49 protein-coding genes and 4 pseudogenes (1 of these 53 running past the window's edge) are annotated in these 115,343 nt (G+C 40.7%); 41 read left to right on the top strand and 12 right to left on the bottom strand.

Translation table 11 applies throughout. The features are described 5' to 3' along the window. The 3 genes from MKX36_RS11750 to bglS all read left to right on the top strand — a co-directional run. Positions 1-7,035, top strand: partial view of a non-ribosomal peptide synthase/polyketide synthase gene (locus MKX36_RS11750; protein ID WP_340864714.1) — the 3' end only. It extends 35,256 nt beyond the left edge of the window; the window shows 7,035 of its 42,291 coding nt (coding positions 35,257-42,291); its start codon lies beyond the left edge, outside the window; its stop codon occupies positions 7,033-7,035. Between the two features lie 1,350 nt (positions 7,036-8,385). Beyond that, entirely contained in the window at positions 8,386-10,293 is a 1,908-nt protein-coding gene (locus MKX36_RS11755) for a carbohydrate-binding protein (protein ID WP_340864715.1), read from the top strand. A gap of 197 nt (positions 10,294-10,490) precedes the next feature. Continuing rightward, complete coding sequence (gene bglS, locus MKX36_RS11760; RefSeq protein WP_016820936.1) at positions 10,491-11,204, top strand: beta-glucanase; 714 nt, start codon at positions 10,491-10,493, stop codon at positions 11,202-11,204. Between the two features lie 135 nt (positions 11,205-11,339). Here bglS and MKX36_RS11765 read toward each other — a convergent pair whose 3' ends face one another. After that, positions 11,340-12,350 (bottom strand): AraC family transcriptional regulator, encoded by a 1,011-nt coding sequence (locus MKX36_RS11765; RefSeq protein WP_340864716.1) that lies wholly within the window; start codon positions 12,348-12,350, stop codon positions 11,340-11,342. Positions 12,351-12,780: 430 nt separating this feature from the next. On the opposite strand from MKX36_RS11765, the gene MKX36_RS11770 reads away from it, so the two are divergent. The 11 genes from MKX36_RS11770 (at position 12,781) to MKX36_RS11820 (ending at position 30,646) form a co-directional block, all read left to right on the top strand. Then, positions 12,781-13,761, top strand: coding sequence for a family 43 glycosylhydrolase (locus MKX36_RS11770; RefSeq protein ID WP_340864717.1), 981 nt, complete (start codon positions 12,781-12,783; stop codon positions 13,759-13,761). A 15-nt stretch (positions 13,762-13,776) separates the two neighbouring features. Beyond that, positions 13,777-15,150 carry a PTS transporter subunit EIIC gene (locus MKX36_RS11775; RefSeq protein ID WP_340864718.1) on the top strand — a complete coding sequence of 458 codons (1,374 nt, stop codon included), beginning with the start codon at positions 13,777-13,779 and terminating at the stop codon, positions 15,148-15,150. 36 nt (positions 15,151-15,186) lie between these two features. Next, a complete protein-coding gene (locus MKX36_RS11780; RefSeq protein ID WP_340864719.1) occupies positions 15,187-17,610 on the top strand; it encodes a glycoside hydrolase family 3 N-terminal domain-containing protein in 2,424 nt (807 codons plus the stop codon). Positions 17,611-17,742: 132 nt separating this feature from the next. Further along, the gene (locus tag MKX36_RS11785; RefSeq protein ID WP_340864720.1) at positions 17,743-18,924 is read left to right on the top strand and encodes a serine hydrolase domain-containing protein; all 1,182 of its coding nucleotides are present in this window, start codon (positions 17,743-17,745) and stop codon (positions 18,922-18,924) included. Between the two features lie 57 nt (positions 18,925-18,981). Next, positions 18,982-19,851 (top strand): SMP-30/gluconolactonase/LRE family protein, encoded by an 870-nt coding sequence (locus MKX36_RS11790; protein WP_340864721.1) that lies wholly within the window; start codon positions 18,982-18,984, stop codon positions 19,849-19,851. A 670-nt stretch (positions 19,852-20,521) separates the two neighbouring features. After that, a complete protein-coding gene (locus MKX36_RS11795) occupies positions 20,522-23,188 on the top strand; it encodes a glycosyl hydrolase (protein ID WP_340864722.1) in 2,667 nt (888 codons plus the stop codon). Between the two features lie 86 nt (positions 23,189-23,274). Beyond that, entirely contained in the window at positions 23,275-23,823 is a 549-nt protein-coding gene (locus MKX36_RS11800; RefSeq protein WP_340864723.1) for a PTS sugar transporter subunit IIA, read from the top strand. Positions 23,824-24,141: 318 nt separating this feature from the next. Next, on the top strand, positions 24,142-27,786 hold the full coding sequence (locus tag MKX36_RS11805; protein ID WP_340864724.1) for an S-layer homology domain-containing protein: 3,645 nt from the start codon (positions 24,142-24,144) through the stop codon (positions 27,784-27,786). Positions 27,787-28,054: 268 nt separating this feature from the next. Next, positions 28,055-28,507 (top strand): RrF2 family transcriptional regulator, encoded by a 453-nt coding sequence (locus MKX36_RS11810; protein ID WP_340864725.1) that lies wholly within the window; start codon positions 28,055-28,057, stop codon positions 28,505-28,507. Between the two features lie 468 nt (positions 28,508-28,975). Then, entirely contained in the window at positions 28,976-29,677 is a 702-nt protein-coding gene (locus MKX36_RS11815) for an SDR family oxidoreductase (protein WP_340864726.1), read from the top strand. A gap of 336 nt (positions 29,678-30,013) precedes the next feature. After that, positions 30,014-30,646, top strand: coding sequence for a GNAT family N-acetyltransferase (locus MKX36_RS11820; RefSeq protein WP_340864727.1), 633 nt, complete (start codon positions 30,014-30,016; stop codon positions 30,644-30,646). A 22-nt stretch (positions 30,647-30,668) separates the two neighbouring features. Here the strand turns inward: MKX36_RS11820 and MKX36_RS11825 are convergent, their stop codons facing one another. Further along, positions 30,669-31,478, bottom strand: a complete 810-nt coding sequence (locus MKX36_RS11825) for a MerR family transcriptional regulator (protein ID WP_016820922.1) — start codon at positions 31,476-31,478, stop codon at positions 30,669-30,671. 340 nt (positions 31,479-31,818) lie between these two features. Between MKX36_RS11825 and MKX36_RS11830 the strand changes: the two genes are divergently transcribed. The 6 genes from MKX36_RS11830 to MKX36_RS11855 all read left to right on the top strand — a co-directional run bounded on the left by MKX36_RS11830 (position 31,819) and on the right by MKX36_RS11855 (position 40,485). Then, on the top strand, positions 31,819-32,559 hold the full coding sequence (locus tag MKX36_RS11830) for a LytR/AlgR family response regulator transcription factor (RefSeq protein ID WP_017426931.1): 741 nt from the start codon (positions 31,819-31,821) through the stop codon (positions 32,557-32,559). A gap of 1 nt (position 32,560) precedes the next feature. Further along, positions 32,561-33,862: an ATP-binding protein gene (locus MKX36_RS11835; RefSeq protein WP_340864728.1), complete on the top strand. Its 1,302-nt coding sequence runs from the start codon at positions 32,561-32,563 to the stop codon at positions 33,860-33,862. 123 nt (positions 33,863-33,985) lie between these two features. Further along, on the top strand, positions 33,986-36,028 hold the full coding sequence (locus tag MKX36_RS11840; RefSeq protein ID WP_340864729.1) for a serine hydrolase domain-containing protein: 2,043 nt from the start codon (positions 33,986-33,988) through the stop codon (positions 36,026-36,028). A 548-nt stretch (positions 36,029-36,576) separates the two neighbouring features. After that, positions 36,577-37,560: a LacI family DNA-binding transcriptional regulator gene (locus tag MKX36_RS11845; RefSeq protein WP_025364896.1), complete on the top strand. Its 984-nt coding sequence runs from the start codon at positions 36,577-36,579 to the stop codon at positions 37,558-37,560. A gap of 199 nt (positions 37,561-37,759) precedes the next feature. Then, positions 37,760-38,995 (top strand): MFS transporter, encoded by a 1,236-nt coding sequence (locus tag MKX36_RS11850; protein WP_340864730.1) that lies wholly within the window; start codon positions 37,760-37,762, stop codon positions 38,993-38,995. A gap of 11 nt (positions 38,996-39,006) precedes the next feature. After that, positions 39,007-40,485 carry a glycoside hydrolase family 32 protein gene (locus MKX36_RS11855; protein ID WP_019687286.1) on the top strand — a complete coding sequence of 493 codons (1,479 nt, stop codon included), beginning with the start codon at positions 39,007-39,009 and terminating at the stop codon, positions 40,483-40,485. A gap of 312 nt (positions 40,486-40,797) precedes the next feature. On the opposite strand, the gene MKX36_RS11860 is transcribed toward MKX36_RS11855, so the two are convergent. Beyond that, the gene (locus tag MKX36_RS11860) at positions 40,798-41,811 is read right to left on the bottom strand and encodes a LacI family DNA-binding transcriptional regulator (protein ID WP_080561166.1); all 1,014 of its coding nucleotides are present in this window, start codon (positions 41,809-41,811) and stop codon (positions 40,798-40,800) included. 318 nt (positions 41,812-42,129) lie between these two features. On the opposite strand from MKX36_RS11860, the gene MKX36_RS11865 reads away from it, so the two are divergent. Both MKX36_RS11865 and MKX36_RS11870 read left to right on the top strand, forming a co-directional pair. After that, positions 42,130-43,518 (top strand): MFS transporter, encoded by a 1,389-nt coding sequence (locus MKX36_RS11865; protein ID WP_019687289.1) that lies wholly within the window; start codon positions 42,130-42,132, stop codon positions 43,516-43,518. A gap of 775 nt (positions 43,519-44,293) precedes the next feature. Next, on the top strand, positions 44,294-44,530 hold the full coding sequence (locus MKX36_RS11870; RefSeq protein WP_045245380.1) for a hypothetical protein: 237 nt from the start codon (positions 44,294-44,296) through the stop codon (positions 44,528-44,530). A gap of 721 nt (positions 44,531-45,251) precedes the next feature. Here MKX36_RS11870 and MKX36_RS11875 read toward each other — a convergent pair. Further along, positions 45,252-45,436: pseudogene (locus MKX36_RS11875) on the bottom strand (3-methyl-2-oxobutanoate hydroxymethyltransferase); the annotation flags it as partial. 473 nt (positions 45,437-45,909) lie between these two features. Here MKX36_RS11875 and MKX36_RS11880 point away from each other — a divergent pair. From MKX36_RS11880 to MKX36_RS11910, 7 genes are all read left to right on the top strand, one after another. Beyond that, positions 45,910-46,878, top strand: a complete 969-nt coding sequence (locus MKX36_RS11880; RefSeq protein WP_025364902.1) for a LacI family DNA-binding transcriptional regulator — start codon at positions 45,910-45,912, stop codon at positions 46,876-46,878. A gap of 207 nt (positions 46,879-47,085) precedes the next feature. Beyond that, the gene (locus MKX36_RS11885; RefSeq protein ID WP_026065421.1) at positions 47,086-48,039 is read left to right on the top strand and encodes an ABC transporter permease; all 954 of its coding nucleotides are present in this window, start codon (positions 47,086-47,088) and stop codon (positions 48,037-48,039) included. A gap of 13 nt (positions 48,040-48,052) precedes the next feature. After that, a complete protein-coding gene (locus MKX36_RS11890) occupies positions 48,053-48,949 on the top strand; it encodes a carbohydrate ABC transporter permease (protein ID WP_016820910.1) in 897 nt (298 codons plus the stop codon). A 124-nt stretch (positions 48,950-49,073) separates the two neighbouring features. Continuing rightward, positions 49,074-50,699, top strand: a complete 1,626-nt coding sequence (locus MKX36_RS11895; protein ID WP_330721080.1) for an ABC transporter substrate-binding protein — start codon at positions 49,074-49,076, stop codon at positions 50,697-50,699. A 25-nt stretch (positions 50,700-50,724) separates the two neighbouring features. Beyond that, positions 50,725-53,199: a PfkB family carbohydrate kinase gene (locus MKX36_RS11900; protein ID WP_340864731.1), complete on the top strand. Its 2,475-nt coding sequence runs from the start codon at positions 50,725-50,727 to the stop codon at positions 53,197-53,199. Beyond that, positions 53,189-55,462, top strand: a complete 2,274-nt coding sequence (locus tag MKX36_RS11905; RefSeq protein ID WP_340864732.1) for a GH32 C-terminal domain-containing protein — start codon at positions 53,189-53,191, stop codon at positions 55,460-55,462. The genes MKX36_RS11900 and MKX36_RS11905 overlap by 11 nt, the downstream gene beginning before the upstream one ends. 190 nt (positions 55,463-55,652) lie before the next feature. Then, positions 55,653-59,654, top strand: a complete 4,002-nt coding sequence (locus MKX36_RS11910; RefSeq protein WP_340864733.1) for a GH32 C-terminal domain-containing protein — start codon at positions 55,653-55,655, stop codon at positions 59,652-59,654. A gap of 269 nt (positions 59,655-59,923) precedes the next feature. Here the strand turns inward: MKX36_RS11910 and MKX36_RS11915 are convergent. The 4 genes and pseudogenes from MKX36_RS11915 to MKX36_RS11930 form a co-directional block, all read right to left on the bottom strand. Continuing rightward, a pseudogene (locus tag MKX36_RS11915) lies at positions 59,924-60,067 on the bottom strand (helix-turn-helix domain-containing protein); the annotation flags it as partial. A 228-nt stretch (positions 60,068-60,295) separates the two neighbouring features. Beyond that, the gene (locus MKX36_RS11920) at positions 60,296-61,228 is read right to left on the bottom strand and encodes a poly(ethylene terephthalate) hydrolase family protein (protein ID WP_340864734.1); all 933 of its coding nucleotides are present in this window, start codon (positions 61,226-61,228) and stop codon (positions 60,296-60,298) included. A 524-nt stretch (positions 61,229-61,752) separates the two neighbouring features. After that, positions 61,753-62,724 carry an alpha/beta hydrolase gene (locus MKX36_RS11925; protein WP_340864735.1) on the bottom strand — a complete coding sequence of 324 codons (972 nt, stop codon included), beginning with the start codon at positions 62,722-62,724 and terminating at the stop codon, positions 61,753-61,755. Beyond that, positions 62,721-62,855: a hypothetical protein gene (locus tag MKX36_RS11930; protein WP_016820903.1), complete on the bottom strand. Its 135-nt coding sequence runs from the start codon at positions 62,853-62,855 to the stop codon at positions 62,721-62,723. Before MKX36_RS11930 ends, MKX36_RS11925 begins: the two co-directional genes overlap by 4 nt. 339 nt (positions 62,856-63,194) lie before the next feature. Between MKX36_RS11930 and MKX36_RS11935 the strand changes: the two genes are divergently transcribed. Further along, positions 63,195-63,710 carry a TetR/AcrR family transcriptional regulator gene (locus MKX36_RS11935; RefSeq protein ID WP_016820902.1) on the top strand — a complete coding sequence of 172 codons (516 nt, stop codon included), beginning with the start codon at positions 63,195-63,197 and terminating at the stop codon, positions 63,708-63,710. Between the two features lie 87 nt (positions 63,711-63,797). Here MKX36_RS11935 and MKX36_RS11940 read toward each other — a convergent pair whose 3' ends face one another. Beyond that, entirely contained in the window at positions 63,798-64,880 is a 1,083-nt protein-coding gene (locus MKX36_RS11940; RefSeq protein ID WP_340864737.1) for a HAMP domain-containing sensor histidine kinase, read from the bottom strand. Next, positions 64,873-65,550, bottom strand: coding sequence for a response regulator transcription factor (locus tag MKX36_RS11945; RefSeq protein ID WP_016820900.1), 678 nt, complete (start codon positions 65,548-65,550; stop codon positions 64,873-64,875). Before MKX36_RS11945 ends, MKX36_RS11940 begins: the two co-directional genes overlap by 8 nt. Before the next feature lie 268 nt (positions 65,551-65,818). Between MKX36_RS11945 and MKX36_RS11950 the strand changes: the two genes are divergently transcribed. From MKX36_RS11950 to MKX36_RS11960, 3 genes are all read left to right on the top strand, one after another. Continuing rightward, positions 65,819-66,178, top strand: coding sequence for a glycoside hydrolase family 3 N-terminal domain-containing protein (locus tag MKX36_RS11950; protein ID WP_340864738.1), 360 nt, complete (start codon positions 65,819-65,821; stop codon positions 66,176-66,178). Between the two features lie 463 nt (positions 66,179-66,641). Continuing rightward, positions 66,642-67,607, top strand: coding sequence for a poly(ethylene terephthalate) hydrolase family protein (locus MKX36_RS11955; protein WP_340864739.1), 966 nt, complete (start codon positions 66,642-66,644; stop codon positions 67,605-67,607). A gap of 260 nt (positions 67,608-67,867) precedes the next feature. Then, positions 67,868-69,376 carry an alpha/beta hydrolase family protein gene (locus MKX36_RS11960; protein WP_019687298.1) on the top strand — a complete coding sequence of 503 codons (1,509 nt, stop codon included), beginning with the start codon at positions 67,868-67,870 and terminating at the stop codon, positions 69,374-69,376. Between the two features lie 148 nt (positions 69,377-69,524). Here MKX36_RS11960 and MKX36_RS11965 read toward each other — a convergent pair whose 3' ends face one another. Beyond that, positions 69,525-70,247: an oxidoreductase gene (locus MKX36_RS11965; RefSeq protein WP_240753718.1), complete on the bottom strand. Its 723-nt coding sequence runs from the start codon at positions 70,245-70,247 to the stop codon at positions 69,525-69,527. Between MKX36_RS11965 and MKX36_RS11970 the strand changes: the two are divergent. The 5 genes and pseudogenes from MKX36_RS11970 to MKX36_RS11990 form a co-directional block, all read left to right on the top strand. After that, positions 70,219-70,497: pseudogene (locus MKX36_RS11970) on the top strand (tyrosine-type recombinase/integrase); the annotation flags it as partial. The gene MKX36_RS11965 and the pseudogene MKX36_RS11970 sit on opposite strands and share 29 nt — an antisense overlap. Before the next feature lie 785 nt (positions 70,498-71,282). Next, complete coding sequence (locus tag MKX36_RS11975) at positions 71,283-79,922, top strand: non-ribosomal peptide synthetase/type I polyketide synthase (RefSeq protein ID WP_340864740.1); 8,640 nt, start codon at positions 71,283-71,285, stop codon at positions 79,920-79,922. A 42-nt stretch (positions 79,923-79,964) separates the two neighbouring features. Continuing rightward, a complete protein-coding gene (locus MKX36_RS11980) occupies positions 79,965-97,283 on the top strand; it encodes a non-ribosomal peptide synthase/polyketide synthase (protein ID WP_340864741.1) in 17,319 nt (5,772 codons plus the stop codon). Positions 97,284-97,312: 29 nt separating this feature from the next. Next, on the top strand, positions 97,313-107,422 hold the full coding sequence (locus tag MKX36_RS11985) for a non-ribosomal peptide synthetase (RefSeq protein ID WP_340864742.1): 10,110 nt from the start codon (positions 97,313-97,315) through the stop codon (positions 107,420-107,422). Positions 107,423-107,445: 23 nt separating this feature from the next. Then, positions 107,446-108,168 carry a thioesterase II family protein gene (locus tag MKX36_RS11990; RefSeq protein ID WP_052679226.1) on the top strand — a complete coding sequence of 241 codons (723 nt, stop codon included), beginning with the start codon at positions 107,446-107,448 and terminating at the stop codon, positions 108,166-108,168. Between the two features lie 1,092 nt (positions 108,169-109,260). Here the strand turns inward: MKX36_RS11990 and MKX36_RS11995 are convergent. Continuing rightward, the gene (locus tag MKX36_RS11995; protein ID WP_340864743.1) at positions 109,261-110,460 is read right to left on the bottom strand and encodes an MFS transporter; all 1,200 of its coding nucleotides are present in this window, start codon (positions 110,458-110,460) and stop codon (positions 109,261-109,263) included. 122 nt (positions 110,461-110,582) lie between these two features. On the opposite strand from MKX36_RS11995, the gene MKX36_RS12000 reads away from it, so the two are divergent. The 3 genes and pseudogenes from MKX36_RS12000 (at position 110,583) to MKX36_RS12010 (ending at position 114,635) form a co-directional block, all read left to right on the top strand. Continuing rightward, positions 110,583-111,476, top strand: coding sequence for a LysR family transcriptional regulator (locus MKX36_RS12000; RefSeq protein WP_340864744.1), 894 nt, complete (start codon positions 110,583-110,585; stop codon positions 111,474-111,476). A 334-nt stretch (positions 111,477-111,810) separates the two neighbouring features. Next, a pseudogene (locus tag MKX36_RS12005) lies at positions 111,811-112,140 on the top strand (tyrosine-type recombinase/integrase); the annotation flags it as partial. Positions 112,141-113,333: 1,193 nt separating this feature from the next. Continuing rightward, positions 113,334-114,635 carry a D-alanyl-D-alanine carboxypeptidase family protein gene (locus MKX36_RS12010; RefSeq protein ID WP_340864745.1) on the top strand — a complete coding sequence of 434 codons (1,302 nt, stop codon included), beginning with the start codon at positions 113,334-113,336 and terminating at the stop codon, positions 114,633-114,635. Positions 114,636-115,343: the final 708 nt, after the last annotated feature.

Consider the following 115,343-nt stretch of genomic DNA (forward strand, 5'->3'; position numbering starts at 1 on the left):
GAAATGGTAGCCAAGCAGTACCACGTGACCCCGAATACATTACTGCAAACAGCCTGGGGCTTACTGCTTCAAAAGTACAACGGTAGTGATGATGCCGTCTTTGGCGGTGTCGTGTCGGGTCGTCCAGCTGATATTCCGGGGATCGAAAATATGGTGGGCTTGTTCATTAACACCATTCCCATCCGAATCCGGAGCCAGGCTGAGGACACCTTTGCTGACCTGATCAGAGTGAATCAGCAGCAGGCGCTGGCTTCTCAAGATTATGAGACGTATCCGCTGTATGAAATTCAAGCCTTGACCGAGCAAAAGCAAGAGCTGATCAACCACATTATCGTGTTTGAAAACTATCCGGTGGAGGAGCAGGTCGAGCAGCTTGGCGAAGGTGCAGCGTCGGATTTTGTAATCAGCAATGCAGGCATGATTGAACAAACGAACTATGATTTCAATCTGGTCGTTATGCCGCAGGAAGCGATGAAAATCCGATTCGAATATAATACAAAAATATTTGATCGGGAAGCCGTGGAACGGACTCAGGGCCATTTAATACAGCTACTGGAACAAGTGGTAGCGAATCCGGCCATTCGGGTGCAGGAACTGGATGTGTTAAGCGAGCAGGAACGCGAGCAAATTCTCAGCGTATGGGGAGATACAGCCGCCGAGTATCCAAGCGAGCAAACGATCCATGGTCTGTTTGAGACACAAACGGCGCACACACCAGAGCAGCCAGCGTTGTACTTCGAAGGAGAGCAACTGAGTTATCGCGAGCTGAATGAACGTGCGAATCGTTTGGCTCGTACCTTGCGCAGTCAAGGTGTGACGAAAGATCGTTTGGTGGGTCTGATGACCGAACGCTCGATAGACATGATCGTGGGCATGTTAGGGATTTTGAAAGCCGGAGGAGCATATGTACCTATCGATCCAACCTATCCGGAAGAGCGTATCCGCTATATGCTGGATGACTCGGGAACAGAGCTGTTGTTGACGCAAAGCCATCTGGTGGACAAGGTAGCTTTTGACGGTCACATGCTGGTGCTGAATGGGGCACAAAGTGTGTATCACGAGGATGGTTCTAACCTGGAGCCGTTGTCCGGTCCGAACGATCTAGCGTATGTGATCTATACGTCGGGTACGACGGGGCAGCCGAAGGGTGTTATGGTGGAGCATCGCAATGTCGTACGTTTGGTGAAAAATACAAACTACGCACAGTTGGATGCTGACACGCGCATATTGCAGACAGGCGCTATTGTTTTCGACGCATCCACCTTCGAAATTTGGGGATCTGTATTAAACGGTGGACAGCTTGTGCTAGTGAGTCAGGATGTCATTTTGGATGTGCTCAAACTTAAGGATGCTGTCCACAGCTACGGCATTACCACGATGTTTTTGACCACACCGCTCTTTAACCAGCTGTCTCAACAGGATTTGACGCTGTTCGAGGGGATACGGGAGCTGCTGGTCGGTGGTGATGTAATGTCCGTACCACATATGAACCGGGTGCTGGAGGCCCATCCATCCCTGCGAATTAGTAACATCTATGGCCCGACTGAAAATACGACCTTTTCAACAGTGCATGCGATCATCGGTGTGCAATCGGAATCAGTGCCAATTGGCAGACCGATCCATAATTCGACAGCGTATGTCGTGGACCATTCGATGCGGCTTCAGCCCGTCGGGGTATGGGGTGAACTGTTGGTAGGCGGTGACGGGGTGGCACGTGGATACCGCAACCGTCCGGACCTGACGTCCGAAAAGTTCATCGACAGCCCGTTCCGCAGTGGAGAACGCTGCTATCGCACAGGCGACATGGTACGCTTGAATGCAGACGGTACGCTGGAATATAAGGGGCGGATCGACGCGCAGGTGAAAATTCGGGGCTACCGAATCGAACTGGGCGAGGTAGAAACGCAGCTGTTGAAGCTGGAGGCAGTGCAAGAAGCTGTGGTCATCGCACGAGAAGATGAGCAAGGGCAAAAGCAGCTCTGTGCTTATGTGGTCGCCAATGAGGAAGTTGTCGCAAGTGTGCTACGCAGCACTTTGAGCCAGAAGCTGCCAGGTTACATGATCCCTTCCTATCTGGTACAGCTGGAGCAGATGCCGCTGACACCGAATGGTAAAATCGACCGCAAGGCTCTACCAGCACCTGAAGGTAGCCTGCAAACCGGAGCCGATTATGTCGCACCGCGAACGTGGGTGGAAGTGAAACTGGCGCAAATTTGGCAGGATGTGCTAGGCCTGACGCAGGTCGGCGTAAAGGAAAACTTCTTTGAGATTGGTGGACATTCACTGCGGGCGACGACACTGGCCTCGAAGATTCACAAGGAGCTGAACAAGCCGCTTCCCCTGCGCAGTATTTTTGAAGCACCAACCATTGAACAACTGGCCGTTGTATTGGAACAGCTGGATCAAGTAACATATGCGTCCATTCCAGTAACGGAAGAGCGCAGCTTCTATCCCTTGTCCTCAGCGCAAAAACGACTATATGTGTTGCATCAGTTCGATCCACATGATGTGAACTACAACATGCCATCGGTGCTGCAAGTGAGCGGTCCGCTGGACGTGAAGCGAGTGGAACATGCATTCCGTCAACTGATCGCCCGTCATGAGTCCTTGCGTACCCGCTTTGAACTGGTGGACAGCGAGCCAATGCAGTCTATTGAGGACACTGTGCCGTTCGAGGTGGAATATACGAAGGTACAAGCAGAAGGTGCGACTACGGATACAGACACGAGGGTCGGCAAGGAAGTGGATGAACTGGTGAGTCGCTTTGTCCGTCCGTTTGATCTCAAAGCTGCGCCGCTGTTGCGGGTGGGCCTAGTAGATCTAGGCGTATCCGGAACTGAGCAGGAACCGCAGCATGTACTCATGCTCGACATGCACCACATCGTTTCGGATGGGGTGTCGATGGGGGTACTGACTAATGAATTTGTCCGCTTGTATGACGGTGAAGAGCTAGCGCCATTGCGGATACAGTACAAAGATTATGCTGTATGGCAACAAAGTGAGACCCATCAGGAATGGATGCAGCGTCAGGAAGCCTACTGGCTGGACACCTTCCGAGGTGAACTTCCTGTACTGGATCTACCGACGGACTTTGCCCGTCCGTCGATACGAAGTACCGCAGGCGATACCGTGGTGTTTGGGCTGGAACGCGAAGTGAGCGAACGCCTGAAGGAACTGGCGGCGCACACAGGCTCTACGCTGTATATGGTGTTGCTGGCGGCGTACACCACATTCTTGCACCAATACAGCGGCCAAGAGGACATCGTTGTCGGCACGCCGATTGCCGGACGACCGCATGCCGATTTGGAGCCAATCCTCGGGATGTTCGTCGGTACGTTGGCATTGCGAAACTATCCGACAGCGGAACATACCTTCCGCAGCTACGTGGAAGAAGTGAAGGTTCGGGCCCTGCAAGCCTACGAACATCAGGACTATCCATTTGAGGAATTGGTGGAAAAGCTGAATGTGAAGCGGGATATGAGCCGCCATCCATTGTTCGATACGATGTTTACCCTGCAAACGACCGAGGAAGGCGAACTGCAACTGCCAGACCTGAGCTTCCGTCCCTATGGCCTGGAGCAAACGCCAGCGAAGTTTGACTTCACGCTGGAAGCCAGAGAGGAAGAGGCAGGCATCCAGTTCGGATTGCAGTATGCAACTGCGTTGTATCAACGGGAAACCGTTGAACGGATGACACGTCACTTTATTCGCTTAGCCGAAGCCGTGGCGGCAAACCCGGATGCGAAGCTGGGTGAGCTGGAACTGATTACGGCGGAAGAAACCGAACAGATTCTGAAGGTGTTCAATGATCCGAACGCGCACAGCGTGCGTGGAACACTCCAAGGTCTGTCGCTCAGCGAGCGTTTTGAAGAGCAAGCGAAAAACAGCCCTGAGCGGATAGCCGTTGTATCTGGGGACATAGGTCTAACCTACGCTGAGCTGAATGAGCAGGCGAACCGGTTGGCCCGTGTGTTACGGGCGAAAGGTGTTGAAGCAGATCAACCGGTAGGCGTACTGCTGGAACGTTCTGCGGATCTTCTGGTGGGCATTCTGGGAGTACTGAAGGCCGGAGGCGCGTATGTGCCAATGGATACGATGTATCCACAGGAGCGTATTGACTATATGCTTCAAGACAGTGGGGCCAAGGTCGTGATCACCAGCAGAGCCGCCAACCTTTCGCTGAGCTTGCCATCCACAGTACAAGCTATCGTTCTTGACGATGAGGACGTTCAAGCTCAATGGGGAGCACAGGATGCGAGCAACCTGATCCCTGTCGCCGGCCTGCATAACCTGGCCTATATGATCTACACGTCAGGTACAACCGGTCAGCCGAAAGGGGTTATGATTGAGCAAGGCAGTGTCGGCAATCTGGTAGACGCTTTATATGAGCGAGTGTACAGTCGTTATGATCAGCCGCTTCACATCGCATGGCTGTCAGCATTTGTATTTGACGCTTCGGTGAAGCAAATCTTTGCCAGCTTGCTGCTAGGTCATACCCTGCATGTGGTGTCCCGTGACGTCAGCCTGAGCGGAGAGCATTTGATCGCCTACTACCGCATGCACCGGATTGATCTGTCGGACGGCACACCAGCGCATCTGCATATTTTGAACGAAAGCGTCAGCGTGACAGAAGCGCCGGATGTGAAGCATTACCTGATCGGGGGCGAAGCCTTATCCGTGCAGCTGGTCCATGTGTTCCTACACAAATGGTCCGGGTATCGTCCGGTCATTACGAACGTGTATGGTCCGACCGAAGCGACCGTAGATGCAACCGCCTATACGATTGAAGATGTAGAGTCGCTGAATGTACTGCTGGAAAAAGGGGAGCACACGGTATCCATCGGAACGCCGATAGCCAACCAGGCTGTGTACATCTTGAACACTCGACAACAGCTGGTACCGATGGGGATCGCGGGTGAACTTTATATAGGAGGGGCAGGTATCGCACGAGGATACCTCAACCTGCCGGAACTGACGGCTGAGAAGTTTGTCCCGAATCCGTTTGCTGATGCGACGGCCGCTGATCCAGCGGACAGCACTTACGCAAACCAGATGTACCGGACAGGCGACCTGGCACGGTGGCTGCCGGATGGCAGTATCGAGTATTTAGGCCGGATCGACCATCAGGTCAAAATTCGCGGGTATCGGATCGAGCTGGGCGAGGTGGAAGCACAGCTGCTGACCGTGGACGGCATTCAGAAAGCCGTAGTCACAGCATGGGAAAACGAGGACGGACACAAGGATCTGTGTGCCTATATCGTAGCTTCGGAGTCGCTGAGTCTACCAGAACTGCGGAATGCGCTGCAGCCGAAGCTGCCGGATTACATGATCCCGACGTATGTGGTACAGCTGGATCGTTTCCCGCTGACGCCAAACGGGAAAATTGACCGGAAGGCATTGCCAGCACCGGAAGCACGCCTTGAAGGAGGCCTAGAGTATGTGGCACCGCGGACGCCGCTGGAGGCCAAGCTAGCCCAAATCTGGCAGGATGTCTTGAAGCTGTCCAGCGTCGGAGTCACCGACTCATTCTTCGATGTGGGGGGACACTCCCTGCGGGCCACGACGCTGGTGGCCAAAATCCATCAGGAACTGGGCAGCCGAATTACACTGCGTGAGGTGTTCCAGCACTTTACGATTGAGCAGCAAGCCCAGCTGATCACCGCGCAGGGCACAGACACCTATACGGTGATCCCTACAGCTGCCAAACAGTCTTACTATCCGGTTTCCTCGGCTCAAAAACGACTGTATATTTTGAGCCATCTGGAAGGTGGAGAGGTCAGCTACAATATGCCGGGTGTATTAGTCGTGGAGGGGCCGCTTCAGGCAGATCGACTGGAGGATGCGTTCCGTCAGTTAATAGCCCGCCATGAAACGCTGCGAACTTCCTTTGAAATGATGGATGGTGAGGTTGTTCAGCGAGTTTACGATCAGGTAGCGTTTGCAGTAGAGCGCCTGCAGGCCCATGAGTCTGAAGCAGAAGCCTATATCGAGTCTTTTGTACGCAGCTTCGATCTTCAGCAGGCACCTCTGCTGCGTGTCCGTCTCATTCAAACCGGACCCGAACGTCACCTCCTGATGTACGACATGCACCATATTATTTCAGACGGTGTGTCGTCTAACAATATCGTGCAGGAGTTGGGACAACTGTACGAGGGACAGGCCTTGGCGCCGCTGCCCATTCAGTACAAGGACTATGCCGTGTGGCAGCAGCAGGAAATGCAGCGTGAATCATACCAACGCCGGGAACAGTTCTGGCTGGAGCATTTAGCCGGAGAGTTGCCTGTACTGGAGCTGCCGATTGCTTACCCTAGACCTGCTGTTCGCAGCTTCGAGGGAGCAATGTATGATTTTACTGTTGACTCGAATGTATCCGAGCAACTGCGCCGAATCGCGGCACAGACTGGAAGTACGCTGTACATGGTGCTACTGAGTGCCTATACCGTCCTGCTGTCCAAATACAGTGGTCAGGACGATTTGATCATTGGTACGCCGGTAGCAGGCCGCTTGTTGCCTGAACTGGAGCCACTGATCGGCATGTTCGTTAATACACTAGCCATCCGGCACCAGCCGCAGGGCGACCAAACGTTCCACAGCTACCTGCTGGAAGCCCGAGAACGTACGCTGCAAGCCTTCGAGCATCAGGATTATCCGCTTGAAGAACTGGTGGAAAAGCTGGATGTAGCGCGGGATGCAAGCCGTAATCCGTTGTTTGACACTGTGTTTATACTGGAAAATACAGAGTCACAGGAAGCGCAACTTGAAACGCTGTCCTTTAGTCCTTATGTTAAGGAACACAGGACCTCCAAATTCGATTTGACCTTGTCCATGAGTGATGAAGACGGGCAGATCAAGGGTTCCTTCGAATATTGTACGAAGCTGTTTGGCGCAGATGCTATTGAACGATTAACCGGAGATTTGATAGCGATCCTGTCCCAGGTTGGAGCTAATCCAGATTTGCTATTAAGCGATATTCAGGTGAACTCGGACGAGCAGCCGGAAGGCTTCTCGCCGGATTCCATCGACTTTATTTTCTAAATCAGTTTTCATTTTTCTAAAAAGAAATGATTTCAGTTTGCAGGCAAGGGTAGCGGCTCAAACCGACGGCCCTGGCCTGCAAAATATTTTTTCCTGATATAACAACGATCCATTCTCATTTCGTTGTTCTCTCAAGTTTCGAAACATGCTCAGTCTGCTTTTCACCATTTGAAAAAAAAGCGAATTCCAGCACTCATTCGGTAACGGTTCATCTGGACTATGTGCCTCACGAAGCACGTAAAGCCTCATTAAAATATCGGGCTATCCAATCCCTTCGGCATTGGTGGCCACAATCGGTCATCGTTATTAAGCGTTATGAGCCATAAATGAATATAAATGATTAAACCTCAGGGACCTTATCCATCTAGAAGGAACCCTGAGGTTTTTTGTCATTGAGCATGAAGGCCTTGCCTGTAGTAATACGAAGCGGTCTCAAAATCTTTTTGGTGATAATAAGCTTCAGCTATAAGGATATACAATCCACTCATTTTTTTTATAAGCTTGCTTTTGTTGATATATGGTGCGAGCTAAAAAGAAGTGATCCAGAGCTTGTGCTCCAGCTTGCCAATCCGAAAATTGGTTATCTCACTGGACAAACCATTGTCATGGATGGCGAACGCTATATGCAATAATCATATTCGTTTATGCCTGACAAACAGCTATGAGTTAGACGATAACCAGGTTGAAGAGACAATGCTTCTGGATCTTCCTCATCGGAACGATACCGACGGTAGTTATCTTGCCTTAGTAAATCGGCGCTGTCCAACAGAGGAGAGCGCCCGATTTTAGAAATAACCTAACTCAACTTTCGGTGGACCAAGCCTAGATTGTGATGTATTTAGCGGGTGGTTTTTGCTCAATAGCCCTAACAGACAGTCTGCCTTTAATTTGCTCGCCTACAATCAAACTCAACCCATTCAGGGCAAATATTATACTTAAACGGTTACGGAAAAACGTCAGTATTTCACAGAGCAAATCGGTAGGTTACATCCCTTTTGGTGTGCTCTTTTAAATTAGAATGATATTGTTATATTTGATAGAGTATGGTATGATCATTCCAAATAAATCCATTATTATGAATCGAATTACATATTAGTACTTAATATTTTATATTCTATACTTTATTCAATTAATACTGAAGTTCACAGCATAAGGACAGAGATAAGTAAGTATTGACTTCTCTTGTAGGGCGTTTCCAAACAATAATTTGTAAGCGGTTTCAAATTATTTCTATCCCTTACCACTCTTTACGTCAGTTCTCCTTGCGGGTAGAGGTCTGAGCATATTCTTAAGCTTGATAAATTTACGGATAGCTCAGCTTTAGACCATATAAAAAACGGAGGTTATGTTATGATTAGAAAATGTCTAGTTTTATTTCTTTCCTTCGCTTTATTGCTCAGCGTCTTTCCCATGCTAAATGTAGATGCTGCCAATCGACCACTGGCAAGGCTACCTGGAAATTCCAATCCTCTAATGGATCATAAATTGGGAGCTGATCCCTATTCATTGGTGTATGATGGAAGAGTGTATATTTACATGTCAAGTGATACGTACGTGTATAACAAGGATGGATCGATTAAAGAGAACGACTTCAGTGCGCTGGATCGTATCCAGGTCATATCCTCTACAGACATGGTGAACTGGACGGATCACGGAACGATACCAGTCGCAGGTGCCAACAACAAAAACAGTGGAAGAGGCATTGCCAAATGGGCCTCTAACTCTTGGGCTCCAGCAGTTGCGCATAAAAAAATAAATGGCAGAGACAAGTTCTTTTTATATTTTGCCAATGGGGGAGCAGGTATTGGTGTCCTAACAGCAGACACGCCTATCGGACCTTGGACAGATCCCCTTGGCAAAGCGCTTGTGACACATAGTACACCTGGGATGGCTGGCGTGACTTGGCTTTTTGACCCTGCTGTACTGGTAGATGATGATGGCACGGGATACCTGTATAGCGGTGGAGGAATTCCTAATGAGTCGGATCCGGCTTCCATTGCAAATCCTAAAACCGCCAGAGTCATCAAATTAGGCGCAGATATGACCAGCGTTATTGGAAGCGCCACCACTATAGACGCTCCTTACCTGTTTGAAGATTCCGGTATTCATAAATACAACGGCAAATACTACTATTCGTACTGTATCAACTTTGCCGGAACACACCCTCAACAGTACCCTGCAGGTGAAATCGGTTATATGGTTAGCGACAACCCGATGGGTCCCTTCACTTATAAAGGTCATTTCCTAAAAAATCCGTATACGTTCTTCGGCGTTGGAGGCAACAACCACCATGCTGTATTTAATTTTAAGAATGAATGGTATGTCGTATACCATGCCCAAACGGTCAGCAAGGCTCAAATTGGAGCTGGAAAAGGCTATCGCTCTCCGCATATTAATAAGCTGGTGCACAAGGAGGACGGAAGCATCTCTGAGGTGCAAGGGAATATGACAGGAATAGCTCAGCTATCCAATATGAACCCATATACCAGAGTTGAAGCGGAGACCATTGCCTGGCAAGCAGGCGTTACGACCGAACCCACACAAGCCAGTGGCGGCCCGATTAGCAATCTGAATGTGACCAACATCCATAATGGGGACTGGATCGCTGTCGGGAAGGCTGATTTTGGCTCTGCCGGAGCGAAGACATTCAAAGCTAATGTGGCCACTAATGTCGGTGGCAACATTGAAGTACGGCTTGACAGTGAAACAGGTCCTCTAGTCGGCTCCTTGAAAGTACCTTCAACTGGAGGTATGCAGACCTGGAGAGAAGTAGAGACCACGATCAATAATGCAACGGGGGTTCACAACATCTATCTGGTGTTTACTGGGTCAGGCAGCGGCAATCTGTTGAATTTGGATGCCTGGCAGTTCACTCCCAACACGGGAGGGAATACGATAACCAAGGTTGAAGCCGAGAATATGAAGATTGGCGGCACTTATGCAGGCAAGATCAGTGCACCGTTCGACGGGGTCGCTTTGTATGCCAATGCTGACTATGTATCATATTCACAGTATTTTGCCAACTCTACGCATAATATCTCAGTGCGGGGGGCTTCAAGCAATGCTGGTACTGCCAAGGTGGACTTGGTTATTGGCGGAGTAACTGTAGGTTCCTTCAATTTCACGGGCAAAACGCCGACTGTACAAACCTTGTCCAATATTACTCACGCTACTGGAGATCAGGAGATCAAACTCGCCTTGACGAGTGATGACGGCACTTGGGATGCCTACGTGGATTTTATTGAATTTTCATTATGATCGCTCATATAAACAGTAGTTGTTTTGGAGCTTTTGCAAAATCGAGGGACCCGCCCTGTTATTCCAAGAGAACGCTATTAGCGGGTAAATGTCCAGGCAAGCTCTATTATTTGGTTTTCGGCAGATCATATTACGTTTGCTGGAAACCACGTTCCACAACTTTCATTCATATTTGAAATTGTTCTTGGAGGTGTATGATGAAGAAGAAGTCTTGGTTTACGCTGATGATCACAGGTGTGATTTCTCTGTTTTTTTCGGTAAGCGCATTTGCGGGGAATGTGTTCTGGGAACCATTAAGTTATTTTAATTCAAGTACTTGGCAAAAGGCAGATGGGTACTCCAATGGGCAGATGTTCAATTGCACTTGGCGTGCCAACAATGTTAACTTTACGAATGATGGAAAGCTCAAGCTGAGTTTAACGAGTCAGGCGAACAACAAATTTGATTGTGGGGAGTACCGATCAACGAACAATTACGGATATGGCCTGTACGAGGTCAGCATGAAGCCTGCTAAAAACACGGGAATTGTCTCATCCTTTTTCACGTATACAGGACCTTCCCATGGCACACAATGGGATGAAATAGATATCGAATTTTTAGGAAAGGACACGACAAAAGTACAGTTTAACTATTATACCAATGGAGTCGGTGGGCACGAGAAAATTATCAATCTTGGCTTTGATGCTTCAACGAGCTTCCATACCTATGCTTTCGATTGGCAGCCAGGGTATATTAAATGGTACGTTGACGGTGTTCTGAAACATACAGCAACCACGAATATTCCAAGTACGCCAGGCAAAATTATGATGAATTTATGGAATGGTACCGGAGTAGATAGCTGGTTAGGGTCATATAATGGAGCAAATCCGCTGTATGCCGAATATGACTGGGTAAAATATACGAGCAATTAGTATGATTACAGCAGAAGAGGCAGCCCTATAGGGCTGCTTTTACCTATCCAGGGAGAGATAGCTGAATAGACCCCGCTAGGGGATTTTTTTGTTAGCATAATGATGTTATGAAAAACTTCAAAAAAGCAAATGTTTTCACTTAAATTTTTGAATAGATTTAGAAATAGAATTGTCTCGAAATTCTTTTGGTGTTACACCAAAATATTCCTTGAACTTTTTGTAAAAGAAATTTAAATTGTTATAACCTATTTCGTTTGCGATCCCATAAATAGGAACTTCAGTATTTTCAAGTAAGATAGAAGCTCTAGTTAACTTTTGAAGTAATATAATTTCAGAAAAAGATCTATTAGTAGTTTTTTTAATTAAATTACTTAGATAGTTTGGATGAAAATTGAAATGCTTAGCTGTGGAAATCAAAGTACATGTCATATAATTTTTCTCTAAATAGTTAAGTATTTCTATAACGGGTGCATTATTTAATGATTTAGAGTTAGAGTGGCTAGAGTCGTACTGAAATACCCTCAATAATTCAGAAAATATAAGCACCATAAAGCAATCAATGATTTCATTTGAACATAAAGATTTATCAAAATATTCACAAAGAAGCTCTCTTATATATATAGGGATTTTTTTGTTATTTTCGGAATTAAATATTATATAATTATCATGATCCCTCTTATCAGAAATAGCATTAATTAAAAACTCTGAGATAATGCCTTTACTTGATAGCCTGCTAAGAAAGGCAGTTGAAAAGTATTCTTTACTCATTAATATATTTATAATAATGTCATTTTCAGTAGTTGGTGAAATAGAATGAGGAATTCCTGTATCTATAATAGATATCTGTCCTTCTTTCAGTTTTACAGTCTTATCTTTTATGACCTCTGTAAATTCTCCTGAATATACATAACTAAGTTCGATATAAGTATGAACATGCATGGGTACTTCAACAAATCGTGTATGTTTACGTGGGGTGATATTTTCGCCCATATTCATATCATTATCATCAAATAAATAAGCATCATGCCCTTCACAGTTAATTATCTCCATTTTTTTATATCTTTCCGATATAACAGGATTTGATTTATATTTTAGCTCTTTTTCTGTTAAAACTCTAAGCATTCTATCTAATTCATCGTGATTCATAGTTGAAACCCCTTTCAAGGTTAGTCATTATATAGTAGGTTATGATATTAAAATCGGTCAGTCAATATGTGTTTATTTGATATTAAAGAGCAATTAAGAAAATGCTATCCTTTCTTCAAGGGAATTATTTAATAGCTTCCTTGAGGTCACAAATATAGAGACGTCTATATAATTTCATCTAAAACTATAGTTTTTATCAGTTAGTATATCCAACGAAAACACTCATTTTACAGAAAACGTATTTATTGTCAGTTGACTTATTATTAAGTGTGAACAAGGAGCTATATGAGTGTTGAAAGGGGTAATTCCTGTAATTAAAAAAGAGACCAACATTAAGTTTCAATATAGGATATATTTAAATTTTCCGTATTTAGATCTAATAATATAAGAGTAGGGATTAACTATTATCTTTTATAAGGAGAAGTTTTAAATGTCTAATTCTATTCGACCAGGTCAGGTTTGGCTTGATACAAAAGGTAAGCGTATACAAGCTCATGGTAGTTCTGTAATGTATGTAGATGGTGTCTATTACTGGTATGGGGAAAATAAGGAAAATACAATTCCGGGTAGTGGCGTTTGGCATAATGGTGTTAATTGTTATTCATCTGAGGATTTAATAAATTGGAAATTTGAAAAAACTATTCTGAAGGCGCCTTCAGATGTTAATAACCCGTTACATCCTTCTAGAATTATGGATCGTCCCCATATCATTTATAACAAAAAAAATGAAGAATTTGTAATGTGGATGAAATTAGCAGGGACAGATGAGAATCCACGAGATTGGAATTATCAATATATGGGAATTGCAACATCGAAAAGTATTAATGAAGAGTTTAAGCTTATTGACACAATAGTTCCTTTAGATATGAGCAGTGGTGATTTTGATTTGTTTGTTGATGATAATGATCAGGCATACATTATCTTTGGAAAAGTTCATACAGAAATTATAATTGCAGATTTAACTGACGATTATAAAAATTTAACAGGAAAATATTCAACGCATTTGCATTTTAGTTCACCTCCATTGGCACGTGAAGCGCCTGCTATCTTTAAAAGAGAAAATGAATATTTTATGTTTACGTCTGGGACAACTGGTTATTATCCTAATCAAACGCTCAGTGCCAAAGCAGATAATATGCATGGACCTTGGTATATTATTGGAGATCCGTGTATAGAGGATACAGAAAAGAACACTTTCAATTCCCAAATAAGTAGTGTATTTAAAGTACCTAATCAAGATTTATTCATTGCGATTGGGGATCGGTGGGTTGTTGACTTAACAAGAAAAAAAGAGAAGAGTTCATGGAACATTAATACAAGTGAGTCTGATTATGTCTGGCTACCTGTAGAATTTAAAGGGAATATCCCAGTAATCCAATGGAAATCGGAATGGAATCCAAACAATTTTTAATAAGGGGCAGTTTGTATGAATTTAAAAGATTCAGCAAAAGAAATCATTGAAAAAGTTGGAGGACCAGAGAATATTGTAAGTGTTACGCACTGTGTAACCAGATTGAGATTTGTTTTAGCTGATGAATCAATTCCCAATGATAATGAAATCAAAGGTATTGATAAAGTACTGGGTGTTATGAAAGCTGGTGGGCAATATCAAGTAATTGTCGGTAATGTTGTTAAAGATGTTTATGCTGAAGTTGATTCTATATTAAAAGGCAATGCTAATGAAGATCATATCAAGGAAAAAATTGATAAAGTTAAAACAAAAAATAAAACAAGTTTGATTAATAGGCTATCTAGATCGCTTATGAAAATGATTTTTCCATTAGTGCCAACAATGGCCGCGGTGGGTATTATTAAAGGTTGTTTGGCTATATTCCTTATGGCAGGCGTATTGCAGACAACAGATGGTACTTTTATTATTTTGCAAAATATAAATGATGCTTTCTTATACTTCTTACCCATAATTGTAGCATTTTCAGTTGCGAAAACATTTGACTCAAACCCTTATGTTGCTGCTGCAATAGGAGCATCACTGGTATTCCCAGGTATTGTAAAATTATATGATGAGGGTACAGCTTTAACGTTTTTTAAAATTCCAGTTATTTTAACATCATACGGTAATTCGATTTTTCCTGTTATGTTTAGTACTTTTATTGCTGCAAAACTTGAGAAGTATCTAGAGAGGTTCATACCACCATTTTTAGAATTCCTTAAAATTATGATATTACTTTTGGTAATGGTACCTTTCACATTCATGGTGGTTGGTCCGATATTTGTAAAAATAAGTGAGTTATTAGCGAATGGTACTATGGGAGTTTATAATTTGTTCCCTTTAGCTACTGGTGTAATATTCGGTGCCTTTTGGCAGCTTTGTGTGCTTTTTGGATTACATTATGCGTTTATTCCTATTTTGACCGATATCACCCTAAGAAATGGTTCTAATGCGTTGAGCCCGATTTTAGGTATGGGAGTTTGGGCATTAGCTGGAGCTGCACTTGGTTTTGCACTTAAGACTAAACGAAAAGAAAATAAAGCTACTGGTTATTCAGCAATGACTTCTGCACTGTTTGGTATTACTGAACCAGCCATATTCGGGATTGCTTTGCCATATAGGAAACCGTTTATTTGCGCAATGATTGCTGGAGGAATTGCTGGACCATTGAATACAATTTTAGGAACAAATCAATTTTCGCCAGCTGCTGTTGGAGGAATTTTAACATTTGGTGCCCAAATGGATCCAAGTGGTGATCCAGGTCCACTTATAGGATTTTTCATCTGCTTTTTCGTGAGTTTTACTCTCAGTGCAGTTTTAACATACTTTACAACGAGAGCGAACGATTAGCTTAGAAGCACTGAAGTAAACAGGGAGGATTTATCAATGAATGAATTTAGATATAAAGATATAACATTGTCGTCAGAAGAGCGTGCTAAGGATTTAATTCATAGAATGAGCATAGAAGAAAAAGTTGCTCAGTTGCAATGCTATAACCCTAAGGATAAAAATGGTCCGAATTTAGAAAATTCTTTTCACTATGGGGTTGGTGCAATAGCTTTTTTGGCTGCTGCATGGGATGATTCGAAAGAAATGGTAGCCGATAAGCTTAGAGACTATCAAAAAAAAGTAATGGAACGTAGTCGATTTGATATACCTGCTCTTTTTCATATTGAAGGATTAACTGGAGCATTGATGCCAGAAGCAACAAGTTTTCCTACAGGCATTGGTAGAGGCTCTGCCTGGGATCCAGAACTTGAGTATGAGGCAGGGAAAATAATAGGAAAAGAAATGAGTGCAGTTGGAATTAAACATGCTTTAGCTCCAGTTCTTGATGTTACTCGAGATGCACGTTTAGGTCGTCAAGGAGAAAGTTATGGAGAAGATCCTACTCTTGTTTCTGCACTAGGAACTTCCTATGTTGTAGGTATTCAAAATTCTGGAGATAATGATGAATACAATATTATGGCAACTAGTAAGCATTTTATTGGTTATCATGCTGGACAAGGCGGAATACATGCAGCAGCTACAAATGTTCCTGATAGGGAGCTGAAGGAGATTTTCGGAAAGCCGTTTCAATCTGCAATTAGCAAAGGAAATCTTCGCTCAGTCATGAATCAATACGGAAGTGTAAATGGTGAGCCAGTAGCTGCATCTAAATATTTATTGCAAGACCTATTGAGAAAAGAAATGGGCTTTGATGGGCTACTTGTCGCAGACTATGCTTCTATTGAAGAGCTTTTTACACGAATGAAAGTCTGTGAAGGAAAGAATGAAGCTGCAGTAAAGGCATTGAATGCTGGATTTGATTTAGAATTACCAACACCAAGTGCTTATGGGGACAATTTAATTCAACTATTGGAAGAAGGTACAATAAATATTCAGCTTCTAGATGAAACAGTATTAAGAGTTTTAACTGAGAAGTTTAGACTCGGAATTTTTGAAAATCCATTTCCTTCTTCATATGAAAAAATAGAAGAAGTATTTAATAAAGAAGAATCAAAAAAAATTAGTTTGAAATATGCAAGAGAATCATTAATTCTTCTCAAAAATAATGGAATTTTACCATTAGATGCAGCCGATAAAAAAATAGCTATAATTGGACATAATGCAAGATCTACAAGAAGCTTATTCGGTGGGTATTCATATGGTAGCGTATTAGAACTTGCTATGGGTGCTAGAAATACGATGGCAGGTATTGAAGTACAAACAGATGACGTGCTTTGGAGAAATAAAAAGAAAGACACATATCCTGGAAGTATTATTGATGTAGAAATTCCAAAGCTTGAACAAGTTGCAAGTAAAGCTTATAAGCATTGTAGGAATATTTTAGAACAGTTTAAGCAATGTTGTCCAAACTCTGATATTCAATATCAGTATGGTTATCCGTATGTAGGTAATGATACTCGTCATCATGAAGATGCGTTAAAACTTGCGAAAGAATCTGATGTTACAATTGTTACGGTTGGCGGAAAATATGGATGGGGAACATCATGCTCAACAGGAGAAGGAATTGATTCAAGTAGTATTAATCTTCCTCAATGCCAAGAAGAGTTTTTAATGAAATTAGGCGAGAGTGATATTCCTTTTATAGTTGTTCATTTAGATGGGAGGCCTATATCTAGTGATGCTGCTGATAAATATGCTTCTGCAATTATTGAAGCATGGAACCCTGGGGAGTTTGGCAGTCAAGCTATTATAGAAACAATTCTTGGTACAAATAATCCAAGTGGTAAACTTCCAGTTTCTGTTGCATATAGTTCGGCTCAAGCGCCACTTTATTATAACCACAGTCAGGGATCAAGTTATCATGTTCAAACCGGTTCCCCATTTACTAGATATATCGATCTTCCCCATACTCCAAGATATTATTTTGGTTATGGTTTATCGTATACTACATTTGATTATCATAATCTACAAACAGAAAAATCAAAGATAAAACCATTTGAGAAGTTTCATATTAGTTTTGAAGTAGAAAACTCAGGGGATACAGCTGGTGTTGAAATTGCCCAAATCTATGTATGTGATAAAGTGGCATCTTTAGTTAGACCAGCACAGGAATTGGTTGGATTTTGTAGAATACCTTTAGAAGCTAAACAAAAGAAAAAAGTAGATTTCTATATTGATCCTAGTCAACTTGCATTCCTAGATGAAGATTTGAAATGGAAGATAGAAGCAGGGGAATTTGATGTGATGATTGGCTCTTCTTCGGAGGATATCCGGTTAAAAACGAATGTCTATATTTTAGAAGATGGCTACACGCAAAGTAAGAATAGGGAATATTACGCCTCTTATAAAATCAGTGAATAGGTTCCCAACAATTAATTAAATATGCAATCGGTAAGATATAGCAGGTTAGTATATAATCTGCTATATCTTATTTTCCAATTGTTTTATAAAAGCAAAGTAACAGTAAATAGTAGGAATATGGAGGGGTCCAAAATGATTAATGATACAGAAATCAGTCAGATAAAAAAAACTTTAAGAAATAGCATAGACAATGACTACATAGCCGGCGCAAATTTAATGATTATCAAAGATGGAAAAGAAATTTTCTACCATGAAGATGGTTGGGCAGATAAGGAAGCTGGAATTCCAATAAAAAGAGATTCCATTTTCAGACTGTATTTTATGACTAAACCTGTTACAGCTGCTGGTGTAATGATACTACTAGAGCGAGGCGATATAGATTTATATGATCCAGTAAGCAAGTATATTCCTAGTTTTAAAAATCAGATGGTTGATGAGGAAGGCAAGCTGGTTCCGGCGGTACGTGAAGTAAATTTAAAAGATTTACTTTCAATGACCTCAGGCTTGGTATACGGCGGGGATAACAGAGCTGGTCGGGATACTGAAGCATTATTCATAGAGATAAAGAATAGGCTATTAGGGGATTCTCCAATGAGCACTGTGGAAGCTATGAGCAAACTAGGAGAATGCGCCCTTGCCTTTCAACCGGGAACTTCTTGGAATTACGGGACCTCTGCAGATGTACTCGGGGCTGTTATAGAAATAGTTAGTGGTAAAAGTTACGGAGAATTTTTAAAGAAGGAATTATTTGAACCGCTAGGAATGTGGGATACTGGTTTTTGGATACCATCAGAGAAAAGGCACCGTCTTGTAAGAGCATATGAGGACAATGGACTAGGTAAATTACAGCCTTATACCGGAAATAATTTGGGTATTATTAATCAGATGGATATGGATCCGGCATTTGAATCTGGAGGAGCAGGACTTGCCTCTACAATAGATGATTACTCAAAATTTACTACAATGCTTATGAATGGAGGAAGTCTTGACGACGTTCAGATTTTGCGGCCTAAAACAGTGAAATATTTAACGTCAGGAACTTTGAATGAGATGCAGCAGAAAAGTTTTGACGAATGGCTAACGTTAAGCGGACACAGTTATGGCAACTTAATGCGTGTAATGACAGATTGCAGTAAAGCTGGAGATTTGGGATGTCTTGGGGAATATGGATGGGATGGTTGGCTTGGGGCATATTTTTGTAATTGTCCAGAGGACGATTTAACATTCCTATTCATGATGCAAAAAAAAAATGCGGGAACGACGACACTCACTAGAAAGCTGCGCAATATTATTCTAAGTTCATGTTGCAAATAAATCCAAGTTAGTTTTTTGTTTCTGGAAGTAATGTATATTGATAAGGAGATGTATATTATGAATTATGAAACTAAAATTCTTTTGGATGAACTGGTGTGGGGTGAAAGTCCACGCTGGCACGAGCGTAAACTCTGGTTTTCAGATATATTTGGTAAAAAGGTGATGAATGTTGATATCAACGGCAAGGCTGAGATCGTTGTTGATGTGCCAACCTTGCCATCTGGATTAGGATGGCTTCCTGATGGTCGGTTGCTTATAGTTTCAGGAGATGGCCGAATATTGCGGCAGGACCCGAGTGGGCCGTCGGCAGTAGCAGACCTTAGCAAGTTAGCAGTGGGTATTAATGACATGGTAGTCGATCATAAGGGACGTGCTTACGTTGGAAGTTATGGTTATGACGTACGGTCTTATAAGCCTGGCCAAGAAGTAGAAGCATGGATAACACTGGTTACCCCAGAAGGGGATGTGCGTGTTGTAGCTGATGAAATGATTTGTCCCAATGGAATGGTTATTACTTCTGACGGAAATGTGCTTATAGCGGCTGACACGTTTGCGAAACAGCTTGTTGCATTTAACATTGAGGAGGATGGATCACTAACAGGACGCCGTGTCTGGGCATATATGGAAGCTGGTCCTGATGGGATTTGTCTTGACGCTGAAGGTGCTATCTGGGCTGCTACTCCGAATAGGGGTGAGGTGATTCGTTTACGTGAAGGTGGTGAAGTAACTCACCGCATAAAAGTATCAACTACACCTTTAGCATGCATGTTGGGAGGACCTGAGCGCAGGACATTATTCATTGTCACAGTAGATGCGCATAATGATTTAGATGTAGATACCTTAAGTAACCCTGAGGCTGCTCAGATTAAACGCGGCTCTCGAATTGAAATTGTTGACGTAGAGATTCCAGGTGCAGGTCTGCCATAAATTTCTAACGTTATTTAAATATTAAAAAGCTGACATGTCTTTAATTCAGAAACCTTTTCCGTGTGCTTTATCAGAAAAAGTTAGTTGATATTTATTAAAAACTTTAAAATATATACTGGACGAAACCAAAACCTAAGCTATTGATACTACGAATTATGGTATCAGTGCTTAGGTTTTATTATGCTAGTTTACAGGGAATTTAAATTTTCGATTAAAAGAAGGAACTCATGGCTAATCAAAAAGCAATATTATGCGCATAAAAAGCACACTACCCATAGATATATTTTATAGGGTTATTTTTGTTTCAAGTTTAGTGTGAGAAAAAATATTAAGATAGGTCAGTGAATACGTGTTGATTTGATATTTTAGAGTATTTGAGAAGATGATATCCTTTATTTATATAGATCATACGCATTTGGTGGTACAGAGGACAATATACATATTTGAATTAATTCAAATATATAAAAGCCCAATTTTCAATGTTAAAAACGAATAAGTTTATTATATGTTAGATTTGGTTAGTTATTTTCTTTCATTTTGATATTGAAAAATGACTAAAGTATTGATACTACATGAAATAATTTATTTTTAATTGATATAAAATGAACTGCTATTTTACTTACATAAAAAGGTAATTAGTAGATAGTATCAAGAAAGGAAAGAATAATATATGAAGAAATTAGATGAAGTTTTAGAAAATAGGGAAAGTAATTATTTAATGCCTTTCTTCTGGCAGCATGGTGAAGAAGAAGGTGTATTACGTGAATATATGAAAAAAATTAATGAATCTGGAATAAAAGCTGTATGTGTGGAATCACGTCCTCATCCTGATTTCCTGGGACCTAAATGGTGGGAAGATTTGGATGTGATTATGGATGAAGCAAGAAAACGTGATATGAAAGTCTGGATTTTAGATGATTCTCATTTTCCAACAGGTTATGCCAATGGAAAAATTAAAAAGGATTATCCAAATCTACAAAAATTATTTTTAAAAATCCATCAGCAAGATTTTGCAGGTCCATATAAAGATGCAGGAATTATTGTAAAGTGGGCAGCCAATGGTTCAAGAGATGCTGTCATGAGCGTGGGAGTAGAAAAGTCTAAAAAGGAAACAAGCAAATTTAACTTGGAAGATAAGATCATAGGAGTAATTGCAGCGAAGATAATTAACAGTGATGAAATAGATCCTGATACTTTATGCGATATATCAGACAACCTAATGAATGGCGTTGTTTACTTTGATATTCCAGAAGGGGACTGGAGAATTTTTACTATTGTACAAACCTTCAATGGTGGAGAAAAGTCTACAGAAGGTTATTTGAATCCAATTGATCCAAAAGGAACACAAGTATTAATTGATACGGTTTATGAAGCACACTTAAGTAGATATAAAGAAGATTTCGGAACAACTATTGCTGGATTTTTTTCAGATGAACCACGTTTTGGAAATGTGAAAGGACCCAACGCTTCAATTGGAAGATTTGACATGGTATTGCCATGGAGAGAAGATCTGATAGACCTATTGCAAAAAAACACTTCAGAAGAGGTTGTTAAATATTTACCCTTGTTATGGGCGAATGGAAAGTCAAAAGAAAATAAAATTAGATATTTATATATGGATTTGATAACTAAGCTGTATTCTGAAAATTTCACGCAAAAGTTGGGGGAATGGTGCAGAGCCCATAATGTTGAATATATTGGGCATGTAATAGAGGATAATAATGCACATGCCAGATTAGGCTATGGAGCAGGTCATTTTTATAGAAGCTTGTGGGAACAAGATATGTCAGGGCTAGATGTAGTATTACATCAAATATTGCCCGGAATGGATAAAGGTTATTTTAAATCATGTACATCATCAGGTTGGGATGGTGAGTTTTTCCACTATGCATTGGCTAAAATGGGAGCCTCTTTGGGTCATATGGATGAAAAGAAAAAAGGACGTACAATGTGTGAAGTTTTTGGAGCTTATGGTTGGGGTGAAGGTTTAAAACTAATGAAATGGATAACGGATCATATGCTTGTAAGAGGAGTAAATTACTTTGTACCACATGCGTTTTCGCCAAAAGAATTTCCAGATTTAGATTGTCCACCTCACTTTTATGCTCATGGTAAAAATCCACAGTTTAGATACATGAAGATTTTAAATGATTATACGAATAAGATTAGTCATTTGCTGACAGATGGAGTACATGTAGCACCAGTAGCTGTCTTATATCATGGAGAAGCAGAGTGGTCAGGCGAATATATGCTGTTACAAAAACCAGCTAAAGAGTTAATGCAAAATCAAATTGATTTTGATATAGTGCCCACTGATATATTAATTTTGTCTGAAATTAAAGATAAGAAACTTATTATAAATAACGAATCGTTTTCAGTGCTAGTCGTACCGTACTCTGAATCTTTACCAAAAAAACTAATAGAAAAACTATTAGTTTACTTAGAGGCCGGGTTTAAAGTTTATTTTATAGATGATCTTCCAAAGGGTTCTAGTGAAGGTATTAATATTGATAAGGAACTTCGAAAATTACAAGAAGTTGAAAATTGTAAAGTAATAGGGCTTGATAATTTAGTAACTGATTTAAAAAATTCAGATATTTATGATATCCAAGTTTTTGATCAGCAACCATACTTAAGATATTATCACTATACCCATCAAGATGGAGATGTATTTATGTTCTTCAATGAACATCCGTATCATTCCATTAATACAGTGGTTGAAGTTCCTTTGTACTTAGATGCATATATATATGATGCCTTTGAAAATAAAGTTCTTAATTTGAATTTAGAGAGAACTCAAAAAGGCAGCAAGTTTAAATTAAACCTTGAAAAATATGAATCTAAAATAATTATTTTTAGTAAAAACATAACTGCTAATATCGAATCTATAATAACGGATAAGCAGCAGATCGATATTCAGGAGATCAGTGGTGAGTGGAAAATTTCGTTATCTACCTCTGAAAAATATCCTGAATTTGAAACCACTACAGTAATAGATCAACTGGTTAACTTAGCAGCACCGAATTTATACCCTGATTTTTCAGGTACCGTTAGATACGAAATTGACTTCAACGTAAGTAAAAACTTTGAAAATGCATTTATATTCATAAAAGATGCCTATGAAATTGTGAATATTTCCGTGAATGGCTGCCATGTTGGAAGTAAAATATGCCCACCCTATAATTTTGAAGTGAGCAATTGCTTAAGAACGGGGAGTAATAATTTAGTAATTGAAGTGACGAATACTTTAGAAAAAGAGCAAAAGGACTTTTTTTCACAGTACCTTATACATGAACCAACTGGCATTACGGGTTCTGTTAATTTAGTGCTTTACTAAAAGCTAATATTATAGCTTCAGTCTAGAGCGTTTTTATATAAAATATTATGCTAAATCTCTTATTAAATTACAGAGGATGGGTCCTTATGAGTTTTTCAGATTTTATTAAGAACATGTTTAATACAAAAGATAAAAAAGAAATAGTTAAAAAAGATCCAGTACTTAATAATAAACAAAAATCAGAAATAATATACAGCCCATTAAGTGGTGAGGCTAAAAATCTTAGTGAAGTAAATGACATCACATTCTCCCAAGAATTAATGGGGAAAGGAATAGCAATTGAGCCGTCTATAGGTAAAGTTGTTTCGCCGGTTAATGGGGAAATTGCAGCGTTCTTTGTTACTAAGCATGCTATTGCATTGAAGACCGACGATGGAGTTGAGATTTTAATTCATATAGGCATTAATACAGTTGCTTTAAAAGGCAAATATTTTGTACCTCATGTAAATGAGGGGGATCGAGTTAATATCGGAGACCTATTAGTAGAATTTGATGTGGAAGCTATTAAAAAGGAGGGATATGAAGTTATAACTTCTATCGTAATTACTAATACAGATAACTATAGGGATATCAAGAAAACGGATAGCAATAAGATATTAGCAAAAGATAGGCTGATGGAAGTTATATCATGCTAGTAGGTGAAAGGTGGAGGAGTAAAATAAAGCAGCCACCAATATAAGCATTTTCAGTGGGACCAAACAACGTAGGAATATTGAGGTGTTACTTAATCCAATAGGAAAATGCCTCAATTTTCCGACGTGATTTGTACAGCTGTGCAATTTGTTCAACAACGGAACTAACAAATGGATGTACAGAGTCCAAATGGAGTCTTATGTTCGTTACAGTGTTCCTTTTAATATAGATAAAAATGAAAACGATTACAATGATATGGAAACGCTTACGTTAAGGTTTTTTTTATATCTGATGTGTAGCGAAAGGAAGGGGAATAGTTAATGAGGAAAAGCAAAATCATCAGTGCAATTTTAGCGGCTCTATTATTTTTGGTAGCAAATACGACGCAAATCAGCGCAAATTCAAATTTTTCATTAGCTATACATGATCATGTGGCTAATACCTCAATTAGCGATTATGAAAGAATGGAAAACGCGGATCTGAGCGGACTGGTGTTATCGAGCGGCACGCTGACTCCTGCTTTTGCAGCTGGAACAACCGAATATAGTGTGAATGTTCCTTACGATGTAACCAGTATTTCGGTAACAGCCAGCGTCTATGACAGCAACGCCACAATGAAAGTAAACGGGAAACCTGTTGCAAGCAGTCAGGCAAGCGACCCAATGAGCTTGAGCGTTGATAATAATAACATCATCACCATCGAAGTAACCGGACAAGAAGGAATGATGACGAAACTATATAAGGTGACCGTGACGCGAGTATCAGGTTCACCTTCATCATCGGAATGCACACCGCAAGAAACGGGAGGGCCTCTTTGGGTCACAGCAGCGTGTATCGACTCACAGTATAATAATCCAGTTATTGATAGGGAGGTTGACCTAACATCTCCAGTTCCGCATCATAAAGTGTCAGGCCACTTTGAGGGTACTGATGCGAAGTTCAACTTTTACTTGCCGCCGAAAGAACAGTGGAAGGGCCGCTTCTTCCAGAAAGTATATCCGCTTTATGATGAGAATGCCTTTGATAGTCATATTGCTTTCGGCGCAGCCAGCGGGGCTTATACGGTTCAGACGAATGCAAGTAGCGGATATCGAATTGATGCAGCCGCGGCAAAGTTCTCTAAGGTGTACGCGGCGGATTACTACGACACTGACGATTATATCTATGGATATATATACGGTGGAAGCGGAGGCTCTCTTCAGACGATTGGTGCAATTGAAAATACTAAGGGAGTGTGGGACGGAGCAGTGCCATTTGTCCCGGTTGTACCAACGTCCATTCCAAACAATGGATTCATATTGGCCTATGCGAACTTTGTGCTCAAAGACAAGGATTTACAGCTAAAGGACGCATTGAGCCCGGGAGGTAGCGGTGACCCTTATTCCAGTTTGAATGACATGGAGAAGGCAGTACTGCAAGAGGTGACGAAGTTGGGAGTTCCTTTAAGAGGGTTGGAGGGGGCACTCAGTCAGAACGATCTTCAGAGTCTCCTCTTTGGTTTCGGAGACACGATTAAATCGATGGATAGCACCTATGTTGAAGATTTCTGGAACAAGCCAGGCTACCTAGGTACGGAACAATCGGATCTCGGAGATTTGTTCCGCAGCGCCAAGATCGATCAATGGGCCACCATTACTCAGGTTAGCCGGGACAAGCAGAATGCACCGACAAGCGTTTCTCTTGATAATGCGCCATCAACACTGCCTCGAACCGGTGCAGATTACACACTTTATACAGCTGACGGGACGACGAAGATCGGGACACTAAAAGGTTCGTTTGATCCGACTAAGAAAGTCTTCACGATTGGGAGCGAAAACTCCAATAGCGTATTAAGCGCCCTAGAAAGCGGTGCCAAACTGCATATCGACAACCGATGGCATCTTGCGTTGCTATCGTACCATCGTCACCAGGTTCCGAGCGGACCCAACTTTTATTCCTGGGATCAATTTAGAGCAGCTGACGGAACTCCCATTTATTCTCAGCGTCCTATGGAGATTGGCCCCATGATCATGAGTGGTGTTGCAGGAGGTGGCTCACACAACGGGCATATTCAAGGAAAAGTCATCCTTATCTCAAACTTGCTCGATATGGGATCTTTTCCTTGGCATTCGGACTGGTATAGTGCAAGGGTGAAGCAGTATCTCGGTGAAAGCTTTGATGATCATTTCCGTGTCTGGTTCAACGACAATGCGGATCATTACGATAATGGGGCAAGCACTTATACTGTTGTACAATACGATGGCATTCTCGAACAGGCACTTCGTGACCTAAGCGCTTGGGTAGAACAAGGGGTGGCTCCTGCAGAGTCAACCCAATACAAGGTAGTCGATGGTCAGATCAAGTTGCCGGAGAGTGCTGCGGAACGTAAGGGGATACAGCCGGTCGTCGATTTACTTGTTAACGGCACAACTAAAATTCATGTTAAGACCGGCCAACGTGTCACCTTCCAGGGCAAAGCTGCGGTCCCTCCTGGTAACAGCAAGGTTGTGAAAACCGAATGGGACTTCGAAGGTACGGGGAACTACAAGAAGGTATCCTTCGGTACCCCTGAGGCCTCGGTAACGGAGTCGGTATACTTTACCTATACCAAGCCCGGGACCTACTACCCAGCCCTAAGAGTGACCGCACAGCGTGATGGTGACGAAGAATCACCCTTTACACGAATTGAGAATTTGGAACGTGTTCGTGTAGTTGTAGAAGAAGAACAGAAAAATGCAGGGAACGGAAAATCAAGCGAAAAAGAAAATTTCTTAGAAAGTATACAAAACAAGGCTGGAGAAGAGAACTCTTTAGGAAGCATACAAGACAATGCTGAGGTGAATAACGGTAAAATAAGAGTAAAACCGACGATCAATGCTAATGGAAAAGCAACTGCTCAACTGGACACTGAAACTGTTAAGCGTGCACTCAAACAAACAGATGGAGACAAACTTGGAATTAAAGTAGATGCAATTGAAGATATGAATGAAATTGAAATTGAATTTCCTGTTGATGCATTGTTAAGCAATGGAAAATATTTAATTAATAATTTCGAAATCGAGACAGGATTAGCTAAATTAAATGTATCTTCTAAGTTGATTTCTAAAAGTTCAGCAGAGGCAAAGAATGTGAAGGTTTCTGTGACTAAAGTAAATTCATCCAGCCTATCACCGAAGATACAAATTCCATTGAGCGATAGACCAGTTTACAGTTTTAGTTTGGAAATTAACGGTAAAAAGGTAAGTGAGCTTGATGGAAGAAACGATGTTCAAGTGACAATACCATACAAATTGAAATCAGGTGAACAACCTAATAAGATGGTCATCTACCAAATTAGGGATACTGGAGATTGTGAAATTGTAGTTAATGGAAGACTAAACAAAAAGACAGATGGGATAGAATTTAAGCCTAAGCGATTGGGTAAGTTTGCAGTAGCTTTTACGGAAGTAAACTTCCAGGATGTAACAAAAGAATGGGCAAAGGAGCCGATTGAGGCTTTAGCTGCAAGGGGCGTTATCACCGGAACAGGGGATGGAAAGTTCAATCCGGACGATAAAGTGACGAGAGCCGAATTTATTGCGATGCTGATGAATGTTTTTGAACTAACCGATAGCAATGCGACAACGACCTTTTCAGATATCAAAACAGGCGTATGGTACTATGATGAGGTTGCTACAGCACAACGGTTAGGTATTGTTAAAGGCAGACCGGATGGTGGTTTTAGTGCGCAAGATGAAATCACGAGACAGGATATGACTATAATGGCTTATCAAGCAATGACATATGCCGGGCTGACATCAGATAGTGAAATCCCATTAGGATTTGTAGATGCAAATACCATTTCTTCATATGCGTTAGAAGGCATTACTGCAATGCACAACGCTGGAATAATAAACGGAATGGATAATGGAGAATTTGCACCAAAGTCTAAATCAACCCGTGCGCAAGCTGCAGTTGTAATTAATAATATTCTCTTCTCATTATAACGTTTGTTTTACAGAGGCTTACCCACTATCATACGATGGTAGGTAAGCCTTACTTCTTATAAACGTGCGTTGCTAGATACAAGATAATGAAGGTCCATGAGGGTTAGTCGTCTTATACATCTAAAAACCTGGTACGAAAAATACGGGGATTTTACTCAACGCAACAAGAACCAATGCTAAAATTTAAGTCCTCCCTTGTATATAGATGTTTCATTACGTATAATGTGCTTATATAGGTTGCATTTTAAAATGAGAAGGTGGGAGAAAATTGAGTACAGCGTCTCGGGGTGTTCACATTGGTCCCCCTCGTCTAAAAATAGCGATTCATGCCATTGTTTGGCTAGCCAAAAGTGGTAGCATGATCAGCAGTGCGTTGATAGCGAGACAAGTCGATTCGCATGCCACCTTTATTCGCAGAGTTATGCAGTCATTGAACAATGCTGGCATTGTTGAATCAAAAGGCGGACGAGAGGGTGGATATTTTTTAAAAAAATCTGCAGCAGAGATTACAATAGGCGATATATACGAAGCAATCAGTAGTATTTCGAATGATGCTGAAATTAAAGTGGATTGCGGAGATGATGGAGAAAATTTAGATGTTGAGCAGTTAGATGTTGAACTTGAAAAGATTCTCCAGGAAGCTGAATTAAAGACAATTGAGTATTTGCGAAGTTATACGATTGCTCAATTAATGGATCGAGTCCAATTTTTTAAAGAATAATAAAGCTGGATAGCTAACACTAAGTTGCAGAATCAAATGCAACTTTTTATTAGAATAAATTGTGCTTAATAAAAGCACATAAAAGATATAGGCCTCCATGATTATTACTTTAATTGGTGTAAGTGAAACTATTGGCAAGTTCATGCTTGAAGACGGCTAAGTGATTAATATGTCGGTCTTGCCCACCTTGCCGGTGAGAAGATAGGTGTCAATACACAATGCGTCAATTAAATTAATCGAGGAGGTGATAATATTAAAATGAAATAGTTATAGTTACAAATGCCAAGTGAATTGCTTGCACGTGGATTTACCAGTTTAGTTTTTACGGAATCGCCTGGCGAACAGAAAAATGCTCAGATCAGCGGAAAAAGGTATCAAAACTCCTGTGTATCTTGCCACTTTGCCTAACCTTCAGGGTGTAAGCGGGTTTACACATCTAAAGAAGATGAAAATGAGGAGGATATATGTATGAGAAGAAAAATTGCAATCGTTACGGGAGCGAATCGGGGCATCGGGTTTGAAATTGCCAAACAGCTAGGCAAGCATGGTGTCACTGTCATCATGACAGCTCGCAAAGAAGACCAAGGGATGGCGGCCTGCGACAAATTGAAGCAGGAAGGGCTTGACGTTCATTTTCATCAGCTTGATATGACTAACGAGTCCAGTATTCGTAAGTTGGCTTACGACATGCGGGAGCAATTCGGAGTCGTTGATATTCTGGTTAATAATGCAGGCATCTCTATCGATGGTAATAAGGATACAACAAATATCGATTTGGAAACGGTTCGAACTACAATGGAAACGAATGTCTACGGTCCACTTCTCTTATCGCAAGTGCTCATCCCTTTAATGCAAGAAAGTGCAGACGGCAGAATCGTCAATGTATCCAGCAGCATGGGAGCTTTAAATGATGGTATGGGCGGCGGGTATTTTGCATACAGTATGTCCAAAACTGCCCTGAACACGCTTACGTTAAAACTGTCAGCAGACTTAAGCAGCAGCAAAATCACGGTAAATTCAATGTGTCCGGGATGGGTTCGTACCGATATGGGCACTGCCGACGCTCCGAGATCGGTTGAGCAAGGGGCTGATACGGCTGTTTGGCTGGCGACGGGCGATGTAGGAACGACCGGCAAGTTTTTTAGAGATCGCTCCGTGATCAGTTGGTAACATAATAGTCCCTTTTATACAGGTGATATCATAGATGAAAGCTTTAGTTCTGGATCAATCGGGGCATCCTTATTGTCTGTAAATAATAAAGTTTTAGACTGTACGGAATCGCTAAACTAAATGGCGATAGTTCAATGAGTTTCACCTGAAAATGCCGAACTCTTTGTGATAGAGTTCGGCATTTTTTGGTTCTCCCAGTCTAACATAATTATTAGCCGTCTATTCTTGTAAGTGAGCCCTGTTGAAAAAGACACTGCATTAAATACTTGACTCTCCCCATTAGGGGAGACATTAAACTCAATTTGTAAGTTAATCGATTAAAAGGAGGAAGTCAAAATGAACTTAGATATTAGAGACATTAGAAAAGAGGATATAGAACCTATTAAATCTATTATCGCAGATACCTGGAACGCAAAGGATTTTATCGAGGATGACGGCATAATAAATGCAGCAGTTACAATGATGTTCATAAGTCCAATATTAAATAAAAGTACTTTTGGAAGAGTAGCTACATTAGATGGAGAAGTCATTGGTGTAATTTTTGGTTCAAGAGTTGGTGAAATAACATCTTATAGATTGTTACAAGAAGATTATATAAGTGAATTGCTACAACTCTTAAATCTAAATGACATCGAACGAAAAGTATTTGTTGAACTCACCTCTATGACTAATGAGGCATACAGCAAGTTAATTAGAGGAAAAGAAAATGAGTTTCAGGGGTGCTTAGAATTCTTTGCTGTTTCTGAAGGAGCTAGAGGAAAAAAGGTAGGGAAACAATTATTTAATGAGCTCATCTCTTACTTAAAAAATACAAAAACAAATAAAATTTATGTGTATACAGATACAATGAGTAACTATGGATTCTATGATCATAATGGATTTGTCCGTCTTGATGAAGAAGTAACTGTATTTAATCTACCTAACGGCAAACTCGAAAATACAAATTTTATTTATGAATACAAGCTATAAGCTAAAAGTCAGCCCACCTTATTTATAGGGTGGGCTTTAGACTAATTTGAAATTGAGAGAAATGATTATATTGATTAAAAACATCTGTCACTAGATAAAACATATAAACCTTATTACACGTCAAACTGTTTTTCTCCAAATATTCTTTTACTAATTGAAATGTTTCAATTTCAGTATCTCCCGTGCAATTAATAGTTAAATATTCTCCTTTTGATAATTTAGATACATTAAAGGTATCTTTAAGCAATCTATAATCATCTGATGTTATTAGACGAAATACATCACTGATTTTCCAATTATCATGGTGACATGAATAAATTAATCCATACTGAAACGTTTGGACTGCCAATTCGCCTAATTTTTCATCTAACTTATCGAATGACTTAATCTCATTAAGTTCTCCATCTTGAGTAGGTAAACTTAAAAAGTATCTGTCTTTAAATGTTTGAATATTAAATCCATTGTTCATAAGTTCATCTTCAGATGAATGGATAGCTGTCTTTAATATTTCTATTTGTTTATTAAGTTGCTCTAATTTCTTGATTTCTTTATGAATTTCTTCATTTTTCTGTTCCAAGTAAAATTTAAGGTAATTAGTATCGGCTTTAGCAAATAAAGCTTTAATTTCTTTAACACTTACATTACTTTGCTTACAAATTTTTATAATATCCAGATAGATGAATTGATTAATTGTATAATAGCGATAACCGTTTTCGGGATTAGTGTATGCAGGTATTAACAAACCAATATTATGATAATAACGTAAAGCTTTTATCGTAACATTTTTTAATCTAGAAACTTCCCCAATTGAAAAATACCTTTTATTATCCATAAATTCCTCCAATAAGTCTTATGTATGAAAGTCGTTCTCCTGATACATCAATTCCTATCTTCCTAATAAATCACAAGTTGTGTTCTTATTCAACGGGTCAAAATAGTCAAAACAGCAGCAAACCTCATTCCAGCGACATCGTCCGCAAACCGACCAACCTACGCAAGCCCTGATGGCAAAAAGGGAACGCCTAAGCATAGAGAACGAATAGCACACAATAAATCGCATTTAAGGGATTTGAATTTGCGTTTTATCCAAAAGCTATGTATAGAATATTAAAATATTGTATACTGTTCAGACTATACTTCCTTGCAACATGTAATGGGAAAGGGGGGCATTTATGTATAGAGTGGCTATTTGCGATGATGAGTACAAGCAAAGAGAGCTTGTTAAAAATATGCTGATCGCTTTATCAATCAAAACAAATATAGAATTTAAAGTTGAGTTATTCGACTCAGGAGAACAACTAGTATCTCATTATCAAAACCATGAGTCTCCATTCCATATCTTAATATTGGATGTTGAAATGAATGGCATGAACGGAATTCAAACCGCCCGAAAAATAAGGAGTTTAAATCACCTAGATGAACAGATTGTTTTTTTAACGAGCTACCCTGAATATATGGTGGAAAGTTTTGACGTAGTTACATTTCAATATTTAATAAAACCGATTGCTCCCTATATCTTTGAGGAAAAAATAATAAAGCTGTGTCAATATTTTCAAGCTCTCGATAAAAAATTCGTTATCATCAAGTCAGCTTATGAGGAAGTGCTTTTAAAATATGATGATATCATTAGTATTGAAGTGGCCAAAAGCTTGACCATAAAAAACAAGCTGCATTTTGTAACCTCTACACAAACCTATGATAGCAAAGGGATTCTTTCTGATTATGCATCAGCATTAAAGGAACATAATTTTTTGCAAATTCATCGTTCGATTATTATAAATTTAATTCATGTCAAAAAATTTGCTGGCGGTGATGTTCTGATGTCAAATGATGTAAAGTTGCCTATTGGACGTTCTAAAATAAAAGAAGTTAAAGATTTGTATACCAAATTTATGATTATGAAGATGCATTAATATGATGGCATATAACTACCTGTTTCTTAACCTATGTGTCGTACTGGTGATGTGCTTTCAGGTCAATTTTTATTTCAACTCGGTTTTTGATAAGTCCAGTCGAAAGCCGAACAGAACGATGTATTTCATTATTTTCGGGTTGTTGAACTTCTTATATTTAACTGTCTATCTGCCCCCTACGTTTTCCTCTATTTTGGCGTTATTTGTCATATTTAGCTTGGCTCAGTCTTATACCGTGGAAATAAAGACAAAGATCATTTTTTCCATTCTTTATGCTGTGTTGATCACCATCGTTAATCTTTTATCCCTGTATATTTTATATGCTGTAGACTCCGTTAAGATTAGCAACTTTAGTCATTTGAGTGGACAGGATCACTTGATATTTTCTAAGGTTATGCTACTCAGCTGTATTATCATGTTTGCTGTCATTCAGATTATACGGCTATTCGCCAAACGCAGAACCTTCCCTTTGCAGCATCGTTACTATTTTTTATTTTTAATCGTTCCCATCATAAGTATATACCAGGTTAATGTTTTATCTGTTTATAGTGAAAAGAATATGTATTATTTTGGCTCTATTATTGGCTTTATTTCTTTAAATGTTTTTATTATATACATCTTCGATAATGTTATTGAAAAATTCCAGTTAATGCATGAAAATGCTCAACTACAACATCAGATGGACTACCAAGATGCTAACTACGAAAAAACGGTTCACAGCTTCAAAAATATAAAAAGAATCATTCATGATACACATCAACAGTTTTTGTATATTGACGAATGTATCAAGAGAAATGAATTAGCTGAGGCGAGTGAACATATTAAGATCACATTAAATAAAATCGAAGGAGCCTATCAAAGGGTTAACACTGGTAATCTGGTTATAGATGCTCTTGTCACAAATAGTCTTAATATTGCTCAGGCCAATGGCATCAAGGTAGATACCCAGCTCAACTTATACTCACAGAAAGTAAATATTGAACGTTATGATTTATGTGTCGCTCTAGGGAATATGCTGGATAATGCCATAGAAGCATCTAAAAAGGTCAAGATTGCTGAGGACAGGTTCATTCTTATTAAAATACATTCTAATGAATCTGCGCTTTTCATTCATATTCTGAATCAAATGGAGAATGAAGTGGCCCATTTGCATAGTCAAAAATCAAACCCGGATATTCATGGTATTGGATTAACCAATATATCTAGAATATGTGACAAATATGGTGGTAACATGACCATTGAAACGAAAAATAAAGTATTCGATAATATGGTTTTATTACCATTTTATAAGGACATTCCTTAGACATTATGTTGTTTAGGGATTGTTTTTTACGTTTAAGGGTGTTTTTTTTTATAGAACCCTCGTTCGTTGTATGATCAGGTCAGTAATAAAGTCTGATGAAGCTATAAGAGGAGGAAATATGGAATGAAGAAAATAATAGCTGTGTTCGTTTCTGCTATGCTTTTTGTGCTGCCAATGACGAATACTTTTGCTCAAGGCACTCCTGAACCCATCAAGGAAAAGGCTCGCAGTCTGGCCTCAGAGCTGGTATCCAAATATGGTGCTAGCGGTGTGCAGTATGCCATTATGGACCATGGAAACATCGTATTATCGGATAGCGTGGGTGTAAAGAATAAAGCAACCAACGAGCCGATCACCAAAGATACGATGTTTGGTATAGGCTCTACAAGCAAAATGTATGTAGCTGCTGCAACGATGATGCTGGTGGATGCCCATAAGGTAGATATTGATCAGCCGCTCACAACATACATTAAGGACTTTACAATGGCCGACGAAAGGTACAAAAAAATTACACCGCGTATGCTGTTAAATCATTCGTCAGGCCTTTACGGCGCCCACTTAAAAAATAGTATGTTATTTAATGACAATGATACAAAAAATCATGATGAGCTCTTGCTAAGGTTGCAATCAGAAACTTTAAAATCAAACCCTGGCGAATATTCCGTATATACCAATGATGGATTTCAATTGCTCGAAATATTGGTTGAGCGGGTGAGCGGTCTAAGTTACACCGATTTCCTGGCAAAGCATATAAATACCCCTTTGGGTTTGAAATCTACCAAAACACCTCTCGATCAATTTGATAGACAACAGCTGTCCAAAACTTATTTTCCTGCGATTGAGGGGGCCTTACCGGTTGAAAATGCCAATGTCATCGGGACAGGGGGCTTATACTCCACCGCAGAAGAGGTGGCTATGTTTTCGGAGGTATTAACAGGGAACAGGCCTGATATTTTATCTGCACAATCGGCGAAGTCCATGCAAAGTCATGAATATCGAAAAGGAATATGGGTGCCTGAAGAGACAAACAGCTTTAATTATGGACTTGGTTGGGATGCGGTTCAGTTGGCACCGTTTAGTGATTACGGAATAACTGCGTTGTCCAAGGGTGGGGATACTGTTTTGTATCATTCTACTTTGATCACCATACCAGAGCATCATATTTCTATGGCTGTGCTTTCATCTGGAGGTTCTTCCATCCTGGATAGTATTTTTGCTTCTAATGTTTTATTGGAGCTTCTAAAAGATAAGGGCATCATTAAAGGCATTCTACCAGGTAAAACCTTTGAACCTCCTGTAAAAGTGGAAATGCCATCTGATTTACTTACTTATTCTGGATTATATGGCACTGTGGGTACAACCATCAATGTAGAAATTAAAAACGGAGAGCTTGAATTACCAGCTTTTCTGGATGGAATAGTCCCGGCGCAAAAATATGTGTATACAGGCAATGGAGAATTCAAAAGCAGTGATGGCAGTGTAGCCATAGGCTTTGACAAACAAAAAAATGGGAAAACGTATATTAAGGCTAACTTCTACGTAAACTTTCCGGGATTAGGTCAAATGGTTATGGTGACTTATGAATATCAAAAGCTGGATGCCAATCCTCTAAATACTACTGTTAAAAAGGCATGGGAACATAGAAACGGGAAAAATTATTATACCCTGGATGAAAAGATATCTTCTATTTTTTATTTGGCCCCATCATTTATAACGAAAAAAATATCCGTTGATCATGATGGATACGCAAGTGGTACTAAAATTGTGGATGAGAATAAAGCCGTTAATGCTGTTGAGATTCCTGTTATGAGTGGAAGAGATGCATTTGATTTGAATTTTACTACCAAGGATGGTTCAGAGTATTTAACCATAGATGGACAGTCCTACATCAGTGAGGATGCTATTAAACCTGTCCTGGGCGGGAAATCAGTGTACACCATACCATCGAATGGTCAAGTCACATGGTTTAAAATAGATAAAAACGTAGCCCATAAAACAATGACCGTTGATGTTCCAACAAGTGGAGGGTTCGCTGTCTATGATGAAAACGGAACGGTTGTAGATTTTTCAACTGCCAGCCATAACAAAACGGTTGTGCTGCCCAAAGGTGGCTTGATCGTTTTGGGTGGCAATGCAGGGGATAGATTTAAAATCAATTTGAATTAAGCGTGTAGCCGCTCCTGAAAAATTTAGGAGCGGCTATTATGATAGGATGAGTTCTTTATTTTGGATTGTGTGTTTTTTTGTCCCTTTTGCAGTAACACTTACCCCCACGAGGAAGTTACTATATTATGTGATATACTTCATTCCAGGATTTCTGAGGGGTGTTTTTTTTGTTTACTAATGTCCTGCGACAACGACTTTTACGAAATCACATGTGAGATTCTTTTCACTACGGTAAATTCACATATTAGTCCATATAAAATGAGAAAAATATCGGGGTGTATACACTTTAATAGATACATTTATCCATAACTCTCTAGATGATATTTCAACCAAGTTTATTCACCACCTCATACATACTACATAGTGTATACAATATTCTCGAGGAGAGACAGAAACATATATTATTGAAATATGATGAACAATAATGGTTAAAATGATGTCATTGCATATACAGCGCGGAATGATGAAGACATGTTTTTTCACGTTTAACAATGTTAAAATAATAGAATAATTGGAGACTTGGCATGGAGAGAAGGCAGGTTGAATCAATGAAACCAAAACTTAACGATGTTGCACAATTAGCTGGAGTTTCACCGACTACGGTTTCTCGCGTACTTAATAATCGTGGCTATATCAGTCAAGAAACGAAGGATCAAGTTCATAAAGCGATGCAGGAGCTAAATTATTTTCCTAATGATGTAGCTCGGTCATTATTTACTAAACGGACAAATCTGATTGGATTAATCATTCCAACTACGAGCAACCCATTTTTCGGAGAGCTGACTTTCCATATAGAGAATATTTGTGCGTCATTAGGCTATAAGCTGTTGCTATGTAACAGCTTAAATCAGCTGGATAAAGAAGAGTCTTATGTAGATATGCTTATGCGAAATCAAGTTGACGGTATTATCGTCGGTACACACAACCGAGGTATCGTAAATTATGAACAGAAGAATATTGCAGTCATTGCGATCGACCGTTTCCTATCCGATTCAATCCCAGTTGTAGGATCGGATAATTATATGGGTGGAAAACTGGCATCAGAGCTGCTTATTGAAAAGGGGTGCAAGCATATCTTACACATAAATGGCCCTGTTGAATTGGAAACACCAGCAAGTTTAAGAAGAAAAGCATATGAAGATGTGATGGAGCAGTATAGTCGAGAGGCAATTACCTATGAAGTACATGATCCCTTTCACCAACAGAATCACGATGAACCGATTAAACGCTTGCTCGATGAACATCCTGAAGTAGATGGATTGTTCGCGAGTAATGACATGGTGGCTGCGTCTTTTATTGCTGAAGCAAGAAGAAGAGGAAAACGGGTTCCTGAAGATATCCGCGTAATTGGGTATGACGGAACAGAAACAACCCGCAATCTTCTCCCTGAATTAACGACAATTCAGCAACCAATACAGGAGATCGCGAGATCTTCCATAGAGTTACTTATTAAAGAAATTGAAGGTGGATACAGTGATGTCCCGCGAGAAACCTATCTACCAGTGAAACTTATTAAAGCTAGTACAGCTTAATACAATTCCAACGTTTTTAGCATTGTGATATAAATTGGAGCTATCCTTATTAGAGTAATTGAAATCAAAGAGGAGAGCTCTTTTTCTTTCGAAAATATGTCAAGCGGTTGACATATGAAAGCGGTTGACATATAATCAGTCTGTAAATACGAAAGTGCTTTCATTTACATTAAATGTTCAACTAAGAGGAGCGTTCGATATGAGAAAGTCAAAGAGCATGTACTGGAAACTAAGTGCCTATTTCTTCTTTTTCTTCTTTACTTGGTCAGCAAGTTATTCATTGTTCTCCATCTGGCTAGGGCAAGAAATCAGTCTGAATGGTGCTGAAACAGGTGTTATCTTTACTGTAAACGCTATCTTTGCGCTATGTATGCAACCGCTTTATGGCTATATATCTGATAAAATCGGATTGAAGAAGCATATTTTATTTCTCATCAGTTCTTTGCTCTTATTTGTTGGTCCTTTCTATATCTTTATCTATGGGCCGTTACTTCAATACAATGTATTTCTCGGCGCCATTGTAGGTGGATTATACCTGGGTATTTCTTTTTTGGCAGGGATCGGAGCAATCGAATCTTATGTCGAGAAAATCAGCCGAAAATATGAATTTGAATACGGGAAATCTCGTATGTGGGGCTCGCTAGGTTGGGCAGCAGCAACATTTTTCGCTGGTCAGCTCTTCAATATCAACCCTAACATTAACTTCTGGATTGCATCAGTATCTGCTGTCATTCTGTTTATCATTATGATGACAATTAAAGTTGAGATGACAGATTCCGAGGTGGAGCAAGCAGAATCTGTTAACTTTAAGCAAATCGGATATTTGTTTGCAAATAAGAATTTATGGTTCTTCATTTTATATGTTCTTGGCGTTACCTGTATTTACAATGTGTATGACCAACAGTTCCCAAATTACTTTTCATCGACGTTCTCAACGGTTGCATTAGGCAATCAAGTTTATGGTTACTTAAATTCCCTACAAGTGTTCTTGGAAGCAGGCATGATGTTTTTAGCGCCTTTCATTGTCAACAAAATTGGAGCAAAAAAGGGTCTGATATTGGCAGGGTTCTTGATGGCGTTCCGGATCATGGGTTCAGGCTTAGTTATTGGACCTTATGGTATCTCAGCTATGAAATTGATTCACGCATTCGAACTGCCAATCATGCTGATTGCCGTATTTAAGTACTTGGCTGCTAATTTCGATACGCGTCTGTCTTCGATCTTGTATCTGGTGGGATTCCAGTTTATGAGTCAGGTAGGAGCTTCGATCTTCTCGCCAATCGCCGGTATGTCTTATGACATTAGAGGTTTTGCAAATACGTACGTGATTATGGGTGTATTCGTATTTGTCTTTACAACAATCTCAATCTTTACCTTAAAGAAAGAACCGAAAAATCTGGATCCCAAGCCTAACAAGCATATTGAAACAGCATAGGAGGAAGACAAATGAACACATATAATAACAATACGAAGCAAGCTGAGGAAGCATTGAAACAGGCAGAAGCAAAAATGAACAAGCGGTACCGGTTAGGTTATCATATTATGGCACCAGCAAACTGGATTAACGACCCCAATGGATTAATCCAATTTAAAGGTGAATATCACGCCTTCTATCAGCATCATCCTTATGATGAGAACTGGGGTCCAATGCATTGGGGTCACGTGAAGAGTAAAGACCTTGTACACTGGGAGCATTGTCCGATTGCATTAGCGCCTGGAGATGCATGTGACCTTGATGGCTGCTTCTCAGGAAGCGCAGTAGATAATAACGGCGAATTGACATTAATCTATACTGGCCATCACTATATTGATCAACCAAACAATATCTTTTTCCAAAATCAAAATGTGGCAGTAAGTACAGATGGCATTCATTTTACAAAACTAGGGCAGAATCCCGTAATCGCTGAACCTCCAACAGATAGCTCACAGCATTTCCGTGATCCGAAGGTATGGAAGCATGAGGATACATGGTACATGATCCTAGGTAACAGCACGAAAGAAGATCTGCCGCGTGTTATTCTATATACATCTCCTGATCTTAGAACTTGGACCTATCATGGTGTGCTTCTGCAGGGAGATAAGAATATGGGCTTCATGTGGGAGTGCCCTGATTTCTTTGAACTGAACGGTAAGCATATATTTATGTTCTCCCCGCAAGGCATTGATGCGCAAGGAGATAAGTACAATAATTTGTTCCAGACGGGATATTATGTTGGCGAATATAATTATGATAGTAATGAATATAAACATGGAGAGTTCATCGAGTTGGATAATGGTCATGACTTCTATGCGGTTCAAACTTTTCTAGATGATCAAGGTCGCCGCATTGCGATTGGTTGGATGGATATGTGGGAATCGGATATGCCGACGAAAGCAGACGGCTGGTCCGGAGCATTGACGATCCCACGTGTAATTACGCTGGGTGCCAATAATAAATTGCTGATGAACCCAGTAGAGGAAATGAAGTTGCTTCGTCAAAGCGAACATGTTTTGCACCAATATTGCGCTATTTCTGGAAGTTACTTGACGGAAGTTGAAGCGGATCTGCTTGAAGTGAAGGTCGTGTTCGACCTGACGAAGTCAAGTGCAGATCTGGTAGGCTTGAAGCTTCGCGGTACAGGTGAGGAGGAAACGGTTATCACTTATTCTATCCCGGGTCAGAAACTTATGCTTGATTGTTCTAAATCAGGCAAAAAGACGGATGGAGTACGTCAAACAGCCTTAAGTGCAGAGGGGCAACTGACGTTACATGTATATCTGGATCGCTCATCCATTGAAATATTTGCTAATGAAGGGCAAGCTACGATGACAAGTCGCATCTATTCGAGTGAAAAACTGCTAGGCATAGAACTCGTAACGGAGGGCGGAGAGGCTCTAGTAAATGAGTTGACATACTGGAAATTGAAAGATATTTGGCAAGCTTAATAACTCGAAGAAAAGGTTGCTTTCTGAGTCCTTGTATTGACTTAGAAAGCAACCTTTTCTTATTGATAGTTAATCTGACTGCTATCGAAAAGAAAATTGAATACGAGCGAGTCTGGCAATAGCGACTTTCCCCGGAAATGCCCATCTACATGATAGCCAATTTTAAACCGAGCCTGGTTTCTGCGTATCTCCAATCATGCCCTTTTGCGAAAAAGTCTGCAAGAGAACGTTTCCATTATTCGGCGTTGGATTCGCTGAAAAGACCACCCCTGCCGGTTTAGCATTTCCCGCAACCCGTAGGAGCATCAAAGGTTAGGATACTCCAAGTTTTGTACTGCTGTCCCGAATTTCTAACTGATGAGATATGGACCAGTGGACAGCCGCCAATTCTTCTCCTCTAATAAGCTTAATGAGATTGCGGGCGGCGACCATGCCAAGTTCGGATGCTGAATATCGGACAGTTGACAATTTAGGCCGGATTATTGTAGCCATGTCAATGTCGTCAAATCCGAAGAAAGAGACCTGTTCAGGTATTTTCACCCCATTTTCAGCCAGAAAGTTCATAGCGCCTATGGCAACTCGGTCCGTTGCGCAGAACACCGCACTAGGCAGTGGGCCTGAATGATAAAGTTTTCTCATAGAGGTTATGCCATCTTCAACTGAAAAGCCGCTTTCCAACACACGTTCGGGGCGTACTGGCAGGTGAGCGGCCTTCAATGCCTGTTCATAGCCCAAAAAACGCTGATTGCTCACTGAAATATCCCCCGCTGGTCCCTGCAGCATCGCGATATCCTGATGACCCTGCTGTATTAGATAAGTTACCGCTTCAAAAGCAGCCGTTATGTTGTCAACATGCACGGAAGGAATGGTTTGGTCTCGGAAATCCCGTCCGACAAGGATGCAGGGAATTCCCGCCGCTTCAATGAGTGCGAATAGCGCATCCCGGATTCCGCTTACCGATATAATAATTCCGCTCGCCTGCATTTCACGGAACATATTGTAATAGTGTAATTCAGAGTCCGCGTCTCCCCCTGACAAGGCGATTATGACATCAAAGCCGTATAGATGCGCTACTTGATTGATGCCTTCAACCATGTCATCAAAAACGTTGTTTTTAATCGCGGGCAGAAGTACCCCAATCAAAGATGTATTATTCTTTACCAATGTCCGTGCTATGGCATTTGGACGGAATTGAGTGGCTTCAAGAACATCCAGAACTCGTTTGCGTATTTCACTGTTGACCGTCTGGCTATTATTGATCACTCTGGAAACTGTAGAAATGGAGACGTTGGCCATTCGAGCCACATCTTTTATAGTCATTTTCATTGTACACACCGACTTTCAAGCAAGTATTTATTTAGAAAATAGGTTCTCAAAGTGGATTGAATTTATTATATCAGTTTATTGAATTGTTTATTGAGTTTAACAAAGATTCTAGAGTAAAGAAAGCGCTTGACCTTGGTTTATAAGGAGAGTATAATCAACTCCGGAAAACGTTTTCTAGTATTTTTTGGACGAACATAGTTGTTTTTACCAATAATCGGCTGGATTCAGAGTATTTCAGCTTGTATTTTTGATAATTAAGAAAACGTTTTCTTAATAACCTTGAATTGTAGAGAATAACAAGGGAAAAGGAGCATGAGCATGAGAAGTTCAAGCGATATTGTTGTAAGGGGAAATGAGGCTTCAGTGCAAACCGGTTCAATTATTACGCTGAAAGAAAAAATTGGTTATGGATTCGGTGATTTTGCCAGCCAGTTGCTGTTTGCCGCCGCAATGACTTTTCTGTCCTACTTTTACACAGATGTAATCGGGATCAGCGCTGGGGTCATTGGTACTTTAATGCTAGTTGCACGCGTACTGGATGCGTTTATTGATGTCGCGATTGGGGCTTTGATCGATAAAACGAAGAGCAGACACGGGAAGGCACGTCCTTGGTTACTGTGGATGTCCGGGCCATTTGCATTGTCTGGAATTCTCTTGTTCACGGTTCCAAGTGGAAATATGACGATCACTATTCTATACATTTACGTTACCTATCTGCTGATGAACTTTATTTATTCCAGCATTAATGTCCCTTATGGTGTGCTTAATTCCATGATAACGCAGGATTCTTACCAGCGTTCTCTGCTTAATATTTTTCGTATGAGTCTGGCGAATATTGGTGCCTTGCTAATTAATTATTTCACCCTCCCGTTAGTGAAGTCATTCGGCGGCGGTCAAAAAGGGTGGATTTTCACCTTTATTATATTTGGCTTGCTCGGAACCTTCTTATTTCTTGTTACCTTCTTCAGTACCAAAGAAAGGGTTACTCCATCTGTTGTACAAAAGCCAATTCCGTTTGGACGCGCTTTTGGAGCGCTGATGCGTAATAAGTATTGGAAATTGATCCTTGGGTTTGCTGTGGTCTATTTTATAAATAACGCACTGGGCACAGGTATGAATATTTACTACGCACGTTATGTGTTAAAAGACGCCAATCTGATTGGAGTGCTCGGCATATCCTTACTGCTTCCTTCCCTGCTTGGTTATATGCTATTGCCCCCCATCGTCAAGCGGATCGGTAAACGAAATTCCTCCATTATCGGAAGTATCCTCCTTATTGTCGGGTCGCTTGTCATTGCCGTCAGTCCCACAAGTCTGATGGCGGTCTGTCTGGGACTCGTTATTAAAGCGCTTGGACATGCCGCTATTCTCGGAACCTTCTTTGCCATGTTGGCAGATACCATTGAGTATGGCGAATGGAAGACAGGGATGCGCACCGAAGGACTGGTGTACAGTGCGGGTAGTTTCGGCACAAAAGCGGGAGGCGGTTTGGGAGCGGCACTTATCGGTTGGGGGCTGGCATTGGGAGGATATGCTGGTGGACAAGCTACAATCAGTGCTACTGCGCTAGCGTCTATTCATTTCATGTTTATCTACGTTCCAATTATCTTGGCTCTCCTGCAAATCTTATTGCTGGTATTTTACAATCTAGATAAATTATTTCCGGGTATTGTCAAAGAGCTTGAATTCTTAAAAAACGCTGAATAGCTACTTGGTAAATAAGGTAGCCCATGAATGAACTCACCCTATTGTTGAAGTGACTAGCAGTAGGGCAGTTCAAGAGGGGCTGCTTTTTTCATTGAAGTAATGGGCAGTATTATTCAGTGGGAGACAAATTAAAATGGCTATTCCCCGATCGGGCATATAATTATTTACTAACTATAAGTTAGAATCTCTTCTAATCCATTTCATAAGGATTTTATCTTCATATAGGCAAGGTGGGCACCGTGATCCTTAGGTCTTTGAGTCAATGTCCATTCTATGCAGATTGACACGACCACACCACACAATGCGTTGTACTTTTAAGTATATGATTAATTAAGGAGATGCTTAATTGGTTGCCATACACTCAGCCTCGCAGAAACATCCTGTAAAGGCTGTCACAGGGGGCCGCTATAATCGGGGAGGTCGCCGAGCACCTCAAGATAAGACCACCTGCGATCTCCAAACCCCTCAAAGTCTGGAGCGAGGAACGTACAGTAAAAGCTCAATGTGGGACTCTCCCCTTTGAAATATGTTGGATATATTGATGCGTCGATAGATGCAATCAAGAAGATAGAATTGTTCGATTATTGAATATTTGGATAGCGGCTAACCAATATGGAATAGACGTAACCAGTATAATTGAACGTTTTTAAAACAGACATTGCTCAATCAGGGTATTATAGAGATCATTCTAAACATTTGATGTATTTACTGGTAAGTTATCACACACTAAATAATGAGACTTTGCAGCTACATTAAGCCAGGGAAGAGTTATGTAGTGCAACTATTTGGAAGAGGATATAGTGATACACGGCGACCAAGTAAGGAGAAGACATCAAGGTTAAAGGAACTTAATCCTTTCGGAGCAGTAAGGACCTACTATATTGTAATCGATAATTTGTTCTCGATTTTAACTTTAGCTATGGTAGGTGTTGTAGGTACAGGTGCAGCTTCAGAAAATAAAACTAATGGAAACAAGATAATTTCTCAAAAATCGGGGGAAGTGCAACAGTAAGAGAAGCATTTAGTGCCCCTAAAGGCTGGGGTCATGTTAAACTTTGTATGAAGAACCATTCTGATCATCCAGTAAAGGTAAGTTTAACTCATGGCGGTTAAAACAAACTATATATTAAAGATTAGTAATCGTTCCCCACGACATAGTGACTTGGAAATCTACTGACCAAGGTTTTAGCGACGATTTGCGATCTGGAGACTACATACCTCAATGGAGAGGCAGCAGTGATTATAAAGTTGACGGGGAAACATGGGGAGTAGCTGGCTCAAAGTCTGAAAATGAATAGATGCTAATAAGTGCTTCTGAATCAGTGTAAACCCGGATAAAAAGGGGATATGCAAAAAAACAAAACAAGGGCCGAAAAGAATTAGATCGGAATCTCCCGTGAATTTATAGAGCTCTCAGTAACAAGATTCTATACCAAGCTTCTCGGGACTTAATAATCAAGCCGATTAAATTAAACCGAGACAGTTACTTTAATTCTCGGATGATGTCGATAGTTCAAAACTCAAAATCTTCAAAGTTATAAGTCGAGGCAACTTTGTATAACATAATAAAGACACAAAAATGGATTTAACGATTGATATTGTTGGACAAACTTAGCAACTCGCTCAACACCATAACCCAAAATATCATGATATAACAAGAACTTGGGGCATCTACATTTACCCCAGCACCGATACCAATCACCGGGATCGAAAGGACCTGTATGTTCGATAACTACTGCTTTGGTATGATGAATCATATCTTCGAGTGTCACTGGGATAGTTGAATCGTAACCAAGAACCACCATTCCAAGCGAATCCCCAACCAAGATGACGTCAACACCGGCTTGTTCTGCTTTGCAGACGGATAGGCATAAGCTGTTAACATGACGATCTTTTCATTGTTTTGCTTCATTTTCATAAAATCTGTCGTTTGCTTCAAATTAACTCCTCCAAGGACGCTCCCGAGCCTTCGCTTGGGCTCTGTCCATCTCGTTATATTCAATTTCCAATTAATAATTTAAGAACATACGCGAGTAGCATGTAGTTCTTTAAAAAGATACATAAATTAATCTAAGCACTAAGAAAACACTTTATTTTTTGCTGACATCAAGAAGGCCTTTGCTTTCGAGGCTTTAAGAAAGGTTCGCGTTCTATTACCTTTTACAGAGAGACTTCAGAAAGGAAGTACCCGGACTCGTCCTTCTAACGGACATCACCTATTTACCCTATGGCAGCTCTGTCACTTGGCTTATCATGTTTCTGACCAGTTTACACTTGATTTAGCTACATACGGGCTAGGCAATAAAAAAGTCAAAAAAAGTGCTTCAAAGATTATTGAAACGTTTCCAATTTCGTGCTATTATGATTTTCATAAGAGAGAGGGGGGGCTAAATGCCAAGTATTAAAGATGTAGCTAACCTGGCTGGCGTAGCTGTGGGAACTGTTTCCCGTGTTATTAACAACTCGGGCTCTGTAAAACCAAATACACGCCAAAAAGTGGAAAAAGCTATACAAGAATTGAATTATATCCCTAATGAAGTCGCTCGAAATTTTAAGATGAGGAAATCCAAGATGGTAGCCTTGCTGCTTCCAAGTATCTGGAATCCTTTTTTTTCTGAACTGGCTTATTACATTGAGGATGAGTTGGATCGGGAAGGCTTTAAGCTCATGCTATGTAATAGCGGTGGTAAGCCCGAAAAGGAACTGTATTATCTAGATATGCTACGGCAAAATAAAGTGGCTGGTATTATCGGCATTACTTACAATGATATTGAGAATAGCGTAAGCAATGACATTCCGATTGTAAGTATTGACAGACACTTTAGCAAAAAAATTACCTGTGTGACCTCGGATAATTATAAGGGAGGGCGTATGGCTTTAAGGGAACTTATTAAAGCGGGAGCCCAGAGACCGGCTTTTATAGGAAGTGTAACTTCCGTATTTAGTGAAACCATGAATCGAAGAAAAGGTTTCATTGATGAGGCGAAAAAATTAGGTGTCGACTATGTGATATACGAGAAACCAGACCCTATTGTGAACGACGATGCCTATTTTAGCGAATTTCTACATAAGTATCAGGATGTGGACGGCATTTTCGCTATTACCGATATGTTAGCCGCCAAATATATAGAAAGAGTAGGCAAGCAGGGTATTCGCGTTCCAGAGGATGTAAAGGTCATCGGTTACGACGGCATTCAGAATCATCCTTATTTTCATCCGATATTGTCCACAATCAGGCAGCCAGTGGAGGAAATGGCACGTATGACAATCAGACTGCTGTATCAAAAGATGGATGGTATAACTTTAGATCAGCAAGTGTATCGTCTCCCCGTTATCTTCAGGCAAGGCGAAACTACATGATCTTAATTGTAAAGATATTAGCTCATTCAGTTGGATCTCAGTTTGGATCTGCAAACTCGGCATTTTTTTTATAATAAATTGGAAACGTTTCATTTGGAGATCAAAGGAATAAGTCTGGATCAACAGATGCTTCGTCTTCCCGTTTTTTTAAAGTAAATTGGAAACGTTTCAAAAATGAAAATATCCGATGTCAAGAAAGGGAGTGTAATGGTGAATACAAGAATTAGCGAGTTAGATCATTCTACGATCAAGCCAAATCGCAAAATATGGAACCAGATCAAACGTGATTATGAACTGTATTTGTTTTTGCTGCCAATCATTATTATTTATCTCGTATTTAAATACTATCCGATGTATGGAATACAAATTGCTTTTAAGGATTTTTCACCAAGTCGGGGAATCTGGGGAAGCGAGTGGGTGGGCTTTAAGCACTTTATTGATTTTTTCGATTCCTATAACTTCTGGACGATCATGACTAATACGCTTACACTCAGTGCTCTATCGCTTGTATTTAGCTTCCCAGCTCCGATTATTATAGCGATTATGCTCAATCAGATGCTGGCCAAGAGATACAAGAAAATTGTACAGACTGTAATTTATGCACCGCACTTTATTTCTACCGTAGTGCTCGTTGGTATGCTTAATGTTTTTCTGTCTCCAAACAGCGGAATTGTGAATCACATCATCACTTGGTTTGGAGGGGACCCCATTATGTTTTTGGCCGACGAAGGGTGGTTCCGTCCTTTGTATATATTATCAGGGGTTTGGCAAGAGACAGGTTTTGCTACCATCATTTACCTTGCAGCTCTGGCAGGGGTCAATCCGGAATTGCATGAAGCGGCGATCATGGATGGAGCAAGCAAATGGAAGCGCGTAATGCATGTGGATATTCCAAGCATTTTGCCGACGATCGTCATCTTATTGATTCTCGCACTCGGCAACATTATGGGCATCGGTTTTGAAAAGGCTTTCCTTATGCAGAACGATTTGAATTATGCCACCTCCAATATTATTCCGACCTATGTTTATGAAATTGGGATTCAAAAAGCACAATACAGCTTTTCTACAGCAGTTGGCCTGTTTAATTCAGTTGTAAATATTATCCTGATAGTCACCGTCAACCGGATCGCAAAAAAATTGACGGAAACCAGCCTGTGGTAAGGGGGAGATCAATTTGAATCAATTATTAAAGAGAAAAAGTAAGGGAGACTTATGGTTTGACATCATCAACTACGTCATGCTGACCATAGTTATGTTGCTTGTATTATTCCCGCTGTATTTTGTATTGATTGCTTCACTCAGTGACCCCAATCTCATCTACTCAGGTGAAGTATGGTTCTTTCCAAAGGGTTTTACGCTGGATGGATACGGGCGAATATTCAGCGATTCATCTATATGGATTGGATATGCCAATTCGATCTTATATGCGAGTCTAGGAACATTAATCGGAGTTGCCGTGACCGTATGTGCAGCTTACCCGTTAGCTCGTAAAGGAATGGCAGGAAAGTCGGTGATAATGTGGTTTTTACTGATCTCCATGTTTTTTAGTGGGGGGTTGATCCCGACCTATTTGCTGATTAAAGATCTTCACATGCTGAATACGATCTGGGCACTGGTTATTCCTGGAGCAGGAGGTGTGTTCAATGTCATTATCGTAAGGACTTTTTTTCAGTCGACCATCCCTGATGAAATGTGGGAGGCCGCTTCCATTGATGGTTGTTCCAATACCAGATTTTTTTGGAGCATCGTATTACCTTTGTCTAAGTCCGTTATAGCCGTAATGGTACTGTATCATGTTGTCGGGTTCTGGAATGGTTTCTTTGACGCTTTGATTTACTTGAACGATGAAAGCAAGTATCCATTACAACTGGTCCTTCGCAACATTCTTGTCCAGAATCAGGCCAACTCGAGCATGATGATCGACGTGGAATCCTACGCAGCGAAGATGCGCGTTACAGAGCTTATCAAATATGGTGTCATCATGGTATCCAGCCTACCGTTGCTGATTTTGTATCCTTTCCTGCAAAAATACTTTGTTAAAGGCGTGATGATCGGCTCGATCAAAGGCTAACATTGTCAGGGTGCCTGAAAGGGGGAATGTGCAACAGAATACCTAAATTCAGCATTCAGACAAGTAAATAACAAGGACAAGGGAAGTTCTCAGCTTGTGGACTGACATAAGGAGGTTATGTACGATGAAATTATTCAAAAGGGCTGGAATGCTAATGCTGGCTGGAGTGTTTGCTCTTAGCGGATGTTCGGGAGGCGGTGGCGAATCAAAAAATCAGACGGTGAATCCGGATCAGGATGCGAATTTTAATAAAACCGGTCTTCCGATTGTTAAAGAAGCGGTGACATTAAAGATGGTATCCCCAAAAGCTGCTTTAGCGCCAGATTACTCAAAAATGGAAATATTTAAGCGGCTGGAAAAACAAACAAACATAAAAATTGATTGGGGAAACATTCCAGACACTGACTTTGCAGAGAAGAAAAATTTGTTGTTGGCCAGCGGAGATTTGCCAGATGCCTTTTACGGAGCCGGATTCACAGATTACGAGCTAATCAATTACGGTAAAGACGGAACCATTATTCCGCTGGAGAATTTGATTGATAAATATGCGCCTAATTTGAAAGCGCTTCTCGATCGTCGGCCTGACATTAAACTAGCCATCACAGCACCAGACGGTCACATCTATGGGCTGCCGTCGTGGGAAGAGAATAAGCTCGATACCAACCCCTTCTTTCACGTCATCAATAAAAATTGGCTCGATAAATTGGGTTTAAAAGTACCTCAAACGTTGGACGAATACACGCAGGCTTTGATTGCCTTTAAAACGAAGGATCCGAACGGCAATGGCAAGGCTGATGAAATCCCATTAAGCTTTATGCACATGCAGTGGTGTAGTGACATTGCTGGCATATTCGGAGCTTTCGGTCTTCCGGATAATTTGGAACATCGGATCGTCCGCGAAGGTAAAGTGATCTTTACCGCTTCGCAACCTCAATTTAAGGAAGCATTAAAATATATTCATGATAACTGGTATAAGCAGGGGCTGATTGACCCTGAATCGTTTACCCAGGATGCCGCTCAGTATTTAGCAAAAGGCAAAACACCAGATGAAACGCTCGGCTCCTACGTTTGGTGGGAAGTCGAAGAAGTTGTCGGACCGGAGCGTAGTAAGGATTATGCTCTGCTGCCCCCGCTTAAAGGCCCAAATGGAGATCAAATGATTGGTCGCAACAACGGCGGAGGACCGGGACGAGGTAGCTTCGTGATTACAAATGAGAACCGTTATCCGGCAATGACGATGCGTTGGATCGATCAACAGTATGACCCTTACATGGCGGCTCAAATTCACTGGGGTCCGTTGGATTTCGTATTCAAGAAGGACGAAAAAGGAAAATTGGTGAACCTGCCGCTTCCCAAGGGAGTCTCCGCAGGTGAATTCCGTCAAAAAGTGGCTCCAGGCACAGGGAATCCGGGCGTCATTACTTTCGATGACTTCGGAAAAGTTGTTGATATGGAACCCCGAGCTCAGAAGCGTGCTGAGTATTTGGAGAAATATTACACTCCATATATGAAAAAGGAAAACTATCCGAGCATCTTCTTTGAACCGGATGAACTAGATAAAATCAATCGGATTGAGCCTGAACTTATTAAATATGTAAATACCCAAAGAGGCAAGTTCATCGTCGATGGCGAGGTAGACGAAAAGTGGGACAGCTATGTGAAGACACTCGAGAAGATGGGGCTGAACGAATTAATGGAGATCTATCAAAAAGGGCTGGACCGTTATAATGCAAATTTAATAAATAAATAATCAAACGATAGGTGGGGAGAAAACTGTGCTTGATGTAATAACCATTGGGGAAGTATTGATAGACTTTACGCCATCAGGTCGTACAGCGGGAGGCAACGGGCAGTTTGAATGCAATCCTGGAGGGGCTCCGGCTAACGTAGCAGCTGCTCTATCCCGTTTAGGAGCTAGAGCGACGTTGATTAGCAAAGTTGGGGATGATCAATTCGGTTCCTTGCTGCACGATACCTTGATGAACGGTGGCATCGACGTGTCTGCGCTTACGTTTACAGAGGAAGCCAATACAACGCTGGCATTTGTTCATCTGGATGACAACGGAGACCGATCGTTCAGCTTCTACCGGAAACCAGGAGCGGATACATACTTGCGCACGCAGGATGTCCCGTTCGATAGGATTGAAAACTGCCATGCACTGCACTTTGGTTCTTTGTCGATGACCCATGAGCCGGCCCGTACGGCAACAAGAGTGGCAGTTGTGAAGGCTAAAGAGGCAGGAGTCCTGCTTTCATTCGATCCGAATATCCGGTTTGCTTTATGGGAGAGTAAAGAGGAAGCGAAACAGAATATCCTTTGGGGCATGAAGTATGCCGACATCCTGAAAATATCCGAAGATGAGCTCCACTTTATAACGGGTACAACTGATGTGGAAAAAGGCTCGCTAGAGCTGCAACAGCAATTCGGCATCGCTGGGATCTTCGTAACTTTAGCGGAAAAAGGCTGCTATTACCGATTAGCGGGTCATGACGGATATGTGCCGGGTTTTCAAGTAGAGGCCATTGATACGACAGGAGCCGGTGACACTTTTCTGGGCTGCTTGTTATATAAGATACTGAATGCTGGTATTTCTTTGAATCAGCTGACCAAACAGCAAATCATCGGTATGCTAACTTTTGCTAATGCCGGTGGTGCATTAGTAACCACACGGAAAGGGGCTCTTCAATCTATGCCGACGACAGATGAAATTACCCAGATAATCGAGACAAATAAACAGCACGATGATGATAGATTTAGGCCGGGTTTTCATTTTTCACCTCACTCCCACTGGTTGAATGATCCCAACGGATTAGTCTATTACGAAGGAGTCTATCATCTGTTTTATCAGCACCATCCTTATAGTAACCAATGGGGACAAATGCACTGGGGTCATGCTGTAAGCCAAGACCTGGTTCATTGGGAGCATATGCCTATCGCTCTGTTCCCGGATGAGCACGGCGCTATTTTCTCCGGTTGCTGTGTGGTTGACTGGAATAATAGCAGCGGACTGTTCGATGGTTCCCATGGATTGATCGCACTCTTCACTCATGCAGACAGCTGTCCGGAGACCGGACAACCTCGCCAGCGGCAAAGCCTAGCTTACAGTAGCGATAAAGGCCGAACATGGCACAAATATGAGGGGAACCCAATACTCGACGAGCATGATCTGGTCGACTTCCGGGACCCCAAGGTGTTCTGGCATTCGCCAAGTGAATGCTGGATTATGGCTCTTGTCGCTGGAGACCACGTTCGGTTTTATCGTTCCGACAATTTACGTGAATGGTCGTTGTCAGGCGAATTCGGAAAGAGTGAAGGCTCGCATGACGGAGTTTGGGAATGCCCTGATCTCTTTGAATTACCGGTTGATGACAGCGGACATTCCAAATGGGTACTTATCATAAGCATCGGAGATAATCCCAACTGTCCGGAAGGCTCACGCACGCAATACTTTATCGGAGAGTTCGACGGAAATACGTTCATCAATGACCATCCGGCCGATCATATTCTGTGGCTGGATTTTGGCCGGGACAATTATGCGGGGGTCACCTGGTCGGATATAGCTGAGCAGGATGGACGGCGTATGATCATCGGATGGATGAGCAACTGGAAATATGCTAACCAAACGCCTACCGGGGCCTGGAGAGGTACAATGACTCTGCCTCGCGTCTTGTCATTGACCAGCCGAGACGAGGGCGTAGTTCTGACCCAAATGCCTGTTCGGGAAATAGAGCAGCTGCGGAAAGGAACGCTCTGCTGGAATGAGGTTAAGGTTAAGCCAGCGGTGCCGTTTACGCAAAAAATGAATGATGTTCTGCTTGAAATTGAAGCGGATATCGACATTCGTTCCGGGGACGAGGTTCATATTAAAATGAAGTCCTCTGGGCAAAGCGAGACTATTATCGGATATGACCCTGTGCGCCAATGGCTATTCATCGATCGTTCGAAATCGGGCCTGACTGATTTCCACCCATCGTTTGCGTGCAAGCACGGTGCTAGAATGGTTTCGGAGAATGGGAAGATCAAACTGCATATTTGGCTGGATCGCAACGCGGTTGAAGTGTACGCGAATGAGGGTTTGGTTGCACTGACGGATCAAATATTCCCTGATGCTCCGATGGATCGTATTGAGATAAGTACGAAATCAGGGGAAGTTATAGTGAACTCGTTTTTTATGCATGCTCTTAACTCCATTCATATTCCCAATGGTCCAACGGAGCAGACACAAGGAGGGTTGAAGTATGAGCCATGAAACCGATAATCGGCGATTGATCATGTATTGGGCCTTCAATGAAGGAACCGGTACAAGCGCTCTGGAGAGCGTATCCCAAGTCCAGGATAAAATCCAGTACGTATTTAACCAAGCGGAGTTTACTAAACCTTGCCCTCCACGGTGGAGACAGGGGGTAATTGGAAATGGGCTTCTGTTCGATGGTTATTCGACTTACATTGCGCATTCGTTCGATGAGGGAAATCAGAACACCGAGCCAGAGTATCGATCAGCGTTAAGTATAGGAGTATGGGTAGCCCCACGCTCCTATGAATGGGGGGATGATGGCAAATTGTCCGCTATCGTGAACCGCTACAACCTGGATCGCAAGCAGGGTTATCTGCTCGGCATGTTCCGTCACGGTTCCTGGTCCTTCCAAGTCGGGCTGGAAGGAGGGGACTGGAAGGAACTTTGGTCGCCAGACGGCCATGAACTGCCGAAGAATGAATGGTCACACGTGAATGCTGTGTTCGATGGGAACCAAGGGGAAATCAAGTTGTATTTGAACGGCAGTGAAATCGCTTCAGCTGCCGTGCCTCGTGGTTCCCGCCTAGCTGAGGCGGTTGACACGGATCTTCTGATTGGCAAGAATAACCATAGCAGCCTGCTGGCAGAAGTGTTCAGCCTGCACATGTTTAGCGGTATCATTGATGAACTCAAGATTTATAATCGGGCGCTGAGCGCGGAAGAAGTGGCCGCTTCTTATCGTTATGTGCTGGATACCTTTCATGAAGGTATCCAGCCGCAATTAAACTATGACGAGATCAAGCTAGACCGAACGCCACTGCTACTTGATCGGCACAGACCGCAATATCATGTTAGCCCGCCGGCCCATTGGATGAACGAACCCCATGCACCGATCTATTTTGACGGACAATATCATTTGTTCTATCAGCATAATCCGCAGGGACCGTTCTTTCATCAGATCCATTGGGGGCATTGGGTAAGTCAGGATTTGGTGCATTGGCGTGATCTACCCGTGGCCCTGGCGCCCGAAAAGGATCAGCTCGCACCGGACGGGATCTGGTCGGGAAGCGCAACCTATGATGATGACGGACTTCCTGTCTTGTTCTTTACGGCAGGTAATGACAGCGCTTCTCCGAATCAGAGCGTAGCGCTTGCCCGAAGTACTTATACCCTTGACGGAAACCCGGATCTGGTTCAGTGGGTCAAACATCCAGAGCCGTTGATCGTGCAGAAGAAGGGAATGGGCGCATTTGGGGATTTCCGAGATCCATTCGTATGGAAGGACGATGACGGTTGGTATGCTCTGGTCGGGTCCGGAATCGAAGGTGGAGCAGCACTGGCATTTGCGTCACAGGATATGCTGAATTGGACGTATAAAGGGCCGTTTTTTAAAGCGGATATTCAGAAGTTTCCTTACCTTGGACCCATCTGGGAGCTCCCTGTGCTTCTTCCCCTTGGCAGGGACAAGCAGGGGGTGAACAAACATCTCCTGCTTGTTAGCCCTGTGGGGAAGGGAGCGGATGTCGAGGTGTTCTATTGGATCGGACAACTTGACAAGCAAAATCTTTCGTTCATCCCCGATCAAGAAGAACCTCAATTGATTGACGTCGGGGATTTCCATTTTACTGGACCGAGTGGAATGGTTGATCCGAAGACCGGCAGAAATATCGTCTTTACGATAGCCCAAGGCGACAGGACGTCCGAGATGGAATATAAGTCGGGCTGGGCTCATAACGGAGGCTTGCCGTTAAGCGTGTATTTGAGGGATGACGGACGTCTGGGAATAGAGCCGATTCAGGAGCTTCAATCGCTGCGTGGCCCCAAGCGGCTATCGCTTCGGGACCAGTCATTGGCTGAAACTAATGTACAGCTTAGGAATGTTCATGGTGACATGCTTGAGATTCAATTGGAATTGGAGCCCGGCAGCGCCAAAAAATTCGGAATCAAGGTCCGTTGTACACCAGACGGAGAGGAAGAAACTCTGCTGTATTATGATTGGAATCAAGCGATGCTCTTGGTCGACCGGTCGAAAACGACGCTTCACCCGGGAGAAAAGTGCGGAGGGGTTCAAGGCGGTAAGTTGGAGCTACTTGGGGAGAATCTGAAGCTCCACATATATTTGGACCGCTCCATGGTCGAAGCCTATGCAAACGGATTGAAAAGCCTGACAACCCGGGTATATCCGAGCCGTATGGATGCTTTGGGACTCGAGATTTGGGGAGATGGAGAACCGTTTGTTAAATCCTTGGATATATGGGATATGCAGTCCATTTGGTAAGACGATTGTTTAGGTGCTCCTAACGAATGGGGTCATACACAAATGATCAAGTAATTTTGCATTCCTCCGTTTGGAAACGTTTCATTCATATTCTCCCTTCTTCATGACTATTCATCTTTGTACAAGGAGAGCATTTCGAAATGAGGTATCGATGTTCGCAAGTATAACAAGTTTCGAAGGAGGCTCGAGAATGAGGAAAGCCAAAGGAAGAAAATGTTGGATATCGGGAATGGTTATATGGGCTATGGTTCTCCAGCTTGTTGTTCCGGGAATCTCTGTCGCATCCGAAAATAGAACTGTTGCTGGAGAAACGCTCGTTCCTAAGAATGATGTGAAATCATCGGTTACGGATGCGATTTATCAAATCAAGAATATTCCTAAGAATGACATGGGATTGTCAGTTACGGATTCAGTCTATCAAATTCGGAATCCTGGATTTGAAACAGGAGATTTGACGGGATGGACCGTTGTCAAAGGCGAGGCGTTCGGTCCGAATAGCGTAACCGACGAAACGACTTGGTGGGCGGAAAAAATACCGTATAACCAGGAAGGAACTTATCATTTAAACGGCTGGAAGTATGACGAATCTGCGACAGGTATAATTCATTCCAGCACTTTCGAGCTGGGCGGCAGCGGCTGGATCAGCTTCAGGCTTGGCGGTGCAAAGAACCCAGACAAGGTATTTATAAATATTGTGGAAGTCGATACGGGACAAGTTATTGCCCGATACGGAAATAGCGCATTCGCCGACGTTGGCTTCCCAGATCCCGCGCTGGGCATGCGGCTTGCCAATATGGTGCAATACAAGGCGGATCTTTCCACATATTTGGGCAAGAAACTGTATGTGGAAGTCGTCGATAATGCAACCTCGGATTGGGGAGTCATTTTTGCGGACGCATTCTCCATGTACCATGAGTCGGAGCCAGCTGAAGGAATTGTTGCGACGGATATCAAGCCGGATTTCAAGCGCTATGAAATCGATAATCCAAGCTTTGAAACCGGAAATCTCGATGGCTGGACTGTTGAGGGAGATGCTTTTGAAGTGACTAATGAAGCTCATGCGAGCAAAGAAGGGAACTTCTTTGCCAAATCCTCCATGCAAGGAAAGGGCTCTATCACTTCTAATACTTTTACGCTTCAGGGAACCGGAACAATTAACTTTATTATTTTGGATATCCTCAAACCAGAAAACGCATATGTTGCACTTTACGATGCGAACAGCAACACATTGCTCATGAAAACCGGGAATGTCAGCGCGAACGAGAAAATCTCATGGAAAGTGCAAGAACACTACAACAAGAAGCTCTATGTAAAGGTTGTCGATTATTCCAATGAAGCCAACATTGCCGTTGATAGTTTCCAAGCAAGTGGTAGGGGTACTATTTTCCACTTAAACCTTGATGAAGGCGCAGGAAAGAAAGTGCTGGAGAAAGTACACAACCTTAGGTACGATGTGAACTATGTATTTAACAACGCCAGGTATATGGCATCGAAGGATCCGAGATGGACTCCGCGTGGAATAAAAGGCGGCGCCTTATTGTTCGATGGATACTCGAATTATGTTGAGGTCAATGCAAACGATACTGTACCTGTAAGCGACGCGTTAACCATCGAAGCTTGGGTTGCACCGCGTAGCTATGAGTGGGGAGACGGAAACAAGTTGTCTGCGATCGTAAACCAATCCGATCAAGATAAAGCGGAAGGCTTTTCTCTTGGTATGTATCGGCACGGTACATGGTCGATGCAAGTAGGCATTGGCGGTCAGTGGATTCAGGTATGGGTAAAGGATCACCCGTTGGAAAAATACAAGTGGAATTATGTGGCTGCTACTTTCAGTAAAGAAGATGGAAAAATTAAATTATATCTAAACGGTGAGGAAGTGGCTTCCCAAGTAACCCCCGTCAACGTTCCGATCACACCATCTACCGAGAGCCTGATCATCGGGAAAAATAATAAACCTGTAGAGTTAGCAGGGGTGTTCTCCTTCAATATGTTCAGCGGACTCCTAGATGAAGTGAAGCTGCATAATAAAGCCCTTACAAACCAGGAGATACTTGCTGGATATGAGAGCGTGAAGGCGCTTCATGGAGGTTCAATTCCGCAAATTCCGAATGCGGACATTGATGAGGATCCAAGTGTGTTTGACGGAGATCAGCACCGACCCCAGTACCACGCGATGCCTCCGCAAAACTGGATGAATGAAGCACATGCACCGATTTACTATAACGGCAAATACCATTTATTTTATCAACATAACCCGCAAGGTCCATTCTGGCATCAAATCCACTGGGGGCATTGGGTGAGTGACGATATGGTGAACTGGGAAAATGTAAGACCTGCTCTTGCGCCCGAAGCGGGCACCCTAGATCCGGACGGCACGTGGTCAGGCAGTGCAGCGTATGATCGAAGCGGCAATCCTGTTCTGTTCTATACCGCTGGCAACGACTCCTTGTCGCCGAACCAAAGAACAGGGTTGGCAACTCCGGCGGATTTGTCCGATCCCTATTTGGAAAAATGGGTGAAATATCCTAAACCGGTAACGGAGCAGAACGGAAAAGGCATTCACAACGAGTTCCGCGATCCGTTTGTATGGTACGACAAAGAGGTGGACAAGTGGTATCAGCTAGTGACATCTGGTCTTCCAGACTTCAGCAGCGGCACAGCTTTGGTGTATGTATCCGATGATATGTACAATTGGGAATATAAGGGTCCGTTATACGTTAGTGACAGAAGCCGTTATCCGGAGTTGGGGACGGTATGGGAGCTACCAGTGTTATTGCCGTTAGGCACGGATAGTACGGGCAAGCAAAAATATATTTTCATGATTAATCCCCATGAAAAGCCGGAGCATGTTCCTCCAGCGAACGATGTGCAAAGAGATGTTGAGGTCTTTTACTGGATCGGGACCTGGGACCGGGATAACTTTAAATTTATTCCTGATCAGGAGGCACCCTCCAAAATGGATGTAGGTGACGGCTATTTAACCGCAGAGAGCGGTCTGGTCACACCCGACGGAAGAACGATCGTATTTTCCATGGTGCAAAATGTAAGAACACCGCAAGCCGAATATCAATCCGGATGGGCTCATAATTTATCTTTGCCGGTTTCCCTAAGCCTCGATAAGCATGATAAATTGCATATCGAACCGATTAAAGAACTACAGAGCCTTCGAGGGAAAAAGTGGGTTGATTTTTCGGACAAAAATTTGGAGAGTGCCAATCAATTGATTAAGAATGTCAAAGGCGACATACTAGAGATTGTGATGGAGATTGATCCGCGTGAAGCCCAGAAATTTGGTCTCAAGGTGCGACGCTCGGAAAAAGGCCAAGAAGAGACGCTCATTTACTACGACAAGAAGAACGGGACATTTAACGTGGATCGAACCAAGAGCAGCATTGATCCGGATGTGCGTGTGGACGGCATTCAAGGAGGATATGTAGATCTTAAAGGAGAGAACTTGAAACTCCATATCTTTCTCGATCGCTCGGTCATTGAAGCATTTGCAAATTACAAGAAGAAGCTGACAACTCGTGTCTATGTAGGCAGATACGACTCCCTAGGCTTACAGATCTGGGCCGATGGCGATATCAATATCAAATCCATGCAAGTATGGGATATGAATGCCTTAACGGGTAAACCGGCTGCTCCGGTCTATGTACCCGATAAGTGGGATAATTCTGTGTATAAGGATATTACAGAGCTGCCTAATCATGATTTTGCTACGGGCGACTTAACAGGGTGGATAACGGAAGGAGACGCCTTCCAGAATGTCCATGTGACCAATACCCAGTTCTTCTGGGACAACATTTACTTCAACCCGTCGCATAAAATTCCGGGCGGCTACCATTTGTGGGGCTTCAACGAGCAAGCCGGCGGCGACAGCTTAACCGGAGCGCTAAGATCTCAAAATTTCGTCCTTGGTGGGAACGGTAAGATCAACTTCCTTATCAGCGGCGGCCGGGATATAGATCGTCTGTATGTTGCGTTGGTTCGGGCGTCGGACGGCAAAGAGTTATTTAAAGAGACAGCAACCAATTATGAAGAATATCAACGGAAGATTTGGGATGCGACGGATTATATCGGCGAGGAGCTTTATATAAAGGTGGTCGACCAATCCAAAGGCGGGTTTGGACATATCAACGTAGATGATTTTAATGTACCTGTTCAGGTAAAGAAGAAAACCAACAACTGACTCTTGTTAATACGTGAGTCCTGTAGTCACTCCAAACAAACCGAATACTCAGATAGCTTGTCATTCGAAATGGCAAAGGAAAAGGGCAGGTACTTGTAAAACGAAGCTGAATCAATTTTTATTTGGATGGGAGATTAGAGTGTATTTAATTTAATGCTCATTCGCCATAATCCCTTGGCTGAAACCATAGGATTATGGCTTGGTGAGCGCACATTAATGAAAAAATAATAAATTCTAACCTTAGTCAGAGAAAGGTTTCGTGGTATGGTTTAATATTCAGCTGAAGGGACGCCTTTTTTGCTAATCAAACGGTTTTTGGGCTCAGTGTGCAACAACTGCTCTACCTGTACATTTAATGCAATTGCTATGGCATAGAGCGTATCGATATCCAGTGTAATATCTCCGGTTTCATATTTGGAAACCTGGAATCGTTAATGCGAATGAGTAAATTTCGTAATCTCCAGCATCTGGTCGGTCATATACAATGCCGAAAATTGAGAGTTAGACTGTACCGTTCTTTCCTAAAGGCACAGACTTTGCCCAAGTATCCGATGTGGCTTTGGAGCGTTCGCTTGATTTAATCAACCATTGCCCGAAAATGTCTGGGGTGGAAAACCGCTCACGAATCTTTCACAAATCCCTTAATGGTTTTTTTTAATATCCTGCAAGTTTGCATTAGATAGAATTTCAGCATTCTCTCCGAAGAATGCGTTTCCTGCTTCGGTATCGCCATTAAGATAGTACATAAACCATGCGGTTACATATCCGTCTGCATAGTAAAGCATTTGCCCATGATCGGCATCATTTCTTCTTGCCATCACTTTTGTGACATTATTGAGGATGTCATTATAAAGTTTTTGCAGGCTTTCCAGAGGTGCAATCTGCTCATCTGTGTTGCCAGTGGAACCAATAATCATAGTTGGTGCTTTGATGAGCGTAGGATCAGATGTCCATTGCAGAGCTTCGCTCATCACGGTCTTCGCGGAACTCAACATTACAGCAGCTTTATAGATGTCAGAATGCTTCTGATCTGTAATAGCGTTTATTACACCGATGCCGCCCTGTGAATGTCCGGTAATACCAATATGGTCGAGGTCTATCTTCTTATAAAAAACATTATCCCCACCATTGATTTTATCTTTGTATTCATTCAAAAGCTCAAGATACCGAACAGACATTTCAGCGGAAAACCCATTCCATGCATACTCTTCTTCTGTGGCAATTGTGATAAATCCCCAAGAGGCAAGATGTTTTTGCAGTGCTTGATATTTAGAGCCTGTGATCCCTGTTCCGTTGACAAATACAACAACGGGGAGCGATCTATTCATTTCGGACATATCCGCTGGATAAAAAATCTCATATTTCTTAAATGACATCATAGCGGCACTTTCAAAATAACTTACCTCGTGCTCACCCATAGCTATATACTTTGCTTCCAACTCGCCTCCTGTTTTGACTGTTTCCGTATAATTATTCGGAGCGGCAGGATTATTTGCTAAGTAAATCAACAAAGCGGCAATCAGTACTGCAATGATAAAAATAATACAACCAGTAATTTTCAACATCTTTTTCATGCACGTAAATCTCCTTAGCTCTCAATAAATTATAAATTTAGCGTAGGTCTTGTGGATTGTCTGCCTTGTTTCCTTGAAGTAGTATACCTGATCTGAATAAACTGAAAATAAACTGATGTAAGCATAGACCAATTACCGATTAGTTTAGTTATATATCTAAATAAAAAGCATATGTAGTTAACTTGAATAGGTAGCATAATGAAGTACGATTTCTCATTTCATATGACAAAAAGACTCAAGAAGAGATAAACACGGGCGGAAAAGCCTGCTCAGACATATGTTGAAGCCGTATAACCTGAAAGAGATATTGTCTTGTTAAGCGTAATATATGAATAGTAACCTTAAGCGTAATGAATTAGGAAATATTAAACTTCAAATTTAATTAATAAACCTGCTTTTTTGACGGTTATTCTTAAGTTTTTCGTTTTCACTTTGGATAGTAGAGAAGGTAGTTTTTAAAAATAGTACCTTCTCTAAATCTGCACATTTTGTTGCCTCAAACAGAACAGCGGATCTAATCTGTCTTATTCACTCCCCATATATCGTTCCAGGTACTCATTCAACTTTTCTATATATTTTAAATATAGCTTATTGTCATTTTGCAGACCGTGCCCCGAATGAGGAAACTCGAAATAATCATGGGGAACATTGTTTTCTTCCAGTGCGTTAATCAGATATTTTACTGTTCCGAACGGAGCAACCTTATCGTATTTTCCATAGGCAGCTAGCGTTGGTACAGAATTTTTATCAATCCACATAAATAGTGAAATATCTTTGACTGCTTCATCATAGCTTGCTTTTCCTATCATATCTGTTGTAATCGTGTTACCAGACATAACGCTGAATAAATTTGCTGCTGCCTCTGGATTCTGATCCAAACCGTAGGTAACCCAGTCCTCTGGATAAAAGCTCGGTGGTCCTACCATCTCAAATACCATTTTTACAGGAATAGGAGAGGTGTCCGCATCACGGTAAGCATACAATAGCGCCAAAGTTCCACCTGCCGAGCCGCCGGATATCGCCATTCTATCGAGATTGTAGCCTAACTTTTCCGCTTCCGCTTTTACAACTGGAATACTTTTTTTGATTTCCTGTGACATAGTATATACACTGGCTTCGGGATTATTTTCATTACGCAGCGTATAATTAATACCAGCGGCGACATAACCTTTTGAAGTAAGCCATTTCAGCATATTGGCGTCATCACTTTTGTCACCAGTTGAAAAACCTCCTGCATGGAGATATACGACAAGACCATAGCTTTTCTTTGTATTATCTGCTGGAACATAGAGATCAAATTTATTTTGCTCCTTATCGTCATAGGCGATATCTGAATATACATGCCCAACGGTGTCATTCCAATGAACTTGCATCTCTCCAGACAGTGGATTGTATGTCATTTTGATGATTGCTGAAGTCGCGAACACAAGAATAAAAACACCAACATAAATAAATCCCCACAACATTTTTTTTCTGCCTTTTCTCTCATTTTTCATAAGAAGTTACCTCCAAACAGTGTACCGCCGAGCAAAAAATTCATAAATGCCCGCACCGCAAGACGGCCCAAAACGGCAGCTACGATGATAACTAAAATCAGAATAACCATGCGTTTTTGTGAAAGTGTCATCTCTTAATCTCCTTATCAATTTCTTCGTGATGTTACCCCTTGAGTTGTTTTATCCTAATGTTCAGACTTTTTTCCGTGCCGGAATTTGGGCCTATTTACAACATACCGAACTATACGCTAGGGAGCTGATATCGATTGGTCACTTAATTGGCTCAACTACAATTTTAACAAGAGTGATCAGAGGTCCTTTGTTATCATATTTTCTCCTTTATCTAGAATACATCCGTTGTATGAACTCCATAAAATAGACGTATCATTTTTTGTGTAACAAATGTATCATTGGTTAAAATCAGAATCAATGAATCAATAGAAAATGATACAGAAAGGAAAAAATGTAACGTGGAAGATAAAAGATTGAAAAACACACATGTGAAGCTTCAAATTACAAAATCACTTCTTGATTTGTTGAAAATGAAAGAACTTAAGGCGATTTCAATCAGTGATCTTACCTCAACAGCACAAGTAAGTCGCGTTTCGTTTTACAGGAATTATGATGAAAAAGAAGATGTGCTGAAAGAATATCTTTATAAATTAATAGACAGTTGGTATAAGGAATATCAAGATAGTGGTGGTACATCGGAAGATGAACTTTTGGGGAGTTTGTTTGGACACTTTAGTAAAAATAGAGATTTTTATCTGCTTCTTAGCCAAAGGAAATTGTTCTATCTGCTGAAGGAAATACTCAAAGAACTATTCGGACCAAAACCAGAATATCCAAACTTCGGTGCTTATGTAGCAGCTTATTTTTCATATGGATTGTTCGGATGGATTGAAGAATGGTTTGCTAGAGGTATGCAGGAAACTTCAGAAGAGATGACTTTACTTCTGAAAAATCGTGATTTAAATAAAAATTAATCTCCTGAGGTTGTTGGGATTTGGACATTTTCCAGAAGTGAATAATCCCATTTTCTCAATTTAGATGCTGAGAAAATGGGATTATTTCTAGGGTGAAGGAAGAATCACTTCAAAAGTTGTACCTGTGTCATCTGAGCTTACAACCCGGATCGTCCCACCATGCAGCATAACAATCTTTTGCGCAATACTTAAACCCAATCCATTGCCAGGGGAGGCGTGAGAAGGATCTCCTTGATAGAATTTATCAAATATGTGTTTTTGCTGATAGGCATCAATCCCTGGACCGTTGTTGTGAATAGATATACTAACATGTTGAATCTTCGAATTCATATCGATTGTGATCTCGGAATTCGAAGTCGAATACTTAATGGCATTGTCCAGAAGATTGATCCAAACTTGACTAAGCATATCTTCATTTGCAGTAACCATCAGTTCAGACGAATCAAACTGAAAGCTTATATTTTTCGCCGACCATTTCGGCTCCAACAATACAATAACCGTTCGGATGTGTTCGGTTAAGTTAAAAGTCGTTTTCTCAGTGATGATGGCTTGGCTTTCGATCTTGGATAACTGAAGCACATTTGTGGCAAGTTCTGCCAAACGTTCCGATTCATTGATGATGATATCCAAATACTCATTGCGTTCCTCATCTGATAAGTTTTTTCTTTTCAAAACTTTCGCGTACCCTCGTAAGGAAACGATCGGTGTTTTAAATTCATGCGAAAAATTATTAATAAAATCGGACCGCAGCATTTCAAGACTACCGAGTTCTTCAGCCATGTGATTAAAACTTCTGTTCAACTTTCTTAACTCTTTTGGCCCCTTAAGGTGAATACGGACGGAAAAATTCCCTTTGGCCAGCTCTTCAGAAGCATGTATAACTTTTCGAATGGGAGAGAGCGGGATTCGGCTAAATATCAACGATGCAAGGATACTGACCAGAATACTCACTGTTCCAAAATATGTAACAAGAACTAAGCCACCTCCTGAATTTGGATCTTCGGCAGGAGGGGAAGTGTAGAATCCGATATACACGAAAAACACGACAATGACCAACGAAAGAAAAATGGATATGAGCAAAATAAACAACACAATGAACGTAAATATAAAAGTTAGCCCAAATCCACGTAAAGATCTCTCTCTGATAAAGTTTATTATCCTTCTACTCACTATGTTTTACCGCCTTATAGCCAATTCCTCGGATGGATATGATTTCAAATTCCGGATAATCGCCAAATCGCTTTCTTAAACGGTTGATGTGAACATTTAACGTGATATCACTTGTTTCAGAGTCCATGCCCCAAATTTCATCCATTAACTGAATACGGGTAAAAATTTTATCTGGGTACGACAGCAATTTGTACAATAAATAAAATTCCTTCTGCGGCAGTGTCTGCACTTCATTCTCTCTTGACACCGATAATTCATCGTATTGCAGCGTGATTTTTCCTATTTGAAGCTTCCGTTCATTCTGGATCTTGGCTCGCCGAAGCAAAGCCTTAATCCGAAGTAGCATTTCGTCTTCGTCCACAGGTTTGACCATGTAATCGTCTGTTCCTGCCATAAAACCTTTACGTTTGTCTGCCGGTAAATGTTTGGCACTAACCATCAGAATAGGAATATCATTTTTGCTCTCGCGGATCGTTTGAGTCAACTCGAATCCATCCATTTGAGGCATCATGATATCAAGAACAATTAAATCAATATGCTGCTTGTCTAATAATTCTAATGCCACGATGCCATTCTCCGTCAAAAACACCTCGTATCCTGCAGACCCAATGATAGTTTTCATTAATTTGGCCGTATTTTTATCGTCTTCTACAACGAGAATTTGAAACATTCCCCTCAATCCTTTCCGTTACTCTTTAGTAACTGAACTGGCATTCTATCACAATGTACTGCTTGAAGTGAACAACGAGCACGACGCTTTTGTTTATTTTCAGTTTATATACTCATGGTAATATATGTCCAGCGAAGTACAATTCATCAAACCCCCGGATGTTCTGAATATCTAATATTTTCATTTGATTGTAAAATTAGGTGTTTGCCGGAGGCGCTGCTGAATATTCTGCTGGGCATCTACCCCGCTGCGGCAGGCCAGAATCGCAATGGTGAGATCCGCGAGCAGAAGTACGGCCATTCCCGTAGGCACGGCCCTTGCCCAGAGCTGGAACCCGGCGGTTTGCCAGGAGTGCGGCGACATTGTGGGGGAGGAGATGAAACGGTTAGGCGTGCACCTGTGGCTGGCACCGGCGATGAACATCCATCGCAATCCACTCTGTGGCAGGAACTTTGAGTATTTCTCGGAGGATCCTCTTATCAGCGGCAAATTGGCGGTTGGTATCATCTTGGGAGCCCAGAAACATCCGGGCTGCGGTGCCACGGTCAAGCATTTTGTCTGCAACAACCAGGAGACCAACCGCTTCAATTCCAATAGCGTGGTCACCGAACGGGCAATGACATCATGATGCCTGGCGGCAGGAAAACCATGAAGGTTTGATGAAGGTTTGATGAACGCTTTGAACAATGAGACGGCAGCCTATCCGCTGACCCGCGCAAATCTGGAGAAGTGTCTTCGAGAGAGGCGCAGAACCCTCTATGTTTGTTATAATGACATATTTTATATTGTTTCTTCTAAGACATTAAGGGGATGAATACTGAAGATAATGCCGTATTTGAAGGCAAAACGATTGCCAGATAATTTGCCGGTATATAATTATGCACCCGATGTTGTATAGTTTATTTCATATTAGCTTAATGTTAGTAAAGGTGTAAAACAGCAGACATTAATTAATGGTGTTTGCTGTTTTTTTTATCAGCATGTTACATTTAATGCTTTATGTATCGTTTTGTCTTGGTTTATTGATTCAACTATTATCTGATGATACATTTGTTACACGAAAAAACTATCATCATACTCAGGAGGAAATAGTGAAAATATTAAAAAGGATATTGTTAGTTGTGTTTATCATAGTTATTGTAATTATTCTGGCAGTTATAGCGTTGTTTGCATTTCAGTCATACCGCTTTGATAATTATTATAAGTTTGTAAAGACTGATAAGCCAATAGAGGCACAATATACAGCTCTTGGACCAAATGAGGTTTCTTCTGTAGAATTCGATGCAGAAAATGATACCTATAAAAAATATGAAATTTGGTATCCGTCCGAAATGAAAGATCGTTCATCTGCATATCCTCTCGTTGTATTGGCAAACGGGACGGGAACCCCGGCATCAAAATATAAATCTGTTTTTAAACATCTTGCATCATGGGGGTTTATTGTTGTTGGCAATGAGGACTTGAATTCTCGAACGGGAGCTTCATCGTCTGCAATCCTTGACTTTATGCTAAAGCTGAATGAGGATAGGGAGAGCGATTTTTATGGGAAAATTGATGTTGATAACATTGGGATCGGCGGACATTCGCAGGGAGGCGTGGGAACAATAAATGCCGTAACCAATCAGGAGAACGGTGATTTCTACAAAGCTATGTTTACGGCAAGCGCCACTTCAAGCTTCTGGGGACAGCAAAGCCAATTGGGAACCGATTGGAGTTACGACGTATCCAAGATCAAAATCCCTTACTTCATGGTTGCTGGTACGGGAGATTTTGATGCGGGAACTGCAGAAGACATAACGGCTACAGAAGGGCAAGGAATTACTCCGCTTTGGTCACTTAATACGAATTATTCCAATATTCCCGATACGGTAACCAAAGTTATGGCTAGGCGCGTAAACACTGACCACAGCGATATGGTGAACCATGCAGACGGATATATGACAGCCTGGTTTATGTATTGGCTGAAAGGTGATGTACAAGCGGGTAACGCATTCTTTGGTGACGATGCAGAGTTACTTGAAAATGCGAACTGGCAGGATGTTATTAGAAGTCAATGAATTATTTTTATATACAATTACAACAATGTTATATACCTGATAAAGGACTGGATTCCAGTCCTTTTTTAGTTGAGTTGGAATTACTTCGTAAGATTGCTACAGAACAGAAATATTAAGTTAAAAATATCCGTTTGTGTTTTATTTGGTTATAGGCATCATCATATCAGTTTATTTTCAGTTTATTCAGATCAGGTATATTACTTCAAGGAAAATAAGACACAAGACAGTAGACATCCTCAACAAATATCAAGGAGAATTCAATGAGAAAAATGATTAAAATAATAGGCATGTGTATATTGATATTCATTCTTTTGATCGTGGGACTGAGAATTAAAAATATGTTATTCCCTCCAAAAGTTGATAGCAGTGAACTAGATATTGATAAGATATTTGCACAACAGGCGCAATCCCAAGAAGGACTTCATCCTCTTGAAAATATTGAGCAGAGAACCATTGATATAAAATACATCAGCAAGGACAATATAGTGGACACCCGACAAATGAGGCTCTATATTCCGAAGGATGCGGAGCAGCCGATCCCCGTCATCTATATTCCTCACTATGAAATGACCGAGGATGCTGTGGAATTGCGCAAGTATCTAGCTGAAGGGTGGATGGTTGCTTCACCGACGAAATTTGATAATAAATACAACGGTCAGCTGACCGATGATGATCTGGTTTTCAATAATGCCGCCTTATATACGCTTCGTCATATGGAAGAAGTCGATCATCAAAGAATCGCCCTCGTTGGGGGCAGCGCAGGTGGATACACGACACTGATGCTTAACGCTTTGCAAATGGGGATTAATGCTTCGATCGCGAATTCACCGATTGCTAATGTGTACTTTAATTTTTATCAGTATTTTCCCGAAGGAAACCAATTGAACAACAACAAGATGGGCTGGGTTATGCTTAAAGGATTGTTTAAAATGATCACTGCGGAGATAACGGCAAAAGAAATGCTGAAAACGATGATGGACTTACCGATTCCGTTTCTAGGTATGGTATCCGGCATGTTTGAGCCGATCTTAGATAATTTTCCGGATAAAGAAGACATCGCAAGATGGGAAGCATTCTCCCCGGTTGCACTGGCAAATCATTTTAGTAGTCCTCTGGTCATCAATCATGTTACGTCTGATGTTTTGGTTCCAGTCGATCAGATTTCAAGACGATTCACCTATGAAGAAAACGGAAGTTCAATGCCGGAGGGGTTTTCGACAAGACTGAATAGCAGCTATCCGGGAGTTCTCGGACATACTTTGGAAGAAGAACTGCCTTCAGACCTCACAAGAACAGTGCACATTATTATTACTGACCCGGATAAAGACAGCATACTTCCTTATGACAGTAAGAAACCGTTCAACCTGAACATTTACGACGATGGAACTGTAGAATCTTACGGGAGCCACCGAGCGACATCCGGAACAGGTGTAACCGATGATATTCCGTATCTCAGAGATATGCTCTCCCGTAGCTTGGCAGAAACAGAAATGCTGCTACCTGGAAAGCTTCTTCTGCTTTTGGATCGTTATCAGGGAGAGAGTATACAATTACCTGCTCATCAAGGAATTGATGATACTGTTTATGGCTCCCTTGTCATTTATCAGCAGGAAGTCGTAGAGGAATTAAATCAGTGGGCAGAAAACCATTCTATGAATGAATTGAATCATTTTATTCAGGGATCAATCACAGATATCGATGATACCATATTAAAGAACCAGTACACAGCCACATGGAAAGAGATAAAGGAAAAATTATCACGAATGTAAATTAGTTACTGCAGCATCTTGTTAAAAATTTAACAGGATGCTGCAAACTTGATTTATTTAGCTGGCTCTAAATGAAGGATGAGATGTGGATACACAGAAAAGGGCAGCAGAAACAATACCTTAGCTATCCTGCCAATATGTGATTTTATTATTTGTAATCTGCGTTTATCGTTGTTTCTTTCCATTGTTCTATGCTGGCAAGCATGTTGTTAAATTTATAGGTTGCTGCATCATAGGCTTGTTGACCAAGCAACAAACGAAGTGGAGGTTTCGTTGTTTCCACGACTTTAATAACCGCTTCAGCAGCCTTTACAGGATCTCCAGCTTCTTGACCAGCACCAAGTTGAATACCTTGCAGCATATGGCCGACAATAGATTCTTTAAGCTCAGGTATGCTTGTCTCAGTCTTGGCAGAAGAACGGCCACCCCAATCTGTACGAAAACTGCTTGGCTCCATTAAAGTCACATAAATATTAAAAGGAGCCAGTTCTTGCGCAAGACTTTCGGAAATACCTTCAACGGCGTATTTTGTTGCGTGATAATACCCGAGAGTTGGGAAGGAAGTTAGACCGCCAATGGACGAGAAGTTTATAATGTGACCACTTTTTTGTGAGCGCATGTAGGGAAGTACAGTATTCGTAATATGCATGAGTCCCCAGAAGTTAATTTCGAACATCTTACGCGTTTCTTCTTCTACGCTTTCCTCAACAGAGCTAAAATATCCGATACCTGCATTGTTCACGAGCACATCAATACGTTTAAACTTCTCAATCGTATGGTCAACCGCATTTCGGATCTGTTCCGGATTAGTGACGTCGAGTGGGAGAGCGAGCACATGATCTTCATGCCCGGCTGGAAGAAAAGGAGGCACACGAAGACTTACTCAAAGATCCATAGAAAAGTTAATTCAAAAATATGCTAATCTTTATGGTAAACCGTCTTTAAATGTGCATGCTTTGAGACTTGCAACTAGATATCATAAGGCTAACAATGATGTTCCAAAACTGAAGGATCAACTAGGTCATTTATCAGTACAGACAACGATGATATATACACATTTATCAGATGACGATCTGAAGACAGCGGTTAATAAAATGGATTTGGATTTTTTTATGCATTAACTCTAAGTTCAATTGTAATTCAGTAGATGATTATTGAAGATAAAGTTATTGCATAAAGGATGGATGATATGATTTATGCCACAACTTTATCTTCATTTTTACTTATGCAATAATCTTAAGTTCACTAATGCAATAAAGTTAACTTCAACGGACAACTGTACATCGACACAAAGTTACCTACCAAAGAAACCCTTATTTTATAAGGATTTTTCTGTTTTTAGTAGGCAACTTTGTGTCATTATTTCGTGACACAAAGTTGCCTACTTGACTGGGAAATGACACTAAGTTACCTACTTGACTGGAGAAGTAAAAGTTTTATGCAATAGCATTACTGATACAGCTATGCTTATCTGTTCAGAAACAAACTTTAGAAGAACGCTTTTCCAACAAACGTTTACATGAAAAAATCCGTTCGATACTTTTTTAGAATTCGACAGAAAAGGTGTTTTTTCAACAAAGGAGTGTTTAATCAAAGATCGAATATATAGAACTATGTCAAACTTCTACAAAATATTGGAGGAAATGCATATTATGTACTCACCAGTCCGAAAGATAGAGAATGAGATGGGGAGAAATAGATTTTATGTTTTTAGTAAGAGGCTTGGTAGGGAGGTCAGACTTTATAATTCCCTTCAATATGATCATTGGGTATTAACTGAAACTGACCTTTCTGTCTTGGATTACTGTGAGAGGCCACATAAAATCACAGTTTCTGTGGCTGGTAAAGTTGATTATCAGACAAGCTATTCAAGAGAATATAAATAAAGTATTGGAGGTCGAAAATTATGGATAAAATCGCCATTATAGGAATAGGATGCCGTTTGCCAGGAGGAATAAGGGGGCCTGAGGAGTTCTGGGAAGCATTGACTGCGGGAAAAGATATGACTTCCGATTTACCCGAAGGCCGCTGGGATTTAGAAAAGTTTTATGATCCTGACAAATCAAAGCCAGGCAAGCATTACACCTGTCATGGTGGATTTTTAGATAAAATAGATGAGTTTGACCCTTTGTTTTTTGGTATTTCTCCAAGGGAAGCGGCCTTTCTTGATCCACAGCAAAGACTGATGCTGGAGACATCATGGGAAGCAATGGAAGATGGAGGCTTGGATCCGGCCAAGCTAGCAGGAACCAATACCGGTGTCTTTGTAGCGGGCTTCACCCTTGACTATCAAGCAATACAATTTAAAAACGAATCGGTTGAAAGTTTAGATACACATTCGGCAACGGGTATGATGATGACAATGTTGTCCAACAGGATTTCATATATATATGATTTCAGAGGTCCAAGTTTGTCTGTAGATACAGCGTGTTCGGGCTCTTTGGTTGCAACACACCTTGCATGCGGGAGTTTATTGAATAATGAATGTAATCTCGCAATAGCAGGCGGAGTAAGTGTTATAGCTACACCTGAGTATACCATAGCGGAAAGTAAGGGTGGTTTTTTATCTCCCGATGGACGGTGCAAAACTTTCGATTCCAGTGCAAACGGTTATGCAAGAGGGGAAGGAGCCGGCGTTGTGGTTTTAAAACGCCTGTCAGATGCTATCGAAGACGGAGATAGGATTTATGCCGTAATAAGTGGATCGGGTGTAAACCAGGACGGCCACACAGACGGGATTACTGTTCCAAACGGGCAGGCTCAGGAAAACTTAATGAAGGAGGTATACAAAAAGGCAGGAATATCACCTTCAGATATAACATATATTGAAGCTCACGGCACCGGCACTCCGGTTGGAGACCCTATTGAGGCTAATGCAATAGCACGAGTGGTTTCAACAGACAGGCCAAAAGATAAAAAGTGTATTGTCGGATCTGTTAAGACAAACATTGCCCACCTTGAGGCCGCTGCAGGAGTTGCCGCACTGATAAAAGCTTCACTAATCATAAAGCATAAGCAAATACCTCCACATCTGCACTTTAAGAATCCAAACCCTAAAATTCCCTTTGACGATTTATGTATACGAATTCCTCAGACCCTGGAGCCTTTGCCGCAACCCGCATTGGTTGGCATAAATTCATTCGGTTTTGGAGGAACAAATGCCCATATCCTCTTGGAGGAAGCTACAGATCTCCAAAAAGAGGGTACTCCTGAAGTTAATGTAAATACCGGATGGCCATATATGATTCCCATATCTGCGCGCTCAGAAAAGGCGCTAAAAAACTATGCGCAAAAGTATGTTGATTTTATTAATGGAAGTGGAGAAAGTATTTCTTTATATGATATTGGAAGCATGATGAGCAAAAAGCGCACCCATCATGACTATAGACTAGCGGTTTCGGCATCTTCAAAGGAAGAACTTGCAGGAAACCTGGAAGCGTATATTAAAGGACAAGCACGCCAGGGGATGTCTGCGGGAAATGTTGAGGCAGGAAAGTACAATAAAGCTGTTTTTGTATATACAGGTATGGGGCCCATATGGTGGGCTATGGGCAGACAGCTCCTTGAAAAAGACCCTGTGTTTAGAAATATGATAGAAAAATGCGATAAACTTACACGTCAGTATGCTGGATGGTCTCTACTGGAGGAACTTCTCGCTGATGAGGAGAATTCACGTCTGGACCAGCCCCAGTTTGCTCAACCTGCCAATTTTGCTGTTCAGGTGGGTTTGACTGAAGTATGGAAATCCTTGGGTATTATACCCCATGCGGTGGTAGGACACAGTGTTGGAGAAGTGGCTTCTACATATGTTGCAGGAATTTACAGCCTTGAAGATGCCATGTTGGTAAGTATTCACAGAAGCCGTGCACAGCAAAAAGCAGTAAACAAGGGCACAATGCTGGCGGTAGGTTTACCAGAAAAAGAAGTTGTGGCCCTGCTGGATGAGAACATAAAAGGTGTTTCAATGGCAGCAGTCAATAGCCCAAATTCGGTAACTTTGTCAGGTGATCCTGATGCCCTTGAGCAGATCCAAAAACAGTTGCAGGATAAGGGGGTTTTTGCGCGGCTTTTAAAGGTCAATGTAGCGTATCACAGTTACCAAATGGAACCATATGAGCAGGAGCTATTGGAGGCATTAAAAGGAATAAAGTCCCAGCCTGCCGGGATACCGATATATTCCACGGTTACAGGGAAAATGCTGACGGGTACAGAGTGTGATGGACATTACTGGTATAAAAATGTAAGAGAGCCGGTACGTTTTGAAGCAGCAATGTATGAAATGATTTCGTTGAATTATAACTTATTTATTGAGGTGGGCCCTCACCCTGTTTTAGCAGCTTCTATTTCTGATTGTCTGTCAGCTAAAAACGTTGAAGGTAAGAAGTTGTTCTCTATAAAAAGAAATGAAAACGAACAGGTTTCAATACTGGAGAACTTAGGGAATCTATATGCACTGGGATACCCTATAGATTGGAACAAGATTTACCGGTACCAAGGTGAGTTTGTAAGTCTCCCTCTTTATCCATGGCAATGGGATAAATACTGGATGGAAACGCAGGAATCAAGTGAATTTAGGCAGGGAAAAAATAAGCACAAGTTTTTAGGACGCCGTTTGAAAACTTCCAGCCCTATATGGGAGATTGAACTTAATACTACCTATATGACGTATCTTTCTGATCATAAAATACAAGGTATAGAAGTTTTCCCTGGAGCAGGGTATGTAGAGCTGGGAATGGCTTGTGCCAGAAGCTATTTTGGAGAGGGTTTTTATACAGTTGAAGATATAAAGTTTGAAAATGCTTTATTTTTAAATCAAGGAGTATCACCTGTGGTGCAGGTGGTTTTGGATCCAAAAACCGCAAAATTCGAGATTTCAAGCAGGATACCGGCACAAGATAAGACTTGGACATGCAATGCATCCGGCACAATAAGAAAACGGCAAAACATAAAGATCACTGCTAAAGATGAGTTGATTCAAATACTTGGCAATTGTACCAAAGAATACGGAAAAGAAGTATGTTATAAAACCTTCTATCAAATGGGTTTCCATTATGGTCCTTATTTCCAAGGTATAGACAAGATATGGAAAGGTGATAACGAAGCTCTTGGCAGGATCGAGATCCCTAAAATACTGGAGATTGATAGCTCTATCTACGGTCTTCACCCGGCGGTATTGGACGCCTGTTTCCAGGTTACCATTGCGGCAGTTGCACCACTTAATGAAGATGAAAATAACGAAGGCCAATCATTCCTACCTGTAGGAATAGACAGGGTGCAGCTTTATGGAAGGCCGGAGCCTGTCATGCTTTGTCATACGCAGATGGTAGATAGGAAAGATAATAATTTGAACGCCAACATCCGTCTATATAGTGAGGACGGAAATCTAATCGCCGAAATACTGGGCATAAGAACTAAGGAACTTGGAAATAGTGGAGGGTCTGATGCTGGAAGAGTTAAGGATTATCTTTATGAGATAAACTGGGAGCTTCTAAAAAGTGAAGAAGTTGATACCCGCACAGCTGCTGCTAACTCTGGAGCATGGCTTATTTTTGTGGATCATAAAGCAGCAGGAAAAGAACTGGCAAATCTCCTTGAAAAAAGGGGAGAAGAATGCTTTATGGTATATCCTGGTGAGAATTTTGGTTGGCAGTATGAAGAGCGTGAGATATATATAAACCCTCGAAGCATTGAGGATCTTAGAGCGTTGTTTGATGAATTCTCAAAAATTAAAACGAAGCTAACAGGTATTGTATATATGTGGAGCCTCAATATCCTTGAGATCCAGGAAGTTAGCAATACAGCTATAGAAAAAGCTTGTTTTGAAAACCTGTTTGTATTAAAACACCTGGTACAAGCAACCACAAATCTGGGATTAAATTTTAAGCTGTGGGTTATTACAAGAGGAGCCCAAATGATCAACAGGGCTACTCCAAATTCTGCATTCTTACAGTCGTTGGTATGGGGCCTTGGCACCGTCATAGGTTACCATGAGTTGCCTTCAAATTGGGGAGGCCTTGTAGACCTTGACATAGAGGCCAATGCGGGTGAAATGGAAATGCTGTTAAAAGAAGTCTTAGGTAATGGAGAGAACCAAATTGCTTTCCGTAATGGGAATAGACTTGCAGCAAGAATCGATAAACTGCGGATTGATATGCAGCATCAAGTACCCGTACATCTTCGCCCCGATGGAAGTTATGTTATTACAGGTGCTTTTGGTGGCATAGGTATGATTACAGCCCAGTGGATGGTTGCCAAGGGAGCAAGACATCTGGTACTGCTTGGACGCGGAGAATTTCCAAAACGTTCTGAATGGAACAATGTAGAGCCAGGCAGCAGCCTTGCAGAGAGGATTGAGTTTGTTCGTAAGCTGGAGTCCCAGGGGGCAACAGTATATATTGGATCAGTGGATGTAACTGATGAGGAAAAGCTTGCTGGATTTTTTAAAGATTTTGATAAGGAAGAAAGGCCTCCTATTCGAGGTGTTGTACATTCTGCTGGTATTACGGATGATCAATTTCTTGAGGTTAGTAAAGATGAGACTTTTTATAGGGTCCTTTCGCCTAAGGTAAATGGTGCATGGAACCTTCACCGTATGACAGAGGGGCGGCCTATTGACTTCTTTATTTTATTTTCTTCAGTTGCTTCTGTATTTGGTTCACCAGGCCAGGGAGCATATGCAACTGGGAATGCCTTTTTGGACTCACTTGCACATTACCGTTTATCGAGAGGACTTCCTGCACTGAGTATCAATTGGGGACCATGGTCAGAGGTTGGAATGGCTGCAAGGTTTATGGAACGTGATCCGGAGTATTATATACAAAAATCCATAGAATCTGTAACGGTAGAAAAGGGAATTAGGGCTATGGAGCACCTTGTTGGAGAAGCTGTTGCACAGTCTGTGGTTCTACCTATACTCTCGTGGCAAACGTTTGGGGAAAAATGGTTCTCACCCATGAGTTCTCCACATGTGCTTAAAACTCTTTTGCAAGATGAGTCAGGACAACAAGAGAATATAAATAAATCAAAGGTGGATGTTGATATCCTGGAGGATATTATTTCATCTCCAATACAGAGCAGGCAGAATATCGTTGAAATGCATATTAAAACAATAGTAGCGAAGGTTTTGCGTTATAATCCTGAGGATCTAAGTACCAAACAACCACTAACTGTTTTTGGGATGGATTCATTAATGGCCACCGAAATAAAAAACAGGATGGAGGTTGCCTTTAAAACACCTGTTTCCATAGTAGAACTTCTTAAGGGTTCCAGCATATACGATCTTTCCGAGCAAATGATATCAAAGCTATACGGATCGGGAAAGATTTCAGAACAGGATTCCCTAAATATGGGTAAGGCTGAGCTTGAAAGAATACCTAAAGTTTCTGAAAAAGAGTACTATGAAACCTCATCTGCACAAAAGATGATGTATATCATTAATAATCTTGAGGGTAACAACATTGGGTATAACATACCTGTGGGAATTTTATTTGAAGGTGGGATTGAAAGGGTTGCCCTTGGGGAAGCATTAAAAACATTGATACAAAGGCATGAAGCATTTAGGACATCCTTTGAGATGATTGATGGGGAGCTTGTGCAAAGGATACAAGATGAAGTTGATTTTACTATAGAATATTTTGAGTCTGAGGAAGACGGAGTAGAGAAAATAATCGATGAATTTGTAAGACCGTTCGATTTAAGCAAAGCACCCTTAATAAGAGTAGGTCTTATAGAAATCCATGCTAGCAGGCAAATACTTTTGCTTGATGTACATCATATAGTCTCGGATGGAACTTCAATAATCAGGACTTTTGATGAAATAGTTTCTATATTAAGTGGTGAAAGCCTTCCGGCAATGGAGGTGCAATATAAGGATTTTGCCCAGTGGCAGAATGGCTTGTTTAGCACTGAGGTTTACAAAAAGCAGGAAGAATACTGGCTTAATAGGTTCAAGGGTGAAATTCCTATCCTTGATATGCCTACAGATTATCCTAGGCCTCTCCTTCAAAGCTTTGAAGGAAATAGGTTGCTATTTGATTTAGACAGTCATTTGATGGATAAATTAAATGTACTTTCCTCCCAAACAGGAGCCACCGTGTATATGATACTTCTTGCGGCATTAAATACACTAATGTATAAATACTCAGGACAGGAAGACATAATTATTGGTACTCCTATAGCGGCAAGAACTCATTTTGATACTGAAAGAATACTGGGGATGTTTATAAATACCCTGGCATTAAGGAATTTCCCAGAGGGAAATAAGGCCTTTACTGAGTTCTTGGAAGAAGTAAAAGAAAGCTCCTTAGAAGCATATGAAAATCAGGAATACAGGTTTGATCAGTTTGTGACAAAACTTAACGTAAAGAGAGATTCAAGCAGAAATCCTTTATTTACTGTTATGTTTAATATTGTTCCTTCTGATGAGCATATTATGGAACATCGTGGTGAATTAAAGTATTCCAAATATCCGGTTGAAAGTAAAACATCAAAATTTGACCTAACATTCCAGTTGATACCAGATGGTCATAATATAATATTATGGATGGAATATGCTACACGTCTGTTTAAGAAGGAGACGGTAGAAAGGCTTGTTCAGCATTACTTTAATATCCTTGAAGAGATAACCTCAAACCCTGAAAAAAAACTATCAGAAATCAATATGTTATCCCAAGAAGAAAAGGAGCGAATAATATACGGCTTTAACGATACGAAGGTTGAATTTGAACATCACCTGACGGTACACCACCTGTTTGAGCAGCAGACGAAAGTACGTCCAGACAATATAGCAGTAGCGTATGAAGGCCGTAGATTTACATATGGCCAGATCAACCAAAGGGCAAACAGGATAGCAAGGTACATGCTAAAGGCTGGCACTGGTAGAGAAGAAGCCGTAGTTGTCATGCTGGAGAGGGGACCCTTATTTGTAGAATCGGTACTTGGTATATGGAAAGCAGGGGGGGCTTACATACCTGTAAATCCAAAATACCCTACACAAAGGGTGCTTGATATATTTAAGGAATCTAAAGCTGCCTATGTGTTGACCTTATCAGATTATGTGACCCAGCAGCTTAGTGAGAACTATAAAGGCCGAATTATATACCTTGACCAGTGTGAAAAAGAGATTGAGGCTGAAAGTGGCGAAAACCTAGATCTAGATATAGACATAAATAGTTTGGCCTATGTTATATATACATCTGGTTCAACTGGTGTACCAAAGGGAGCTATGATAGAGCATCTTGGCATGATAAACCACATCCATGCGGAAATAAAGGAACTTTGTATAACTAACAACAGCATAATATCCCAGAACTCGCCTCAATACTTTGATGTATCTGTATGGCAGTTCTTTGCAGCCCTAACCATAGGAGCTCAAATTATCATCTATCCAGATGAAATAGTAAAGGATGTTGCAAGGTTTACGAATCGGATCATAGAAGATGGCATAACGGTCCTTGAGGTGGTACCTTCATACCTTGCTTTAATGCTTGAGTATGTGGAAAATACAGGGAATAAACCGGAAAAACTTCATTACTTGCTGATAACGGGAGAAACCGTAAAATCCGGCATAGTAAGGAAATGGTTTGACCTATGTCCAAATACTAAAGTAGTTAATGCCTACGGACCTGCAGAGGCAGCGGACGATATTACTCTATATACTATGGAAGCTGCTCATGAAGGAGAGAACATTCCTGTAGGCAAGCCTATACAAAATATGAATCTATATATAACAGATAAAAACATGAACCTGTGCCCTATCGGAGTAAAAGGAGAGATCTGCGTCTCTGGAACAGGTGTAGGAAGGGGTTATTTAAATGACCCTGAAAAAACAGCCCATGTATTCCTTGAAGATCCTTTCAGAGAAGAAAAGGGGATAAGGCTGTACAAAACAGGAGACCTGGGAAGATGGCTGCCTGACGGGAATATCGAATTCCTGGGCAGAATAGACCATCAGGTTAAGATCCGCGGATACCGAATAGAGCTTGGAGAAATAGAAGCTCAGCTTCTAAAACATTCTTCAATAAAAGAAGTTGTGACAGCAACAAGGGAAGACCCCCAAGGGAACAAGTACATCTGTGCATATATAGTTGGAGAAAGTGAATTGACAATACCGGAATTAAGGGAGTATCTCTCCAAAGATCTGCCAGACTACATGATCCCTTCATATTTTGTACAGTTGGAAAAACTGCCTTTATCAGCGAATGGCAAGGTAGATAGAAATGCCCTGCCTGCCCCTGATGGAAATATTAATACAGGGGTAGACTATGCTGCACCATTCGGTGAAATTGAGGAGAAGCTTGTACTGATATGGAGCCAAATCCTTGGAGTCCAGAAGATTGGAGTAAATGATAACTTCTTTGAATTAGGAGGAGACTCATTAAAGGCAACCAATCTTGTATCAAGGGTTCATAAAGAATTTGACATAGAATTTGCATTAAAAGAAGTGTTTATGGGTCCTACAATTTCGGCAATAGCAAAAAGTATTAAAAATAGACTTAACGATACAGTGGAAATCGAAGAAATTTTAAGCATGATTGAAAATCTATAAATAGGAATTAAAAGAGATGAAATAGAGAAGAGGGACGAAGTTATGGATAATTTGATGAAAAGAATAGAATCTCTTTCTCCAGAAAAAAGAAAGCTATTTGAGACGATGCTAAAAGAAAAAGGAAAAGATGTTTCAAAATATACGCCAAATGCCTTTTCTGGAATACCTTCTGCCAGAGAGCAGGAATTTTACCCTATGTCATCTGCCCAGAAAAGGCTGTATATACTAAACGAGCTTGAAGGAGCAGGTACTGCATATAACATGCCAGGCGTCGTACTGCTGGAAGGAAACATTGATGCAGTACGCTTCGAACAGGCATTCAAGGAGCTAGTAAAAAGACATGAGGCTCTGCGCACATCATTTCATATGGTTGAGGGTGAACCAGTACAAAAGGTTCATGATTACGTGGATTTCAGTATTACGTACCTGGAACTGGATGAAGAAAAAGCAGCAGAAATAGTCAAAGAATTCATAACGCCCTTTGATCTTAGCCAAGTTCCATTACTGAGAGTAGGACTTGTAAAAACGAACGAAGACAGGCGTGTTATGATGTTTGACATGCACCACATAGTATCAGATGGTATATCAGTCAATATACTTATGAGTGAGTTTTTGGATTTGTACCAAGGGAAGACCCTTTTGCCACTACGGATACAGTACAAGGATTTTTCTGTATGGCAGAAGGAGATGTTTGCCGGAGACTCAATAAAGAAGCAGGAAGAATACTGGCTCCAGACATTTAAGGGTGATATACCGGTACTGGATATGCCTACTGACTATCCAAGACCGGCGGTACAAAGTTTTGAAGGAGATGCTGTAAGCTTTGAAATAAACCCTGAACTTTCAGTCAAACTAAATAAGCTTGCAACAGATAATGGAGCTACCTTATACATGGTACTGATGGCTGCATATAACGTACTCCTGTCCAGATACACTGGACAGGAAGACATCATAGTTGGAAGTCCTGTAGCCGGAAGGCCCCATGCTGACCTGCAGGGTATCATTGGTATGTTTATAAATACCTTGGCCATAAGGAACTATCCTGAGGGAGAAAAGACCTTCGTCCAATTCTTGCAGGAAGTAAGGGAAAATGCGTTTTTGGCTTTTGAAAATCAGAACTACCAGTTTGAAGAACTTGTAGAAAAACTTAATCTCATGAGGGACATGAGCAGGAATCCTCTTTTTGACACTATGTTTGCACTGCGCACTTCAAACAAGACAGAATTTGCAGCATCGGGTATAAACTTCAAACAATACAACAACTGGTTGGAAGGCAGAAAGGCAAAATTTGACCTTATGCTTGAAGTGGTAGAGGGTCAAGAAGGTATAACATTTAACCTTGAATATTGTACCAGGCTGTTTAAGAAGGAGACAATAAAAAGGTTTGGAACCCATTACATTACCGTTCTTGAAGAGATAACTGCATGCCCTGAAAAAAGGTTGTGGGAAATTGATGTACTGTTACAGGAAGAAAAACAGCAAATCCTATATACCTTTAACGCTACAGAGGCACAGTATCCTAAAAACAAGACTATCCATCAGCTTTTTGAAGAGCAGGCAGAGAAGAACCCTGATCATGTAGCTGTGGTATTTGAGGGTAAAAAGCTTACATTTAGTGAACTCAATAAAAAATCAAATGGGTTGGCCCATGTATTAAGGGCTAAAGGAGTCAAACCGGACAGTATCGTAGGTATTCTGGCAGAACGCTCACTTGAGATGATAGTAGCAATCCTAGGGGTATTAAAAGCAGGAGGGGCATATCTTCCCATAGATCCAGATTATCCTGAGGAAAGAATAAGTCATATGCTGGAAGACAGCCGGGCAGTGATCCTGTTGACCCAATCACATTTTATAGACAAATATACATCAATAGGTACAGTAATAAATTTAGAAGATGAGCAGGAATATTCAGATGAACAATATAACTTATCGGAGGTAAATAAACCTTCCGATCTAGCTTACTTAATATATACCTCAGGCTCTACAGGTAAACCCAAAGGGGCAATGATAGAGCATAGAAACATAGTAAGGCTGTTATTTAACAGTAAAATGCAGTTTGATTTTAACGAAAATGATGTATGGACTATGTTTCATTCTATGAGTTTCGATTTTTCCGTATGGGAGATGTACGGGGCCTTGTTATATGGGGGCAGATTGGTGGTAGTTCCTAAAATGACAGCACGCAGCAATGTAGAGTATCTGAGACTTCTAAGGAATGAGAAGGTGACCGTATTAAATCAGACACCTTCAGCCTTCTATAATATAGCCAATGAAGAAGTATCATATGAAGAAAAAGAACTTAAGATAAGATATGTCATATTCGGAGGGGAAGCATTAAAGCCTGCATTGTTGAAGGAATGGAGAAAGAAGTACCCGCAGACTAGACTCATCAATATGTATGGAATAACCGAGACAACAGTGCATGTCACATATAAAGAGATAGAAGAGGAAGAAATTAGATCTAATGTGAGCAGCATAGGAAGGCCTATACCAACCCTTACAACATATGTAATGGATAAGAACATGAAAGTTGTTCCCATTGGAGTAGCCGGAGAGCTTTGTGTAGGAGGAGACGGAGTTTGCAGAGGATATCTTGGAAGACCGGAGCTTACAAAGGAAAAGTTCGTTCAAAATCCGTACAAGCCGGAAGAGAGGTTATATAGATCTGGAGACCTGGTCCGGTTATTATCTGATGGAGAAATGGAATACCTGGGTAGAATAGACCACCAGGTAAAGATAAGAGGCTTTAGGATAGAGCTTGGTGAAATAGAAGCACAACTGCTAAAGCATCCTTCAATTGAGGAATCTTTGGTGATTGCAAAGGAAGACCATCAGGGCAGTAAATACCTGTGTGCATATATAGCGGGAGAAAATGAGCTGACAATATCAGAACTAAGGGAGCATCTCTTAAAAGAACTGCCCGAATACATGGTACCATCATACTTTGTGCAGCTTGAAAAAATGCCATTGACAGCTAATGGCAAGATAGACAGGAAGGCATTGCCTGAACCCGAAGGTAATATAAATACGGGAATAGAGTATGAAGCGCCTATAGGCGAATTTGAAGAGAAGCTTGCACTGATTTGGCAAGACATCCTTGGAATTAAGAAGATAGGAAGAAATGACAACTTCTTTATGTTAGGTGGACACTCTTTAAAGGCTACAAGCCTTGTAGCGAGAATTCACAAAGAGTTCAATATAGACATGCCTCTTAAGGAAATATTTAAGGCTCCAATTATAGCGGAAATAGCAAGGTATATGAAGGAAGCAAAGGAGAGTATATATCAATCCATCCAAACTGCTAAAGAGATGGAATACTACCCTATGTCATCAGCCCAAAGAAGGCTGTATATATTAAATCAGTTTGAAGGAGCAGGGACAGCATACAATATGCCAGGCAGCTTGCTGGTTGAAGGCAGTATTGATCTGGAGCTTTTTCAGAAGACCTTCCAACAGCTTATAAATAGGCATGAGACCCTTCGAACATCTTTCCATTTCATAGAGGGTGAACCCGTCCAGAAGATCAATGATCCTGTGGGTTTTAGTGTAGTGTATCTAGAATCTGACGAAGAAAAAGTGAGGGAAATCGTAAAAGAATTTATAAAGCCGTTTGATCTTGGAATTGCTCCGCTGCTAAGAGTAGGCCTTGTGAAAACGGGAAAAGACAAGCATGTCATGATGTTTGACATGCACCATATCATATCTGACGGTACGTCCATGGATATACTGGTACATGAGTTCATGGATATGTATGGAGGAAATAACCCTTCTTCCCTCCGTATACAGTACAAGGACTATTCTGTTTGGCAGAAGGAACTATTTGCTGGGGACAAAATAAAGAAGCAGGAGGAATACTGGCTCCAGGAATTTAATGGAGAAATTCCTGTGCTGAATATGCCAGTAGATTACCAAAGGCCTTCGGTTCAAAGCTTTGACGGAGGTTTTATCCGTTTTGAAGCAGGCAGTGAGCTTACGGGAAAACTTATTAAGCTTGCAAGGGATAATGGGGCTACTCTTTACATGACATTGCTTGCTTCATACAACATACTGCTGTCTAAGTATACGGGGCAGGAAGATATTATAGTGGGAAGCCCTATAGCTGGAAGACCTCATACAGATTTACAAGACATAATAGGTATGTTTGTAAATACTTTAGCCATGAGGAACTATCCCCAGGGAGAAAAGACCTTTGCTGAGTTTCTAAAGGAAGTAAGGGAAAACTCTATAAGGGCTTATGAAAATCAGGACTACCAGTTTGAAGAACTGGTGGAAAAGCTTAATGTAAAGAGGGATATGAGCAGGAATCCTCTTTTTGATACTATGTTTGTATTGCAAAATACCGGCTCATCAGAATTGAAGATAGATAGGCTTAAGTTTATACCCTATACAAATGAATTTAGAATATCCAAATTTGACTTGACATTAAATGCTCGGGAAACCCAGGAAGGTATTGCATTTGATTTGGAATATGCCACAAGGCTGTTCAAGAAAGAGACTGTAGAAAGGTTTGCAGCCCATTACCTTAATGTTCTGGAAGAGATAACGGTTTATCCTGGAAAAAGGTTGTCAGAAATTGATATGCTTTCACAGGAAGAAAAGCAGAAAATACTATATGACTTTAACGATACAAAGGTCCGGTATCCTAAGGATAAGACTATACATCAACTGTTTGAAGAGCAGGTAGAAAAGACACCCAATAATATTGCTGTAGTGTTTGAAGATAAACAGCTGACTTATAAGGAAGTAAACGAAAAGGCAAACCAACTGGCCAGAAAATTAAGAGAAAAGGGAATAAAACCTGATAGTGTAGTGGGAATTATGGTAGAACGTTCCCCGGAAATGATCATAGGGATCATGGCTGTCCTAAAAGCTGGGGGGGCTTATTTACCCATAGCTCCTGAATACCCTGAAGACAGGATCCAGTTTATGCTTGATGACAGTGGCAGCCAAATTATTCTGATACAGGATAAATTTATAAATGCTAAAGGTAGTTACAGAAATGCTGAATTTATTAGCATAGAAAATCAGGAACTATTTACTGGGGATGTATCAAATCCAAAGTTAATTAGTAAACCTGAAAACTTGGCTTATGTAATATATACATCCGGTTCTACCGGCAAACCCAAAGGGGTAATGATAGAGAACTACTCCGTAATCAACCGGATCAACTGGATGCAGAAGCAATACCCGATAGCTGAAGGTGATGTGATCCTGCAGAAAACTCCCTATACCTTTGACGTATCGGTATGGGAATTATTGTGGTGGAGCTTTACTGGGGCCAAAGTCTGCCTGCTGATACCGGGAGGAGAAAAAAATCCGGAAGAAATCGTGAAGGCAATCGAAAAAAATAAAGTTACCACAATGCACTTTGTACCATCCATGTTGAGTGTATTTTTAGAGTATGTAGAGGAAAAGGGGATAATAGAGGAAATAGCAAGCTTAAAGCAGGTATTTGCCAGTGGAGAAGCACTGAACCTGAAGCAAGTAGAAAAGTTCAACAAGCTGCTGTACAAAGAAAAAGGAACAAGCCTGCATAACCTGTACGGACCAACAGAAGCAACAGTAGATGTATCCTACTTTGGCTGCTCTACGGAAGAAGAATTGGAGCTTGTACCTATAGGAAAGCCCATAGATAACATTAAGTTGTATGTTGTCAGTAAGGAAAAGGGCCTGCAGCCGATAGGAGTAGCGGGAGAACTATGCATAGCAGGGGATGGACTGGCAAGAGGGTACTTGAACAGACCGGAACTTACAGAAGAAAAATTCGCAGCAAACCCATTCGCACCGGGTGAAAGGATGTACAGGACAGGTGACCTGGCAAGGTGGCTGTCTGACGGCAACCTAGAATATCTGGGCAGGATCGACCATCAGGTAAAGATAAGAGGCTACAGGATAGAACTGGGTGAAATAGAGAACCGGTTATTAAAGCATGAAGCAATAAAAGAAGCCGTGGTATTGGACAAAGAAGGAGCTGACGGAAATAAGTATCTTTGTGGATACGTCGTACCGGATCAAGAAATAACCGTACAGGGGATGAGGGAACACTTGTCAAAAGAGCTCCCGGACTACATGATCCCTTCCTACTTTGTGCGGATGGAAAAGCTGCCATTGACCCCTAATGGAAAAATAGACAGGAAAGCATTGCCTGTGCTCGATAGCAATGTTAATACCGGCGTAGAATACGTAGTACCTTCGGGAGAAATAGAGGAGAAACTTGCGCTGTTGTGGCGGGATATCCTTGGAATAGAGAAGGTAGGAAGAAATGATAACTTTTTTATGCTTGGGGGACACTCGTTAAAGGCAACAAGCCTTGTAGCAAGAATTCACAAAGAGTTCAATATAGACATACCTCTTAAGGAAATATTCAAGACACCAACCATCTTAGAAATTGCCAGATATATTAAAGACTCAAAGGAGAGCCTATATCAGTCAATCCAACCGGCAGGAGAAATGGAATACTACCCTATGTCATCTGCACAAAGAAGGCTGTATATACTAAACCAGCTTGAAGGGGCAGGGACAGCATACAACATGCCTGGTATTATGCTGCTGGAAGGAAGCATTGATACAGCGCGTTTCCAGGAAGTCTTCAGGCAGTTGGTAAAAAGGCATGAGACTCTTAGAACATCGTTCCACATGATCGATGGTAACCCGGTCCAGAAGGTTCATGACCATGTGGAATTCAGCGTGATGTACTTTGAAACTAACGAAGAAAAAGCCGCAGAGTATGCTGGGGAATTTGCCAGACCTTTTGATCTTGGCAAGGCTCCTCTGCTAAGGGTAGAGCTTGTAAAAACGGGAGAAGACAGGCATCTTATGATGTTTGATATGCATCACATTATATCCGATGGTGTCTCCATGGACATACTGATTCGTGAGTTTATGGATCTTTATGAAGGAAACAACCCTCCAGCACTTCGGATACAGTACAAGGACTACGCTGTATGGCAGAATAAACTGTTTGATGAGGGCGGAATTAGCAGCCAGGAGGAATACTGGCTCCAAGCATTCCAGGGAGAAATACCTGTACTGAATATGCCGCTAGACTATCCAAGGCCTGTAATACAAAGCTTTGAAGGGGATTTTTTTAGCTTTGAAGCAGGCAGTGAGCTTACGAATAAATTAAACAAGCTTGCAAGGGATAATGGGGCTACGCTTTACATGACACTGCTCGCGGCATACAACATATTGCTGTCTAAGCACACCGGACAGGAAGACATAATCGTTGGAAGCCCTATAGCCGGAAGGCCACATTCAGACCTGCAGGATATCCTTGGTATGTTTGTAAATACCTTGGCTATGAGAAATTACCCCAAGGGAGATAGTACCTTTGTAGAATTCTTGAATGAAGTAAGAGAAAACGCTCTAAGGGCTTATGACAATCAGGATTACCAATTTGAAGAACTGGTTGAGAAGCTTAACTTGAAGAGGGACATGAGCAGAAACCCACTGTTTGATACTATGTTTACCATGCAAAATGCCTCTAAGGTAGAATTTGCAGTACCTGGTATAAGCTTCAAACCTTTTAATAACGGGCTAGAGTATAGAATATCAAAATTTGACCTATCCATTGATGCAATAGAGCGTGAAGATGGTATGGCTTTTAGCTTTGAATATTGTACTCGGCTTTTCAAAAAAGAGACTATAAAAAGGTTGGCGGCTCATTACCTTAACGTGTTGGAAGAGATAACCGCAAATCCGTTTAAAAGGTTGTCGGAAATAAATATGTTGTCCCAGGAGGAAAAACAGCAAATAATCTATGGCTTCAATGATACAAAAGTAGAATATCCTAAGGATAAGACCATACAAGAGCTATTTGAAGAACAAGTGGAAAAGACGCCTGATAACATAGCAGTAGTATTTGAAGATAAATACTTGACTTACGGAGAACTTAATGAAAAGGCCAATCAACTGGCTTGGATCTTAAGGGACAAGGGATTAAAACCTGACAGTGTAGTAGCTATAATGGTAGACCGGTCCATAGAAATGATAATAGGTGTAATTGCTGTATTTAAAGCAGGAGGCGCGTATTTACCCATAGACACCGAATATCCTGAAGAACGAATCAGATATATGATCGATGACAGCTTGGCTGGAATTATTCTTACGCAAGAACATCATAAAGAAAAAATTAAATTTGATCTTGATATTATAAGCTTTGATGACTGTGTGAATTACAACGGGAGAACAGAAAATCTTCCTGTCATTAATAAATCTTGTAATTTAGCATATGTCATTTATACATCAGGAACCACAGGAAAGCCAAAGGGGATCATGATAGAGCATAGAAGTCTTGTCAACATATCTTACGCATGGAAAAAGGAATATAGGCTTGCGGATATGGATGTAAAGCTGTTGCAAATCGCAAGTTTTTCTTTTGATGTATTTGTGGGAGATGTTTCGAGAACGCTGCTCAACGGAGGCCAAATGGTTATTTGTTCATCCGAGGAGAGATACGATCCTGCACGATTATATTCACTTATTAAAACCCATAAAATAACCATCTTTGAATCCACACCGGCACTGATTATTCCTCTTATGGATTATATCCATGATAATGCTTTGATTATTGATAGCCTCAAGTTGCTTATACTTGGATCAGATACTCTCTCTGTGGAAGATTATGAAAGATTACAATCCTGGTATGGAGAGAAACTGCGGGTTGTTAATAGCTATGGGGTTACTGAGTCCACCATAGATTCCAGTTATTACGAAAAGAGACTGGGAAGCTATTTGGAATCCGGGAGTGTACCTATCGGAAAGCCAATGCAAAATATAAAATACTACGTTGTTGACAAACACTTGAGACCTCAGCCTACAGGGGTTTTGGGTGAGTTGTGCATAGGGGGAGAAGGGCTTGCAAGGGGATATCTAAACCGGCCCGAACTGACAGCTGAAAAATTTGTACCTAACCCGTTTATACCAGGGGAAAGGATGTATCGTACAGGGGATCTGGCCAGATGGCTGTCTGATGGGAATATGGAATTTTTAGGAAGAGTAGATCATCAGGTAAAGATAAGGGGATTTAGAATAGAGCTGGGGGAAATAGAAGCACAACTGCTAAAGCACGTTTCAATAAAGGAAGCAGTGGTTATTGCAAGGGAAGATCAGAAGGGAAACAAGTATCTGTGTGCCTATGTGGCAGGGGAAAATGAATTAACAATAGCAGAACTAAGGGGACATCTCTTAAAGGACCTTCCAGACTATATGATACCATCCTATTTTATGCAGTTAAAAAAGCTGCCGCTGACTCCCAATGGCAAAATAGATAGGAAGGCATTGCCCGAACCTGACGGCAATATCGATGCTGGAATAGAGTATGTCGCACCCTTGGGTGAAGTGGAGGAGAAACTTGTGGGGTTGTGGCAGGATATCCTTAGTATAGAGAAAGTGGGAAGAAACGACAATTTCTTTGAGCTGGGGGGACATTCCTTAAGGGCAGCAAATCTTATTGCCAGGATTCACAAAGAGTTCAATGTAAACATACCGCTTAAAGAAATATTTAAGAGCCCAAATATGTCTGAAGTTGCCGAGTGCATCAAGATTGCAAAGGAGAGTGTATTTCATTCTATTGGGCCGGCTGGGGAGATGGAGTACTATCCAATTTCATCCGCCCAGAAAAGGCTGTATATTCTAAACCAGCTTGACGCAGTTGGGATGGCATACAACATGCCTGGTATTATGCTAATTGAAGGCAAACTCGATAAACTGCGCTTTGAACAGGCTTTTAGGGAGCTTGTTGACAGACATGAGTCTTTCCGTACCTCATTCCATATGATAGATGGTAAACCGGTACAAAAGGTCCATAGCAATGTGGATTTTAGTGTTATGTATATGGAAAACGATGAGGAAAGAGCTGCGAAAATAGCCAGTGAATTTATTAGGACCTTTGACCTTGATGAGGCTCCTTTACTTAGGGTTGGGCTTATAAAAGTTGGAGAAGACAGATATATTATGATGTCTGATAAGCACCATATTATATCTGACGGGGTGTCTGACGACATACTGGTAAGAGAATTTATGAGCCTGTATGAAGGTAAGGAACTTCCGGAACTTAAGATTCAGTACAAGGATTTTTCCGTATGGCAGAACAGGCTGTTTGCTGATGGGACAATTAGTAAGCAGGAAGAATACTGGCTCCAAGTATTCAAAGGAGAAATTCCTTTGCTTAATATGCCGCTAGACTACCCTAGGCCAGCTATACAGAGTTTTGAGGGAGATGTGATCAGTTTCAAAGCAGGCAAGGAGCTTGCTGTTAAACTGAACAAACTTGCAGTGAATAATGGTGCCACGCTCTACATGGTACTTTTAGCTTCATACAATGTCCTTTTATCCAAGTACACCGGACAGGAAGATATTATAGTTGGAAGTCCCGTTGCAGGAAGGCCGCATACTGATCTTCAGGACGTTATTGGTATGTTTGTAAACACGCTAGCCATGAGGAATCACCCTCAAGGTGGAAAGACTTTTGTGGACTTCCTTAATGAAGTAAGAGAAAACTCCTTAAGGGCTTACGAAAACCAAGATTACCAATTTGAAGAACTGGTAGATAAGCTTAACCTGGAAAGGGATCTGGGCAGAAATCCACTTTTCGATACTATGTTTGTACTGCAAAATATCGAGGCATCAGAAGTGAAGATGGATGGGCTAAGGTTTATGCCCTATGACAGTGAAGTAAGAATATCCAAGTTTGACTTGACTTTAAACGCTGAGGAAACAGAGGACGGTATTGCATTTGAATTGGAGTATGCTACCAGGTTGTTTAAGAAAGAGTCAGTTATAAGGCTTATTGCCCATTACCTTAATGTATTGGAAGAGGCAGCAGCCTTTCCTGAAAAAAGGCTATTAGAAATTGATATGCTGTCACAAGACGAAAAACATCAAATATTATATGAATTTAATAATACAAAAGCAGGATACCCTCGGGAAAAGACCATCCATCAGATTTTTGAGGAACAGGTGGAACGGACACCCAATAATATTGCTGTAGTGTTTGAAGATAAACAGCTGACTTATAGGGAGCTAAACGAAAAGGCAAACCAACTGGCCAGAAAATTAAGAGAAAAGGGAATAAAACCTGATAGTGTAGTGGGAATTATGGTAGAACGTTCCCCGGAAATGATCATAGGGATCATGGCTGTCCTAAAAGCTGGGGGGGCTTATTTACCCATAGCTCCTGAATACCCTGAAGACAGGATCCAGTTTATGCTTGATGACAGTGGCAGCCAAATTATTCTGATACAGGATAAATTTATAAATGCTAAAGGTAGTTACAGAAATGCTGAATTTATTAGCATAGAAAATCAGGAACTATTTACTGGGGATGTATCAAATCCAAAGTTAATTAGTAAACCTGAAAACTTGGCTTATGTAATATATACATCCGGTTCTACCGGCAAACCCAAAGGGGTAATGATAGAGAACTACTCCGTAATCAACCGGATCAACTGGATGCAGAAGCAATACCCGATAGCTGAAGGTGATGTGATCCTGCAGAAAACTCCCTATACCTTTGACGTATCGGTATGGGAATTATTGTGGTGGAGCTTTACTGGGGCCAAAGTCTGCCTGCTGATACCGGGAGGAGAAAAAAATCCGGAAGAAATCGTGAAGGCAATCGAAAAAAATAAAGTTACCACAATGCACTTTGTACCATCCATGTTGAGTGTATTTTTAGAGTATGTAGAGGAAAAGGGGATAATAGAGGAAATAGCAAGCTTAAAGCAGGTATTTGCCAGTGGAGAAGCACTGAACCTGAAGCAAGTAGAAAAGTTCAACAAGCTGCTGTACAAAGAAAAAGGAACAAGCCTGCATAACCTGTACGGACCAACAGAAGCAACAGTAGATGTATCCTACTTTGGCTGCTCCACGGAAGAAGAATTGGAGCTTGTACCAATAGGAAAGCCCATAGATAACATTAAGTTATATGTTGTGAGTAAGGAAAAGGGCCTGCAGCCGATAGGAGTAGCGGGAGAACTATGTATAGCAGGGGATGGACTGGCAAGAGGGTACTTGAACAGACCGGAACTTACAGAAGAAAAATTCGCAGCAAACCCATTCGCACCGGGTGAAAGGATGTACAGGACAGGTGACCTGGCAAGGTGGCTGCCTGACGGCAACCTAGAATACCTGGGCAGGATCGACCATCAGGTAAAGATAAGAGGCTACAGGATAGAACTGGGTGAAATAGAGAACCGGTTATTAAAGCATGAAACAATAAAAGAAGCAGTGGTATTGGACAAAGAAGGAGCTGACGGAAATAAGTATCTTTGTGCGTACGTCGTACCGGATCAAGAAATAACCGTACAGGGGATGAGGGAACACTTGTCAAAAGAGCTCCCGGACTACATGATCCCTTCTTACTTTATGCAGATGGAAAAGCTGCCATTGACCCCTAATGGAAAAATAGACAGGAAAGCATTGCCCGAGCCTGACGGAAGTATGAGTACGGGAACAGAATATGTAGCGCCGCGGAATGAAGTGGAAGAGAAACTGGTTGAAATATGGCAGGAAGTGCTTGGAGCAAAACAGGTAGGAATAAGGGACAACTTCTTTAAAATAGGCGGAGATTCTATACGTGCAATATCATTAGTCAGCACAATATGCAAAAAGTTGGATATAAACATCCAAATCAGGGATATATACATGAATCCTGATATTGAGAGATTGTCTGCATTCTTAAAAGTAAAAGATACGGAAGCTTTTAACAGTAAGATGGGTAAAGCAAGGGAAGAACTGGAGTTATTTAAACAGCGAATATTGATGAATGAAACTCTCTCAGAAAAGTTACCTTCGGACATGGAAGATATATATCCGATGAGTCACATAGAGCTGGGTATGATTTATCATTCCAAAAAAGACTATGAAAATGCAGTTTATCATGACCAATTTGCATTTCATCTGAATGACAAAGACTTTGATTTCCCAGCATTTAAAGAAGCGATGCTTCTAATGACGTCAAAACATGATATTTTAAGGACGGTTTTTAATTTAGAGGATTTTGAAACTCCTGTGCAAATTGTTTACAAGGGCAGTAGTCTTGATATTGAGCAGATAGATATCATGAATTTTAGCAGGACAGGGCAGGTTGAGTATATAAACAAATATTTGGAAAATGACAGAGCGAATCCGTTTGATATATCAAAGCCCCTTTGGAGGATAAGAATATTCAAACTTGACGCAAACCATATTTGTCTGGTTCTGATATTCCACCATGCTATCCTGGATGGCTGGAGTGTTGCTTCATTGATTACGGAAGTTTCAAACCTATACTCTAAGCTTAAGCAAGAAAAAGATTATATACCAACACGGCTTAAATGCAGCTATAAAGATTATATAGCAGACCAAATGACAATTAAGGACAACCAGGAAGTAATTAATTATTGGAGAGAGGAATTAAGTGAATATAAAAGGTTGAATATGCCTGCAAATATTCATGGAAAAACAAAAAAATCTTATAAAGTAGACCATGTAACACGCCATTTAAGTCAGGAATTTTTAGGTGATTTAAGAAGTACTGCCAGAAGATATGATGTAAGCTTAAAGACACTTTGCTTTGCTGCATACACTTATATGCTCAATATGCTTTCATACGAGGATGACTTTGTCGTAGGTTTGGTAGAAAACAACAGACCTGTATGCGAAGATGGAGATAAGATGCTGGGGTGCTTCTTAAATACGGTTCCCGTCAAAATGTGTTTTGATAAAATCGATATATGGGAGGAATTGATAAAAGTTGCAGAAAAGAAATTAATAAACTTAAAGCTTTATGGAAGACTGCCTTTATTTGAGATCATAAATATCCTGGGCGGAAAAGAAAACAAAGAGGAAAATCCTTTATTTGATACCATATTCAATTATGTGGATTTTCATATATATAACGAGATAATAAACAAAGAAATCGGTGATGTTAAAGATAGAATTTCAGTTGATGAATATGAAGCAACCAATACAAGTCTTGACTTTACAGTAAGTAATACATTCGATGATCTTAATATAAGCTTGATCTACTCGGACAAAGTATTGGAAAGAAAACAGGCAGAAGAGTGTATAGACTATTTTATTAATATTTTAAATATGTTTATCCATAACCCCAAAGGGTCAGTTGACAAGCTTATTATATTAAGTCATGAAGAAAGAAAGCAGTTGCTGATAGACTTTAATGATACTAAGAAAGACTATCCGCAGGACAAAACCATACATGAGCTGTTTGCTGAGCAGGTGGAAAGGACACCTGACAACATAGCTGTGGTATATGAAGACAAGCACTTGACTTACAGGGAATTGAACGGAAAGGCAAATCATTTGGCCAGAGTATTGAGGAACAAAGGGGTAAAGCCTGACCGTATTGTAGGAATTATGGCCGAACGTTCATTTGAGATGATTGTGGGGATATTTGCCATATTGAAAGCTGGAGGGGCGTATCTGCCGATAGATCCTAATTATCCTGATACAAGGATAAAGTATTTGTTGGACGATAGTGGTTCCCAGATCCTTTTGACCTCCAGGACCTTTATGGAAAATAAGCAGATTGATGCGGATATTATATATCTGGAGGAAGAATATTTAAATGAAGAGAACTCAAAGCTTGAAAATGTAAACAAACCCTCGGACCTTGCGTACGTCATTTATACATCAGGTTCGACAGGGAAGCCCAAAGGTGGAATGATTGAGCATACTAGCGTTGTAAACATAATTACAGCCCTCCAGGCCATGTATCCGCTTAAAGCGGAAGACGCTTTTCTATTTAAAACAACTTATACCTTTGACGTATCCGTAGCTGAGATATTTGGCTGGTTCCTCAACGGAGGAAAGCTTGTAATATCACGCCAAGGTGTGGAAAAGGAAGCTATGGAGTTAGTAGAGGTAATAAACAAGCATAAGATAACCCATGTAAACTTTGTACCATCAATGCTGAATATAATGGTGCATACTTTAAAAGATAATGGTATAAAACTGCCATCAACTCTCAGGTATATTTTTGCTGCTGGAGAAGCGCTGCCCAAAAAGCTTGTCCATGAGCTTTTCGATGTCTCAGAGAACACATCTCTGGAAAATATCTATGGGCCTACAGAGTCCACGATATATGCAGCGGGTTACAGTATAACAAAGAAAATAGCAGAAGAACTTATAACAGTACCTATAGGGAAAGCTTTACAGAATGTATACCTTTATATACTGGACAAGCACAACCAATTAACTCCTGTAGGAGTGGCCGGTGAACTTGTGATAGGTGGAAGCGGTCTTGCAAGGGGCTATTTGAATAGACCTGAACTGACAGCAGAAAAATTTGTACCTAACCCGTTTATTCCCGGCGAAAAAGTGTACCGCACAGGGGACTTAGTAAGGCGGCTTCCTGATGGGAACATCGAATTCATGGGCAGGATCGACCACCAGGTAAAGATAAGAGGCTTTAGAATAGAGCTTGGAGAAATTGAAGCACATCTGGTGAAGCACACTGCTATTAAGGAAGCAGTGGTTATTGCAAAGGAAGAGCAGCAAGGGAAGAAGTACCTGTGTGCATATATTGTAGGGGAAAATGAATTGACCATTTCCGAGCTAAGGGAGCATCTCTTAAACGAACTACCTGACTACATGGTACCAGCATATTTCATGCATCTGGAACAGATGCCATTTAATGACAACGGTAAAATTGATCGGAAAGCATTGCCTGAACCACAGGGGAATATTAATACCGGAGTAGAGCATGTAGTTCCTAGAAACGAAAGAGAAGAAATACTGGCCAAAGTATGGGAAGACGTACTAAAAACTGAAAACATCGGGGTAAAAGATAATTTCTTCAGCCTTGGAGGAGACTCAATAAAAGCCATACAGGTAATGTCGCGTCTTAACGTCCATGGGCTAAAGCTTGAAATGCGGGACTTATTCAAACATCCTGTAATTGAGGAACTCGTCGAATATATACAATCTACAAGCCGAAGAATTCATCAAGGCCCGGTAGAAGGCATAGTACCGATAACACCTATACAAAGATGGTTGTATAAACAAGACAGCAAGGATATCCATCATTTTAATCAGGAAATAATGATATATGGGCGTAACGGATTTGAAGAAGCTATTATTCGAAAAGTATTGTCAAAGCTTGTACAGCACCATGATATTTTTAGAACAGTGGTAAAAATAGAGGATCAAAATATACTCCAATACAACAAAAACCTTGAAGGTGAACATTTTTCATTGGAAATTGTAGACCTTAGGGACAGCTATAATTACCGGGAAAAAATAGAGCTGGAAGCGTCGAGGATTCAGAGGAGCATGGACTTGTATAACGGTCCTTTAGTTAAGGTTGGTCTGTTTAAGACTAAAGAAGGGGACCACCTGCTAATAGCTATTCACCACCTTGTAGTTGATGGGGTATCGTGGAGAATCATACTGGAAGATTTGGACATAGGATACAGACAGGCGCTAAACAATGATGAAATAAAATTCAGCAACAAGACCGACTCTTTCAAAGATTGGGCACAGAGGCTTGATGAGTATGCCAATAGCCCTGAACTATTAAAAGAAATAAATTACTGGACCAATTTGGAAAAAACTAAAACAATACCGCTTCCAAAAGACCGAGAGATTGAAGAAAGAAGGTATATGAATAACAATAGCGTCAAGATCGAGCTGAGTATTGAAGAGACTGAGAAGATGCTAAAGCGGGTAAACCATGCTTATAACACAGAAGTAAACGACATATTGCTTACCGCCTTGGGATTAGCAGTGAGGGAATGGACCGGAAATGATAAGGTTCTGATCAGTCTGGAGGGGCACGGCAGGGAGGAAATCATTAAAGACATTGACATAAGCAGGACCGTGGGATGGTTCACCACCCAGTATCCCGTGGTGTTAGATGTCAGCGGACAACTCGATATTTCCCGCATGATCAAATCGGTAAAAGAAAACATCAGGCAGATACCTAACAAAGGGATAGGTTACGGCATACTAAAATATCTTACCTTGCCGGAAAACAAAGCCGATTTAAACTTTAATCTAAACCCTGAAATAAGCTTCAATTACCTCGGTCAATTCAACCAGGATAATGTAGACAATTTATTTGGAGTGTCTGATATTCCTGCCGGAGAGTCTACAGGACCAAACTATAAAAGTGAGTATTGTATTGATATTAACGGCGGAACTGTAGAAGGCGGGAAGCTGGAATTAAACTTTAGCTACAACCAGGGCGAGTATGAGAAGAGTACTATTGAAGGGGTAGCGGTGAGTTTTAAAAAGCATTTAGTAAACATAATAACCCATTGTGCAGAAATGGACTATTCAGAAGCTACACTCAGTGATTTTACAGTAGACGATCTGAATATGGATGAGTTTGAAGACGTATTGAATAACTTCGAATAAAAAGAGTTTGTATTTAAGGAGGAGTACTTATGAGTGATTTGAAGAAACAAAACATAAAAGATATGTACCGGCTCACTCCTATGCAGCAAGGGATATTGTACCACTATATGATGGATAAAAATTCAGACGCCTACTTTGAGCAGATATCACTTTCTATAAAAGGCATCCTGGACATTGATTGTGTTGAAAAGAGCGTTAATATCATTATTGAAAAGTATGACGCTTTGAGAACAATTTTTTTGTATGAAAATGTAGCCAAGCCCTTACAAGTAGTCATGAAGGAAAGAAAGCTGTCTGTCAGCTATGAGGATATTACCTCCCTTGCCGAAGAACTAAGGGATAGGTATATAGAAGAATACAGGGTTAAAGACAGAAAAAAGGGCTTTGACTTATCAAGGGATATTTTAACAAGATTAAGTGTAATTAAAACAGGCTACCAATCTTATAACATGGTATGGAGCTTTCATCACATCATTATTGATGGGTGGAGTCTCGCAAATATATTTAGAGAATTTATGGAAAACTATGAAGCCCTGATGAATATCCGGGAGCCGGAGTCAGGAAAGGTATATCCTTACAGCCGCTATATCAAATGGTTGGAAGGCAGAAATCAGAACGAGGCCGCAGATTACTGGGAAACCTATCTTAAAGGTTACGAGCATCAGACAGTCCTTCCCCAAAACGGCAGGTCTGCAAGTGATGATTTCAGGATTGAAGAAACGGAGTTTAAAATATCTGAACAAATAACTAGCGATCTTGAGAAGTTTGCAGCCAAAAACAATACAACCATGAGTACCATTATAAAGACCATATGGGGGATATTATTACAGCGGTATAACAATACCGATGATGTGGTGTTTGGTGAGGTGGTATCGGGAAGGCCTCATGAAATACAGGGAATTGAGAGCATGGTGGGTTTATTTATAAATACCGTTGCAGTAAGGGTGAGTTGTGATGAGGATAAAACTTTTACCGAACTGATCAAAGAGATGCAGCAATCGGTGCTGGAATCTGACCGGTACAGTTTCTATCCTCTGGCGGATGTGCAGTCAAAAACATGCTTGAAAGATGCCTTGATACATCATGTCATGGCTTTTGAAAATTACCCTATGGATGAAGCGGTTAATGCTTCATCCAGTAATGGCATTTTAAATGTAGTTGGAATGGAAATATTCGAGCAGACGAATTATGATTTTGGGATACTCGTTGATGGCGGTAAGGAATTATCTATTAAATTCAGTTACAACTCACTGGTATATGATGGTAATTTCATAGAAAAAATCAAGGGACATTTTCAGTCGGTAATAGAAATTGTAACCGATAATCCCGATATGCATATTAGGAATATTGATATACTCACCGAAGTGGAAAAGAAAGAAATAGTACACTGCTTCAATAATACAACGGAGGAATACCACAGGGAAAAGACCATTCACCAACTATTTGAGGAACAAGCGGTGAAGACACCTGACAATGCGGCAGTGGTGTTTGAGGGTAAGCAGCTAACCTATAGGGAACTCAATGAGAAGTCAAATCAGCTTGCAAGAGTGTTGAGGGATAAGGGAGTTAAACCAGACAGCATAGTGGGTATTATGGTAGAACGCTCACTGGAGATGGTCATAGGTATATTTGGCATACTTAAAGCCGGAGGGGCATATATGCCTATAGATCCTGACTACCCTAAGGCAAGAATCGAATATTTACTCGAGGACAGCGAGATAGGGGTGCTGATTTCCCAAAAGCAATTCCTGGAGAAAGTGGAGTTTTACGGGAAGTATATAGACATAGAAGATGAAAGCCTTTATGCCGGAAACCCTATGAACCTGGAAGTGGTATGTTCACCGCAAAATTTGGCATATATCATTTATACATCTGGGTCTACAGGAAAACCTAAAGGGGTTATGGTAGAACATAAAGGGGTAGCAAATCTGGAGGCGTTTTTCAAGACCCGCTTAAATGTAAGTGAAAGCGATAGGATTATTCAATTTGCATCAATTTCATTCGACGCTGCAGTTTGGGAAATATTTATGGGACTATTGGCAGGAGCAACACTATATATATCTTCAAGCGATATTATCAATGACTATCGAAGATTTGAAGAATACCTAAATGAAAATGAGATAACTATTGCTACTTTACCACCTCCGTATCTGGCAAATCTGGACCCGGAAAAAGTAACTTCCTTAAAGAAGGTAATTGCAGCAGGTTCGGCTTCCACTCCCGAACTTTTAAAGAAATGGAGCAACAGGATTTCATATATAAATGCTTATGGACCTACTGAGACAACCGTATGTGCAACGGTATGGAAAGCAGATGATTATGAGACGGCCGATAAGTCGGTACCTATTGGTAAACCTATTACCAATACCCGGGTGTTTATAGTTGATGAAAACAATAATCTTAAGCCCATAGGTGTTGAGGGTGAACTCTGTGTTTCCGGGGCAGGATTGGCGAGAGGATACTTGAAAAAACCGGAACTTACCAGGGAAAAGTATGTACCGAACCCATTTATGCCTGGAGAACTGATGTATAAAACAGGAGATCTTGCAAAGTGGCTTCCTGACGGGCATATTGCATTTGCCGGCAGAAAAGACCACCAGGTTAAAATAAGAGGGTATAGAATCGAGCTTGAGGAAATAGAAGCAGCCCTTTTGAAGCATGCTGATATAAATGAGGCGGTGGTCATTGACCGGGAGGATTCAAGTGTAGGCAGGTATCTTTGCGCTTATATAGTGTCTGACCGAGAAGTGACAGTGACCGAAATAAGGGAGCTTATATCTAAAGAGCTGCCCGATTATATGATTCCATCCTATTTTATGAGGATAGCAAAAGTACCGTTAACCATAAATGGAAAATTGGACAGAAAGGCGCTGCCGCTGCCTGATGGAAGAATAAATACAGGAACAGAGTATGCAGCGCCTTCAGGTGAAGTGGAGGAAAGGCTTGCGCTGCTGTGGCAGGACATCCTTGGAATAGAGAAGGTAGGAAGAAATGATAACTTCTTTATGCTCGGAGGACACTCGTTAAAGGCAACAAGCCTTGTAGCAAGAATTCACAAAGAGTTCAATGTAGACATACCTCTTAAGGAAATATTCAAGACACCAACCATCTTAGAAATTGCCAGCTACATTGAAGACTCAAAGGAGAGCCTATATCAGTCCATTCAACGTGCTGGGGATATGGAATATTATCCCATGTCATCCGCCCAGAAAAGACTATATATATTAAACCAGCTTGAAGGAGCTGGAATCGCCTACAATATACCTGGCATAATATTGCTGGAAGGTACTGTTGATAAAGCACGTTTTGGGCAGGCTTTTCATAGTCTGATAGAAAGGCATGAGAGCTTTCGAACCTCCTTCCATATGATCGAGGAAGAGCTGTCTCAGAAAGTCCATGACAAGGCGGACCTAAGTATCATGTACCTGGAAACCAGTGAAGAGAAGGTTCCCGAAATAGTGGAGAAATTCATAAGGCCCTTTGACCTTGGAAAGGCTCCACTATTAAGAGTTGGACTTGTAAAGATTGGAGAAGCCAGACATATTATGGTGTTTGACATGCATCATATCATATCGGATGGAGTGTCCAACGACATACTGATAAGAGAGTTTATAAGCTTATATGAAGGGAAAATACTTCCTCCACTGCGTATACAGTACAAGGACTACTCAGTTTGGCAGAGGGAATTGTTTGCAGGAGCTGCCATAAGTAAGCAGGAGGAATTCTGGCTCCAGACCTTTCAGGGAGAGATCCCTGTGCTGGATTTATCCACCGACTACCCAAGACCCGCAGTACAAAGCTTTGAAGGAGACTACATCAGCTTTGAAGCTGATAGCGAGCTTGCGGTTAGACTTAACAAGCTTGGATCAGACAATGGAGCTACATTATATATGACGCTTCTTGCTGCATACAATGTGCTGTTATCTAGATACACTGGACAGGAAGATATTATTGTGGGAAGTCCTATAGCTGGAAGGCCTCATGCTGACCTTCAAGACATCATAGGTATGTTTGTAAACACTCTGGCCATGAGAAACCACCCGCAAGGAGAAAAGACTTTTATTGAATTCTTGAAAGAAGTTAAAGAAAATGCTTTGAAAGCATACGACAATCAGGACTATCAGTTTGAAGAATTAGTGGATAAGCTGGACATAAGGAGGGATATGAGCAGGAATCCCCTCTTTGATACCATGTTTGCCATATACAATGTTGGAAAAGCAGAGCTCATAACGTCTGATCTAAGCTTCAAGCCGTACAACAAAGGGATAGAAGGCAGAATATCAAAATTTGACATCACCTTAAATGCATTTGAGACTGAGGATGGTATAGCCTTTGAACTCGAATACTGTACAAGACTGTTTAAGAAAGAAACAGTTGAAAGACTTGGGGCTCATTACATCAATTTGCTGGAAGAAATTGCAGCATACCCCGAAAAAAGGCTTTATGAAATCGAAATGTTATCACAGGAAGAAAAACAGCAAGTATTATACAGCTTTAACGATACTGCTCTCGAATATCCCCTGGATAAAACCATACACCAAATGTTTGAGGAGCAAGTGAAAAAGACTCCTGATCATATTGCAGTGGTTTTTGAAGGTAAACAATTAACCTACCGAGAACTGAATCAAAAGGCAAACCAATTGGCCAGGGCATTAAGAGAAAAGGGAGTAAAGCCTGATGATATTGTAGGCATAATGGTGGACCGCTCGCCTGAAATGGTTATAGGTATAATGTCAGTAATCAAGGCTGGGGGGGCGTACCTTCCTGTAGATCCTAATTATCCATTGGAAAGAAAAAGGTATATGATGGAGGACAGCAAGGCCAAAATTTTACTCACCCAAAATCATCTTATGGATCGTGATGATTTCGATGGTGAGATTATTGATTTATCTGATTATGATTATAATTTTATAAACGATGTGAATATAAAATGTATAAATAAGCCTGGTGATACAGCGTACATCATCTATACCTCTGGCTCAACGGGAAACCCTAAAGGTGTTTGCATTGATAATAAGAGTGTATTAAACCTGGTAGAGGGTCTGTTCCAGAGAATATATAGCAAATATGAATCACCGTTGAATGTTTGCCTCATTGCCCCTTATGTTTTTGATGCTTCGGTGCAGCAGATTTTCGCAGCACTGCTAATGGGGCATGCATTGTACATTGTACCGGAGGAAGCAAGGAAAGACGGTAAAAAGCTGCTGGACTTCTATAGTGAAAATAGGATTGATATTTCGGATGGAACGCCCATACACGTAAATATGATGTTAAATTCTCCTCCTATAGATAATAACCTAAAAGTGAGACATTTTATTATAGGCGGAGATGTTCTTCCATTTGATGCAGTAAAAGACTTCCTAAGCAGATTTGAGGATGTGCAACCTTGCATCACAAATGTTTATGGTCCTACCGAATGCTGTGTGGATTCTACGGAATATTTGATTACTGCGGCGGGGCTTAGTAGATTGGATAATATCCCCATAGGCCGTCCTTTGCCAAACACCAGAGCATTCATACTTGGTAAGAAATTAGAAGTAAATCCTATAGGTATCGCTGGGGATTTATATATATCTGGGGATGGTCTTGCCAAAGGCTATTTAAACAAGACGGGGCTTACTGCAGAAAGATTTGTATCTAACCCGTTTATAAAGGGAGAAAGAATGTATCGTACTGGGGACTTGGCAAGATGGCTGCCTGACGGGAATATAGAATTTTTAGGCAGGATGGACCACCAGGTAAAGATAAGGGGATTTAGAATAGAACTTGGAGAAATAGAGGCTCAGCTATTAAGACATGCTTCAATAAAAGAAGCTGTGGTTATTGTAAAGGAAGACCAACAGAAGAACAAGGATCTGTGTGCATATTTCGTTGGGGAAAATGAACTGACAATAACTGAACTAAGGGAATGCCTTTCAAAAGAATTGCCCGAGTATATGATCCCGGCATACTTCATGCAGCTGGATGAAATGCCTTTGACAGCCAATGGTAAGATAGACCGGAAGAACTTGCCCCACCCTGCTGCTCATTTAAATACTGGAGTAGAGTATGAAGCACCTTCAGGTGAAGTGGAAGAGAAGCTTGTACAATTGTGGCAGGATATCCTGGGGGTTGAGAAAATAGGGAGAAATGATAATTTCTTTGTGCTTGGGGGGCACTCATTAAAAGCAATAAACTTTGCAGCCAAAATTCACAAAGAGTTCAATGTAAATATATCTCTTAAGGAGATATTCAAGCTGCCGACAATTGCAGAAATTGCCAAGTACATCCAGGAAGCCCAAGAGAGTATTTATCAATCTATCCAGCCCACTGGAAAAATGGAATACTATCCTATGTCGTCTTCCCAAAGAAGGCTGTATATATTAAATCAGCTTGAAGGAGCAAGGGTGGCATACAATATGCCAGAGTTTATGTTGTTAGAAGGCAGTATTGATATAGAACGTTTTGAGAAAGCCTTAGATCAGCTGGTAAAAAGGCATGAGGCTTTCCGGACCTCCTTCCATATGGTAGATGGTGAACCGGTGCAGAAGGTCCATGATGAGGTGGAATTTAGTATCATGTACATGGAAACCGGCGAAGAAAAAGCCTCAGAAGCAGCAAATGAATTCATAAGGCCATTTGACCTTGGCAAGGCTCCTTTACTAAGAGCAGGGCTCGTAAAAATTAGAGAAGACAGGCATGTCATGATGCTTGATAAACACCATATCATATCTGACGGGGTGTCGGATGAAATACTGGTAAGAGAATTCATAAGCTTGTATGAAGGAATGAATCTTCCAGCACTTCAGATTCAGTACAAGGACTATTCCGTATGGCAGAATAAATTGTTTGCTGACGGCACAATCAGTAAACAAGAAGAATACTGGCTCCAGGCATTTAGGGGAGAAATACCAGTACTTGATATGCCGGTAGACTACCCAAGGCCGGCTATACAGAGTTTTGAAGGCGATATGGTCAGTTTTGAAACAGGCCGGGAACTTGCACATAAACTGAACAAGCTTGCCGTGGATCATGGAGCAACACTGTATATGGTGCTTCTAGCTTCATACAATGTGCTTCTTTTCAAATACACCGGACAGGAAGATGTCGTAATTGGAAGCCCTATAGCAGGAAGGCCACATACAGATTTGCAGGACATCATAGGCATGTTTGTCAATACCCTAGCTATGAGGAATTACCCTCAAGGTAAAAAGAATTTCAGCGAGTTTTTGATGGTAGTAAAAGAAAACGCTCTAAGGGCTTATGAAAACCAGGATTACCCATTTGAGGAACTTGTGGAGAAGCTTAGCATTAAGCGGGATTTGAGCAGAAATCCGCTGTTTGATACTATGTTTGTCTTGCAAAATAAAGAGGCATCAGAATTTAAGATGAATGGGCTAAGGTTCATGCCCTATGATAATGAGTTCAGGGCGTCCAAATTTGATTTGACCCTAAACGCCCAAGAGACCCAGAATAATATTGTATTTGGGTTAAAGTATGCTACTCGTCTGTTTAAGAAAGAGACAATAGAAAAACTTGGGGTCCATTTCATCAATGTACTGGAAGAGATCACAGCTCACCCCGAAAAGATGCTGTCCGAAATAAATATACTATCTCAGGATGAAAAACAGCAAATACTAAATAGTTTTAATGATACAAAGGCAGAATACCCTAGAGATAAGACTCTACATGAGCTGTTCCAAGACCAAGTGGAAAGGACACCTGATAATGTAGCTGTAGTGTTTGAGGACAAGCAATTAACCTACAGGCAGCTCAATGAAAAGGCAAATCAGCTTGCCAGAGCACTAAGAAGTAATGGTGTAAAGCAAAACAGCATAGTTGGAATAATGGTAGAAAGATCCGTAGATATGCAGGTTGGAATACTGGGAATTTTAAAAGCAGGAGGTGTCTATTTACCAATTTCAACCAAACTTCCTGAACTAAGAATAAAAAAATTACTGGAAGATAGTAATGCAACTATGCTGTTGACGCAATTACATTTAGCGGATAAAGCAGAGTTTTACGGTAATATATTACTGCTTGATTCCCCTGAAATATACATTGGAAGTGCTGAAAACCTTGATAAAATAAATAAACCAGAGGACTTAGCTTATATCATTTATACATCGGGATCTACTGGAGTTCCGAAGGGTTCAATGATAGAGCATCGAAGTGTAGTTAACTTGGTTTATGGACTAAGAAAGCTTGTCTATGAAAATTATGATAATTATTTAAATGTTGCCCTTGTGTCCCCTTACTTTTTTGACGCATCTGTAAAACAAATATTTGCGGCTTCTCTCCTTGGCCATACGCTGTTTATAGTTCCTGAGGATACAAGGCTAGATGGTGAGGGCCTTCTAAAGTACTATAACAGGAATTCAATTGCTGTTTCAGACGGAACACCAGCACATATAAAGCTTTTAACAGATACTGCCAGGTCTGGCGAAAGTCTTTCAGTTATGCAGTTTATTATCGGAGGGGAAGAACTTTCATGTAAAGGTATACAAGGTTTCTATGATCGGTTTAAAGATAATAACCCTACTATAACAAACGTTTATGGTCCAACAGAATGCTGCGTAGATTCAACTTATTACCATTTAAGCCGTGAGAAGGTGAGAAATCTAACAAGTATACCTATAGGTATGCCATTGCAGAATTATAAGATATATATACTTAATGAAGACATGAATATCTTACCGGTTAATACAACTGGTGAAATATATATATCTGGAGATGGGCTGGCAAAAGGCTATTTGAACAAACTTGAATTGACTACGGAAAAATTTGTAGCTAATCCTTTCAGCTCTGGAGAAAGAATGTATCGTACCGGTGATCTTGGAAGGTGGCTTCCTGACGGAAACATCGAATTTATAGGCAGAGTAGACCATCAGGTAAAGATTAGGGGCTTTAGGATAGAGCTTGGGGAAATAGAAGTGCAGCTATTAAAGCATCCTTCAATAAAAGAAGCTGCGGTAATTGCAAAGACAGACCAGGAGGGCAACAAGTATTTGTGTGCTTATATAGCAGGGGAAAGTGAATTTACAATATCAGATTTAAGGGCGCTTCTCTTAAAAGAACTTCCCGATTACATGATACCACAATACTTTGTTCAGCTGGAAAAGCTGCCTTTGACAGCCAATGGCAAAATAGATCGGAATAATTTACCCCAAAATGACGGTACTTTAGCTACATCAGTAGAGTATGTAGAGCCTTGCGGTGAAGTTGAGGAGAAGCTTGCACTGCTGTGGCATGATGCCCTTGGAGTACAAAAAATTGGTGTGAATGATAACTTCTTTGAACTGGGAGGATACTCACTGAAGGCAATATCCCTTATAAGCAGAATTTATGAACAGTTAAATGTTGAGGTACCACTAAAAGACTTTTATATGGCCCCAACCATAAAGGAAATTGCCCGTTTTATACACAATACGTACGCCAATGATTATATTACACCAAGTCCGGCAATTCATTTTAATTCAGCAATGGAGAGTCTTATGTTTGCATTCCCTCCAGGAGGAGGAAATGGAATAGCTTATGGTAGTTTATCAAAACAAATGAATGCTTATTCCATATATTCCTTTGACTTTATAGAAAATGAGAGCAGGATGGAGGAGTATGTGAAGGCAATTACTTCTGTCAAACCCGAGGGCCCATATATTCTATTTGGTTACTCGGCAGGAGGTAATCTGGCATTTGAAGTTGCTAAAGTATTAATTGAAACTGGACATCATGTATCCGATATAATCTTTCTGGATTCGGCTAAATCATTTGTCCTTATTGAGGAAGAAAGCGAAGATGCTAAGAAACTTGCTGAGCAACAGGATAAAGAATTTATAGAAGAAAATGAGAAACTTATAAAAGGCATGTTTGGAGATAACCAGGCAGTTATTGAAAAGACCATTGAAAGAATGAGAAATTATCATAAATACACTAGAAGTGTTATAAACTCGGGACAGATAAACTCCAATATCCATCTTATTATATCACAGCAGCAAGACAATGAAGGTGAAGCTGATTTATGTGAAGGATGGAGAGAGGCAACAACGGGAGAGTTCAAAGTATATAACGGATTTGGCAGTCATTTTGATATGTTAAGTACAGGATATATAGATAAAAATGCGGCTATTATTAAAGAAATATTGGAAGAGATCAACCAATAGTTCAGATATAAGGGGTAGATATAATGGATAAGATTAAATTGTTTTGTCTGCCGTATGCAGGAGGTTCTGCAGCAGTATATAAATATTGGGAACAATACTTGCATGATAGGATTGAGCTTTTCCCGATTGAGCTTGCGGGAAGAGGCAGCAGGATTGGTGAACCGTTTTACGGAAGTGTTGAAGAAGCGCTTGAAGATATACACCGTATTATCATAAGCAACCTTGAAGAACAACCTTATGCGTTGTTTGGCCACAGTATGGGCAGTGTACTTGTATATGAACTTGCCTATAGAATAAAGGAGCTCGGACATCCATATCCTGTCCATATGTTTATTTCCGGCAGATATCCTCCGGGTTTTGTAAGTAAGAAGAAGGTACTCTATGATTTGCCGGATAAGGAGTTTGTGGATGAGGTATTTAAGCTGGGAGGCACGCCCAAAGAGGTTCTGAAAAGCAATGAATTAATGGAGTTGTTTTTACCGATACTCAGAGCGGATTTTAGAATTACTGACACATACAGGCACATTGAAAAAAACGCTAAGCTTGACTGCGATATAAGTGTATTGTGGGGAAAAAGAGAAAAGGGAGCCACTATTTTTGACGTTGCAAAATGGCATGATTATACGTCCAAAAGTTGTAAAATTCACATGTTTGACGGGGATCATTTTTTTATACACGATTACAAAAGGGATGTAGCAGCAATAATAAATAGTAGTCTCATCGACTTTGCAGACAATGTTATGTGAAGACTGAAGTTTATTTAAAATTTAATATGAAATCCGATTTCGGTAGCACTCCTTGGTCACAATGGAAAATGAAGATCGAGATAGCGGATGCTTCAGTTTTTAAATGGATAGAACAAGGGAAGAGAGATGATTCAAATCGGTTTCTATTTACACCACAGGTTAGTTCAATTCAACATTTTACTCTGGAACCTAGAGTTAAATCCAAGTATTTTTTTAATGTGAAAGTTATTCAAGATGAATACTTTTAAACCATTAAGTGTAGCAATGAGAATTTACGAAAATTCAAGTGATGAAAATAAAAGAATTGAATCTTACGTTAATCAATATGTAGCGAAGTTAAGAATATAAAAACAAACATTTAAAAATCGCCTACTAAAGGCGATTTTTTATTTTTGACTGTGATAATATTTATCGGATATAATTAAATGTGAATAGGGAATGAGATAAAGTTCTTGTCATTTATGGGATAATGTTCTTGTCATCCGACAGAACAACAGCTGCAGCAGAAAACTACATCTATAAGGTTCTCTTCAGACATATTCACAAAACCCGTATTTCTTTTAGTTAATCAAAATATTTAAAAAAACCTGTCAATTAAGACTTTATACATAATGTGTCATATTATATATTCGATTAAGATAGTCAATATAAATATTTATAGTTTATATTTCATTTTATTGAAAAGTATCCTGCTATTTATTGATAAAGGCAGAAGTACACGTTTAGACTCTCATTTTAGGCATAAAATCCTATTCAATAAAATTAGAAAACAAAACCAGCAGATGATTTAATCATATGCTGGTTTTGTTCTTAGAGCATATTACTTTAATTATAGTTTTCTCCATCTAAATAGTCTGCCAACAAGAAATCCATAAAATAAATCAGGACGAAATTCTCTAAAACTGATTTAAAAACTTTAGAATATGATAAAAGCTATAAAACTAAAATTGTCGTTTAATATAGAAGTAACTGAGACTTTTTTACAAGAGTCTCAGTTATCATAGAATGATGTATAGCATAAAAATCAGGAAATTATATTTTAGATTTATCAATACGTTTTCGCCTTTAAAAGAGTTTCACATACCATACATATTATTTAGGGGAACTTACTATTTTCACATTTATAGTAGTTCGCGTCACAGGTTTGGCGATTTTCCAACCTAAGAAGATGACAACAAGTCCAAGTACAATTAACAGATACATAGTAGGACCGAAACTCCCGGTATAATCATATAGAACTCCGATTATAATAGGGCCGATCGCGCCGATCATATATCCAATTGCCTGCGTCATCGCTGACCATGTACTCGCTTCTAGCGGTGAATTTGTTTTATCAATAGGTAGCAGCAGCGTTAATGAAATGAGACCTCCTGCACTAATGCCGAGACAAATACTTGCTATGATTGGGGTTACATCTGTAAATCCGAGCAAAATCAAACCTACAATTTCACTTCCGATGAAAAATGTGATCCAAAATTTCCGACTTGGAATTGCGCGTAATAGCAAATGCAGGCAAAGCGTAACCGGTAACTGGGCAATCATACATAAAGTGCCGACTAGACCAGCATAAGAAGAATCATACCCTTTGTCCTCTACGATGGCAGGTAGCCACGCCGAAATACAATAAAATAAAAGAGTAGCCAGTCCTGCAAAAGCAGTCAACAACCAGGCTTGTTTGTTTTGGAGAGGTAGTGAACTCCTTTGCTGCGTGCTTGTTCTCTGTTTGAGAGTATGCGGATGATTCATGACCCCAATCCATAGCGGAATTGCGATAAGTGCAAAGACAAACCAAAAGCCGAGTCCAGCCTTCCAAGAATCACTAAACCAGTGTTGGATTGGTGTAGTTAATCCTACGGCAATCGAGGCTCCTACCACCATAAAGGTAGAATACATACCGATCATCAAGGCTACTTTATCTGCAAAGTAATTTTTTATAAACCCCGACATAAGTGGACTGACAATACCAACACCTACACCGATGAATAATGCTGTAATTAACAGATATAGGGGAGAAGTAGCGAAAAAGCGTAAGAATGTGGCAATGCCAATACATGCAATAAAAATTGTGATGACCTTTTCTGATTGAAAACGACTGGCAAGACGTCCAGCAAATAAGGAGCCGATTCCCATACATAATAATGGAATCGAAGTCAGCAGACTTGCCGTAGTTGAACTCATGCCTAGATCATCTGTTATGCCATGTAAGAGCGGACTTACCGAAGTAATTCCCGGTCGAAGATTAAAAGATGCTAAAATTAGCGCAAAGAAAAATAACTTGTAACGATTGGCCATACTTTAATACCTCCGATAATTTAAAAATACATCACTTTCTTTCACTATGAAAGATTTTCTTTATGTTACATGATATTTTACATATAATAAAATGAATATTTATTATAAAGGAGATACCAAAATTGATATGGAACGAAAACCAAATCAGACTTATCGTTAAAATATCGGACACAGGAAGTTTCACTAAAGCTGGAGAAGCTCTTCATATGACTCAACCTGCAGTCAGCCGGATAGTAGCAGCAGTAGAAGAGGAGTTAGGTACCAAATTAATACAACGAAACCGAAAAAACGGCTTAGTCTTTACCGAAGTAGGAGAAAGAATTTTAATTCTCTTCAGGAATATACTAGCCGACTTTCATAAAGTAGAGGAATTAGTCGCAGCGGAAAAAGGGTTGGAATTAGGCCGGGTTCATATTGGTGCTTACCCAACAGCATGTACCCGATTTATACCGAAAATTATACGTCGAATGGAGGAAGAACATCCCGGTTTGGAAATTAGGCTTTCTGAAGGAAGTGTAGCTCAGATTAAAGAATGGTTACGTACTCGAACAGTCGATGTTGGGATCATTATTCCGCCTAATGATGATTTTGATATCATTCCATTAGTCAAAGATGAGTTAGTTATCGCCTTACATGCTGATCATCCATTAGCCCAAAAGGACTCTATTGAAATTTCCGATTTGAAAGATGAACAATTGATTATAGGTCGGGGAGGTTACGAAGTACAGGTATACGCTATATTCAAGGAATGTAATATGAAGCCACATGTACGATTTGTGATAGAACAGATTGAAACGGCGATTAGTATGGTTCAAGAAGGATTAGGCAGCGTAATTACAACCCAAGGAGCACTGCCTGCTCTTCCAGAGTATGTGGTTAGTCGTCAAATTAAACCAGGTATATTTCGAGATATTCATGTTGCAGTGCCAGATCGAAAAGACATATCCAAAGCGACCGAGGTATTCATTCAAACAGCCTGTTCATTATTTGGCGACCGTTCAATATCTAGTCCGTAGATCATAGGATCATATAATGAACGAGACATGCGACAAAGCCCCTTATCGAGATCAATGAACCATTCGATAAGGGGCTTTATTTTGCAAGATCATGTATATACATTTCTATGTCTAGCAGTTTAATGCAATTTGAAAACTTCTTTGGCTAGCCATTCTAATAGAAATAATACAGGGAATTGAGTCGTGATATTCGCTGATTCATAATATTCTTCCGGTACATAGTAAGGAATATTAAGGTCGGAAATTTTAGCAATGGTTGATTGTCGATTATTTGTGATACTTATAATTTTATTTTTTTCCTGTTTGATTTGCTTTAAGAGTGGGAGTGTAAAGCATTTTCAATTTCCATCAGTTTAATCGTGAACGGGATACAGCCATTGTTTCCCTCATTTTAGGATCAGGACTTAGACTATCTGAGGTTGCAGGCATTAACGTCGAGGATCTGGATATGAATAAAGCCTTAGTTCGTGTTATACGAAAAGGTAATAAAGAACAATATGTATATTTCAGCAAGCAAGCGTTACTAGATTTAGAAAATTATCTGCAGGTCAGAGAATCCAGATATAAACCAGAGAAAACTGAAAGCTTTTTGTTTATTGCTGCTCCTATAGGCCGTAAAGGAAAAAGCCGTCGGCTAACACAAAGGCCAATTGAGAAACTGATCTCTGTGATGCCCCGAAAGGGGCATTATTGGCTACGAGTAGGATAGTGAAATACTAATTCTGATTTTTATTAGAAAATCCATGCATATGTCAGACGACAAGAAGATAAATACTTTCAAAGTCGCATAAAATGCGGTTTTTTTTGTTTAGCGGTACAAGTTCGTGCCCTAAGCTGCGGATACAACTTGTACCGATTGCCGATAAGAAAAAAGATCATGTTCCTATTACCGATCAGGAGTTATCTAATCGGTTGTCGCACGCTAATTCATTAAGCTAACGGGAAACGTTAGTTCAATAACAGCGGCAGTCTAAGGCTTTATTTATCAAGTCTTAGACTGCCGCTGCTTCTTTTAATGAATTCAGTCTAAAACTTTTTTTAAAAAAGCTGAGAAATCTCCAGTTCAAAAACTCCGTTAAATCAACAACTCCAGTCTAAGACTTTATTTTCACCGAACAGCAGCCAGTTCATTAACCTGCATGAACATGTTCTTATACTGATTAGCGATTAATAAATATAGGCATGGTATGGTAGGTAGAGCTTGGTTAGGTTAGTACTTTTAGAGGGAATCATTATTCCAGCATATTCTTGATCTTTCTTTATATATTATGATGCCATAGACAAGCTTCAGCGTATCATAGGAGAAGCCTAATGTTAGGAAAAAGGCAAGGAATAAAAACTGATGCCAACATGGATTGAAATTTTTACATAAAGATTGCTTTTCCCAAAAAATCTCGAATGGTATTCGTTTATAATGGGTTATCCCTCCAATGTTTTCCAATGGTCATTCAAACACAGTAAAGCAAGTTTCATTGCTTTACTTAAATCCATCATAAAAAACAAATCCTGAAGAACGAGGTAAAGAATTTCTTAAGACTAGAAAAAAATTAAGGTTGACATTAAATCATTTAGTTCTATAATTCTCATATATCGCAAAATACCGATATGTAAAGATGAGATAATCTTAAACAAGCTTGAAGTGTCACATGGAAACATTATACTTGATCTTCAAGTTCCCCCGACAGCCCTGCTTGGCTCAGGTGGAGAGCAGTTCGCCATTGAAGCGCTAAAACATATATTTTTTCAATTTGGTAAGGTGAGTTCTATTGAACTTTTGGTTGAAGGAGAACATATAGAAAGCTTAATGGGACACATCGATTTGGAACGTCCAATGATCAGAAATGAGGATAGAGTACATTGATTTTTAGAATGTTCAAACCATTAATCACAGTAATCGTCGTTTTTATTCTGGCAATATATGTGTTACCCCTCTCAGTTTCAGCTACGAACCAAGGAATACTTAACTCATCGGGGATGTCTGACATACCGACTGTGAAATCGTTGCATCTTAATGTTAAATCCGCCATTCTCATTGAACAAACTACAGGAGACGTTCTATTGTCCATAAATGCCGATCAGGGCTTTGCGCCGGCAAGTATGGTCAAAATGATGACAGAGTACATTGTTGCCAAGAAAGTTAGAACAGGAGAACTATCCTGGGATGACATCGTTACAGTCAGCGATCATGCATCTAAAAGCATAGGTAGCCATGCATTTCTTGCAGAAGGAGATCAGCATACGGTAAAAGAACTGTACACCGCAATGGCAGTGGGATCCGCGAATGATGCTGCCATTGCTCTTTCTGAGCATGTATCAGGCACAGAACAGAAGTTTGTAACACTTATGAATGAGGAAGCCAAACGCATGAAACTGACTAAAACCCATTTTATCAATGCTACCGGACTGAGCCGCGCCGACATGCCGGAAGGCTTTCGCCCTAATGAAATGGGAGAAACGCTGATGTCAGCAAAAGACGTGGCCACATTGGCGAAAAACCTTATTCAAGATGAACCAGATTATGCTGATGTCACATCCATTCCATTTTACAAGATGCGTAAGTCCGATAAAGATCCAATTGTCAATTCAAACCGGATGCTAGAGACTAACAAAGCTATTCCGAGTTATGCTTATGAGGGCTTGGATGGGCTCAAGACAGGATATACCAAAAGCGCAGGCTATTGCTTTACCGGAACTGCAGAGCGCAATGGTATGCGTTTAATCAGTGTTGTCATGGGGACTCCATCGATGGGGAGCCGCTTCGAAGAGACGGCAAAGGTATTAGACTATGGATTCAATCACTTTACAATGAATCAAGTAATTCTTGCTGGGAGTTTCGTCTCTGGGATGGAAACGTCTCCTGTCAAGGGCGGGAAAGAAAGAAATGTTCAGATAGTAACAAAAGATGATGTTTATTTTATTCTCCCGAAATCAGATGTATCTACACAACCTATTGCTACAGTCAATTTAGTTCCAGGTGGGCTCGCTGCCCCTGTGGTAGCTGGTACAAAAGCTGGAACGGCGACATTTACATACGTAGTCAAAGGGCAAAGCGTCGTACAATTAAGAACTGTTGATTTAATCACTGAGCGAACAGTGGAGAAAGAAAACTGGTTTATGTTACTCCTTCGGTCAATTGGTGGTTTCTTTAGTGCTGATTAGCAGTGTCATGATGCTTTGAAAGATTATGAATTGGAGAACGAATAAGGTCTTTTAATTTGAACAGAATGAGAAACAAAAAAGAAGTATACAGCAGCACGATTTCGAGTGGAGACTGATCCCTTGCTAAGTCACTCCATGATTGAAACCATTTTCGAGCATGAAAGAAGCTGCCAAGTTTGAAGAGGGGTTTAAACTCGTCTTCTTTCATAAGTTGTCTCTTACAACCGATGATTGTCCTTCGGTTGTTCTATTTTTTGTGATGAAATTTTTTGCAGTAAAAGCTTTTTTCAGAATGAAGATTTTTTTTCAAGTAAAAGGGATGTAAGTTTGAACGCTTTTACAGTTTTGGGGGAAATAAAATCAAGGGAGAATTAATATGTACATAGTTACGTATACATATGCACAAAAGCCGTGTTTCTTTTAGTTTGATTAAATTATTATTTAGTCTTTATTTAATAAGAATTTTATATATGTGTCACAATATATATATTTTATTGTAAGTATAGGTTTAAGCCATAGACACATCAAACTCTTTATATACGGATGATCATGAAGGGGGTGAACTCTCTCAGGCTGGGGTAAGTATCCAGCAAGGCTGTCAGGAGCAGTATAAGTTTCGAATGCATCAATAAAATCTAAAATTATAACTCCTCTCATTAAACTGAACTTGTCAGTATAACGATAAAACAGTTTATATAACCTGTCATC

It is taken from the genome of Paenibacillus sp. FSL W8-0439 (assembly GCF_038008995.1).
In the GTDB taxonomy this organism is placed as follows: domain Bacteria; phylum Bacillota; class Bacilli; order Paenibacillales; family Paenibacillaceae; genus Paenibacillus; species Paenibacillus polymyxa.

Excerpts from the sequence above, each read along its gene's own strand:
- MKX36_RS11755 (WP_340864715.1), top strand. The coding sequence starts at position 8,386 with ATGATTAGAAAATGTCTAGTTTTATTTCTTTCCTTCGCTTTATTGCTC.
- bglS (WP_016820936.1), top strand. The coding sequence starts at position 10,491 with ATGAAGAAGAAGTCTTGGTTTACGCTGATGATCACAGGTGTGATTTCT.
- MKX36_RS11765 (WP_340864716.1), bottom strand. The coding sequence starts at position 12,350 with ATGAATCACGATGAATTAGATAGAATGCTTAGAGTTTTAACAGAAAAA.
- MKX36_RS11770 (WP_340864717.1), top strand. The coding sequence starts at position 12,781 with ATGTCTAATTCTATTCGACCAGGTCAGGTTTGGCTTGATACAAAAGGT.
- MKX36_RS11775 (WP_340864718.1), top strand. The coding sequence starts at position 13,777 with ATGAATTTAAAAGATTCAGCAAAAGAAATCATTGAAAAAGTTGGAGGA.
- MKX36_RS11780 (WP_340864719.1), top strand. The coding sequence starts at position 15,187 with ATGAATGAATTTAGATATAAAGATATAACATTGTCGTCAGAAGAGCGT.
- MKX36_RS11785 (WP_340864720.1), top strand. The coding sequence starts at position 17,743 with ATGATTAATGATACAGAAATCAGTCAGATAAAAAAAACTTTAAGAAAT.
- MKX36_RS11790 (WP_340864721.1), top strand. The coding sequence starts at position 18,982 with ATGAATTATGAAACTAAAATTCTTTTGGATGAACTGGTGTGGGGTGAA.
- MKX36_RS11795 (WP_340864722.1), top strand. The coding sequence starts at position 20,522 with ATGAAGAAATTAGATGAAGTTTTAGAAAATAGGGAAAGTAATTATTTA.
- MKX36_RS11800 (WP_340864723.1), top strand. The coding sequence starts at position 23,275 with ATGAGTTTTTCAGATTTTATTAAGAACATGTTTAATACAAAAGATAAA.
- MKX36_RS11805 (WP_340864724.1), top strand. The coding sequence starts at position 24,142 with ATGAGGAAAAGCAAAATCATCAGTGCAATTTTAGCGGCTCTATTATTT.
- MKX36_RS11815 (WP_340864726.1), top strand. The coding sequence starts at position 28,976 with ATGAGAAGAAAAATTGCAATCGTTACGGGAGCGAATCGGGGCATCGGG.
- MKX36_RS11820 (WP_340864727.1), top strand. The coding sequence starts at position 30,014 with ATGAACTTAGATATTAGAGACATTAGAAAAGAGGATATAGAACCTATT.
- MKX36_RS11825 (WP_016820922.1), bottom strand. The coding sequence starts at position 31,478 with ATGGATAATAAAAGGTATTTTTCAATTGGGGAAGTTTCTAGATTAAAA.
- MKX36_RS11830 (WP_017426931.1), top strand. The coding sequence starts at position 31,819 with ATGTATAGAGTGGCTATTTGCGATGATGAGTACAAGCAAAGAGAGCTT.
- MKX36_RS11835 (WP_340864728.1), top strand. The coding sequence starts at position 32,561 with ATGATGGCATATAACTACCTGTTTCTTAACCTATGTGTCGTACTGGTG.
- MKX36_RS11840 (WP_340864729.1), top strand. The coding sequence starts at position 33,986 with ATGAAGAAAATAATAGCTGTGTTCGTTTCTGCTATGCTTTTTGTGCTG.
- MKX36_RS11845 (WP_025364896.1), top strand. The coding sequence starts at position 36,577 with ATGAAACCAAAACTTAACGATGTTGCACAATTAGCTGGAGTTTCACCG.
- MKX36_RS11850 (WP_340864730.1), top strand. The coding sequence starts at position 37,760 with ATGAGAAAGTCAAAGAGCATGTACTGGAAACTAAGTGCCTATTTCTTC.
- MKX36_RS11855 (WP_019687286.1), top strand. The coding sequence starts at position 39,007 with ATGAACACATATAATAACAATACGAAGCAAGCTGAGGAAGCATTGAAA.
- MKX36_RS11860 (WP_080561166.1), bottom strand. The coding sequence starts at position 41,811 with ATGAAAATGACTATAAAAGATGTGGCTCGAATGGCCAACGTCTCCATT.
- MKX36_RS11865 (WP_019687289.1), top strand. The coding sequence starts at position 42,130 with ATGAGAAGTTCAAGCGATATTGTTGTAAGGGGAAATGAGGCTTCAGTG.
- MKX36_RS11880 (WP_025364902.1), top strand. The coding sequence starts at position 45,910 with ATGCCAAGTATTAAAGATGTAGCTAACCTGGCTGGCGTAGCTGTGGGA.
- MKX36_RS11885 (WP_026065421.1), top strand. The coding sequence starts at position 47,086 with ATGGTGAATACAAGAATTAGCGAGTTAGATCATTCTACGATCAAGCCA.
- MKX36_RS11895 (WP_330721080.1), top strand. The coding sequence starts at position 49,074 with ATGAAATTATTCAAAAGGGCTGGAATGCTAATGCTGGCTGGAGTGTTT.
- MKX36_RS11905 (WP_340864732.1), top strand. The coding sequence starts at position 53,189 with ATGAGCCATGAAACCGATAATCGGCGATTGATCATGTATTGGGCCTTC.
- MKX36_RS11910 (WP_340864733.1), top strand. The coding sequence starts at position 55,653 with ATGAGGAAAGCCAAAGGAAGAAAATGTTGGATATCGGGAATGGTTATA.
- MKX36_RS11920 (WP_340864734.1), bottom strand. The coding sequence starts at position 61,228 with ATGAAAAAGATGTTGAAAATTACTGGTTGTATTATTTTTATCATTGCA.
- MKX36_RS11925 (WP_340864735.1), bottom strand. The coding sequence starts at position 62,724 with ATGAAAAATGAGAGAAAAGGCAGAAAAAAAATGTTGTGGGGATTTATT.
- MKX36_RS11930 (WP_016820903.1), bottom strand. The coding sequence starts at position 62,855 with ATGACACTTTCACAAAAACGCATGGTTATTCTGATTTTAGTTATCATC.
- MKX36_RS11945 (WP_016820900.1), bottom strand. The coding sequence starts at position 65,550 with ATGTTTCAAATTCTCGTTGTAGAAGACGATAAAAATACGGCCAAATTA.
- MKX36_RS11950 (WP_340864738.1), top strand. The coding sequence starts at position 65,819 with ATGGTGAGATCCGCGAGCAGAAGTACGGCCATTCCCGTAGGCACGGCC.
- MKX36_RS11960 (WP_019687298.1), top strand. The coding sequence starts at position 67,868 with ATGAGAAAAATGATTAAAATAATAGGCATGTGTATATTGATATTCATT.
- MKX36_RS11975 (WP_340864740.1), top strand. The coding sequence starts at position 71,283 with ATGGATAAAATCGCCATTATAGGAATAGGATGCCGTTTGCCAGGAGGA.
- MKX36_RS11980 (WP_340864741.1), top strand. The coding sequence starts at position 79,965 with ATGGATAATTTGATGAAAAGAATAGAATCTCTTTCTCCAGAAAAAAGA.
- MKX36_RS11985 (WP_340864742.1), top strand. The coding sequence starts at position 97,313 with ATGAGTGATTTGAAGAAACAAAACATAAAAGATATGTACCGGCTCACT.
- MKX36_RS11990 (WP_052679226.1), top strand. The coding sequence starts at position 107,446 with ATGGATAAGATTAAATTGTTTTGTCTGCCGTATGCAGGAGGTTCTGCA.
- MKX36_RS11995 (WP_340864743.1), bottom strand. The coding sequence starts at position 110,460 with ATGGCCAATCGTTACAAGTTATTTTTCTTTGCGCTAATTTTAGCATCT.